105 protein-coding genes, 2 tRNA genes and 1 pseudogene are annotated in these 111225 nt (G+C 66.6%); 60 read left to right on the forward strand and 48 right to left on the reverse strand.

Annotation, left to right across the window (positions count from 1 at the left end; all coding sequences use genetic code 11):
* Positions 1–14 precede the first annotated feature (14 nt).
* From CXY91_RS12520 to CXY91_RS12555, 8 genes are all read left to right on the forward strand, one after another.
* The gene (locus CXY91_RS12520) at positions 15–218 is read left to right on the forward strand and encodes a hypothetical protein (RefSeq protein WP_100961703.1); all 204 of its coding nucleotides are present in this window, start codon (positions 15–17) and stop codon (positions 216–218) included.
* A gap of 259 nt (positions 219–477) precedes the next feature.
* Positions 478–1515, forward strand: a complete 1038-nt coding sequence (gene wecB, locus CXY91_RS12525) for a non-hydrolyzing UDP-N-acetylglucosamine 2-epimerase (RefSeq protein ID WP_100961705.1) — start codon at positions 478–480, stop codon at positions 1513–1515.
* A gap of 888 nt (positions 1516–2403) precedes the next feature.
* The gene (locus tag CXY91_RS12530) at positions 2404–3204 is read left to right on the forward strand and encodes an ABC transporter permease (protein ID WP_100961707.1); all 801 of its coding nucleotides are present in this window, start codon (positions 2404–2406) and stop codon (positions 3202–3204) included.
* Positions 3197–4549 (forward strand): ABC transporter ATP-binding protein, encoded by a 1353-nt coding sequence (locus tag CXY91_RS12535; RefSeq protein ID WP_100961709.1) that lies wholly within the window; start codon positions 3197–3199, stop codon positions 4547–4549. Before CXY91_RS12530 ends, CXY91_RS12535 begins: the two co-directional genes overlap by 8 nt.
* 3 nt (positions 4550–4552) lie before the next feature.
* The gene (locus tag CXY91_RS12540; RefSeq protein ID WP_100961711.1) at positions 4553–5743 is read left to right on the forward strand and encodes an ABC transporter ATP-binding protein; all 1191 of its coding nucleotides are present in this window, start codon (positions 4553–4555) and stop codon (positions 5741–5743) included.
* A gap of 3 nt (positions 5744–5746) precedes the next feature.
* Entirely contained in the window at positions 5747–7486 is a 1740-nt protein-coding gene (locus CXY91_RS12545) for a glycosyltransferase (protein WP_158673390.1), read from the forward strand.
* A complete protein-coding gene (locus CXY91_RS12550) occupies positions 7479–8378 on the forward strand; it encodes a DapH/DapD/GlmU-related protein (RefSeq protein ID WP_158673391.1) in 900 nt (299 codons plus the stop codon). Before CXY91_RS12545 ends, CXY91_RS12550 begins: the two co-directional genes overlap by 8 nt.
* Positions 8379–8394: 16 nt before the next feature.
* Complete coding sequence (locus tag CXY91_RS12555; RefSeq protein WP_100961717.1) at positions 8395–9129, forward strand: polysaccharide deacetylase family protein; 735 nt, start codon at positions 8395–8397, stop codon at positions 9127–9129.
* 73 nt (positions 9130–9202) lie between these two features.
* Here CXY91_RS12555 and asnB (CXY91_RS12560) read toward each other — a convergent pair whose 3' ends face one another.
* A complete protein-coding gene (gene asnB, locus CXY91_RS12560) occupies positions 9203–11395 on the reverse strand; it encodes an asparagine synthase (glutamine-hydrolyzing) (RefSeq protein WP_158673392.1) in 2193 nt (730 codons plus the stop codon).
* Positions 11396–11530: 135 nt separating this feature from the next.
* Here asnB (CXY91_RS12560) and CXY91_RS12565 point away from each other — a divergent pair, with 135 nt between their 5' ends.
* A complete protein-coding gene (locus CXY91_RS12565) occupies positions 11531–12712 on the forward strand; it encodes a glycosyltransferase family protein (protein ID WP_100961721.1) in 1182 nt (393 codons plus the stop codon).
* A gap of 24 nt (positions 12713–12736) precedes the next feature.
* Here CXY91_RS12565 and CXY91_RS12570 read toward each other — a convergent pair whose 3' ends face one another.
* The 4 genes from CXY91_RS12570 to CXY91_RS12585 form a co-directional block, all read right to left on the reverse strand.
* Positions 12737–13675 carry a lysylphosphatidylglycerol synthase transmembrane domain-containing protein gene (locus tag CXY91_RS12570; RefSeq protein ID WP_100961723.1) on the reverse strand — a complete coding sequence of 313 codons (939 nt, stop codon included), beginning with the start codon at positions 13673–13675 and terminating at the stop codon, positions 12737–12739.
* Between the two features lie 90 nt (positions 13676–13765).
* A complete protein-coding gene (locus tag CXY91_RS12575; protein WP_100961725.1) occupies positions 13766–15823 on the reverse strand; it encodes a hypothetical protein in 2058 nt (685 codons plus the stop codon).
* A gap of 116 nt (positions 15824–15939) precedes the next feature.
* Positions 15940–16659: a hypothetical protein gene (locus tag CXY91_RS12580; protein ID WP_100961727.1), complete on the reverse strand. Its 720-nt coding sequence runs from the start codon at positions 16657–16659 to the stop codon at positions 15940–15942.
* The gene (locus tag CXY91_RS12585) at positions 16656–17087 is read right to left on the reverse strand and encodes a hypothetical protein (protein ID WP_100961729.1); all 432 of its coding nucleotides are present in this window, start codon (positions 17085–17087) and stop codon (positions 16656–16658) included. Before CXY91_RS12585 ends, CXY91_RS12580 begins: the two co-directional genes overlap by 4 nt.
* Positions 17088–17213: 126 nt before the next feature.
* Here CXY91_RS12585 and CXY91_RS12590 point away from each other — a divergent pair, with 126 nt between their 5' ends.
* Entirely contained in the window at positions 17214–18707 is a 1494-nt protein-coding gene (locus CXY91_RS12590) for a polysaccharide deacetylase family protein (protein ID WP_100961731.1), read from the forward strand.
* A complete protein-coding gene (locus CXY91_RS12595; protein WP_100961733.1) occupies positions 18704–19507 on the forward strand; it encodes a formyltransferase family protein in 804 nt (267 codons plus the stop codon). Before CXY91_RS12590 ends, CXY91_RS12595 begins: the two co-directional genes overlap by 4 nt.
* On the opposite strand, the gene CXY91_RS12600 is transcribed toward CXY91_RS12595, so the two are convergent.
* Both CXY91_RS12600 and CXY91_RS12605 read right to left on the reverse strand, forming a co-directional pair.
* Entirely contained in the window at positions 19467–20489 is a 1023-nt protein-coding gene (locus tag CXY91_RS12600; protein ID WP_100961735.1) for a polysaccharide deacetylase family protein, read from the reverse strand. The genes CXY91_RS12595 and CXY91_RS12600 overlap by 41 nt on opposite strands.
* Entirely contained in the window at positions 20486–21283 is a 798-nt protein-coding gene (locus CXY91_RS12605) for a class I SAM-dependent methyltransferase (protein WP_100961737.1), read from the reverse strand. The genes CXY91_RS12600 and CXY91_RS12605 overlap by 4 nt, the downstream gene beginning before the upstream one ends.
* Before the next feature lie 251 nt (positions 21284–21534).
* On the opposite strand from CXY91_RS12605, the gene CXY91_RS12610 reads away from it, so the two are divergent.
* Genes CXY91_RS12610 through CXY91_RS12620 form a run of 3 tightly spaced genes read left to right on the forward strand, consistent with a single transcriptional unit; the run spans position 21535 to position 25567 of the window.
* A complete protein-coding gene (locus tag CXY91_RS12610; protein ID WP_100961739.1) occupies positions 21535–22485 on the forward strand; it encodes a glycosyltransferase family 2 protein in 951 nt (316 codons plus the stop codon).
* Between the two features lie 27 nt (positions 22486–22512).
* The gene (locus CXY91_RS12615) at positions 22513–24516 is read left to right on the forward strand and encodes a hypothetical protein (RefSeq protein ID WP_100961741.1); all 2004 of its coding nucleotides are present in this window, start codon (positions 22513–22515) and stop codon (positions 24514–24516) included.
* A gap of 10 nt (positions 24517–24526) precedes the next feature.
* The gene (locus tag CXY91_RS12620) at positions 24527–25567 is read left to right on the forward strand and encodes a DUF354 domain-containing protein (RefSeq protein ID WP_100961743.1); all 1041 of its coding nucleotides are present in this window, start codon (positions 24527–24529) and stop codon (positions 25565–25567) included.
* A gap of 77 nt (positions 25568–25644) precedes the next feature.
* Here CXY91_RS12620 and CXY91_RS12625 read toward each other — a convergent pair whose 3' ends face one another.
* A complete protein-coding gene (locus CXY91_RS12625; protein ID WP_100961745.1) occupies positions 25645–27588 on the reverse strand; it encodes a hypothetical protein in 1944 nt (647 codons plus the stop codon).
* A gap of 552 nt (positions 27589–28140) precedes the next feature.
* Between CXY91_RS12625 and CXY91_RS12630 the strand changes: the two genes are divergently transcribed.
* Both CXY91_RS12630 and CXY91_RS30910 read left to right on the forward strand, forming a co-directional pair.
* Complete coding sequence (locus CXY91_RS12630) at positions 28141–28593, forward strand: ABC transporter permease (RefSeq protein ID WP_100961747.1); 453 nt, start codon at positions 28141–28143, stop codon at positions 28591–28593.
* Between the two features lie 433 nt (positions 28594–29026).
* Complete coding sequence (locus CXY91_RS30910; RefSeq protein ID WP_282569379.1) at positions 29027–29176, forward strand: ATP-binding cassette domain-containing protein; 150 nt, start codon at positions 29027–29029, stop codon at positions 29174–29176.
* A gap of 87 nt (positions 29177–29263) precedes the next feature.
* On the opposite strand, the gene CXY91_RS12640 is transcribed toward CXY91_RS30910, so the two are convergent.
* The 8 genes and pseudogenes from CXY91_RS12640 to CXY91_RS12675 all read right to left on the reverse strand — a co-directional run bounded on the left by CXY91_RS12640 (position 29264) and on the right by CXY91_RS12675 (position 39446).
* Positions 29264–30343, reverse strand: coding sequence for an NAD-dependent epimerase/dehydratase family protein (locus CXY91_RS12640; protein ID WP_100961751.1), 1080 nt, complete (start codon positions 30341–30343; stop codon positions 29264–29266).
* 55 nt (positions 30344–30398) lie between these two features.
* Positions 30399–31334, reverse strand: coding sequence for an NAD-dependent epimerase/dehydratase family protein (locus CXY91_RS12645; RefSeq protein WP_100961753.1), 936 nt, complete (start codon positions 31332–31334; stop codon positions 30399–30401).
* Between the two features lie 13 nt (positions 31335–31347).
* The gene (locus CXY91_RS12650; protein ID WP_100961755.1) at positions 31348–32307 is read right to left on the reverse strand and encodes an NAD-dependent epimerase/dehydratase family protein; all 960 of its coding nucleotides are present in this window, start codon (positions 32305–32307) and stop codon (positions 31348–31350) included.
* A gap of 25 nt (positions 32308–32332) precedes the next feature.
* A complete protein-coding gene (gene asnB / locus CXY91_RS12655; protein ID WP_100961757.1) occupies positions 32333–34270 on the reverse strand; it encodes an asparagine synthase (glutamine-hydrolyzing) in 1938 nt (645 codons plus the stop codon).
* A 132-nt stretch (positions 34271–34402) separates the two neighbouring features.
* Positions 34403–36301, reverse strand: a complete 1899-nt coding sequence (gene asnB, locus CXY91_RS12660) for an asparagine synthase (glutamine-hydrolyzing) (protein WP_100961759.1) — start codon at positions 36299–36301, stop codon at positions 34403–34405.
* Positions 36302–37487: 1186 nt separating this feature from the next.
* Positions 37488–37844, reverse strand: a pseudogene (locus CXY91_RS31130) (DUF2793 domain-containing protein); the annotation flags it as partial.
* A 97-nt stretch (positions 37845–37941) separates the two neighbouring features.
* Positions 37942–38718 carry an SDR family oxidoreductase gene (locus CXY91_RS12670; RefSeq protein ID WP_091837431.1) on the reverse strand — a complete coding sequence of 259 codons (777 nt, stop codon included), beginning with the start codon at positions 38716–38718 and terminating at the stop codon, positions 37942–37944.
* Between the two features lie 38 nt (positions 38719–38756).
* Positions 38757–39446: a GntR family transcriptional regulator gene (locus CXY91_RS12675; RefSeq protein WP_244543901.1), complete on the reverse strand. Its 690-nt coding sequence runs from the start codon at positions 39444–39446 to the stop codon at positions 38757–38759.
* A gap of 193 nt (positions 39447–39639) precedes the next feature.
* Here CXY91_RS12675 and CXY91_RS12680 point away from each other — a divergent pair, with 193 nt between their 5' ends.
* From CXY91_RS12680 to CXY91_RS12705, 6 genes are all read left to right on the forward strand, one after another.
* Positions 39640–40899 carry an ABC transporter substrate-binding protein gene (locus CXY91_RS12680; RefSeq protein WP_100961763.1) on the forward strand — a complete coding sequence of 420 codons (1260 nt, stop codon included), beginning with the start codon at positions 39640–39642 and terminating at the stop codon, positions 40897–40899.
* Between the two features lie 162 nt (positions 40900–41061).
* A complete protein-coding gene (locus CXY91_RS12685; protein WP_092156502.1) occupies positions 41062–41937 on the forward strand; it encodes a branched-chain amino acid ABC transporter permease in 876 nt (291 codons plus the stop codon).
* A 7-nt stretch (positions 41938–41944) separates the two neighbouring features.
* A complete protein-coding gene (locus CXY91_RS12690) occupies positions 41945–44470 on the forward strand; it encodes a branched-chain amino acid ABC transporter ATP-binding protein/permease (RefSeq protein ID WP_100961765.1) in 2526 nt (841 codons plus the stop codon).
* Between the two features lie 37 nt (positions 44471–44507).
* Positions 44508–45449, forward strand: coding sequence for a 3-hydroxyacyl-CoA dehydrogenase (locus CXY91_RS12695; protein WP_100961767.1), 942 nt, complete (start codon positions 44508–44510; stop codon positions 45447–45449).
* Between the two features lie 37 nt (positions 45450–45486).
* Positions 45487–46419: a 3,5-dioxohexanoate:acetyl-CoA acetone transferase gene (gene kce / locus CXY91_RS12700; protein WP_100961770.1), complete on the forward strand. Its 933-nt coding sequence runs from the start codon at positions 45487–45489 to the stop codon at positions 46417–46419.
* 98 nt (positions 46420–46517) lie between these two features.
* Positions 46518–48161 (forward strand): Na+/H+ antiporter, encoded by a 1644-nt coding sequence (locus tag CXY91_RS12705; protein WP_100961772.1) that lies wholly within the window; start codon positions 46518–46520, stop codon positions 48159–48161.
* A 9-nt stretch (positions 48162–48170) separates the two neighbouring features.
* On the opposite strand, the gene tam is transcribed toward CXY91_RS12705, so the two are convergent.
* On the reverse strand, positions 48171–48953 hold the full coding sequence (gene tam, locus CXY91_RS12710; RefSeq protein WP_100961773.1) for a trans-aconitate 2-methyltransferase: 783 nt from the start codon (positions 48951–48953) through the stop codon (positions 48171–48173).
* Positions 48954–48996: 43 nt separating this feature from the next.
* Positions 48997–49701, reverse strand: a complete 705-nt coding sequence (locus CXY91_RS12715; protein WP_100961774.1) for an SDR family oxidoreductase — start codon at positions 49699–49701, stop codon at positions 48997–48999.
* A gap of 130 nt (positions 49702–49831) precedes the next feature.
* On the opposite strand from CXY91_RS12715, the gene CXY91_RS12720 reads away from it, so the two are divergent.
* Genes CXY91_RS12720 through CXY91_RS12735 form a run of 4 tightly spaced genes read left to right on the forward strand, consistent with a single transcriptional unit; the run spans position 49832 to position 52215 of the window.
* Entirely contained in the window at positions 49832–50701 is an 870-nt protein-coding gene (locus tag CXY91_RS12720; protein ID WP_100961775.1) for a LysR substrate-binding domain-containing protein, read from the forward strand.
* A gap of 47 nt (positions 50702–50748) precedes the next feature.
* Positions 50749–51387 carry a TetR/AcrR family transcriptional regulator gene (locus CXY91_RS12725; protein WP_100961776.1) on the forward strand — a complete coding sequence of 213 codons (639 nt, stop codon included), beginning with the start codon at positions 50749–50751 and terminating at the stop codon, positions 51385–51387.
* The gene (locus CXY91_RS12730) at positions 51384–51920 is read left to right on the forward strand and encodes a GFA family protein (protein WP_100961777.1); all 537 of its coding nucleotides are present in this window, start codon (positions 51384–51386) and stop codon (positions 51918–51920) included. The genes CXY91_RS12725 and CXY91_RS12730 overlap by 4 nt, the downstream gene beginning before the upstream one ends.
* Positions 51913–52215, forward strand: a complete 303-nt coding sequence (locus tag CXY91_RS12735; protein ID WP_100961778.1) for a DUF6958 family protein — start codon at positions 51913–51915, stop codon at positions 52213–52215. Before CXY91_RS12730 ends, CXY91_RS12735 begins: the two co-directional genes overlap by 8 nt.
* Before the next feature lie 2 nt (positions 52216–52217).
* Here the strand turns inward: CXY91_RS12735 and CXY91_RS12740 are convergent, their stop codons facing one another.
* Both CXY91_RS12740 and CXY91_RS12745 read right to left on the reverse strand, forming a co-directional pair.
* Positions 52218–53348, reverse strand: a complete 1131-nt coding sequence (locus tag CXY91_RS12740) for an aminotransferase class I/II-fold pyridoxal phosphate-dependent enzyme (RefSeq protein WP_100961779.1) — start codon at positions 53346–53348, stop codon at positions 52218–52220.
* Positions 53345–54520 carry a M20 aminoacylase family protein gene (locus tag CXY91_RS12745; RefSeq protein ID WP_100961780.1) on the reverse strand — a complete coding sequence of 392 codons (1176 nt, stop codon included), beginning with the start codon at positions 54518–54520 and terminating at the stop codon, positions 53345–53347. The genes CXY91_RS12740 and CXY91_RS12745 overlap by 4 nt, the downstream gene beginning before the upstream one ends.
* Before the next feature lie 68 nt (positions 54521–54588).
* On the opposite strand from CXY91_RS12745, the gene CXY91_RS12750 reads away from it, so the two are divergent.
* Entirely contained in the window at positions 54589–55413 is an 825-nt protein-coding gene (locus CXY91_RS12750; protein ID WP_100961781.1) for an AraC family transcriptional regulator, read from the forward strand.
* 12 nt (positions 55414–55425) lie between these two features.
* On the opposite strand, the gene CXY91_RS12755 is transcribed toward CXY91_RS12750, so the two are convergent.
* Entirely contained in the window at positions 55426–56136 is a 711-nt protein-coding gene (locus CXY91_RS12755; RefSeq protein WP_100961782.1) for an outer membrane protein, read from the reverse strand.
* Between the two features lie 206 nt (positions 56137–56342).
* On the opposite strand from CXY91_RS12755, the gene CXY91_RS12760 reads away from it, so the two are divergent.
* The 4 genes from CXY91_RS12760 (at position 56343) to CXY91_RS12775 (ending at position 59794) form a co-directional block, all read left to right on the forward strand.
* Positions 56343–57368: a YihY/virulence factor BrkB family protein gene (locus tag CXY91_RS12760; RefSeq protein ID WP_100961783.1), complete on the forward strand. Its 1026-nt coding sequence runs from the start codon at positions 56343–56345 to the stop codon at positions 57366–57368.
* A gap of 113 nt (positions 57369–57481) precedes the next feature.
* Positions 57482–57853 (forward strand): DUF423 domain-containing protein, encoded by a 372-nt coding sequence (locus CXY91_RS12765; protein ID WP_100961784.1) that lies wholly within the window; start codon positions 57482–57484, stop codon positions 57851–57853.
* An 89-nt stretch (positions 57854–57942) separates the two neighbouring features.
* Positions 57943–58839 carry an acetylglutamate kinase gene (argB, locus tag CXY91_RS12770; RefSeq protein ID WP_091837476.1) on the forward strand — a complete coding sequence of 299 codons (897 nt, stop codon included), beginning with the start codon at positions 57943–57945 and terminating at the stop codon, positions 58837–58839.
* A 193-nt stretch (positions 58840–59032) separates the two neighbouring features.
* A complete protein-coding gene (locus CXY91_RS12775) occupies positions 59033–59794 on the forward strand; it encodes a pyrimidine 5'-nucleotidase (RefSeq protein ID WP_091837478.1) in 762 nt (253 codons plus the stop codon).
* Here CXY91_RS12775 and CXY91_RS12780 read toward each other — a convergent pair.
* Positions 59785–61119 carry an 8-oxoguanine deaminase gene (locus CXY91_RS12780; RefSeq protein WP_100961785.1) on the reverse strand — a complete coding sequence of 445 codons (1335 nt, stop codon included), beginning with the start codon at positions 61117–61119 and terminating at the stop codon, positions 59785–59787. The two genes, CXY91_RS12775 and CXY91_RS12780, sit on opposite strands and share 10 nt — an antisense overlap.
* Before the next feature lie 269 nt (positions 61120–61388).
* Between CXY91_RS12780 and CXY91_RS12785 the strand changes: the two genes are divergently transcribed.
* The 5 genes from CXY91_RS12785 to CXY91_RS12805 all read left to right on the forward strand — a co-directional run bounded on the left by CXY91_RS12785 (position 61389) and on the right by CXY91_RS12805 (position 67227).
* The gene (locus CXY91_RS12785) at positions 61389–62981 is read left to right on the forward strand and encodes an ABC transporter substrate-binding protein (RefSeq protein ID WP_100961786.1); all 1593 of its coding nucleotides are present in this window, start codon (positions 61389–61391) and stop codon (positions 62979–62981) included.
* Positions 62982–63263: 282 nt separating this feature from the next.
* Positions 63264–64274 carry an ABC transporter permease subunit gene (locus tag CXY91_RS12790; RefSeq protein WP_100961787.1) on the forward strand — a complete coding sequence of 337 codons (1011 nt, stop codon included), beginning with the start codon at positions 63264–63266 and terminating at the stop codon, positions 64272–64274.
* A 40-nt stretch (positions 64275–64314) separates the two neighbouring features.
* Positions 64315–65220 carry an ABC transporter permease subunit gene (locus tag CXY91_RS12795; protein WP_100961788.1) on the forward strand — a complete coding sequence of 302 codons (906 nt, stop codon included), beginning with the start codon at positions 64315–64317 and terminating at the stop codon, positions 65218–65220.
* A gap of 4 nt (positions 65221–65224) precedes the next feature.
* Complete coding sequence (locus CXY91_RS12800) at positions 65225–66247, forward strand: ABC transporter ATP-binding protein (RefSeq protein WP_091837488.1); 1023 nt, start codon at positions 65225–65227, stop codon at positions 66245–66247.
* Entirely contained in the window at positions 66244–67227 is a 984-nt protein-coding gene (locus CXY91_RS12805; protein ID WP_100961789.1) for a peptide ABC transporter ATP-binding protein, read from the forward strand. Before CXY91_RS12800 ends, CXY91_RS12805 begins: the two co-directional genes overlap by 4 nt.
* A gap of 281 nt (positions 67228–67508) precedes the next feature.
* Here the strand turns inward: CXY91_RS12805 and CXY91_RS12810 are convergent, their stop codons facing one another.
* Both CXY91_RS12810 and CXY91_RS12820 read right to left on the reverse strand, forming a co-directional pair.
* The gene (locus tag CXY91_RS12810) at positions 67509–69359 is read right to left on the reverse strand and encodes an ABC transporter ATP-binding protein (RefSeq protein WP_100961790.1); all 1851 of its coding nucleotides are present in this window, start codon (positions 69357–69359) and stop codon (positions 67509–67511) included.
* 360 nt (positions 69360–69719) lie between these two features.
* Positions 69720–70265, reverse strand: coding sequence for a MarR family winged helix-turn-helix transcriptional regulator (locus tag CXY91_RS12820; RefSeq protein WP_091837497.1), 546 nt, complete (start codon positions 70263–70265; stop codon positions 69720–69722).
* Between the two features lie 100 nt (positions 70266–70365).
* On the opposite strand from CXY91_RS12820, the gene CXY91_RS12825 reads away from it, so the two are divergent.
* The 4 genes from CXY91_RS12825 to CXY91_RS12840 are packed head-to-tail and all read left to right on the forward strand — an operon-like array spanning position 70366 to position 74131.
* Complete coding sequence (locus CXY91_RS12825; protein ID WP_091837499.1) at positions 70366–70884, forward strand: flavin reductase family protein; 519 nt, start codon at positions 70366–70368, stop codon at positions 70882–70884.
* A 25-nt stretch (positions 70885–70909) separates the two neighbouring features.
* On the forward strand, positions 70910–72373 hold the full coding sequence (locus tag CXY91_RS12830) for a 4-hydroxyphenylacetate 3-hydroxylase family protein (RefSeq protein WP_100961792.1): 1464 nt from the start codon (positions 70910–70912) through the stop codon (positions 72371–72373).
* 20 nt (positions 72374–72393) lie between these two features.
* The gene (locus tag CXY91_RS12835; RefSeq protein ID WP_100961793.1) at positions 72394–72774 is read left to right on the forward strand and encodes a cupin domain-containing protein; all 381 of its coding nucleotides are present in this window, start codon (positions 72394–72396) and stop codon (positions 72772–72774) included.
* A gap of 7 nt (positions 72775–72781) precedes the next feature.
* Entirely contained in the window at positions 72782–74131 is a 1350-nt protein-coding gene (locus CXY91_RS12840; protein ID WP_100961794.1) for an amidase, read from the forward strand.
* Between the two features lie 199 nt (positions 74132–74330).
* On the opposite strand, the gene CXY91_RS12845 is transcribed toward CXY91_RS12840, so the two are convergent.
* Both CXY91_RS12845 and CXY91_RS12850 read right to left on the reverse strand, forming a co-directional pair.
* Positions 74331–74996 carry a GntR family transcriptional regulator gene (locus CXY91_RS12845; RefSeq protein ID WP_158673393.1) on the reverse strand — a complete coding sequence of 222 codons (666 nt, stop codon included), beginning with the start codon at positions 74994–74996 and terminating at the stop codon, positions 74331–74333.
* A gap of 58 nt (positions 74997–75054) precedes the next feature.
* Positions 75055–75741: a DUF2848 domain-containing protein gene (locus CXY91_RS12850; RefSeq protein WP_100961796.1), complete on the reverse strand. Its 687-nt coding sequence runs from the start codon at positions 75739–75741 to the stop codon at positions 75055–75057.
* Positions 75742–75931: 190 nt separating this feature from the next.
* On the opposite strand from CXY91_RS12850, the gene CXY91_RS12855 reads away from it, so the two are divergent.
* From CXY91_RS12855 to CXY91_RS12875, 5 genes are all read left to right on the forward strand, one after another.
* A complete protein-coding gene (locus CXY91_RS12855) occupies positions 75932–77224 on the forward strand; it encodes an ABC transporter substrate-binding protein (RefSeq protein ID WP_248307455.1) in 1293 nt (430 codons plus the stop codon).
* Positions 77225–77294: 70 nt separating this feature from the next.
* Entirely contained in the window at positions 77295–78194 is a 900-nt protein-coding gene (locus CXY91_RS12860; RefSeq protein WP_100961798.1) for a branched-chain amino acid ABC transporter permease, read from the forward strand.
* 5 nt (positions 78195–78199) lie between these two features.
* The gene (locus CXY91_RS12865; protein WP_100961799.1) at positions 78200–79123 is read left to right on the forward strand and encodes a branched-chain amino acid ABC transporter permease; all 924 of its coding nucleotides are present in this window, start codon (positions 78200–78202) and stop codon (positions 79121–79123) included.
* A complete protein-coding gene (locus tag CXY91_RS12870; protein WP_100961800.1) occupies positions 79120–79866 on the forward strand; it encodes an ABC transporter ATP-binding protein in 747 nt (248 codons plus the stop codon). Before CXY91_RS12865 ends, CXY91_RS12870 begins: the two co-directional genes overlap by 4 nt.
* Positions 79866–80516, forward strand: coding sequence for an ATP-binding cassette domain-containing protein (locus CXY91_RS12875; protein WP_100961801.1), 651 nt, complete (start codon positions 79866–79868; stop codon positions 80514–80516). The genes CXY91_RS12870 and CXY91_RS12875 overlap by 1 nt, the downstream gene beginning before the upstream one ends.
* Before the next feature lie 6 nt (positions 80517–80522).
* On the opposite strand, the gene CXY91_RS12880 is transcribed toward CXY91_RS12875, so the two are convergent.
* The 8 genes from CXY91_RS12880 to soxY form a co-directional block, all read right to left on the reverse strand.
* A complete protein-coding gene (locus CXY91_RS12880) occupies positions 80523–80909 on the reverse strand; it encodes a c-type cytochrome (RefSeq protein WP_100961802.1) in 387 nt (128 codons plus the stop codon).
* A 67-nt stretch (positions 80910–80976) separates the two neighbouring features.
* Positions 80977–82251: an NAD(P)/FAD-dependent oxidoreductase gene (locus CXY91_RS12885; RefSeq protein WP_100961803.1), complete on the reverse strand. Its 1275-nt coding sequence runs from the start codon at positions 82249–82251 to the stop codon at positions 80977–80979.
* A 35-nt stretch (positions 82252–82286) separates the two neighbouring features.
* Positions 82287–82604, reverse strand: coding sequence for a c-type cytochrome (locus CXY91_RS12890; RefSeq protein WP_100961804.1), 318 nt, complete (start codon positions 82602–82604; stop codon positions 82287–82289).
* Positions 82604–83341 carry a c-type cytochrome gene (locus CXY91_RS12895; protein WP_100961805.1) on the reverse strand — a complete coding sequence of 246 codons (738 nt, stop codon included), beginning with the start codon at positions 83339–83341 and terminating at the stop codon, positions 82604–82606. Before CXY91_RS12895 ends, CXY91_RS12890 begins: the two co-directional genes overlap by 1 nt.
* Positions 83325–84599 (reverse strand): sulfite dehydrogenase, encoded by a 1275-nt coding sequence (gene soxC / locus CXY91_RS12900; protein ID WP_100961806.1) that lies wholly within the window; start codon positions 84597–84599, stop codon positions 83325–83327. The genes CXY91_RS12895 and soxC overlap by 17 nt, the downstream gene beginning before the upstream one ends.
* A 43-nt stretch (positions 84600–84642) precedes the next feature.
* A complete protein-coding gene (gene soxB / locus CXY91_RS12905) occupies positions 84643–86340 on the reverse strand; it encodes a thiosulfohydrolase SoxB (protein ID WP_100961807.1) in 1698 nt (565 codons plus the stop codon).
* A gap of 154 nt (positions 86341–86494) precedes the next feature.
* Positions 86495–86824, reverse strand: a complete 330-nt coding sequence (gene soxZ / locus CXY91_RS12910) for a thiosulfate oxidation carrier complex protein SoxZ (RefSeq protein WP_091837539.1) — start codon at positions 86822–86824, stop codon at positions 86495–86497.
* Between the two features lie 43 nt (positions 86825–86867).
* Positions 86868–87332, reverse strand: coding sequence for a thiosulfate oxidation carrier protein SoxY (gene soxY, locus CXY91_RS12915; protein WP_100961808.1), 465 nt, complete (start codon positions 87330–87332; stop codon positions 86868–86870).
* A 171-nt stretch (positions 87333–87503) separates the two neighbouring features.
* On the opposite strand from soxY, the gene soxA reads away from it, so the two are divergent.
* Genes soxA through CXY91_RS12930 form a run of 3 tightly spaced genes read left to right on the forward strand, consistent with a single transcriptional unit; the run spans position 87504 to position 89866 of the window.
* Complete coding sequence (soxA, locus tag CXY91_RS12920; protein WP_100961809.1) at positions 87504–88337, forward strand: sulfur oxidation c-type cytochrome SoxA; 834 nt, start codon at positions 87504–87506, stop codon at positions 88335–88337.
* 8 nt (positions 88338–88345) lie between these two features.
* A complete protein-coding gene (gene soxX, locus CXY91_RS12925; RefSeq protein WP_100961810.1) occupies positions 88346–88957 on the forward strand; it encodes a sulfur oxidation c-type cytochrome SoxX in 612 nt (203 codons plus the stop codon).
* A gap of 18 nt (positions 88958–88975) precedes the next feature.
* Positions 88976–89866: an MBL fold metallo-hydrolase gene (locus CXY91_RS12930; protein WP_100961811.1), complete on the forward strand. Its 891-nt coding sequence runs from the start codon at positions 88976–88978 to the stop codon at positions 89864–89866.
* Positions 89867–89876: 10 nt separating this feature from the next.
* On the opposite strand, the gene CXY91_RS12935 is transcribed toward CXY91_RS12930, so the two are convergent.
* The 3 genes from CXY91_RS12935 to CXY91_RS12945 are packed head-to-tail and all read right to left on the reverse strand — an operon-like array spanning position 89877 to position 91724.
* On the reverse strand, positions 89877–90950 hold the full coding sequence (locus CXY91_RS12935) for a YeeE/YedE family protein (protein ID WP_091837550.1): 1074 nt from the start codon (positions 90948–90950) through the stop codon (positions 89877–89879).
* Between the two features lie 28 nt (positions 90951–90978).
* Positions 90979–91359: an ArsR/SmtB family transcription factor gene (locus CXY91_RS12940; RefSeq protein WP_091837552.1), complete on the reverse strand. Its 381-nt coding sequence runs from the start codon at positions 91357–91359 to the stop codon at positions 90979–90981.
* On the reverse strand, positions 91356–91724 hold the full coding sequence (locus CXY91_RS12945) for a thioredoxin family protein (protein ID WP_100961922.1): 369 nt from the start codon (positions 91722–91724) through the stop codon (positions 91356–91358). Before CXY91_RS12945 ends, CXY91_RS12940 begins: the two co-directional genes overlap by 4 nt.
* A gap of 116 nt (positions 91725–91840) precedes the next feature.
* Here CXY91_RS12945 and CXY91_RS12950 point away from each other — a divergent pair, with 116 nt between their 5' ends.
* Positions 91841–92359: a thioredoxin family protein gene (locus CXY91_RS12950; protein WP_100961812.1), complete on the forward strand. Its 519-nt coding sequence runs from the start codon at positions 91841–91843 to the stop codon at positions 92357–92359.
* Positions 92360–92377: 18 nt separating this feature from the next.
* Here the strand turns inward: CXY91_RS12950 and CXY91_RS12955 are convergent, their stop codons facing one another.
* Together CXY91_RS12955 and CXY91_RS12960 are read right to left on the reverse strand one after the other, a co-directional pair.
* Entirely contained in the window at positions 92378–92914 is a 537-nt protein-coding gene (locus tag CXY91_RS12955) for a chromate transporter (RefSeq protein WP_100961813.1), read from the reverse strand.
* 11 nt (positions 92915–92925) lie between these two features.
* Positions 92926–93474 carry a chromate transporter gene (locus CXY91_RS12960; protein WP_100961814.1) on the reverse strand — a complete coding sequence of 183 codons (549 nt, stop codon included), beginning with the start codon at positions 93472–93474 and terminating at the stop codon, positions 92926–92928.
* Between the two features lie 81 nt (positions 93475–93555).
* Here CXY91_RS12960 and CXY91_RS12965 point away from each other — a divergent pair, with 81 nt between their 5' ends.
* On the forward strand, positions 93556–93936 hold the full coding sequence (locus CXY91_RS12965) for a heavy-metal-associated domain-containing protein (RefSeq protein WP_248307456.1): 381 nt from the start codon (positions 93556–93558) through the stop codon (positions 93934–93936).
* Positions 93937–93944: 8 nt separating this feature from the next.
* On the forward strand, positions 93945–94424 hold the full coding sequence (locus CXY91_RS12970; RefSeq protein ID WP_100961816.1) for a DUF411 domain-containing protein: 480 nt from the start codon (positions 93945–93947) through the stop codon (positions 94422–94424).
* Between the two features lie 28 nt (positions 94425–94452).
* Here the strand turns inward: CXY91_RS12970 and CXY91_RS12975 are convergent, their stop codons facing one another.
* On the reverse strand, positions 94453–95379 hold the full coding sequence (locus tag CXY91_RS12975) for a LysR family transcriptional regulator (RefSeq protein WP_199777418.1): 927 nt from the start codon (positions 95377–95379) through the stop codon (positions 94453–94455).
* Positions 95380–95458: 79 nt separating this feature from the next.
* Between CXY91_RS12975 and mdlC the strand changes: the two genes are divergently transcribed.
* The 6 genes from mdlC to CXY91_RS13005 are packed head-to-tail and all read left to right on the forward strand — an operon-like array spanning position 95459 to position 102523.
* Entirely contained in the window at positions 95459–97072 is a 1614-nt protein-coding gene (mdlC, locus tag CXY91_RS12980; protein ID WP_100961817.1) for a benzoylformate decarboxylase, read from the forward strand.
* A gap of 16 nt (positions 97073–97088) precedes the next feature.
* Positions 97089–98549: an aldehyde dehydrogenase gene (locus tag CXY91_RS12985; protein ID WP_100961818.1), complete on the forward strand. Its 1461-nt coding sequence runs from the start codon at positions 97089–97091 to the stop codon at positions 98547–98549.
* An 8-nt stretch (positions 98550–98557) separates the two neighbouring features.
* A complete protein-coding gene (locus tag CXY91_RS12990) occupies positions 98558–99481 on the forward strand; it encodes a ketopantoate reductase family protein (protein WP_199777419.1) in 924 nt (307 codons plus the stop codon).
* 51 nt (positions 99482–99532) lie between these two features.
* The gene (locus tag CXY91_RS12995) at positions 99533–100081 is read left to right on the forward strand and encodes a TRAP transporter small permease (protein WP_100961819.1); all 549 of its coding nucleotides are present in this window, start codon (positions 99533–99535) and stop codon (positions 100079–100081) included.
* The gene (locus tag CXY91_RS13000) at positions 100078–101412 is read left to right on the forward strand and encodes a TRAP transporter large permease (RefSeq protein ID WP_100961820.1); all 1335 of its coding nucleotides are present in this window, start codon (positions 100078–100080) and stop codon (positions 101410–101412) included. The genes CXY91_RS12995 and CXY91_RS13000 overlap by 4 nt, the downstream gene beginning before the upstream one ends.
* Positions 101413–101458: 46 nt before the next feature.
* Entirely contained in the window at positions 101459–102523 is a 1065-nt protein-coding gene (locus CXY91_RS13005; RefSeq protein ID WP_100961821.1) for a TRAP transporter substrate-binding protein, read from the forward strand.
* 134 nt (positions 102524–102657) lie between these two features.
* Here CXY91_RS13005 and CXY91_RS13010 read toward each other — a convergent pair whose 3' ends face one another.
* Positions 102658–102888, reverse strand: coding sequence for a hypothetical protein (locus CXY91_RS13010; RefSeq protein WP_100961822.1), 231 nt, complete (start codon positions 102886–102888; stop codon positions 102658–102660).
* 172 nt (positions 102889–103060) lie between these two features.
* Positions 103061–103135, reverse strand: a tRNA-Gln gene (locus CXY91_RS13015).
* A gap of 192 nt (positions 103136–103327) precedes the next feature.
* Here CXY91_RS13015 and CXY91_RS13020 point away from each other — a divergent pair.
* Positions 103328–103404, forward strand: a tRNA-Pro gene (locus tag CXY91_RS13020).
* Between the two features lie 164 nt (positions 103405–103568).
* On the opposite strand, the gene CXY91_RS13025 is transcribed toward CXY91_RS13020, so the two are convergent.
* The gene (locus CXY91_RS13025; protein WP_100961823.1) at positions 103569–105026 is read right to left on the reverse strand and encodes a methyl-accepting chemotaxis protein; all 1458 of its coding nucleotides are present in this window, start codon (positions 105024–105026) and stop codon (positions 103569–103571) included.
* Positions 105019–105423: a hypothetical protein gene (locus CXY91_RS13030; RefSeq protein WP_158673394.1), complete on the reverse strand. Its 405-nt coding sequence runs from the start codon at positions 105421–105423 to the stop codon at positions 105019–105021. Before CXY91_RS13030 ends, CXY91_RS13025 begins: the two co-directional genes overlap by 8 nt.
* 226 nt (positions 105424–105649) lie before the next feature.
* On the opposite strand from CXY91_RS13030, the gene CXY91_RS30170 reads away from it, so the two are divergent.
* Positions 105650–105793 (forward strand): hypothetical protein, encoded by a 144-nt coding sequence (locus CXY91_RS30170; RefSeq protein ID WP_158673395.1) that lies wholly within the window; start codon positions 105650–105652, stop codon positions 105791–105793.
* A gap of 77 nt (positions 105794–105870) precedes the next feature.
* Here the strand turns inward: CXY91_RS30170 and CXY91_RS13035 are convergent, their stop codons facing one another.
* Positions 105871–106497 carry a biotin transporter BioY gene (locus CXY91_RS13035; RefSeq protein WP_199777420.1) on the reverse strand — a complete coding sequence of 209 codons (627 nt, stop codon included), beginning with the start codon at positions 106495–106497 and terminating at the stop codon, positions 105871–105873.
* A 109-nt stretch (positions 106498–106606) separates the two neighbouring features.
* Between CXY91_RS13035 and CXY91_RS13040 the strand changes: the two genes are divergently transcribed.
* Entirely contained in the window at positions 106607–107545 is a 939-nt protein-coding gene (locus CXY91_RS13040; protein WP_091837588.1) for an MBL fold metallo-hydrolase, read from the forward strand.
* A 108-nt stretch (positions 107546–107653) separates the two neighbouring features.
* Here CXY91_RS13040 and CXY91_RS13045 read toward each other — a convergent pair whose 3' ends face one another.
* From CXY91_RS13045 to CXY91_RS13055, 3 genes are all read right to left on the reverse strand, one after another.
* On the reverse strand, positions 107654–108430 hold the full coding sequence (locus CXY91_RS13045; RefSeq protein ID WP_100961825.1) for a DUF1499 domain-containing protein: 777 nt from the start codon (positions 108428–108430) through the stop codon (positions 107654–107656).
* A 108-nt stretch (positions 108431–108538) separates the two neighbouring features.
* Entirely contained in the window at positions 108539–109876 is a 1338-nt protein-coding gene (locus tag CXY91_RS13050; RefSeq protein WP_248307457.1) for a hypothetical protein, read from the reverse strand.
* Positions 109877–109885: 9 nt separating this feature from the next.
* Positions 109886–111225: tetratricopeptide repeat protein (locus tag CXY91_RS13055; protein WP_248307458.1), on the reverse strand; the 1340-nt coding region annotated here is incomplete at its 5' end.

Raw genomic sequence — 111225 nt, forward strand, 5'->3', positions numbered from 1 at the left:
GGACCGAACACAGGATGAGCCCGACGCGCGCGGTGACCGACAGCCAGCCGATCAAGGCGCCGGCGGCAGGAGCCGTGCGCGGCCGCGACGACACCAGTAAGCTCGTCGACCGCGAGCGCCACAACGTCCCGATCACACTCATCGAACAGGTCGCCCTGTCGCCGGACGTGCGGATCGTCCGAGTCAGAAACGATCCCGATCCGCGACCGGGGCGATAGGGCTTGCCGACCGTTATGAACCACATGATCTCCACGGCCGCCCCATTGAGAGCCGGGCGGCCGGCGCAACGGGCTGAGAAGTGCTGCGCTTGCAGCCTTAGCTTGAACGGCGCCGGCTGCCGAGCAATAGCATCGGTGGTCCTGCCGCCGAACGGCTGGACCTGCACGCAGCTTCGCTTATAGGAGCAGCTTCGCTTATAGGAAGTGCTAAACCGCTTCTGTCAGGCGGGTTGAAGCCGTTTCAGCAGCGTGAGCCGCTATGATCCTGACCGTCGTCGGCGCTAGGCCGCAGTTCATCAAGGCCGCCGCCGTCAGCCATGCCCTTGCCGGCGCCGGAATGCGCGAAGTGCTCGTGCACACTGGCCAGCATTTCGACGCCTCGATGTCGGACATCTTCTTTGCCGAACTCGGCATTCCACAGCCGGCCCATAACCTCGATATCCACAGCGCTGGTCACGGCGCCATGACAGGGCGCATGCTAGAAAAGCTTGAAACCGTCATGCTGGCGGAAAAGCCCGAGATGGTGCTGGTCTATGGCGACACCAACTCCACGGTCGCGGGCGCAATGGCTGCAGCGAAGCTGCATATCCCGGTCGCACATGTCGAGGCCGGCCTGCGCTCGTTCAACCGGCGCATGCCGGAGGAACTCAACCGTATCGTCACCGACCATCTCAGCAGCCATCTGTTCTGCCCGACCGACGCGGCGGTCGCTAATCTCGCCAATGAGGGCATCCGATCTGGCGTCCACGCCATCGGCGACGTGATGTACGATATCTGCCTCACCACAGCGCGCCGGGCCGAAGAGCATTCCGCGATTCTGCAAAGGCTCGATCTGGCTCCGAAAAGCTACGCCGTCGCTACGATTCACCGTGCAGAGAATACCGACGATCCAGACCGTTTCGCCAGGGTCCTCACCTGGCTCGAAGACGCGGCGCGCACAACACCGATCATCATGCCGCTCCATCCGAGAACAGCCAAGCTTATCAAGACGCTGGATCGGGAGTTGGTGAACATCCGCCTGATCGATCCGCTCGGCTATCTCGATATGACCCGGCTCCTGCATCAGAGCGTCGCCGTCTTCACCGATTCCGGCGGTCTTCAAAAAGAGGCATATTTTCACCGCGTGCCTTGCGTGACGCTGCGCGACGAGACCGAATGGGTCGAAACCATCGCCGCCGGCTGGAACCGGCTCTGGATTGGGCCGGACTATGCCGAGCGCAGCGAAATTCCCGATTTCGGAGACGGGCACGCCGCCGAAACGCTTGTCACGCGGCTAAAGGCGGCAATGGTGGGCTGAGTTCAGCGCACGCGAAAGATCGCTCAGGCGACCGGTGCCGCGGCATCGTTTTCTGGGTCATCGGCAAGCGATGCGCGCGCACTCGCGACCGTCTTGCAGCAAACGACAAACAGGCAGCGGCTCGACTATGCCTCGCGGCTACGCGGCGCGACGGCTCGCTTTCCGGAAAGGGCGGCGCGTGCGACGTGTTGCCGCGCTTCGTCGATCCTTCCTGTCAGGCCATGTTACCTTGAGGGACGTCACGCGCGCTTGCTGCACGAAACGAAAGGCCCGCACCGCAGCTGCCGGCCACCTCGACGCCGTTGCGCTCGAGCTCACGAAGCGAGCGCCTTCAGGCGAGCATCTCTAGGTAGCTCTGCCGCATGGTCTCACAGGAGCCCACCTACGGAGTGCGGTACTATTCATCGACGACCGGCCGCTGGGTGCAGATCTTGTATGTGGTCCACTCCCCCGACGACGGCGCGCCTTCCAGCTTTATCCGTCATTGTCATACTTGCGTTCCTGGCTCGACCGGCGAACGCATGACTTCCCGTTTCCGACCTCGAGGTCGTTTAGCCGCCCGCTTTGATTTTTTCTTTGCAATCTGCGTCTCAAGCTTCTAACCGTCGTGCCGACGGCTCGACCCAATGAGCCGTCATGCGATTCTGCGCCCGTTATCGACCAGAGGATTGCCAGCCAAACATGCCGACCCGGTCTGCCGCAGCGACTTCGCCGTCGAACGCGCGGAGCTCGGCTAGAGTTTGGCGTCATGAAGCCGAGAAACGGGCCGGCAAACTTCCCCTTTCTTCAGAAGTTGATACGGCTTGGCGGCTATTCGAAGCGCCTTGGCATCGGCTGCGCGGCGGGGAAGGCTTGGCGCAACAACGGGCATCCACACAGAGGTAATCGATGCTTTCGACGCCGGCCCATATCGCGACGTTGATTACGCGCAGTCGCCGGGTTCTGATCCGGACGCTCTACGACGACATCCGTCGCAAGCATGCCGGTTCCGTGTTCGGCATGAGCTGGTTTGTCATCATGCCACTGCTGTTCCTCGGCTTCTACGCCGCAGTCTATCTTGTTGTTTATAAAGTAAAACCAGTGAATATGTCACCGGTTGATTATCTCCACTTCATCTATATTGGCTTGATGGCCTATCTCGGGTTCTCCGAAGGCATGACGGCCGGAGCCGGTTCGCTGATTGTCAATCGCGCGGTCGTGCTCAACACGGTTTTCCCGGCGGAACTGCTGCCACTACGCGCCGCGCTCGTGGGTCAGATGACATTCCTGCTGGGCTTGGCGCTGGCTATCTGCTGGACTTTGGCGACCGGCAAGGCCAGCGTCTGGCTAATGCTCTTGCCGCTCGTCGTTGCGATGCAAATCCTGTTCTCGATCGGGCTCGCGTGGATTCTGGCGCCGATTTATGTCGTTTTTCGCGATCTCGGGCAGATCCTGAACTTTGTCGTCCTTGCCATTCTGGTTATCAGCCCGATTGCGTTTCGCTCGACGGAGCTGACCGGCTACCAGAAGATCATGCTCTATATCAATCCGTTATACTTCTACCTCGCGAGCTATCAGTCGATCCTGTTCGACGGAACGGCGCCGCCACTCGTCCCGTTTCTGATGGGAGCCGTAGCCTGCTTGGTGGTATTCTTCATCGGATTTCGCTTCTTCGTGCGTGTGAAGCCCATGGTGGCCGAACATGTCTGATCCCGTCGCGCCGCGCGCGGCAGCGATCCGGTGCATCGATCTCAGCAAGAGCTATCACCTCTACCGCGGCCCCGGCGAGGAGATGCTAGACGCCGTAGGGTTCCTGCGGCTCATGCCATGGCGCAAACCGGTGCCCTTGCATCCGGCCCTGCGCGGCGTCTCGCTGACAATCGGCCACGGCGAGCGCGTCGGCATCATCGGCCGTAACGGCGCCGGAAAATCGACCTTGCTCAAACTGGTCACCGGTGCCGCAGCGCCTTCTGCCGGCGTGCTCTTAGTCGATGGCACGGTGCAGTCGCTCTCCAGCCTCGGCATCGGCTTCCACCCGGAGTTTTCCGGCATTGAAAACATCAAATCGGCATTGGTCTACAACAGCCTGAGCGAGGACGCGCTCGCGGCGGCGATTGAGGACATCGTCGAGTTCTGCGAGCTCGACCGCTTCATGGACATGCCGATCCGATCCTATTCGGCCGGCATGCTGGCGCGGCTCTATTTCGCCACCGCAACCGCGATCAGACCCGATATCCTGGTCGTCGACGAAGTGCTTGGCGCGGGTGACGCCTATTTCGCGGCGCGTTCGGCGGCGCGGATGCGACAGCTCGCCCTCTCCGGCTGCACCTTGCTACTCGTCAGCCATTCCAATCAGCAGGTCTTGGAGTTTTGCGAGCGCTGCATCTGGATCGAGCGCGGCCGGGTCGTCGCCGACGGATCGACGCTGAGCGTGATAAAGGCCTACGAGGCATTCATCCAGCATCTCGCCCATGCCCAAGGCGGGGGCGACGACGTTATCCACAATGAGCGCATCGTCGACGATGCCTTGCTGACGGCGCTGCAGGAAAGCCCGGTCGCATCCACACAGGCCGACGTCCAGGCCGACGGCGGCATCTCGGCGTGGCCCGCATCTCGAAGAGTACGAATCAGCGATGCCTGGTTCGAGGACGCGCAGGGCGCGCCGTCGCGGATCGGCGTCCACGGCTCGGATTGGACCATCGCGATCCGCGTGCGCATCGAGCAGGAGGGCAGCTATCGCTTTCGGCCTGCCCATGTCCTGTTCGGCCCGGATGGGCGCTGGTCGACTCGCCTCATCGGTCCGCCGACGACGCTGGAAGGCCCCGTCGGCACGGAACGGGAGGTACGCTGCCGCTTCTCGCCGATGCGCCTCGGCCCGGCCGATTACGTCCTCAGCGTATCGCTGCACGGGGCGAACGAGCCATGGGACATCGGCACGGCGGAACGCTTTGACCTGCTCTCGCGCAGCTTCGCCTTCACGGTGAAGCCGCGCAGCGGGCAGCGCCCCGGCAAGGCATTGCCGGTGCGCCACGACGCCGAGTGGGCTAGGATCTGAGCGATGAACGCGCATGATCGCCCTGCCGCACTTGCCGTCGACAACCTCGTCAAAGTCTACACAGGCTTGCGCGGCCTCCCACCGGTACGGGCGCTGAACGGCATTTCATTCAGCGTCGAACGCGGCGAGCGGCTTGCCCTCATCGGTCGCAACGGCGCCGGAAAGTCTACGCTGCTGAGGATTATCAGTGGGCAGTTGCCGCCAAGTTCGGGCACTGTACGGGTTGATGGCCGGATTTCGGCCCTGTTCGATCTCGGCATCGGCTTCCACGACGACATCTCGGGCTACGAGAACATCCACTCGGCGCTGATGTACAATGACATCGATCAGGCCGAATTCGACGCCCATGTCGCGGACATCATCGCCTTCTGCGAGCTCGGCCCCTATCTGCACCAGCCCGTCAAGACCTACTCCTCGGGCATGAAGGCGCGGCTCTATTTTGCCGTCGCCAGCGCGGTCACCCCCGACATCCTGATCATCGACGAGACGCTGGGCGCCGGCGATTCCTATTTTGGCGTCAAATCCGAGGAGCGCATCGCGCGCTTGACCGCCGAAGGCACGACCCTGCTCCTCGTTTCACACAATCTTGCTCAGGCAAGGCAGATGTGCCGTCGCGCCATATGGATCGAACAAGGCGAAGTGCGAGCCGTCGGCGCGACCGCCGAGGTCATCGACGCCTATCAGGCCTTCATCAGTGAGCTCGAAGCGACGTCACAGCACCACGCGTCGGCGGTGAACAATTGGATCGAACGCCAGATCACCCGGACGCTGCGACCCGTCGAGCGGCTGCCGGGAGACGACGGCGTGCAGCTTGCGATCGAGACTGCGGACGGGAAGGCCGCGGCTCGCCTGCGCGCGCTGACCGGGGAAAGCTTCCAGTGCCGGCTGAAAGTGGAAGGGATGGTCTCCCGGTCCTTCCGGCCGGGAGTTGCCATTTTCACCGATGACGGGCGCTTCATCGATTGCCTCCTCGGTCCCGTCTCCGACCCCGCCGACAACGCGCAGTTTACGCTGGGGTTGAGCCCGCTGCTCTACGGTCCCGGCCAGTATGCTCTGCGGACGGTGCTGGCGTCGCCCGACGACGAATCGCGGATGATCGCCGTCGGCACGCACAGCGTTTCTCTCGATGTAATCTGTCTTGACCCGACGGAGACGGCGTTGTTTCTGCACCCTGCTACCTGGCAGACTGATTGAACGATGAGCACGGGCGTGGAAATCTTGGATTCGCGAAACACTGAGCTTGCCCGCCTGCTGCAGGCGCGATTGGGTCGCCCCCCCAAGATCTGCCTGCTGTCCTATTCGCTTATTCCCGACGACCCGCGCGTGCGCCGGCAGGGCGATGCCTTCCTGGCGGCAGGGTGGGATGTCGAAGCCGTCAGCCTTCCCGGCTGGAACTCGCCGCAGACCGCCTGGCCGGTGCGTTCCTGGGACGACATCTCCGACGAAACCGCTCCGCCGCGCGCGCCGGCCGAGGCGGATGCCGCCGTCGCTCCGCCCGAGCCCGTTCTCCCAAGCCCGGCGGACCCCGCTCCGCCCGGCGCCAAGCCGGAGCCGGAGCCCGAGCCGGAGTCGGGCATTGCCGGGCCGGCTGCGCCGATCCACCGTACCGGTCTCAAGGCGTTGTGGCACAGTCCCCCGCCCGCATCGCTTCGCAACTCGCTGCGGCCGGCGCTCGCAGGGGCCCGTGTCCAGCTCAGGTCGATAATTATCCTGGCGTTCAAATTCATCTATTTCTGCAAAAGCCTCGTCCATTTCGGCAAACGCCTCATCCGTTCCGGCAGGGACTTCCTTGTCAGGAACTACTACCGCGTGAAATATCGCGTGAGATATCGACTTGAGCTGGGCTACCAGAAGCTCGAACCCTGGCTGGATGCCGCGAGGGTCACGGCCGACAACAGGCTTGGACCGGCAACCTATTTCAAGGTCCGCGAGATCGCGCGCTTCTACCGGGCGGCCGAGCCAGTCAAGGCGGACCTCTACCTGGCCAATGACTGGCACATGCTGCCGATCGCGTTGAAGCTGGCCGACAAGCACGACGCCGAGATCTGCTACGATACGCACGAATACTCGCTCGAGGAATACCGATACCGGCTGTACTGGCGCCTCACCAAGCGGCCTCTGGTGCGCGCGATCGAATCCACTGGCTTGGCCCGAGCGCTCGTCTCCTCGGCCGTTTCGGAGGGCATCGCTGATGACATGACGCGCGAATATCGGCTCGCGCGCCCGATGATCGCAATCCGCAACATGCCGGTCCGGTCGTCCCACAAGAGCGGCACGACCGGCGATCATATCGACGCGCTCTATCACGGCATCATCGCGCCCGATCGCGGCCTGGAGGAATGCATCCGAAGTGTCGCGCTGTGGCGCCCGGAATTCCGCCTGATCCTGCGCGGGCCCGGCTCGCCGCAGATCATGGAACAGCTGCGCGGCATCGCACGCGAGGCCGGCGTCGAAGATCGGGTCGTTTTCGCGCCGCCCGTGCCGATGCTCGACCTGGTCAAAGAAGCAGCCACGGCCGATATCGGCCTGTCGACGCCGCCCAAGACCTCGAAACACAATATCTATGCCATGCCGAACAAGCTGTTCGAGTATATCCAGGCCGGGTTGGCGATCTGCGTCTGCGATCTGCCCGACATGGCACGCCTGGTGCGCAATCACGACCTCGGCATCCTCATCGACGAAGTGACGCCGGAAAGCATCGCGGCCGCGATCAACCGCTTCGACCGGGATTCGCTAGACCGATTCAAGGCCAATACACGGAAGGCGTCGCAGGGCCTCTGCTGGGAACATGAGAGCCTTGTTCTGACAGAGAGCTATGGCAGCGCGTTGCTGCAGGCGCTCGACGCCAGGGCCAAGCGGCACGGCCCGGGCGACCGAGCCAACGTCGCGGCCGCGCATGCGCCGGCGCGGCTCGGCGGGAGTGCCGGCGTTGGCTGATGCGCTGGTCCCGTTCACCGCAGCCGACGCTGCTGCCTTTCTCGGCGGCCAGCTCGTCGGCAACCCGGCCCTGATCGTCGCGAGAGCTGTCACCGCGGCCAATCTGCAACCCGACTCGCTGGCCTTTCTCAAGAGTTGGGCGCGCCTGGACGCCGGCCGGCAGCCGGACGAGCGGGTTCTGCTGCTCGCTCCCGCCGCGGAAGCGCCTCAACCTGGCTGGACGGTGATCCTGGTCGAGGAGCCCCGGCTCGCTTTCGCCCGGCTGCTCCAGGAGTTCTTCGAGGAGAAGCATCGACCCGGCATTGATCCGACCGCCATCATCGCGCCCGGCGCCACGATCGACCCTTCGGCTCAGATCGGCCCTTATGCGATGATCGGCGTCGGCGCGCGGATCGGCCCGAGGACCGTGCTGCGCAACCATGTCACCATAGGCAGGCGCGTGACAATCGGCTCGGATTGCCTGGTGAAGTCGAGCAGCGTGATCGGCGAGGAAGGATTTGGCATCGTGACCGACCAGGACGGCAACAACCTGCGGCTACCACATGTCGGCTCCGTCATCATAGGCGATCATGTCGAGATCGGCGCCCTCAATACCGTCTGCTCGGGCACGGTTGAGCCGACGCGCATCGGCTCCTATGTCAAGACCGACGACCATGTCCATATCGCCCATAACTGCATCATCGGCGAGAACAGCATCTTGACCGCCTGCGCGGAGTTCAGCGGCAGCGTCACGCTTGGCCAGCGCGTCTGGGTCGGCCCCAACGCCTGCTTGATGAACGGCATCAGCGTCGGCGACGGCGCCATGATCGGGCTCGGCGCGGTCGTCACCAAGGATGTTGCCGAGCGCGTGGTGGTGGCTGGCTCTCCGGCGCGCTTCATCCGGCGCACCTGAATCCGCGGGAACCATCATGGCTTTCACCACCGAAGACTATCGGCTCCTGCTGCAGCAGCTCCTGGACAGCGGCTACCAGTTCGTCGACTACCAGACCGTCGTGGCCGGGGAGCGCCACGTCATCATGCGCCATGATGTCGACATGTCGCTCGAGTTTGCCCGCCGCCTGGCGCAGGTCGAGGCCGAGCTCGGCGTCAGGGCGATCTATTTCGTGCTGATCAGCGGCTCGCTCTACAATCCGCTCTCATCCGAGAGCCGCAGCCATCTCGATGCCATAGCGGCGTTGGGACATCAGATCGGCCTGCATTTCGACGCCTCAATCTACGCTGGCGACCGCGACAGCCTCGACCGGGCCGTCCGCAAGGAACTGAGCGCGCTAGGCACGCTCGTCGAGCAGCCGAGCCCGATCATCAGCTTTCACCGCCCCGCCAAGGTTCTGCTCGGCGACGGAAACCGCTTCGGCAACTGCGAACACACCTATATGCCGAAGTTCTTCAAGGATATCGGTTATTGCTCCGACTCGCGCGGGCAGTGGTTCTACCAGCACCCGCTCGAGCATGAGAGCGTCAAGGCCGGCACCGCCCTGCAATTGCTGACTCATCCGGTCTGGTGGTGCGGTTACCGGGCTGAGGCCCCGGTCAGCCTGCTCGACCGGCTGACCTTCGACCGTATGGATGTCTTCCGCACAGAACTCGCGCGCAATTGCGAGATCTACCGCAAGGAAATGCTGAACCACCTCAGCGGCGGCTGAAGCACGCCGAAACGCCGTGCCCCATCTTCGGACGAGGCCCTGCTCCAGGCTTTAGCCCCGGAGCCCCGCGGAACTACAGCGTCACGTTGAAGCGCTCGCCCCAGATGCCGAGATTCACGATCCGCCACAGCGTGGTTTCGAATGGGCGCGTGCCGTCGAGAATCTCACGCGTATAGGCGCGCGTCGCCTCGACGTCGAACAGCTCGGGATAGAGTGCGAGCGTCTTCTCGACGCCCGCTTCCATCGCCGGGCGCATCGGCCCCTGCAGCCAGATCTGTTCCGGCGTCGAGAAGCCGAGCTTGTCGCGGCGGTTCAGCACCGCGTCGGGCAGGACCCCGGCCATGGCGCGGCGCAGGACCCGCTTGGTGTCGCCGCCGACGATCTTGTGATCGTTGCCGAGGCCGAGCGAGAACTCGACAAGCGGATGGTCGAGGAACGGCACCCGCGCCTCGATCGAATGCGCCATCGAGTTCCTGTCCTCGAAATGCAGCAGCATCGCCAGGTTGGAAGCATAGGTGAGCGTCATGCACAGCGAGGCGATGTCGTGCACCGCGGGCAGGCCGAGCAATTCCTCGGCAACGGCGACGGCGCCCTTCGGGTTGCCGCGCTCCTTGATCGCGCTGCCGCCGAGCCAGTCATGCTGCGGATGACTCTTGATCGCGGGCTTCGGCACCAGCGCGGCGAGCTTGGCGGGCAGCACGCGCGGCGCCAGCGCCGAGATCTGCTGCATGATCGGCAGCCCGTGATAGCGGTTGCGCTCGAGGACTGTGCGGGCAAGCGTGCCGTAATGCCCACCCTGCAGCAACGCGTTGATGTAATAGGGGAAGCTCGCATGATAGCCGGCGAGTTGCTCATCGGCGCCCTGCCCGTCGATCATGACGGTGATGCCGTTGCGCTTCGCTTCCTCGAAGACCCGCCACTGCGCGAAGATCGAGGTCGAACCGAAAGGTTCGTCCTGGTGCCAGGTCAGATCCGAAGCGATCTCCAAGAGCTCTTCGGGCTTAGGGTAAATGTAGTGCGGCGTGGCCCCGGTCTTGGCGACGACGGCTTCCATGAACGGCTTCTCGTCGACGCTCTTCTCGGCGTAGCAGGCTGAGATCGCGATGACCGCCGAGCCGCCGTCCCGAGCCAGCATCGGCGTCATCAGACAGACCAGCGACGAGGAATCCAGCCCACCTGACAGACAAGAGCCCACCGGAACATCTGCGCGCAGATGCAGCCTAACCGCATCGGTCAGCAGCGCATGAAAACGCTCCCCGGCATCGGCCTCGCTGATGTCGATGGCCTGCGCCCGAACCGGATACCAGCGTCGGATCTCGAGCTCGAGCGGCCTCCCCCCGCACTCGACTCGGAGGGCCTCGCCACCGCGCAACTGGTGGATGCCCTCGAACATCGTCTCGCCGGTATGGTTGGAGATACCCGAGGCCAGGAAATCGTGCACGCGCGCCACGTTCATTCGCGTCGCCAGGCCCGGCAGACCGTGGAACTGCTTGATCTCGGAGCCGAGCGCCAGCCCGTGCTCCGTTTTGGCGTAGTAGAGCGGCTTGATCCCAAAGCGGTCGCGCGCCGCGAACAGGACCTTCTCCGAAGCGTCCCAGATGATGAAAGCGAACATGCCACGGAAACGCTCCAGGCAGGCGTCACCCCAGGCGATGTAGCTCTGCAGCAGCACCTCGCTGTCGCTGTCGGAGGTTACAACGCGGCCTTCGGCGCGCAACTGCTCGCGCAATTCGATATAGTTGTAGATCTCGCCGTTGAAGGTCAGATGATAGCGGCTACTGGCATCGCTCATCGGCTGCAGGCCGGCATCGGACAGATCGATGATGGCAAGGCGCCGATGGCCTAGCGCTACCGGACCGGCCGGGGATTCGAACAGTTCCCAACCGCTGCCATCGGGGCCGCGATGTTCGACGATATCAATACGCGACCTGTCGGGAGTGAAGCCTACAGAGCCATAAATGCCGCACATTACGCCCCGGGACCCCCGTCTCCAAATCGGAGCCGAGGGCATAGCGGGAACGCAATCTTCTGTCCAGATCGGCAGGAGCAAGCCCGACGGAAGATGCCCTGCAGCGCATGCGACGGCGGTTGACAATGACAAGGTCATTGCTTCAGTTTTCGCGCCAGTCTGCGCAAGGGCGCGGATCGGAAGGAGCATTCTGTGTTGGTCGAAGATCACCATAAACTTAAGTTTCTTATCCTTCATGCTATTCGTGATCTTACAAAAGAGCGACAGACGACACTCGAGAATCTTTTTATATTTCAAAAATACGAAAGTGAAAGTTTATTTTTGTATCATTACATTTCTGACGAACTTAGCGACGATATAAAATCAATTCCATTCGATGTCGTCGTTCTGGATACGACCTTTTTATGCTGGCGCTGGGTCAGGCCGCGCGAGGTGTACGAAGACATCAAGGCCCGTTATGCCTATCTCGCCGGAAGCGGAGCCACAATCGTCGCCCTGCCGCAGGATGAATACGATCACACTGCCGTTCTCGACCAGTGGCTGGCCGATTTGAAGGCCGCGATGGTCTACTCGCTGTTTCCAAAGCGTGCTGCCACCCTCTACCCCCGATTCCTGGCAAGCGGCGGCAAGGTCGCACCGGCGCTGACCGGTTTCCTAGAGGATAGCGACATCGAGCAGTACGCCAGATTCGACATCCCCTTTGCACAGCGCCCCATCGATGTCGGCTATCGCGTGCGGCGGCTTCCCGCAAATTTCGGGCGCTTCGGTCAGTTGAAGTCCGAGTTCGGAAGGGTGTTCGCCGAAGCGGCCCGCGACGCCTTTCCGGTCGTCGACATCAGCGACGACCCCGCCGAAATTTTTGTCGGCGAAGACTGGCCACGCTTTCTATGTTCCTGCCGCTTCATACTGGCGAGCGAGAGCGGGTCCAGCATCCTCGACGCCGATGGCACCATCCGCGACCGCGTTGCCGCCTATACGGCCGAGCACCCGGACGCATCTTATGAGCAGGTCGAGGAGGCGTGCTTCCCGGAGCTCGACCAGAGCGACCCTTTCGCTGCCATCTCGCCGCGTGTCTTCGAGGCGGCTTTGGCCGGATGCTGCCTGGTCATGATCGAAGGCGACTATAGCGGCTACGCGACAGCCGGCGAGGATTACATCGCGGTCAGGCCCGACTTCGCCAATATCGCCGAAGTAGTCGAGCAGATGAAGGATCTGCGCGCCGCCGAGGCGATGGCGCAGCGCTTCCGCAGCAAGATAATCGCAGCGCCGGGGTTGCGCTATGCCAACTGGGTGCCGGCCGCTCTCGAAGCGATGGCGCGCTCGCCGCGTCCACTGCTCGCCTCGATTCCGGATTGGGATTTCCATCGCCGGCGCGAGGCGCACAACTCGCTGTTGCTGGCGCGCGGTAACACACAGATCGCCGAGCTTGGTGAACGCAACCGCCTGCTCGGAAATGCCCTCATGGAGGAGCGCGCGACTCTCAGCGCCCAAATCGACGAGCTGCGCGCTAGGCTCGAGAGCGAGCAGGACCAGGCCGATCGAGATCGTGAGCAGATTGAGGACGAGGAAACTCTCGCGCCGCAGGCCAGCGCCGAAAGCCGAACGATCAGGTGAACGGGACCACGGGGGACGCTGCAATCAAGGCCGCGCCTTTCGCAGCACGAACGCCGTTACGACGAGCCCCAGCAGCAGCGGCAGCGCCGTGCGCAGAGTGCGGTGAACCAGCGCGATCGCGGCCGCCGCCTCTGCTGGCGCTCCAGCCTGCTGGAGCAGCAGCACGAAGGTTACGTCTCGCACCCCGATCCCGAGCGGCAAGAGCGAGACCGCGCCCGCCAGATAGGAGATGACGACGGCGTGCCCGATCGCGCTCGGCGCGATCTCGGCCCCGAGCGCGCGGCCAAGGAACCAGATGGAGGCGACGTCCACGACATAGGTCGTCGCCAGCCAGAAGGTGGCGAGGGCGAGCGCTCCGGGTCTCAGTCCGAGCATGGCGCTGCGCAGGTCCAGCACGAACTTGCGGATCGGGCCGGAGGCCCGGAACAGGCGCCCGACGCCCCAGAGCCGGTCGAGCACGGGCGGCCCGAGCGCAACCGCGGCGACGCCGGCCGCCAGCATCGCCGCAGCGGCCAGCGAAAGCGGCAGGGCGCGATCGCCCGCGAGTGGGCCAGGAATCACCATGATCGCTCCCATCAGGAACAACCAGAGCAGGCTCTCGATCGTGGTCTGCGCCGCACCGACGCTGACCGGAATGCCCGCCAGCATCTTATAGAAGGCGAGCCGCGCGGGCACTCCCAGCTTCGGATCGCCGGCCAGGCTGACGGTGCCCGCCGCCAGCATCGCCGTCATGACGTCTCCGACCTTTGCCGGATAGCGCATGCCGTGGAGCAAGGCAGCCGCTCCGGCCGCGTGCAGGACGATCATCAGGACCGTCGATGCGCACAGGGCGAGCAGCGGCCATGGGCCGAGAGCCGCAAGGACCCGCCAGTCGACATGGCGCAAGAGATAGAAGAGCGCAGCCGCCCCGACGAGCAGGCCGGCGCCCCAGAGCAGACGCTTGCGCATCAGCAGGCCACTCATGCCCGCCTCCGCGAGCAGCGCGCCGAACCGCCCGGCAACGCCTTGCGGGACAGGGTCTCGGCAACGGATGTCCCGGTCCCGAACGGCATGCTAGGATTTTTTCGAGGTGTTCCGCCGAATGAAGAGCCACAGGTAGGAACTCGTATCCGTGCCGTTGATGATATACTCGGCATCGTTCAGATAATCCTTGAGAGGGTATCCCGGCGGCATCGACGCCAGGATGAAATTCGAATACATCGCAATCGCGCAGATGTTGTTTCGCGCCAGGTAGCGCTCGATCTCGTCGACTGTCTTCAACAGGAAAAGCTCACGGTTGACCGCCGAGAAGATCATGACGCGCGGCCGTGCCCAATGGTAGGACAGCTGGTCGACTTCGCTGAGATAGCGGCAGCTGTCGTCATATCCGGACAGCTTCTGCTCGAATGCCGCAATCGGCTGCCGCAGGCCATCCTCGTAGATCGGGGAGAAGGTCCGCTTGATATTGTCCTTGGCCGGCAGCGCAACGCCTATGACGATGGCCGTCGCGACGACAACCGCGGCCCACCGGACCGGCGGGTCGGGGATTCGTGTTCCGGTCACCCGCCCCGGCGCCATCACGCCGGCGATGTCACGGCCGGTCACGCCGCCATAGGCGACCGTGACGACCGTCGCGCAGATCGCAGCCAGAAGCAGGTACGATTGCAGCGTATAGCGCGCATTCATGGCGAGCCATTGCGAGACCGCATGGCCGCCGACGTCGAGCCAGCCCGAGAACAGGATCGATTGTGAGAGCAGGATCAGGCTGAGGCAAACGAGGATCATCCCGACAGGCGCAGTGGGCTTGCGCTGGGCGAAACGCGAGAGCGCCAGGGCGATGCAGACGATCGCGACCAGGAAGCCGCCATAGGTCAGACCCCGCTGCACCGGGCTCAGGTCGCCGGTGAAGAGCGTCAGGATCGGATGGCGAAGCAGATCCTGCGAGACCCCGCGCTTGTCATTGTAGAGTTTCAGCAGCGGCGCATAAGGCGTACCCGCCAGGACCTCGTCGCTGGTGACGTTGCCGGCGCTCAGCGAGCCGGTCCGAAGCAGATTCGCGATCAGGTGGCTGAAACCGACGACCGCGCCGATGCCGGTCGCGATGCCGAGGCACAAGGCGAGCCACAACCGCTGCCCGAACCGATACCGGCCGCGCGTCCGGAGCAGCAGAAGCGCGATGCAGCCGCCGACAGCGGTGAGCGGCACCAGGAAGAGCGCCAGCGAATGGCCGCCCGCGACGAAGCAGGCCGTGATCGCGAAGCCGGCCCCCAGAGACAGGATGCGCCCGGCGCTGCGGATCGGCGAGGCACAGCAACCGACGAAGAAGGCGATGAGAAGCACCAGCGGGATCAGCCGGAACGCGTCTCGGCTGTGAGCCGAGACCATGTAGCCCAACCCAGGAATGCTGCAGAACAGGAGGATTGTCAGCAGCGCCGCCGAGACCCCACGCACGCGCTGGAAGAGGGCCGCCACGCTCAGCATCAGCAAGGGCACGGTCGCGATGATCGCCCCCGGAGCTGCCGGATTCGCCCCGCCTGGGAGGGCTCCGCTCGCCGCGATCGCCGAAGCCAGATAGGCCTTCCAGAACGGGCCATGCAGATCGCCGCGCAGGGAGCCGTCCGCCAGCCCGGCTCCGCCGATGATCTGCCAGCCATCCCTGTGGGTGGCGAAGTGGAAAGCCTGGGCGAGATATTGCGTCGCGTCACCGCCCGACGGCGTCCTGACGAAATTGGCGGCGAAGACGTGTCCCGCGAAATAGATCAGGACGACGACGGCGGCGACCGCGCACAGATCGAGAACCGTCACCTCCGGATCGCTGCGCCGAATGCCGAAAAGCCGTCCCGGCGACGACAGGGCGGCGTTCGGCCGCAGGAGGCGGAAGCCCAGCAAGGCGGCCGGGACGACCAAGAGGGAGGGAACGAAGGCGAAGAGCGGCAGCGGGCTGCGCGGAACCAGATGTGCGAACAGGATCGTCGCCGACGCCACGAGGAAGGGAGCGAGGCAGACCCCCGCGATGAAGCGGGCCGGTCGCGACAGCGGTATCGCCTTCGGAAAGCAGGTCGCGAGCAGCCCCGCGGAGAGTCCGACCAGCGCGAGTTGCAGGTGCCAGGCGACAGTTAGCGCCGAGGACATTGCTCGAGCCCGAGATGGATCAACGGGGCAGCTCCGAGGATGCCACACGCTTCGGCGGCGCGCAGAAGCAGCATGTCGTCACGACGCCTCGCCCGCAGATGCCCGCAGATAGCGGGTCATTGCCTTGTACATCGGAGCTGCGTCCAGCGGATGAAGACGGCGTTGTTGCTGTCGCCGTTCTCGAAGGCCTTGTAGCGAAACTGTCCCTCTCCGGCATAGAAGCTATCCATGGCGAAGGCCATGTGCTGCCGGGCAAGATCGTGGTCGCCATAGACCAGGGCCGTCATGATCGCCTGCGCGACGTCATGGGCGTCGACGGGCCAGGTCTGATCCGGGCTCCAGCGCGGCTTGTCGTCTTCGATCAGGTGCGCTTTCGAATAGGCCCAGCCACGCTCGATCGCCTCGGCCACGCGCGCATCGCCAAGCTCGGCGTTCACCTTTATCAGCCCTTCGAGGATGTAGCCGGTATGCCGGCCATCGATGATGGTATCGTCCGGGTGCTCGCGATAGGCCGGCGAATAGTACCAGGAGCCGTCTGGATTCTGGTTATGCGCCGCCAGCGCGACCGCACGGGCAGCGAGCGCGGAATAGTCGTCCCGCCCGAACACCAGCGCGGCGCGCTGCAGCAGCGCCGCCGCCGCGACGCTGGCATTCAGGATGAGGCGCGTGTCGCCGGGCCCGTAGAGGATGCAGTCTCCCTCCGGCAGCTCGGCCACGCCGCATTCCTCCACCATGAACCGAATGCCGGACTCCACGCGTTCCGCCACGGCCTGTCGATCGAGAAGGTGGATCGCGTTCATCATCCCCTCCAGAACGATGGTGGTGGTGATCGTCATCGGCCAGTGCTTTGGGTGCTTTTCGGCGCCCCACCAGACGAAGGGCAGTCCCCAGGCGTAGTGCTGAGAGAGGGGCTGCGGATTTCGCCGAGCAACTGGAAGATCCTGGCGGCGCGCCGGCGGGCGCTGTCGTCGGTGGCTCTCAGCCCTTCGCCTGCCAGCGCATCGCCGAGCGCCTGCGCCATGTAGATAGGCTTGGCCATGCTGAAGAGCTGCTTCGGGATGAAGGCGTGATACGGCTTCATGACCCGCCGCGCGAAGCTCACCAGCCGGCCGAACAGCGCCTTGTCACTGGCCCGGGTCAGGAGATTGTCGAGCTGGTATGGATCGTTCCCGGCGTAGTCCTGATTCTCGAGCCATTGCCCGGTAGCCGCACAGGCGATCGCGACGCGTCCGTACAGGCCGTCGTCCCGTCCGTCGGTAGTCATGCTACTCATCTGATGTGCCCGGTGAGATGGTCCGAAGAGAAGAGGTGCGCTCCCGCGATCAGGCCAGGCATTCGCCATCTCGCCCGTCATTGCAGCCCGGCCGTCCTATAGGCTAGAGCCCCTGCCATGAGCAAGTCGACCGCGACATCGGAAATCGCCGGCTCCGCGGAGCCGGGCCAAGGGAACCGCAACGGCATCCTTTGTTTCGTCTTGTCCGGTTGGCCGGCCTCGCTGCAGGGGCGTGCCGCCCATGCGCTGCTCGAGCTGGGAGTGCGCCTCGGCCTGCGCTTCACCATCGTATCGGAGCACGACCGGCGCCCGTCACAGAGCACGGTCGTCACCTATCGTTTCGATGGCCCCGGCGACCTGCCCTGCGCGTGGGGACGTCCGTCCGCCATCGTTCGCCTGCCGGAGCGGACATTGTGGGCTCCCCGTGACGACGGCGGTGCTCCCGACGTCGTCGCCGGCGTCGCTGAGCTCCTGTCCGGCGCGCATGAACGCCCGCTCGTCGCCGCGGACTACGACAAGCTCGGCCGCATCAAATCCGAACGTCACCCGCTCGCCAAAGCCGGCCTGCTAACTGCACCGCTCGTCGAGGCCGCAGCCGCCTGGCTCGGCGAGCAGCTCCGCAAGACCGGCCTGGTAGTCGAACGCACTTCGCAACCCTGGCCCGGATCGGCACAGCGAGCCATCGTGCTGAGCCACGACGTAGATGGGCCGAGGCTGCAATCGCCACGCACGCTGCTGCGGTATCTCGGCTATGGCTTCGTCATGGGCGCCACCGATGGGCGGGCTTCCTTCATCCATGGTGCGCTGACGCGCCTCGCACGGCGGCCGGATCCGCAATGGACATTCGAGCAATGGCGCAGGCTCGAAGCGAGCTATCGCCTCCGCTCGACATTTTTCGTCTATCCCGGCGGGGCCGGTGCAGGGCGGGACGCGCGCGACCCGGACTACGATCCGGCGGAACCGGCACTGGCGCGCGAGCTCGGCGCCCTCGCGGAGCAGGGTTGGGAGATCGCGGTGCACACCGGGCTTCGCGTCCGCAGCGTCGCGGACTATCAAGCCGGATGCGCGCATCTTCGCAATGCCGTTCCCGCCGCGGCCATCTCGGGTGCCCGCCCCCATTACTGGGGGCGAGACTGGCAGTCTCCGACGGCGACCTGGGCGACATTGGACGCCGCCGGCTACGCCTATGATGCCGGAGCCAACCCTGGCTCGCTCGGCTTTCGTTTTGGAACCTCCACGCCGTTCCTGCCGAGCTTTGTCTGGCGGGGCGATTGCGAGGGGCTGCTCGTGCTGCCGACCGCGATCATGGATTCCTATGCCGTCAAGCGAACCTCGCCGCTGCCCTCTCCAGACCGGGAGGCCGCCCTGGCGGCGATCGAGCAGGCCGGAGCCGCCGAGCATGGCTTCCTCATGCTGGACTGGCACGAGCGCGTGCTGGCCAATATCGGCGTCTGGAAGGGCTTCATGGCCCCCCTGCTCGAACGCCTGAACCGATGGCGGGAGGATGAAGAGATTTGCTTCCTGACCGCGGGAGAGGCCGCGTCGCATTGGCGAGCCCATATGAAGCGCTGCTACATTCCCCTCGAACGCTTTCCGGCCGTGCAGCCATGATGCCGATCGTCGTCGTCGCGCGCCGCCCCTCCGCCTATGCGCGCCGAATCATGGCGGGCCTTGCCGCCGGTGGACGCCCGCCGGCCCTTCTCCTGAGCGGATCGCGCGTCGAATTGCTCGTCGGCCCGGTCGAGAAGATCCTGCGTGTGCGCCGGCAGCTCGGCCTGGTCGAGGCATATCGTTACATTCGCCGGCTCGGCGAGGCCTTGCCGCCGGGGGCTCCTTCGCCATCGACGCAGGAGTTGCTGGGGACGACGGGCTGCCGCCATGTCCTCTACGATGCCGTGAACGGCGGGGCGGTTCTCTGCGAACTCGCCAGCCTCGCGCCCTGCATCGTCGTGCTTGCCGGGACCGGGGTCGTCGACCGCGCCTTCCTTGCGGCCAACCACAAGGGCCATGTCGTCAACGGGCACCCCGCCATCCTGCCGGGCGTTCGCGGCGTCGACGTCGTCGAATGGGCGCTAGCGGAGGACCGACCGCTCGGTGTCTGCGCCCATCTCGTCGACGCGTCCGTCGATGCCGGCGACCTGCTGCTCGTTTCGCGGTTCGAGATCAAAGCGCAGGACCATAGCCTTGAAATCCTGAAATCGCGCATCATCGACCGCCAGGCCGACGCGGTCGTGGCGGCGACACTCGCGCTCGCCAGCGGCGAGGCCCGGCCGCAGCGGCACGACCTCGCCCGATCGGTCTTGCGTCTCACAGCTCCCGCGCAAATTCACACGCTGGCGCGGCAGAGATTGGCCGGCCGCGTGATGGCGCTCAGCGCGACGCGAACAGTTTCTGCAGATGACGAGGCTTGACCTTGCGCAGGAGCCAGCCCGTCAGCTCGAGGTGGCGCAGGAGCAGGTCCGAGCGGACGAGAGGAGGCGGCTTCGCCAGCGCTTCCTCCGCAGAAAGCACCCTGGCGCGCTGCGCCGCCTGCTCCAGTGTGACCAGTTCGCCACCATACCGGCCGACGCAATCCGACAGGAGCGCTTCCAGCGTCGCGCAGGCCCGCTCGTCCGGCCGAAAGCCACGCTCGATGTCGATCAGCGAGTAGGAATGCAGGAACAGCACGACGATCCGCTCGCCATCGGCCAGGACCGCCTCGATCTGGCGCCGCAATTCCCCGGGACTGCACCAGTCCGGATCGAGCTTCTTGACCATGGAGAACAGTCGCGGCGCGCGCGAGAAACTGCCCAGCGCGAGTTCGCAGCCCGTCACCGTCACCGGGATTTCGAGCACCCGCCCCCGCCGGACCGGGGCATTGACCGTCAGCGGCGGCTCGTTCAGCCCGCAATAGGGATAGCCGGAGAAGACGCTGGAATCGATCGTGATGCCGTTGGCTTCGAGCGCGGCCAGCGTGTCGTAATTGGCGCCGTAGCCACCCGCCCTGTGGCTGACGGGACGCCGCCCCGTCCAGGTCTCGATCAGCTCGGCTCCCTGGCGCACGAACTCGGTCTGGGCCTCGCGGTCCAGCGCCTTCATCGTCTGGGCCATGCCGTATCCCCGACGACCTTCCGGAAAGGCCGGGTGCGTGTGGAGACCGACTTCGTGACCACGCTCGGCGATCTCGCATGTGACCCCGGCGACGAGCTCCTCGCTCACCGTGCGCCGGTTCTGGACATCGACGAAGAAGGTGCCGCGCCCGCCATGGCGCTCGACGATGTCCATGATGCGCGGCGTGGCATGGTCGCGGCCGCCGATACGGCCGCGATAGGTGTCTATCGGGGGACGAGGCTCGAAGAAGTCCTCGACGTCGACCGTGACGACGAATTGCGGGCGCCCCTCGCCTGCGCTCATTTCAGAGCCCGTGCGATCACGAGGTGGAAACGCGCATGCCGTCCGGCCCAGTCATGGCGGGACAGGCGCCGGTCGAGCCCTTCGGTCGCCCGGACCAGGCCGTTCATCACCGGGAACAGCGGCGGCCAGATGTTCAGCGGGAACTCCGGCACGAAATCCGGGATCATCCGCATCCCCGTGAGCTGCACGATCTCGAAACGCCCACGCAGCAGGCCGGCCAGCTCATCGCGCGAGAACAGGACGCGGTGATAGCCCGAGCTCCCGTTCGCCAGGCGCCGGGCGATCTTGGCGAGATAATACGGCGAGTAGTACAGATAGCGCGCGAACCGCGCCGTCTCCTCGCCATTGATGATGGTCGCACAGAAGATGCCGCCCGGGCGCAGGACACGGCGGATCTCGTCGAGCGCGCCGTCGAGGCTCGGGAAGTTGTTGGGCGCGGTGCAGGAGACGATCAGGTCGTAGCTGTTGTCCTCGAACGGCAGCGCCATCGCATCGCCGACGCCGTAGGTCGCGGGCAGGTCGCCGTTCTGCGCTTGCGCATGCACGATCATTTCCGGGCTGAAATCGGCACCGTGGACCGCGAAGGCTCCGCCCTGCGCGCGCTTCGTCGCGGCGATCCAGCGGGTCAGGCGTCCCTCCCCGCAACCCAGGTCCAGGATGTCGTGCGCATCGGCGACGAGCGGGGCCAACGCCTCCCGCTCCAGCCGGTCTGTATAGATCTGGATCGGACGCACGCGGATGGCCGAGTAACCTTTCGCTTGCTCATCATAAAAGCGTAGGGTCTCGTCATTCATCAGAACACTTCCATTTTCGTACCTAGGCCGAGTTACCGCTGTCACTAGAGGAACACGTACGAATTGGAAGATATTTTTTGCCGCGGCGGCAGCCCTTACTGTTGCCCAATACGGCGGAATGTCCGATAGGGGCGCGTCGCTCCTTGGAAAGCCTCCCGGCCAGCGGCTCTATCGTCGGCCGGGGGTGAAGAGGAGGCGGCGCGGGCTATCCGCCAATCGACCCTTCTGAAGACCGCGCCGCGGGAAGCCATATGTACAAGTCCAAGACCGTTGCCGTTGTGGTGCCCTGCTACAACGAGGAGAGGCTGATCAGCCGCGTCATCGAGACGATGCCGGATTTCGTCGACCACATCGTCTGCGTCGACGATCAGAGCCGCGACCGCACGGTGGAGATCGTGGAAGGCCATGCGGCGGCGCAGCCCGGACGCGTCGTCCTGATCCGCCTGCCGCAGAACGAGGGCGTCGGCGGCGCCATCGCGGCCGGCTATCGCTGGGCCCGCGACCACGGCATCGACGCGACCGCGGTGATGGCGGGCGACGCGCAGATGGACCCTGAGGATCTGCCGGCGCTGCTCGATCCGGTCGTGGCCGGCGAGGTCGACTATGCCAAGGGCAATCGCCTCTTCACCGGCGAGGCCTGGAAGATCATCCCGCGAGTCCGCTATATCGGCAACAGCCTGCTCTCGCTGCTGACCAAGATCGCCTCCGGATACTGGCATGTCGCCGATTCCCAGACCGGCTATACCGTCGCGACCCACAAGGTCCTGAAGACGCTCGACCTGGACGAGATCTACAAGCGCTACGGCATGCCCAACGACGTGCTGGTCAAGCTCAACATCTACGATTTCCGCGTGCGCGACATCCCGATCAAGCCGATCTACGGCATCGGTGAGAAGTCTGGCATCAAGCCGCTCCGGCTCGTGCCGAAGCTGTCGCTCCTGCTGCTGCGCCTGTTCGGCTACCGGATGCTGCACAAATACGTCATCCGCGACTTCCACCCGCTGCTGCTGTTCTACCTGACCGGCTTCGTGCTCCTCTTTTTTGGAGCGCTGGCGGGCCTATATGTCATCATCCATCGCCTGTTCGTCGGGTCGATCGGCGACAACACGCCGCTCTTCACCGCCTTTCTCATCCTGATGGGGTGGCAATCGGTGATGTTCGCCATGTGGCTCGACATGGAAATGAACAAGCATCTCAAATAGGCAGCGGCCTGAGGCGGAAGATCGTCCATGTGTGGCATTTTCGGAGTGGTGGCGCGGCCGGGTGCGCTCGACCATAATCTGGTGGAGCGCGCCGTCACGCGGCTGTTCCTGCTCTCGGAAACGCGTGGCAAGGAATCCGCCGGCCTCGCAATGGTCGGCCCCGGTGCGATCTCCTTCCAGAAGAGCGCCCAGCGCCCCCGCGACTTCATCGCCTCGAAGGGATTCGCACCGTGCCTGCGGCAGGCGCTGAACGCGGCCCATGACGCGAGCGAGCCTTTCGCGCTCTTCGGCCATTCGAGGCTCGTCACCAACGGCGCGCAGAACCTGCATGCCAACAACCAGCCGGTGATGTCCGGCGGCATGCTCGGCGTCCACAACGGGATCATCGTCAACGACGAGGCTCTGTGGCGCACGATGAACGCCCCGGAACGCCATGCCGAGGTCGATACCGAGGTGATGCTGCAATTGCTGCGGCGACGGCTCGAGAACGGCGACACCCTGACCGCCGCGCTGCGCTCGACCTTCGGCAAGCTGCTCGGCACCGTCTCGACCGCCCTGGTTTTCCAGGATCTCGATTGCCTGGCCCTGGCGACCAACAACGGCTCGCTCTACATCGCCCGCAACGACGCCGACGGCACCACGGTCTTCGCTTCGGAGCGCTACATCCTCGAGGAGTTCCTGACGACCAAGGGGCTCGGCTGGCCCTGCGACCTAGCCGCCATTCGCCAGATCGAGGCCGACCACGCGCTGCTGATCGAGCTCTCGAACCTCGCCGGCCACCCGGTCGACCTGCGGGCGAACGCGGATGCCGGACCCGCCATCGCGGCCCGGAACCGTGTCATACGCGACGAGACGCCTGCCGAGTCGCGCGATCTGACGGCCTTCAATTCGGCGCCCGAGGTGAAGCGCGGCAACTTTTCCTGCTTCGAAGTCGATACAGCCCCGATCGGCCGCCTGCGCCGCTGCACGCGCTGCATCCTACCGGAAACGGTGCCCTTCCTCGACTTCGACGAGCAGGGCGTCTGCAATTTCTGCCGCACCCACAAGCGCAAGACCTATCTCGGCAGGGCGGCGCTGGAGGCGGATGTCGAAAAGCTGAAGGCGCGGCGCGGCAGCGCCTCCGCCGACTGCCTGATCACGCTCAGCGGCGGCCGTGACAGCAGCTACGGCATCCACTACGCGGTGCGCGAACTCGGACTGAAGCCGATCGCCTACACCTATGACTGGGGCATGATCACCGACCTCGCCCGCCGCAACCAGGCGCGCATGTGCGGGGCGCTCAAGGTCGAGCACATCCTCGTCTCGGCCGACATCGCCGACAAGCGGGACAACATCCGGCGCAACGTCTCCGCCTGGCTGAGACGGCCGGCGCTCGGAGTTATCCCGCTCTTCATGGCCGGCGACAAGCAGTATTTCTACCATGCCAACGACCTGGCCAGGAAGCTGCACCTGGAAGCCACCGTGCTCGCGTCGAACCCGTTGGAGAAGACGCATTTCAAAGCCGGCTTCTGCGGCGTGCCGCCGACGACCGGACATCGGCCGTCCTTGACCTCGCAAGCACGCATGGCGGGCTATTTCGGCAAGGAATTCCTGCTGAATCCCGGCTATTTCAACAAGTCCCTCGTCGATACGACCGGCGCCTTCCTGAGCTACTACTCGATCAAGCACGAATATCTTCGCCTGTTCGACTACATCCCCTGGATCGAGAGCGAGGTGAACGACACGCTCCTCGACCAGTACGACTGGGAAACCGCGAGCGACACGCGCTCGACCTGGCGCATCGGCGACGGCACGGCGGCGTTCTACAACTACATCTACTACCGCGTCGCCGGCTTCAGCGAGAACGACACCTTCCGCTCGAACCAGATCCGCGAAGGCATGCTGGATCGCGAGACCGCGCTGCGCCTGGCCGAGACGGAGAACGCGCCGCGCTTCGAGTCGATCGCCTGGTACTGCAGCGTCATCGGCCTCGACCCGAGCGAGGTCCTCGGGCGCATCGCGCAAATCCCGACGCTCTACCCGAAGGCCTGAGCCCGGCGCCATGCACGTCCTGTTCGATATCGGGCATCCGGCCCATGTGCACCTGTTCCGCCATGTCGCCAAGCGCATGCAGGCGCGCGGCGACAAGGTCTCCGTCACCATCCGCGACCGCGGCATCATCGGCCGGCTGCTCGACCATTACGGCCTGCCCTACACCGTCGCCTCGAAGCCGCGCACCGGTCTCGCCGGCAGCGCGCTCGAGCTCGCCATCCACAACTGGCAGGTGCTGAAGGCCTCGTTGCCGGACCGGCCCGACTTCCTCGTCGGGACCTCGGTCTCCGTCGCCCATGTCGGCCGGCTGATCGGCAGGCCCTCGATCGTTCTCAACGAGGACGACGCCGACTACGTGCCGCTTTTCACCAAGATCACCTATCCCTTCGCGACGCGTGTGGTGATCCCCGAAATCCTGCGCGACGAGAAGACGGCCAAGGTCCGCACCCACAACAGCTACCACGAGCTCGCCTATCTTCATCCCGACCATTTCACGCCCGATCCGGCGGCACTCTCGCTGCTCGGGGTCGCGCCGGGGGAGCCGTTCTTCATTCTGCGACTGGTCTCGCTGACCGCGCATCACGACACCGGCGAAGAAGGGCTGTCCGAGCAGCAGGTCGGGCGCCTGATCGCCTTGCTCGAACCGCATGGCCGCGTCTTCGTCAATGCGGAAGGCAACATGCTCGAGAGCCTGAAGCCCTTGGCTTTCCGGGCGCCGCCCGAGCATATGCACAGCATCATGGCACACGCCAAGATGCTGATCAGCGACAGCCAGACGATGACGATGGAAGCCGCGCTGCTGGGCCGCCCGGCCATTCGCTGCAACAGCTTCGTCGGCCGCTGCTCGGTCATCACCGAGCTGGAGGAGCGCTACCAGCTCGCCTGGGGCTTTCGCCCGGCGCAGTTTCAGGAGCTGCTCGCGCTCGCCCAGACGCTGCTGGATGATCCGGAGACCGAGACCGTCATGGCTCGACGCCGCGCCCATGCGCTCGCCGAGAAGGGCAATCTCGCCGACTGGCTGATGGACCAGTTCGACAAGGGATTTCCCTGAGACGGCTCGGCAGGCGGCGCGTCCGCCCCGGCCGCGGGCCTAGCCACGCCGGTCGTCGCAGCTGACGCTCGCTTGCGCTATGGCGCGGCCGGCGGATCGTTGCGGATATAGATGCGCCAGGGCGCCGCGTCGTTCAGTTGGAAGGCCGGGCTCGCCAGCACCTGGCTCAACGGCGATCCGGGCCCGGCCATATCGATATAGAGCCCGTTATAGAGGACGACGGCGCAGACGTTCTGCCGGTCGAGCTTGCGCAGCAGCGCGTCCTTGTCGGTCTCCTGCACGAGCTCGCGCAGATATTTGCTGTAGAGCTGGACGACCGGCCGCCGGGCGTAGAAGTTGACGCCCGTGTCCTCCGACAACGTCCGGCATCCCGGCGGCAGCGCATCGGTCAAGGCGTTCAACTTCGCCGAGAGCAGGACGTAGCCGTTGGTGGGGTGATAGAGCCAGCTGCCGCCGAGCCTGCCGGCGGCCAGCAGAGCCGCTGCCACCACGGCGCCGCCGAGGATCGCCGTCGCAACCGGGCGCTGGTGTGGCAGAAGCCTCGCCCGGGCTGCCGCGCCGGCCGCGACACCCCAGGCGACCACGAGCGCCGCGAACAGATACCATTGCATGGCGTAGCGCGGATTCAGCACCGTCCAGTCCGACAGCTTGTAGCGGCCGGCATCGAAGGCGCCGGCCAGGAGCAGGCTCTGGCACAGGAACCAGGCCGTCAGGAGCAGGCCGGCCATGCCGGCCCCCTCCTCGTCGTCCCGGCGCGACGGCGTGCGCCTTCTGAACCAGGCGAAGGCGGCGATGGCGATGACGGCGAAGGCCGCCGCGCTCGGCCAGCCCCCGTCGCGGGCGAAGCTGATCCTCAGGCGGCTGGCCAGGACCGAGCCCTCGCCGATCCGCGCCGTTTCGCGCGCGGCATGCCCCTGGGCGTAGACGGTACCGGCGATGACCTTGGCAGAGTCGACATTGTCGCCGGTCAGCGAGCCCGTTTCCATATAGGCCGCGGCGACATGCAGGGCGCCCAGCCCGAAGCCGCAGGCGACCGCAGCCGCCAGCGCGATCGCCTTGAAGGCAGGCTGGCCGCGGGACAGCGACAGCAGCAGCCAGGGCGCGACGATCAGCGGCACGAGCACGAGCGCGAGCGCGTGGCCCTGCAGGGCCCAACTGCCCAGCACGACCGCGAGCGGCACGGCGGCCAGCCCTGCGTCGCGCAGCCGGTGCTGTGCATGCGCCATCAGGAATGCGCAGAGCAGAAGAAGGGCCGCCAGGCGAAAGCCGTCGCGATCGCCACCGATCGAAATGCCCGGCAATTGCGGAACCGTCACGATCATGAGGATGGTGAGGGCCGCCATGCCACGCAGCCGCGTCGCGCTCGCCAATGCGATGCCGCTGCATAGATAGGCCAGAACTGTCGCCTGGAAGCCGAGCCGGGCCGCGCTCTCATCGAAGGGCCCGGCCCCTAGGAATGAAGACATGGCCAGCGCAGACGCATTGTAGCCGATCCACAGCGCGCCATGCGCATCGCCGCGCAAGCTGGCATCGGCCAGCCCGTCGATTCCGGCGATCGCGAAGAAGCTGCGATGCGACAGCAGGTGACGCGTCTGCGCCAGATACTGCAGGCTGTCGGAGTTGCCGGTCGGTTGCTGCGCATAGAACAAGAGGCGCGGCGCGATGACGAAGAGCAGCACAGCGAGGCTGGCGAGCAGCGCCCAGAGCAGCGGGTCGCGCCAATCGACCGACGGCATGCGCATGCGAGCGAAGCGCAGTCGCCGCCAACAGCACGCAAGCAGGACAACCCCGGCCATGGCCGGCGCCAGCGCCAGGAGGCCGACGGGAAGACCGGGCGCGAGGAGCGTCAGGCCGAGCAGGAGGGAGGCCGTTGCGAACGGTGTCGATGCGATCGCGAATGCGATCCGGCCCCAGCCGGGCAACGGCAAAGCACGCGGCATCGCCAGCGCCGCACAGGACAGCCCGGACGCAAGCAGTATCTGGCCAACCGAATAGGCAGCCGGCGCTAGGCTCGTCACCATCCCGCCTGCCCGGCAGCAGCTGGGGGATGTCTTTCGCGAGCCACGGACTCGCGGCCGGCATCGCCGGGGCTGGATTGCCTGCACACCGACATCATGCCGCGTACCGTGCGGGGTCCGGACAGTCGCCGGACACGAGCGCGCAGATATCGGCGATACCGTCCATGATCGAGCTCTTACCGCATCATCGCTGCACAAGGCGCTTGGCCTTCCGCGCGCCGAACATCCTGATAAGCCAACCTCCGGCGAGAGACAAATCGAGCGGCACACTGCCATCCTGGCTCGCTGCCGCAGCCTCCGCCGCACCTGAATTCGGAGACCTGCCCCCGCCGGCGCCAGGTCATTGACTACGAAGCGCCCATCCCGTTAGAGCACTCTCGCGCCATGCGGGCTGCCGGCAGCCGTGAACGGCGCTTGGGGCGCCATCGCGGTACGTGACGATGTTTCTAGGCGGATAGCGGCTCTGGTTCTCCACCGAGCAAGCCGACGGCGCTGCCAAGCAGGGATATCATCCAGCATTCGAGCCAATATCTGTGGTCGCACGGGCAATTGCTGATGCGCATCGCCCGCAGCGAGATCACAGCCCGGTTCGCCGGATCGATCCTGAGGGCCGGCTGGGCCATCGCCACGCCCGTGCTGATGTTGATGATCTACGCCGCCGTCTATCTGCTCATCTTCAGCGTGCAGGTCCCGGGGAAGACCGGCGCCAGCTATGTCGTGCTGATCTTCACCGGTCTCGTCCCCTTCCTGACGACGAGCGAGGCGCTCAGCACCGGGGTCTCCTCCGTCGTGGCGAACCGGGCCGTGCTGGCCGACACGGTCTTCCCGATCGACCTTGTGCCGATAAAATCGGTCGTGCTGGCGCAGGTGACCATGCTCGCCGGGCTGGGGTCGTCCTGGAAGCGGCGCTGGTGCTCGGCCAGCTCAGGGCGACGGTGCTTCTGCTCCCGGTCATCTGGCTGCTGCATGTCATGTTCCTGGTCGGCCTGCTCTGGCTGCTCTCGCTGATCAACATCGTTTTCCGCGATTTGCAGAACTTCATCGGGATCATCCTGATGTTCCTGATGATCGCCTCCCTATCGCCTATACGCCGGAGATGCTTCCGGACGCACTGAAACCGCTGATCACCTTCAATCCGATCGCCTATTACATCATCGCCTATCAGGACATCATCGTTTTCGGCCGGAATCCGAGCCTGTAGTCATGGATTGTCCTGGTCACGATGTCCGTCGTCCTCTTTGTCGGCGGCGGGCACTTCTTCGCGCGAGCAAAAAGAGGCTTGATCGACTATGTCTAAGCCTCTTGTCATAGACTTCCAGAACGTCGGGAAGATGTACAAATTTTACAAGGATCGAAAGGAAAGCCTTATCGATCTTACCGGCATCTCGAAGATCCTCCCGTTCAATCGCCCAAGATCAACGAGTTCTGGGCACTGCGCGACATCAACTTCCAGCTCGCGGCGGGCGCGCGTCTCGATATCGTCGGCCGCAACGGGGCTGGCAAGACGACCTTGCTGACGCTGACTGCGGCCGGGCTTGACGAACAGGCCCTGCGCCGCGCCGGTGACGCGCTGACCCCAGGCATCGGGTGACGACCGGCCTTGCCGGCGCGCCCGCGATCGGCTGCAGGCGCGAAGGCGTCCCCGAAGATCGCCGCCCGCCTGTCGGAGGCGGCCGCGTCAGGCGCTCGACGCCGCAGCTGCGTATCCCGTCACCTCCGGTACGAAATGCGCGTGGCTCGTCATGCAGCGCATGATTGTCGCCTTGTTGGCCTTCGTCCACTCGACCGTCCGGCGGACGCCCTCCTCATGCGGCACCTGCGCCACGAAGCCGAGCTTCTCCCGCGCCTTGTCGGTCGCGGCGAAGCGCTGGCCCGAACGGTCCCAGTCGCGCGCCGGGGTCAGGGCGACCGGCGTCTTGTTTCCGGTCGCGGCGTTGATGCGCTCTGCTAGCTCGCGAATCGAGATCTCGGCGCCAGAGCCGAGATTGTAGATCTCGCCCGGCTCGCCCCCGAGGCCGCAGGCCATCAGGCCGCGGGCCATGTCCTCGACGAAGATGAAGTCGCGCGTCGCGATGCCGCCGTTCTCGACCGGGAGCGCCTCGCCATGCAGCGATTTCCAGATGAAGGTCGGCGTGACGTTGCGCCAGACGGTCGCCGGCGTGCCGCGCCAGCGGCCCGCACCGAGGATCTCGCCCGGCCCATAGACGTTTTGGAAGCGCGCCTTAACGAAGGGCAGGCCGAAGCGCGTGAAATAGTAATTGCCGTACATCTCCCCGATCAGCTTCGAGATCGAGTAGGGGCTGTCGTGGAAGAGCGAGACCGGCGCATCCTCGGTGGTCGCGCTCGCACCGTCGAAGGTCTTGGCCGCGACCGCGCAGCCGGCCGCCGAATAGACCACCTTTTTCAATGACTTGATATCCTTCAGCCGCTCGAACAGCTTCAGCGTGGTCAGCGTGTTGTTCTCGTGATCCATCAGCGGGTCGTGGATCGACGACTGGTTCCCGTGGAAGCAGGCAAGGTGATAGGCATAGTCGAGGTCGTCATCGAGCTCACGCAGGATCCGGTCGCTGGTGATCGGCCCGCAGACCAGCTTCACCGCCGGATCATCAGGCACATTGACCGGATCGGCCGAGAGGAAATTGTCGACGATCGTCAGCTTGCGCGGCTTCTCGCGCAGGATTTGCTTGACGAGATTGGAGCCGACGAAGCCGGCGCCGCCGACAACGAGCACATTCGTGTCAGCAAAGTTCTCGGTCATGAGAGAACGTCCGTTTGGGGGTGCAAGACGACGGGTCGGCGAAGGCGTTTCAGGCCTAGGCCGGAGGCGCCTTCAAATGGCTGTAGATGGCAGTGACACCGTGCTCGTCATACCACGCCAGCATGCGCCGGATCGTCTGCTCGAACGAGTATTTCGGCCGCCAGTCGAAGGTCTCGATCGTCTTCGACGGGTCGAGCACCACGGCGGGAACATCGTCGGCACCGGTTTCGACCTCCGGAACCGGCTCCGCAAGCGTGATCCCCAGATGGTCGACGACGATGTCGAAGATCTCCTTGATCGTATGGCCGGTGCCGGTGGAGACGTTGAAGAGGCCGGTCCGCGCCCCATCCGCCATCACAGCGTCCATCACCGCGAAGAAATCGTCCATGTCGATGAAGTCGCGTACGGTCTTCGAGCAGAAGCAGCCCTTGCCCGCCTTCAGCCTTGTATAGAAGGTCGGAATGGGGCCGATCGCCAGGCGCGGACCGGTGACATTGGCAAGCCGCAGCGAGACGAAGGGCAGGCCGGACATGGCGAGATAGTTCTCGCCGGCTTGCTTCGAGACGCCGTAGCTGGTGAAGGGCCGCGCCGGCGCATCCGCCGGGATCGGCAACTTGTCGGGTCGTCCATAGCCGAGCGCGGTGTGGAAGTTGACGAAGCGTTTGACGCCCGCCGCCTTCGCCGCCTCGACGACATGGATCGTGCCCTCGACATTGGTGCGCGTATCCTCCACCCAGTCGTCCGGATCCTTGTAGGCCGCGGCCGAATGGATCACATGGCTCGGCTTGAACTCGGCGAAAAGCCGGTAGACCAGGTCGCGGTCCTCGACCCTGCCTTCGACCACGCGCATCGCCGGATGCTCCTCCGGCAGCGAGCCACGATGGCCGGTGGCGAAATTGTCGAGCACGAGCACCTCGTGCCCGTCCGCCAGATAGCGCTCGGTCAGATTCGAGCCGAGGCAACCCGCCCCGCCGGTGATCAGGATGCGCATGATGCGATCGCCTTCAGCCCTTGGCCGCCGTCTTGATGTCGGCGCGCGCTTCCTTGAGATGGGTATAGCCGCCGACGACGCCTTCCTTCTCCCAGCGCTCGACCGAGAGCCGCGCGATCTCGTCAAGCGAGGTGAACTCGACATCGCCGAAATCGGCGAAGGTTCGCGAGGGGTCGAGCAGGATCGAGGCCGCATCGTCCGGGCCGAGCGGCTTCACCTCCGGGTCGGGATAGTCGTTCAGCTTCATCGCCTTGACCACGGCGTCGTAAAGTTCCTTGATCGCCACGTCCTTGCCCGACGAGAAGTGATAGGTGCCGTTGCCCTTGCCGTCGGCGGCCTGGACCACGACCTTGGCGAGGTCGCCGGCATAGCAGAAATCGCGCCGCGCCGGGGTGACGAAGCACTTCTTGCCCTCGGCAAGGCGGCCGTAGAAGATCGGCAGTGGGCCGGAGACGTTCCGCGGGCCAATGACGTTGGCGAGGCGGAAGGTCACCCAGTCCACGCCCGAGAATTGAACATAGTGCTCGCCGGCGGTCTTCGAGATCGCGTAGCTCGAATTGACCGGGTTGATCGGGTGGTCGAGCGTGATCGGCTGCTCCAGCGGCTTGGTGCCGTAGCACAGCGCTGTCTGGAAATAGATCAGTCGGCCGACTTTGTGCAGCTTGCAGCCCTTGGCGATGTTGGCGCCGCCGACCGCGTTTACGAACGCGTCCGTCTCCCAGTCCTCGGGATCCTTGTAGGAGGCGGCGGTGTGCACGACGACATCGGGCTTGAAATCGGAGAAGAGCTGGTCGACCAGCTTCGAGTCGGTGATCGAGCCCTCGACCTGCGTCAGGTGTTCGTGATCAAGCAGATTGTCGCGCCGGCCGGTCGAGAAATTCTCAAGCGACATCACGGTATCGCCGCGCGCGAGGAACATGTCCGCCGCCGTCGAACCGACCTGGCCGGAGCCACCGGTAATGAAGACCTTCATCGTGCTGTCCCTTTGAGTGCTGCTGTCATTGCGCCGCGACGCGCGCGGGCTCGACCTCGTCGAGCATCCGCCGGTAATCGGCGGCGCGATCGTGGAAGATCTGGTGCCAGAGTTCGAGGCTTAGCAGCCCCCAGGTCTTGCGCGAGAAGCGCTCGGCCTTGTCGAAATTGGTGAGGATGGCGTCGGAGTTGAAGAATTCGCGATGGCGGTTCTTCTGGGTCGAGAAGATGTCCGAGACCAGGCCCTTGAGCTCGCCCGAAAACCACTCCTTCAGTGGCACCGGGAAACCCATCTTGTCGCGGCGCTGCGCCAGTTCCTGCGGCAGGTCGGCGGCAAAGGTCGACTTGATGAAATGCTTCATCTGGCCGCCCTTGAACTTGATGTCGGCCGGAATCGTCGCGGCGAACTCGACAACGGAATGATCGAGCAGCGGCACGCGCGATTCCAGCCCGTGCGCCATCGACATCCGGTCCTCGACCTGCAGCAGCGCCGGCAGCAGGCACTTGAAGTCGAAATGCGTCATCGAGTCGAAATAGGCTTCCTTACGGACATTGCGCTCGGAATTGAAGATTCCCTGGAAGCGCGAGAACACTCCGGTGAGATCGAGCGCCGACCAGTCGACCTCGCTCCCCATGTCGGCGGAGCGGTCGATCAAGCGGAAATAGCGCTCGTCGAGCGGGCCGAACAACCCCTTGGAGAAGAGCTGCCGGATCAGCGGCTTGTATTCCTGCAGCACGGTCAGGTGCGGAATGATCGATTCCGGCGTGACGACGAAGTTGCCGTTGCGCTGCGTGCCGTCGATCGACGCCTTCAGAGCCTGTTCGAGATAGGCGATCAGATAACGGGCATAGCCGCCGAATATCTCGTCGCCGCCCTGCCCGCCGAGCACGACCTTGACATGCTGCGCTGCCAGCTTGGACACCATGTATTGCGGGAACGAGCCCGGCCCGGCGACGGGCGTGTCGAGATGGTAGATGACCTTCTCGATGCTGTCCTGGAAATCGCTCGCGCCGATCTCGATCTGGTGCAGGTCGATGCCGCCGTCGCGGCAGGCTGCCTCGGCATAGAAGCTCTCGTCGTAGCCGGGGAATTCGGTGAACTTGCCGTGGAAGCCGATCCGGCCGGACGCTTCCTCGCGCCCCGCAAGAATGCCCATCAGGCTGGAATCGATGCCGCCCGAGATATAGGCGCCGACCGGCACGTCCGAACGCAGGTGAACCTTGATCGAGTCGGAAAGCCTGCCGCGCATCTCCTCGCCGAACCAGCGCGGGCTGTGGTCCCAATCGATGTCGTAATGCACGTCCCAGTAACGGAAGACGCGCACCTCGCCGTTTTCCACGGTCAGCGCATGACCCGGCAGGAGCGAGTGGACATGTCTGAAAAGCGTCTTCTCGCCGATCGTGTACTGGAAGGTCATGTACTCCGCGAGCGCATCCGGATCGGTCGCGATCTCCGGCAGCAGCGGCAGCAGCGCCTTCATCTCCGACGCGAAGTACAAGGTCCCGTCGACGACCCCATAATAGAACGGCTTAATGCCGAACCGGTCGCGCGCCGCGAACAGGCGCTGGCCGTCATGGATCGCGAAGGCGAACATGCCGCGCAGATGCGTCAGGCAGTCCGTGCCCCATTTCGCGTAGGCTGCAAGGATGGTCTCGGTGTCGGAAGACGAGCGGAACCGCCAGCCGGATTTCAGCTCGGCCATCAGCTCGAGGTAATTGTAGATCTCGCCGTTGAAGGTGATGACCGCGCCGCTTTCGCCGACCATCGGCTGGTGGCCACCGGGGGACAGGTCGATGATCGCGAGGCGGCGGTGCGCCAGCCCGCAGACGTCGCCCGGTGCGCGCCAGAAGCCGTGACCGTCCGGACCGCGGTGGGCGATCAGGTGATTCATCGTCGCGAGCGCATTCGCGAGCTTTGCGACCGGCTGGCGCGCCAGCGACACCGCTCCGGCAATTCCGCACATGGGCAAACCTTCTGAGATCGCTCGGGGTGTCACCTGTCCGCCCCGATGAACCTTCCGGTGCAAGAAACCGGCTGGAAGCCGACGGCCTTTATCAGGAGCGCCGCCGGTTGTCAGCCATGAAGGCTCTCGCCTTCATAGCGTAGCGCCCATGCGCTCGCCCCACATGCCGAGATTGACGATCCGCCAGAGCGTGAAGTCGAGCGGCCGCTCCCCGTCCAGCGCCTCCTTGGCCAGGGCCCGCACACCGCCGGCATTCATCAGGCCGGGGTAGAGCGCAAGGGTCTTCTCGATCCCGTCCTCGACCAGGCCGCGCAGCGGGCCGCGGAACCAGATCTCCTCGGGCGTCGCGAAGCCGAGCTTGTCGCGGCGCTCACGGACCACCTCCGGAAGGATGCGCTTCATGGCCCGGCGCAGGACGCGCTTGGTGTCGCCGCCAACGATCTTGTGATCATTGCCGAGCGCAAGTGTGAGCTCGACCAGGGGGTGGTCGAGGAACGGCACGCGCGCCTCGATCGAATGGGCCATCGAGTTCCGATCCTCCCAATGCAGCAGCATGGCGAGGTTGGAGCCGTAGGTCAGGGTCAAGCACAGGGATCGGATGTCGGTGACCGGCGGCAGGCCGAGCGTGTCGCTGGCGAGCTGGAAAGCGGTCCCGGGATTGCCCTGCTCCCGCAGAATGTCGGTGCCGAGCCAGTCGTGCTGCGTCAAGGCGCGATGCTGGCGGCGTAGCAACCCCGCAAGGCGCCCCGGCAACAGTGGGACGAGATGGTTGCGGAACTGCTGATAGATCGAGGTGCCGTGATAGCGGTTGCGCTCGACCATCGTGCGCAGCAGCTGGCCGAATTGCCAGCGCCGCGTCAGGTCGGCCATGTAGTAGGGGAAACTGCCGTGGTAGCCGGCGAGCTGCTCGTCCGCGCCCTGCCCGTCGAGCATGACCTTGACGCCGACGCGGCGCGCTTCCTCGAACACGCACCATTGCGCGAAGATCGAGGTCGAGCCGAAAGGCTCGTCCTGGTGCCAGGTGATGTCCGAGGCGCGCTGGAAGACGTCCTCGGCCTTGGGGAAGACGAAATGCGGCTCGGTGTGCGCGTGCGCCACGACCGCGTCCATGAACGGCTTCTCGTCGACGCTCTTTTCCGCATAACAGGCGGAAACGGTGTTGACCTGCGCCCCCCCGCTGCCCGAGCCCATCATCTGCGACATCAGGCAGACGATGGCAGAGGAGTCGAGGCCACCCGACAGGCACGAGCCGACCGGCACGTCGGAGCGCAGATGCAGCCGTACGGATTCGGCGAGGGCCGCGCGGAAGCGCTCGGCCGCCTCGCCTTCCGAGATCGACAATTCGCCGGCGGCCGGCGGGTACCAGCGCCGGACCCCGACAGTCACGGAACCTTGGCGGCTGGCATCGATGGTGGTGCATTCACCGCCGCGCAATTGCATCACGCCGTCATACATCGTCTCGGCCGTATGGTCGGCGATGCCGGACGACAGGAAGTCATGCACCCGCGCGACGTTCATTCGCCCGCTCAGCTCGGGCAGACCGAGCAATTGCTTGATCTCAGAGCCGAAGGCCGCGCCGCGCGGCGTCGAGAACAGGTACAGCGGCTTGATGCCGTAGCGATCACGGGCGGCGAAGAGCGTCTTGTCGCGATCGTCCCAGATCAGGAATGCGAACATGCCGCGCAGGCGCGGCAGCGCCGCCTCACCCCAAAGCATGTAGGCGCGTAGTAGCACCTCGGAGTCGGAACCGCTGACGAAGACCTCCCCTCTGGCGCGCATTTCCTCGCGCAATTCCAGATAGTTGTAGATCTCTCCATTAAAGACGAGATGGTAACGACCTGAGGCGTCCGACATCGGCTGCAGGCCGGCATCGGAAACGTCGATGATCGCGAGGCGACGATGGCCGAGCGCCACCGGCCCGCACGGGCTCGTGTAAGTCTGCCAGCCGCGACCATCGGGCCCGCGATGCGAAACGACGTCGATGCGCGCCGGATCGGGTTCGAAACCGACGGACGCAAACAGACCGCACATGCGAGGACGCCTCTCTCTGCCAGAAGGAGGCCCCTCTTATCCGAGCCCGGCAGCCCGCGAAAGCCCGGCGCGGCGCATGGCCAGCCGCGGCCGTCCGCTCAAAGCTCGCGGTGAACGAGATGTCGCCGAACTGGGCGTAGACCCGGCCCGTGACGTTGGCGCGGATCGACACGATTGCAAGCGAATTGGAGTACGCCGCGATCGAGCGCTCGCTGCCATAGATCTTGGACTCCTGCTGCACGCTGTAGCCGGTCGTCGGCGTCGTCCGCATCGTTGTAAGAAAAGCCAGGTACTGCTGCATGTAACCAGTCGCACTCTGATAGCAGTCCAGCGACATTGTCGTCTGCGGCCGCCAGTGATAGCGCTCGCAAAGCCGGCGTTCCTCGGCGAGGCTGCGCAGCGCCCACCCTGTCGCGACCCCGCCGAATTCGAGCTTCACCCGTCCGAAGCTGACGGGTCCCGACGCCGGCGCAAGGCGCACCGACAGGTTGCCGGTATCGTCCGCCGCCGGTCTCAACGTGACTGACCGGCGGCCGGATCCGGCGGCGATGGTGCCGCTGGCGCTGCCCACGACCACATCCAGATTGCCGCCGGCGAGGTCTTCGACGGACACGGACATTGGCGCCGAGGCGAAAGAGGACACCCCCCACAGCGCAGGCTCGACGACCTGGACGATGGCGCCTGAGGACAAGGTCACGGCAAAGCCGCCGCGGGTGAGATTTGCCCCGCTCGTATGCGCCTTCCAGCGGTCGAAGCAGAAGACGCCGGCCGTCAGCGCGCCACCGGCGAAGCTGCGCTGATTGACCTGGAAATCGCCGTTGATCAGCAGGTTCTGCTGCGGAGTCTCGCGCGCCCAACTGCTGGCGGGCAGGCTGACCAACCCAGTCGCGCGGTCGATCATCAGCGCCTCGGTCCAGCTGCTCCCGTCCGGGCTGACCTTGATCCGGAGCTGGTCGTCACCGGCGAGCCCGATCTCGGCCCGGCCCGACCAGTTGTCCTGGAAGAGCAGGCTCGCCGTGCGCGCCGCATTCGCCTTGTTGAGCTTGAGGCGATGGTCGGTGCCCGCGTGATTGAACAGGGTTGCGTCGGCGGAGACCGAGAGCCGGTTCGTCGTATCGGCGGTCGCATTCACACCCCAGAGCGCGGCACCAAGACTGCTCACCGGCTGTGAGCGGCGCCATTCCGTGCCGGTCCAGACATGGTGCTCGGCCTCGTCGCTCACCCAGGCCTGCCAGCCGGAGCGCGGGTCGAGAAAACTCCAGGCGCCGTCCTCGAAGATCGCAAGATCGTCCTGGTGACCGGCGAAGACGCCGGTGCCGCCAGCGGGCACGATGTAGGCGGCGGTCTCGCCAGGCGAAGCCGGCGGGACGGTCTGTGTCCGGCTGGCGACGACGAGATGCACCAGCGCATCGAGCCGCATCAGCGCATCATTGTGTGTGACGTGTTTCTGCGCCTGCCCGGCGGCGAGCAGGGGCAGGCCAAGACGTGGCGTTTCGCTCATGGGACCTCGCTGGATCGGAGCGGCACGCGGGAGGCGCGCCATGCCAGCCGATTATGCGGGCTCCGCAAGCAGCGGGGATCGATTGCGAATCTATCCCCGCACTGGGTCGATCGAGCCGGAAAAACGCGTTTGCAGACCCTCAGCTCAGCATCCGCGTATCGCCGCAGACCGAGATCTCCTGACCGGAGATCGTCTTGGCAAAGGGCGAAGCCAGGAAGACGATCTGCTTGGCGATGTCATTGGGGTCGACGAACTGCTTGATCGAGACGCCGGCGAAGAGCCGGTTGGTCATCTCGTCATGCGAGACGTTGAGCGAGCGCGCCTTGTTGGCGATCACGCTCTGGATGCGCGGCCCGTCGACCAGGCCGGGGCAGATCGCGTTCGCCCGGATACCGAACTCGCCGAGCTCGGCCGAGAGCGCCTTGGTGAAGCCGATCACGCCCCATTTCGCCGCGGCATAGGGCGAGCGCAGCGGGAAGCCGTGCTTGCCAGCCTGGCTCGAGAGATTGACGATCGAGGCGTTCGTCGACTGCTTCAGATGCTCCACGGCGAGCCGGGTGCAGTTGAACTGGCCGGTGAGGTCGATGGCGACGCAGGAATCCCAGTCCTCCGGCGCGATCTCGTCGACGCGGCCCGTCGGCCCGGCGATGCCGGCATTGTTGACCAGGCAATCGAGGCCGCCGAGCGCCGCCAGGGCTTCCTCGAACAGGCGCGCCACCGCCTTGCGGTCGGAGACGTCGCAGACCGAGCGCGTGATCGCCGGATCGGATTCTGCCATGGCCGCGAGCGCCTTCTCGTCGACATCGCAGATATGGACCTTGGCGCCCTCCGCCGCAAAGGCGCGCGCCGTCGCCCGGCCGATGCCATTGGCGCCCGCCGTCACCAGCACGCGCAAACCCTTGATCGTCAGATCCATCGTTTCCGTCCCTTTTCCTTCGTTCTTCGGCCGACCGGCTACTCCGCCAGCCGCGCCGTCCGTTCGATATGCTCGGCCGCCGCGCTGATGTCCTCGACCAGCGCCTGCCGCGCCGCGGCCGGATCGCGTCGCCGCAGCGCGGCCAGCAATTGCGCATGCGCCACGACCGCACTGCCGCCATCGAGCCGCTTCGGCTCATGCCGCATGTCGAGATTGAGAATCGGCCCGGCCTTGAGCCAGAGCCGGGAAATCATCTCGATCAGCGAGGGCATGCCCGCGGCTTCGTAGAGCGAAAAATGCAGGTCGCGATTGGCGCCGACCGCAGCGGCGGGGTCCGGCGGGTCCGCCCTGGCCGCAGCCAGGAATGCCGCCTCATGCCGGGCGACTACGGCGATGTGCGCGTCGGTGATCACCTTCGTCGCCTCCTCGGCCGCGAACCCCTCGACCACCAGCCTGATCCGGGTGAGTTCGCGGAACTGCGCCAAAGTCAGCACCGGCACGCGCACCGCCCGGCCGGGCAGGACCTCCAGCGCCTTGTCGGCGGCGAGACGGCTGACCGCCTCGCGCACCGGCATCATCGAGACGCCCAGCGCCTCGGCGACGCGGCGCAGCGACAGCTTCTCGCCCGGCGCCAATCGCCCGGCGATGAGCAGCGCCCGCAGCTCGCCGGTGACACGTTCGCCCAGCGTCTCATGCTGGAGCGAGCCGACCTCGTCGAGCGCCGACACCTCGCCGAGCTTCCCCGCTCCTGGGGAGGCTGGCCGCGATAGCGGCGCAACTGAGGGCTGGACTCGGGCAACCATGTCTGCCAACCTAACTGTGATCACAGATCACGACAAGCGGTCCGAGACCGCTGAGTGAAGAAGACGATCCACGCAATCCGACGCCGAAGCGCGCGGGAGAGTTCTGGGAGGAACGCAAATGTCAGAGCAGTCAAGGATCAGGGGCCTCTCGCGTCGTCAGACGCTGGTCGGGCTCGGTGCGGCGGCTACCGGCCTCGTCGCCAGCCCGGCGGTCATCCTCGCGCAGACGTCGGATGCGATCCGCTTCGGGCATCTGACGCCGCGCACCGGCTTCCTCGGCCCGCTCGGCGAATACGGTGTGATGGCCGCCGATCTCGCCGCCGAGGAGATCAACGCCGCCGGCGGCATCAACGGCCGCAAGCTCGAACTGCTCAAGGAGGATTCGGTCAATCCGCAGACCGCCTCGACAAAGGCCGAGCGCATGATCGAGCGCGACAAGGTCGCCTGCATCATCGGCGAAATCTCCTCGGCCTCCTGCCTGACGATCTCGCAGGTCGCGGCCCGCAACAAGACGCTCTTCCTCAACACCGGCGGCAATTCCGACGCGCTGCGCGGCGAGAGCTGCAACCGCTACATGTTCCATGTCGAGCACCAGAACTCGATGTATGTGAAGAGCGCCGGCCGCTCGCTGCTGGCGCAGGGGCTGGTCAAGGGCAAGAAGTGGTTCTCGCTCACCGCCGACTACGCCTTCGGCCATGACCTCAGCAAGGTCGCCAAGCGCTTCATGGAGGCCAATGGCGGCCAGTTCGCCGCCGACAAGCTGGTGCCGACCGACGCGACCGACTTCTCGGCGCTGCTGCTGGAGATCCGGGCCGCCAAGCCCGACCTCGTCATCTCCAACCTCGCCGGCAACCAGATCACCAACTTCCTCAAGCAGTATTCCGAATTCGGCCTGACCTTCCCGGTCGCCGGCTTCGGCTTCGATACAGCCCTCGCCTGGGCCGCCGGCAAGGACAATTTCGGCGGGATCTGGCCCTGCGTCTGGCATCATCTGATCGACACGCCCTCGAGCAAGACCTTCGTCGCCGCCTTCACCAAGAAATACGGTAAGCCGCCGGAGAACCAGGCCTGGGGCGACTATGTCGGCGTCAAGGTGATGGCCCAGTCGATGAACGAGCTGAAGTCGACCGACACCGCCAAGATCCTCGAGCATCTCGAGAAGGGCGCGAAGTTCGACGTGATGAAGCCGCGCCAGGGCTATTTCCGCGCTTCCGACCACCAGCTGATCAGCGAGATGTACACGATCACCGCCCTGCCGGCGGCGCAGGTCAAGAACCAGTGGGACCTCTTTACCTCCTCGGCCCCGGTGCCCGGCCCGAACGAGGACATGGAGGTGATCGCCACCCAGGGCGACGAAGCCGTCTGCAAGATGAGCTGAGCTCGTTCGGCGTCATTCTCGGGCGAAGCGAAGCGCAGACCCGAGAATCTCATGACTGGAAGGCGCCGGCTGGCGCCTCCTTCGGCCTGAGATGCTCGGGTCAAGCCCGAGCATGACGGCTCAGCACGTCATCCCATCGCACGAGTCCGCAAAGGCCAACCCTTGCTCACCCTCTTCATCCAGCAGGTGCTGAACGGGCTGCTCGACGGGGTCTATTACCTCCTGATCGCGCTCGGCCTGTCGCTGATCTTCTCGCTCGGCGGCATCGTCAACCTGGCGCATGGCGCCTTCTATGCGATCGGCGCCTATCTCACGATCGTGCTCGCCCCCCATATCGGCTTCGGCGGCGCCATCATCGCCTCCCCGGTGCTGGTCGCGCTGATCGGCATCGTCATCGAGCGCGGGCTGTTCCAGCGCTTCTATCGCTCCGATCCGATCCTCTCGCTGCTGCTCACCTTCGGCCTCGCCATGGTCGCCGAGCAATCGCTGCGCATGATCTTCGGCGCGCCGCCGCTTTCGTTCTCGATCCCACCGGCGCTGCGCGGCCAACTCTTCATCGGCGACTTCATCTATTCGCGCTATCGCGCCCTGCTGATCCTGATCGCGGCCGCCTGCGTCCTCGGCCTCTGGTTCCTGCTGCAGCGCACCGCCTTCGGCCGCGTCGTCCGCGCCGGCGTGCAGAACCCCGACATGGTCGGCGCGCTCGGCATCTCCCTGCAGCCCTACATGATGACGGTCGCCGGCATCGGCATCGGCCTGGCCGGCCTCGCCGGCGTGCTGCTCGCGCCGATCTATTCGATCCATCCGGCCATGGGCCAGGAGATCATCACCCCGGCCTTCGTCGTCGTCGTCATCGGCGGTCTCGGCTCCTTCTGGGGCGTCGTCGTCGCCGCTTTGATGGTCGGCCTGGTCAAGGGCATCACCATCGGCCTTGGTCTGACGCAATGGTCGACCGCGGTGATCTACCTGATGATGCTGCTCGTCCTGCTCTTCCGTCCGCGCGGCCTGTTCGGCGAGCGCATCCAGCGCTTCGAGTGAGGCCGACATGACCAGCTTCCAGCGCGACTATCTCCCGCTCGCCATCGCCGCCATCGGCCTCAGCCTGCTGCCTTCGCTGATGCATGCGGTCGGGCTCGGCACGACGTCGGCCACCGAGGTCGTCGTCTTCGCCATTGCCTGCATGGCGCTCAACATCCTGGTCGGCACCACCGGATTGGTTTCCTTCGGCCACGGCGCCTGGTTCGGCATCGCCGCCTATGCGGCCGGCCTGATCCAGCGCAACTGGCTGCCCGGCCAGTTCGCATTGCCGATCCTGCTCGCGGTTGCGCTCGTCGCTGTCATCGCCTTCGCCTTCGGCGCGCTGATCCTGCGCCGCCGCGGCGTCTATTTCTCGCTGCTGACGCTGGCGCTCGCTGCGATGATCTATTCGGTCGCCTTCCGCTGGACTTCGGTCACCGGCGGCGAGGATGGTTTGGGTGGCATCAAGCGCCCGCTCTTCGCCGGCATCGATTTCGAGGTCGCCCTGCCCTTCTACGTGCTGGTGGCGACCATCGGCTTCGCCGTAGTCTATGGCCTCTGGCGCTTCCATCGCTCGCCGGTCGGCACCGTGCTCGTCGCGATCCGCGAGAACGAGCAGCGGGCCCGCTTCCTCGGCTATGCCACCACCCGCTACAAGCTCGTCGCCTTCACCGTCTCGGCGGCGCTGACGGGCTTGGCCGGCACGCTCCTCCTCTTCAACAACCGCATGACCTCGGCCGAGCCGATCTCGGTCGCCTTCTCCGGCGAATTGCTGGCAATGGTGGTGATCGGCGGCATGCGCTCCTTCCTGGGGCCGGCGCTGGGCGCGCTCTTTTTCGTCGTCTTCCGCGACCTGCTCTCCAGCGTCACCGAGAACTGGCTGTTCTGGTTCGGCCTGCTCTTCGTCGCCTTCATCGTCTTCTCGCCGGACGGCCTCGTCGGCGTCGGCCAGCGCCTGCTGAAGCCTTTCCAAAGGCAGGCGGCCGAGGACGCGGCGATGTCGGCCCGCAAGGCCGGCGCGGTCGAGCTTCCCGCCTTCATGAAGCCGCAGGATGCCGGCGACGGCACGATCCTGACCGCGACCGGCCTCGCCAAGAGCTTCGGCGGCATCAAGGCGGTCGAGAACGTCGATATTGCCATGCGCGACCGCAAGCTGCATGCGCTGATCGGCCCGAACGGCGCCGGCAAGACCACCGCCTTCAACCTGATTTCCGGCATGTTCGCGCCCGATCGCGGGCAGGTCCGCCTGCGCGAGCGAAATATTGCCGGCCTCTCGCCCGAGGCGATCACGCGGGCCGGCATCGGCCGCGCCTTCCAGATCACCAACCTGTTTCCGACCCTCTCGGTCGCCGAGAATGTCCGCCTCGCCGTGCAGGCAAGGGCGCCGGAGCGCTTCGGCTTCTGGCGTTCGGCCGGCGCGCTTGGCCAGGTCAACGATGAGACCCGCCAGGTCGTCTCGACCATGGGGCTCTCCGGCATCGAACAGGCCGAGGCCGGCTCGCTCAGCTATGGCGGCCAGCGCCTGCTCGACATGTCGCTCGCGCTCGCCACAAGCCCGCGTGTGCTTCTCCTCGACGAACCGCTCGCCGGCCTCGCCGCGGCCGAGCGCGAGCGCGTCGGCAACCTGATCAAGTCGATCTCGACCGACCTGCCGGTTCTGCTCGTCGAGCACGACATCGACCGCGTCTTCGCCATCGCCGACCATGTCACGGTGATGAACGAGGGCTCGGTGCTGGTCGACGGCACGGTCGAGGACGCCCGCTCCTCGCCCAAGGTGCAGGAGGTCTATATCGGCTCCGGCGCCCACGCGCTGGCCGAAAAGCCGCGCGAAAGCGCCGCCGGCGAGAAAGTCCTGCTTGGTCTGAATGAGGTCGACACCTTCTACGGCAAGAGCCATATCCTGCGGCAGGTCAGCTTCGGCGTGCACGAGAACGAGATCGTCGCTTTGCTAGGCCGCAACGGCGCCGGCAAGTCGACCCTGCTCAAGACCATCACCGGCATCGCCCCGCCGGCGTCCGGCACGATCAGCCTCGCCGGCAGCGATATCGCCCGCCTGCCCCCGGCCCAGATCGCCCGCGCCGGCGTGGCTTACGTCCCGCAGGGACGCGGCCTCTTCGCCGGCATGAGCGTCAAGGACAATATGGAGCTCGGCCGCCTGCGCCGCCGCACCGGCAACGGCACCCATTGGGAGGACGAGAAGATCTTCGCCTTCTTCCCGCGCATCAAGGAGCGCTGGCAGTCGCCCGCTGACTATCTCTCCGGCGGCGAGCAACAGATGGTCGCGGTCGCCCGCGCCCTCTCCGGCGACACCAGGGTGCTTCTGCTCGACGAGCCCTTCGAGGGCCTGGCACCGGCGGTGGTCGAGGAATTGTTCGAGGCCTTCGACAAGCTGCGCAAGGAGATCGCCATCGTCATCGTCGACCACCATCTCGACCTGGCGCTGGCGCTCTCCGACCGCACCGTCGTGCTCGAGCGCGGCCAGGTCACCCATATCGGACCATCCCGCGCCCTCAGCCAGGACCTTGCGCTGCGGCGGCAGGTGCTGTGGCTTTGAACGAGCCTTCTTTTTCGACTGCCATGGACAGGATCGCATGACCAAGATCGCCATCGTCGGCTCGGGCCTGATCGGCCGCGCCTGGGCCACCGTCTTCGCCAGCCATGGCTTCGAGGTCGCGCTGCACGATGTGAAGCCGGAAGCCGCCAAGGCCGCCCGCACCCATATCGGCAAGAACCTCCGGGAACTCGCCGGCCACGGTCTCGTCGACGACCCCAAGGGCTCGCTCGCCCGCATCCGTGTCGCCAAGGATCTTGCAGATGCGCTGCAGGGCGTCGCGCTGGTGCAGGAGAACGGGCCGGAGACCGTCGAAGCCAAGCGCGAGCTCTTTGCCCAGATGGACGCGCTCGCTCCGGCCTCGGCGATCCTGGCCTCCTCGACCTCCTTCATCATGGCCTCGACCTTTTCGGAAGAGCTGAAAGGCCGCGCCCGCTGCCTCGTCGCCCATCCGGTCAACCCGCCGCATCTGGTGCCGATCGTCGAGCTCGCGCCGGCGCCCTGGACCGATCCCAAGGTCGTCGCCAGGGCCAAGCGCCTTTACGAGCAGGCCGGCCAGGTCGCGATCATACTGCGCAAGGAGAAGCCAGGCTTCGTGCTCAACCGGCTGCAGGCGGTACTGCTGGCCGAAGCCTTCCGCCTCGTCGGCGAGGGCGTTGCCAGCGCCGAGGATGTCGACAAGACCATCCGCGATGGGCTCGGCCTGCGCTGGTCATTCATGGGTCCGTTCGAGACGATCGAGCTCAATGCGCCGGGCGGGATACCCGACTACTGCGCACGCTATTCGGAATCGCTCGACCGCATGGTCAAATCCTCCGAAGGCCTCGGCAACCCGTTCAAGCCCGAGACGGTGGCAGAGGTCATGCGCGAATGGCGCGGCGCGCAGGAAGCCACCCGCGTCAAGCGTCTGAGCGACTGGCGCGACAGCCGCCTCGCCGCCCTGCAGGCGCACAAGCGCGCGGCGAAGCGCAAGCCGGCGTGAGTTCATGATTTAGGGATCAGCGAAGGACTAAAATCGCATGGCCAAGAACCGCAAAGTCATCATCACCTGCGCCGTCACCGGCGCGATCCACACCCCCTCGATGTCGCCCTATCTGCCGGTGACGCCCGACGAGATCATCGATGCCGCCGTCGGCGCCGCCGAGGCCGGCGCGGCGCTGGTCCATGTCCACGCCCGCAACCCGAAGACCGGCCAGCCCGACCAGTCGCCTGAGGCCTTCGAGCCCTTCCTCAAGGTGATCAAGCAGCGCTCCAACTGCGTCATCAACATCACCACCGGCGGCGCCCCGACCATGCTGGTTGAGGAGCGCCTCAAGCCCTGCGCCCATTTCAAGCCCGAGGTCGCCTCGCTCAACATGGGCTCGATGAATTTCGGGCTCTACCCGATGCTGAACCGCTTCAAGGAGTTCAAGCACGACTGGGAGCGGCCCTATCTCGAAGGCTCTGACGACCGCGTCTTCAAGAACACCTTCAAGGACATCGCCAACATCCTGACCACCTGCGCCGAGAACGGCACGCGCTTCGAGATCGAGTGCTACGATATCGGCCATCTCTACACGCTGGCCCATTTCGTCGACCGCGGCCTGGTGAAGCCGCCCTTCTTCGTCCAGTCGGTCTTCGGCCTGCTCGGCGGCATCGGCCCGCATCCCGAGGACGTCGCCCATATGAAGCGCACCGCCGACCGGCTCTTCGGCGACGACTATCACTGGTCGGTGCTCGGCGCCGGCCGGCACCAGCTCCCGATCGCGGCGATGGCGGTCGCGATGGGCGGCAATCTGCGCGTCGGCCTGGAAGACTCGCTCTGGCTCGGCCCGGGTCAGCTCGCCAAGTCGAACGCCGACCAGGTCCGCGCCGCGCGCAAGATCATCGAGGGCCTCGGCCTGGAGATCGCGACGCCGGACGATGCCCGCGAGCAGCTCCAGCTCAAGGGCGCCGACAAGGTCAATTTCTGAGATTGCGTTATCCCGGCCCTGGTGAGCTTGGCTCGCTGGAAACCGGACGATAAACCTCGCGGCCGACCCCAGAGCGAACCGGGCCGGCCGCGGAACCGATGCAGATCTTCACCTTCATTCTGATCCTGGTCATGGCCGTGGTGGCCTCGCAGCCGCTGACCCGGCTGTTCAGGATCATTCCGCTGCCAATCGTCCAGATCGCGCTCGGCGCCGCCCTCGCCTGGCCGACCGCCGGCTTCCATCCTCATATCGATCCAGAGCTCTTTCTCCTGCTCTTCATCGCCCCGCTGCTCTTCGTCGACGCCTGGGAGGCGCCGAAGCGCGAGTATCGCAAGCTGCTCCGGCCGATCCTGTCGCTCGCCTTCGGCCTGGTCTTCTTCACCACCCTGTTCGGTGGGCTTGCCCTGCACTGGCTGGTGCCGTCCATGCCGCTGCCCGTCGCTTTCGCGCTCGCCGCCGTGCTCTCGCCGACCGATGCGGTCGCCGTCTCCGCCATCGTCGACAAGGAGAGCGTACCGAAGAACCTGATGCATATTCTCGAAGGCGAATCCCTGCTCAACGACGCCTCGGGCCTGGTGATCTTCCGCTTCGCCGCCGCGGCCGCCCTGACCGGCAGCTTCTCGCTCTGGCAGATCTCGCTCGCCTTCCTCCTCGCCGTCGCCGGCGGTGTCGCCGCGGGTTTGCTCGCGGTCGTGGTCGTATCCTGGGCGCTGAAGCTGCTGGCGAAATTCGATCGGATCGCGCCGGAAGCACAGGTTCTGGTCGTGATGTTCCTGCCTTTCGCGGCTTTCCTCGCGGCAGAGGCCGTCCATGCCTCAGGCGTGCTCGCCGCCGTGGTCGCAGGCCTCACCGTCGGGCGCACGCGCACCGCCAACCAGCTCAGCGTCTCCGCCTATATGCTCGCCCATTCCTTCTGGACGATGCTCGCCTTTCTGCTCAACGGCACGCTCTTCGTGCTGCTCGGCCTGCAATTGCCGGCGATCATCCGCACCGTCCCGCCGGTCCTCATCGACACGCATTGGCTTTGGCAGCCGCTCGGCATCATTGTCGCCCTGACACTCTGCCTGATCCTGCTGCGCTTTGTCTGGATCAGCGCCGCCATCGCGCTGAGCCGCATCGTCAGCCGGCACCTTCGCCTGGAGCAGTTCCACACTACGTTGCGCACGCGGCTGGCCGGCTCGATTGCCGGCGTGCGTGGCGCGGTCACGCTTGCCGGCGTGCTGTCATTCCCGGTGCTGGCGCTCGACGGCTCACCCTTTCCGGGGCGCGACGTCGCGATCTTCCTGGCCGCCGGCGTGATCCTGCTCTGGCTGGCGATCGCCAGCCTCGGCCTGCCGCCAATCGTGCGCGGGCTCGCCGCCGGCCAGGGGGCCGCTCACGCCACCGAGATGCGGCGGGCACGGATCACGGCGACCGAAGCTGCGATCGCACGGCTGGAAGGCGTTGCCCATCGCGGCGGCACCGATGGCGCCGCGACCGTCGACCAGGCGGTGGCGGAAGGGCTGATCGCGACCTATCGGCGGCGCCTCGCGCTGCTCGACGACGGCAGGACGCCGCGCGAGGAGGCGGTGGCGCTGCAGCGGGCTGAGAGCGCCTTGCGCCACACCGCCCTGGCGGCAGAGCGCGAGGCCTTGCGTGACCTGCTCAGGAGCGGCGCGATCGACGATGCGACCTTCAACGCGCTCGCGCACGAACTCGTCCTGCACGATGTGCTGGCCGAGTCGAAGGCCGGGTCACACTGAGAGCCGGCGCTAGCGCCGAACCGCGAGGATGAACAGGCGCGGGAAGCGCAGCAGCACCTTGCCGTCCGGCTCGATCGGATAGGCGGCCGCGATCTTCTCGCGATAGAGGGCGAGGAAGGCCTCGCGCTCACCCGCCGGCAGCGGGTCGATATAGGGCTTCAGGCCCGTGCTCTTGAACCACTCGACGATGGCGTCGTGCCCGGCGAGCGCATGGACATAGGTCGTCTGCCAGATATCGACCTCGCAGCCGGCTGCCATCAGCCAGCGCCGGTAATCCGAGAATGAGCCGATCACCGCCTTCGACGCCCGCGCATTGGCAAGGCGCCCGGCCCACGGCCCTTCGGCGGCGGCCTCGTCCATCGAGACATGCGAGGGCTCGCTGAGGTTGTTCGGCATCTGCACGGCGAGCACGCCGCCCGGCGCCAGCGACCGCGCCAGCCGCGCGAACAGGGCGGGATGATTGGGGATCCACTGCAGCGCCGCATTGGCGAAGATCAGGTCGTAGCGCCCATCCGCCGACCAGCTCTCCAGGTCGGCCAGAGTGAAGGAGAGCTGCGGCAGGCGCTTGCGCGCCTTCTCAAGCATGTCCGGCGAGGAATCGAGCCCTTCCACCGCCGCATTCGGGAAACGGGCAGCGACCAATTCGGTGCTGTTGCCGGGGCCGCAGCCGAGATCGATGCAGCGCTGCGGGTCGGTAAGGCGGACACGCTGGATCAGGTCGAGCGGCGGCCGCGTCCGCTCGTCCTCGAAGCGCAGATACTGGTTCGCATCCCAGTCGACCTTGCCCGTCATCGCGCCTGCTCCGTCCATGCAACCGGAGCGACGGCCTACGCCTCTACAGCGAGCGCATCAAGCCGCCATCGACGCGCAGGTTCTGGCCGGTGATGTAGCCGGCGCCGTCCGAGGCGAGGAAGGCGATCGTCGCGGCGATCTCCTCGCTGGTGCCGTAGCGCTGCATCGGCACCCCGGCGCGGCGCTCCTCGGTCGCCGGCAGCGAGTCGATCCAGCCGGGCAGGACATTGTTCATGCGCACGTTCTGCGCCGCATACTGGTCGGCGAAGAGCTTGGTGTAGGCGGCGAGCCCGGCGCGGAACACCGCCGAAGTCGGGAAATTGGCGGCCGGCTCGAAGGCCCAGGCGGTCGAGATGTTGATGATCGCGCCCGACTTCTGCGCCGCCATCACTGGCGCGACCAGCCGCGTCGGCCGGATCACGTTCATCAGATAGACATCGAGCCCGGTATGCCATTGCTCGTCGGTGATGTCGGTGATCGGCGCGCGCGGACCATGGCCGGCGCTGTTGACCAGCACGTCGATGCGTCCGAAGCGCGCCATCGTCTCGTCGACCAGCCGCTTCAGGTCGTCGTTCGACTGGTTCGAGCCCGTGACGCCGAAGCCGCCGAGCTCCTTGGCCAGGGCTTCACCCTTGCCGGAGGAGGACAGGATCGCGAGCTTGAAGCCATCCTGCGCCAGCCGCTTCGCCGCGGCCGCGCCCATGCCGCTGCCGCCAGCGGTAACAACCGCTACTTTTTCTCCTGCCATGGGACGCTCCATCTTCTTGCCAAGGTACGCATGCACTGCAAGCAACGACGCTCATTCTCGCCTTTCTCGCATTCCCAGCATAAACTCGCCAGCGAGTTGGCCAGCGTCATATCGATAGAGAAACTACTGCGTGACAGAACCGCAGCAGCGCCTGCCTTCGCTCAATGCGCTACGCGCCTTCGAAGCGGCGGCGCGGCATCTCAATTTCCGCGCTGCCGCCGATGAGCTCGGCGTCACCCAAGGCGCCGTCGCCCAGCATGTCCGCGGCCTCGAAAGCGAGCTGCGGCTGAAATTGTTCGAGCGCCAGCCGCGCCTGCTCGCGCTGACCAGTGCCGGGCGCAGCTATGCGACCCATGTCGCCCGCGCCTTCGCCCTGCTGGCCGAGGCGACCGATAATCTACGCCCTCAACCGCTGCGACTGACGATCAGTGCGACGCCGAGTATCGCGGCGAAATGGCTTGTGCCGCGCCTGCCCGAGTTCACCGCCGCCCATCCGCAGCTCGAACTCAGCATCCTCGCCAGCGACGCGCTGGCGAACTTCCAGTCGGATGGCGTCGACATCGCGATCCGCCAGGGCCGCCCGCCCTTCGGCCCCGGCCTGACTGCGGACCTCCTGTTCGGGCACGACATCGTCGCAATCTGCCAGCCGGCCCTGCGCCCTGACGAGGAGGAGTTGGCGCGCCTGCCGCTGCTGCGCGACGGGCACGATCTCTGGCCGGAATTCTTCGAGCGTGCGCTCGGGCGTTCCATGCCGCTGGCCATCCGCAGCACGCGCTTCAACCAGACGGCGCTGGCGATCGACGCGGCGATCGCCGGCCAGGGCGTCGCACTCGCCAGCCGCTTCCTGGTCGAGCCCGACCTCGCCGCCGGCCGCCTCGCTTTGGCGACGACGGCGAGCATGCGCGGCGGCCTTGACTTCTACGTGGTCAGCGCCCGCAAGCCGCGGCATGCCGAGCAGACCGCACTGGTCAGGGCGTGGTTGCTTGCCCAGCGCGGCTGATCAAAGGAAACGCTTGCAACATACCGACTGTATGGTATGTATTTCCCATGGCACGCCCCACCAAGCAGTCTCCCGAGCGCGGCAATGCTCGCACTCGCCTGCTCGAAGCGGCGCGCGATGTCATACGCGCCAAGGGCTTCGCCGGCACCAGCGTCGATGATTTCTGCCGCGCCGCGGATGTGACCAAGGGCGCCTTCTTCCACCATTTCGAGAGCAAGGAGGCACTCGGCGTCGCCGCGGCCGAGTTCTGGACGCAGGAAGTCACGCCCTTTTTCGCGGCTGCCCCCTATCACGAGCCGGCCAACGCCCTCGACCGCGTTCTCGCCTATGTCGCCTTCCGCAAGGCGATCATCGCCGGCGACCTCGCAGAGTTCACCTGCCTGGTCGGGACGCTGGCGCAGGAAGTCCATGCCAGCGCGCCCGATATCCGCGACGCCTGCGGCCGCAGCATCTTCGGCCATGCCGCGACGCTGGAGGCCGATATCGAACAGGCCCGCCGCGACCACGGCATCACCACGGCCAGTTGGAGTGCCGAGAGCTTGGCCAGGCACACGCAGGCTGTCTTGCAGGGCGGCTTCGTTCTCGCCAAGGCCGGCAATGATCCGGATCTGGCGCGCGAAAGCCTCGACCATCTGGGTCGCTACATCCGCCATCTCTTCCATATCGCTGAGGAACGCGCAGCATGAGCCAATCCATGACGATCGGCTGCACCTGCGGCCATACGCGGCTGAGGGTGCAGGGCGCCCCGATCCTTGTCTCCGAATGCCTGTGCGACAGCTGCCGGGCCGCGGCGGCGCGGCTCGCCAAGCTGCCCGGCGGCAGCGATATCCTCACCGCCCATGGCGCGACGCCATCAGCCGAATACCGCAAGGACCGGGTCGAGATCGTCGCAGGCGCGGAGAGCCTGCGCGAGTTCCGGCTCAAGCCCGATGCCGGCTCGCGCCGCATCGTCGCCACCTGCTGCAACACGCCCATCTTCCTGGAAATGAAGGGCGCGCACTGGCTCAGCCTCTATCTCCATCTCTGGCCGGAGGACACCCGGCCGAACCCGGAATTGCGGACCATGACCGGCGACCTGCCCGACGCCTCCGCTTTGCCCGCCGACATCCCGAACCTGAAGACCCACACGGTCTCGTTCTACCTGAAGCTGCTCGGCGCCTGGGTCGCCATGGGCTTCCGCAACCCGACGATCACGACAGCGGGAACGATCGATGCCTGACGACAAGATCGAGATCGAGAACGTCAACAAGCCCGGCAAGTCCGAGCGGGTCGACCGCGCCAAGTACCTGGCGATGCGCAAGGCGCTGCTCGCGGCATTGCCGGACGAGGCGCCGGGGCTGACCGTCCCCGACGCGAAGGAGGCGCTGCTGCCGCTCCTGCCGGATGAGCTTTTCCCGCAGGGCGCTACGGCCGGCTGGTGGTTGAAGGCCGTCCAGCTCGACCTCGAAGCGAAGGGCGTGATCAAACGCGCCCCGCGCAAGCCGGTGCATCTCTACCGGCTCGCGGCGAGCTGACCTCAAGCCGTCTCGGCGAAGGCCGTCGCCAGCGCGGCAGCGGCTTCGTCGAGTTCGGCCAGCTCATGCGCGGCGCTGACCTGCAGCCGCAGCCGCGCCTCACCCTGTGCCACGATCGGGAAGGACACCGCCGGTGCGAACACTCCAGCCCGGGTCAGGCGCGCTGTCATCGCCCGCGCCCGCTCCTCGCCGCCGACCTTCACGGCCGTGATGGCGCTGTCGCTGTCATGGCAGGCCAGCGCATAGAAGCGCAGCGCCTCGCGCAGATGCGCGACATTGCGCCAGAGTCGCTCGCGCGGACCGGGATCGTCGCGGCAGATCTTCAGCGCCGTCAGCGCCGTCGCGGCATTGGCCGTCGTCATCCCCATGGTGAAGATCCAGCTGCGCGACTTGGCCTTCAGCGTCTCGATCAGCGCGCGCGGCCCGGCAACGAAGCCGCCGCTGGCGCCGCCCAGCGCCTTCGACAGCGAACCGGTCAGCAGCATGTCCGCCGCACCATTGGCGAGCCCGCAGAGCGGTGCGGTGCCGGTACCTCCTGGCCCGATCACGCCGGTCGCATGCGCCTCGTCGATCATCAGCAGCGCGTCGAACTCGCGCGCCAGCGCCTGGATTTCGGGCAGCGGCGCCGCGCCGCCCTCCATGCTGAAGATGCCGTCGGTGACGATCAGGCGCCTCTTCGCCCGTCTCGTTCCCTCCAACGCCCGCCGCAGGCCGGCGACGTTACGGTTCTCATAGGTCTCGACCTCGGCACGGCTGAGCCGGCAGCCATCGATGATGCTGGCATGGTTCAGCCGGTCGGAGATGATGACGTCGCCGGCGCCGACCAGGGTCGTCAGCACCCCGCCATTGGCGCTGCCGCCGGAGGAGAACAGCACCACCGCCTCGACGCCGAGGTAGGAGGCGAGATTCTCCGCCAGCGCCTCGTGCAAAGGCGTCGTCGCGAAGACCGGGTAGATGCCGGTGCCGCTGCCATAGAGCCGCAGCGCCTCATTGGTCGCCGCCAGCACGCGCTCATCGGTCGAGAGGCCGAGATAGTCGTTGGCGCCGAGCATGATCGTATCGACGCCATCGAGCAGAATGCGCCCGCCGGATCGACGCTCTATCACCCTGCGGGTGGTGACATGCGCGTTCATGGCGCCACCTTCGGTAGCGCGCCGGCGACGAGGCTCTGCCAGTAGCGCAGCACATGCGGAACGATCGCATCGTTGAAGACGTAACGGTCGCCGTGCAGGCCCTCGCCCGGCCCGACCTCGCCGGCGCCGATCCAGGCATAGCAGCCGCCTGCGGCGCGGATCATGAAGGCGAAATCCTCGCAGCCCAGGCTCGGCTTGAACTCGGCCATGACGTTCTCCGGCCCGACAGCCGCAGCCGCCGCCCGAGCAGCCAATGCCGCCGCCTCGGCAGCGTTGATCACCGGCGGATAGCCGCGCTTGTAGTCGAGCGCCGCAGTGACGCCATGCGAGGCGGCGACACCATCAGCGATCTCGCCGATCAGCCGCTCGCAAAGATCGGACAATGCCGGATCGAAGAAGCGGCAGGTGCCCTGCAGCCAGACCTCTTTCGGCACGATGTTGCCGACATTGCCGCCATGGACCTGGGTCAGGCTGACGACGATCGGCGTCTGCGGGTCGACGGCGCGCGAGACGATCCGCTGCACGCTCTGGATGAAGGCCCCGGCGGCGAGGATCGGGTCGTCGCCGAGATGCGGCATGGCGACATGGGCGCCGAGGCCGGAGAAGCGCAGCTCGAAATTGTCGACCGCGGCCATCTGCGCCCCGGCGCGGGCTGCGATCGTGCCGAAAGGCACGCCCGGCCAGTTGTGCACGGCATAGACCGCCTCGACCGGGAAGCGCTCGAACAGCCCGGCCTCGATCATCTTCATGCTGCCGCCCTCGTTCTCCTCGGCCGGCTGGAAGATGAAGTGGACGGTGCCGTCGAAATCCGGCGCCTCGCTCAACAGCTTCGCCGCCCCGAGCAGCATGGCGCTGTGGCCGTCATGACCGCAGGCATGCATCACGCCCTCGGTCTTCGAGGCATAAGGCAGGCCGGTGCGCTCGATCACCGGCAGCGCGTCGAGCTCGGCGCGCAGCCCGATGGCGCGCTTGCCCGAGCCCGCACGCAGCGTGCCGACGACGCCGGTGCCGCCGATGCGTTCCTGCACCTCCAGGCCGAAGGAGCGCAGCTTCTCGGCGACGAAGCGGGCGGTCTCGATTTCCTGGAAGCCGAGTTCGGGATTGGCGTGGATGTGATGGCGCCAGGCGACGACCTCTGGCGTCAGCCTGGCGATCGGGTCATTGTGCAGCATGGTTCTCTCCTGTCCGTGCCGGAGGATTAGGAGAGCGAGCCGGGCAGCGTCTTGAACCAGATTGACCGATGAACGAGCCGCAGCAGGAGAGTCAGGCGTTCTGGCGCCACGCCGCCTTCCGCGAGCTCGGCCTGCTCGCGGCGCGCTTCCGCGAGCATCGCTATGACCGCCACACCCATGACGGCTACGTCATCGCATTGATCACCGAAGGCTGCGAGCGCGTGCGCGTCGGCAGGCAGGAGGTTCTGGCGCCCGCCGGCTCGGTGCTCGTCGTCAATCCCGAGGAATGGCATGATGGCGAAGCCGGCGCCGAGCAGGGCTGGGCCTACCGCACCTTCTATCCCTCGGTCTCGCTGCTTTCGGAGGTTGCGACCGAACTCGGGCAGGCGCAGGCGCCGCTGTTCCCGCGGGCCCTGCTCGACGATCCCGAGCTCTCCCGGCTGCTGGCAGCAGCCCACATGGAATCGACCTCGGCGGATGCGACCCGCGCCGAAGCTTCGCTGCTGAGCGCGCTGCGCCGCCTGATCCTCCGGCATGGCGACACCGACCGGCCGGCCGAACCGCTCAATCGCTCAGGCGCGCAACGTCGCTTCGCCCGCTATGAGGAGGTGATCGAGGACAACCTCGCCGAGGATCTCGACTTGCAGGCCCTCGCCGCAGCGGCCGGCGTCACCCGTTTCCAGGTCATCCGCGACTTCAAGAAGCTCACCGGCTCGACCCCTGCCACCTTCATCCGCGACCGCCGCCTGCGCCGCGCCAACCGGCTGATCCAGGAGGGCGCCAGCCTGGCAGACGCCGCTTTCGCCGCCGGCTTTTCCGACCAGAGCCATCTCTCGCGCAGCTTCCGCGCAGTGCACGGCATCACGCCCGGCATGTTCCGCCGGGCGGGCTGACGCCGCGCTATCTCAAAACTTGTAGGCGAGGCTGGCGCGCACCGCATGGGCCGACGGTTCGTGCTCGACCGTGCGGCCGAGATAGGCGCTCCCCCCGACATGGTCGAAGCGGCCATAATCGGTATAGCGATAGTCGAGGCCGAGGATGAGATTGTCGGTCAGGGCGTAATCGACGCCGCCGCCGACCGTCCAGCCGGTCCTGGAGGAATTGATCGTCTCGGTCAGGCCTGCCAGCGGGCTGACATAGGCGTATTCGAGCTTGGTGAAGGCGACGCCGCCGGTGGCGTAGACTAGGATGCGGTCGAGGCTGTAGCCGAGGCGGGCGCGCACCGAGCCCTGCCAGTCCTGCCGGACCCGGACCACGCCGCCGACATCGCCCTTCCCTTCGGCGGCATTCATGCCCTCGATGTCGCCCTCGATACCGACGACGATAGCCCCGAGCTGATAGTTGAAGCCGAGGCGGGCGCCGCCGATGAAGGAGGACGGGCTGTAGTCGAAGGAGCGGCCGAGCGGCACGCGGCCGGCAGTCGCGAATTCGCTGGCCCGGTCGGAGCCCCAGGAGTAGCCGACCTGTCCGCCGACATAGACGCCGCTCCAGTTGTAGAAGGTCGGCAGTTCCGGCGCCGGTGGCAGGACGCCCCTGCCGCGCAGATCGGCTGCCAGCGAGGCTCCGGCACTCAGCAGGGCGATGGCGGCGACGGCGGCTTTCAGCAGGGTCTTCATCAAGATCTCGGCTCGAACGACGGCTGCGGCCAGCGAGAATCCGGCCGGCGCCGCGGTGGCGACGGGAGCCCGATTATGAAATTGTTAAGGTTAACGAACCTCTAAGCCGCTTTTCGCCCGCGCCGGCCCGGAACGAAAACCTTTGCCGCGGCGTTGGCAGCGCGGCGGATCGGTTTAACATCGGCCGCCTTCGGACCGGAGCGCCCATGGCCTATTTCAAGCGACTGACAGGCGCAGCCGGGCTCGCAGCCATGGCCGCAGGTTATGTCCACGGGCTGGTTTCGCGGCGGGTCGGCGAACCCTTGCGCCAGGCAAGGCAGGGACGCGGTGCCAGGAGCCCAATCACCCTGCCCTGGCGCGGCTGGAAGGATGTGCTATTGCGCTTCGGCGCCCGCGTTCAGGAGGCGCGGGTGCTCTCGCTCGCCGGCGCCGTCGCCTTCTTCACCCTGCTCTCGCTGGTCCCGGCGCTGTCGCTGCTGGTGACGCTCTACGGCATGCTGACCGACCCGGCGACGATCGTCGGCCAGCTCGACGACGTCACCATCGTCTTCCCGCTGGCGGCGCGCGAACTGATCCGCGAGCAGGCGATCCGGCTCTCGAGCCAGGACACCGCCAATCTCTCCGTGACCTTCCTGATCAGCTTCCTCGTCGCGGTCTGGAGCGCCAATGCCGCGATGAAGGCCATCTTCGATGCCCTCAACATCATCTACGGCGTGCGCGAGCGCCGCGGCTTCATCCGCCTGAATCTTGTCTCGCTCGGCACGACGCTGAGCGCCCTCTTCGTGCTCATCCTGGCGCTCGCCCTGATTGCGAGCCTGCCCGTGGTCACTGCGCTCTTCCCCTTCGGCCATGAGTTGGAGGTGCTGATCCGCTGGCTGCGCTGGCCGGCCTTCTTCCTCGTCGGCATCACCGCGATCGGCTGCCTCTACTGGATCGGCCCAAGCCGCAAGCCGCCGCGATTCGCCTGGGTGCTGCCCGGCGCCATCGCCGCAGCACTGCTCTGGGTCGCGACCTCCATCGGCTTCTCCTTCTATGTCAGCACGCTCGGCCGCTACACCGCGACCTATGGCTCGCTCGCTACCATCGTCGTGTTCATGACCTGGCTCTGGCTCTCGGCGACGATCGTGCTCTCGGGCGCCGAGCTCAATGCCGAACTGGAGCACCAGGCCCGCTATGGCTCCGCCCCGGCCCCGGTGACGCCGCTCAGCCGCAGCACGCCCGGGGGACGCTGAAGCTCCGCTGGAGCATGATGCCACAGCCGCACCCGCTTGACCTTCCCCTCGGCCGCGGCATCTCCTCCTCGGCACGCCAGGGCCCCTGCCCGGCCAGCCGCACGGATAGGCCCATGATCACCGCGACCCGCATCCACCTTACCATCGCCATGCTGATGGGGCTGTCAGGCGTGACCCTGCTTGCCGCCGGCACGCATTCCGGCGCGTCCGACAACGTCCAGATCGCCGGGCAGATGCTGCTCTTTCACGCGCCCCCGGTGATCGCAGCCTGCGCCGCGCGTCGCGCCGAATTGCTCGCCGATTGGCCGGCACGGCTCGCGATCTCGCTGCTGATCCTCGGCGTCGCGCTGTTTTCGGCCGACCTCGCGATGCGCGGCTTCCATGGCGAGCGGCTCTTCCTCGGCGCTGCACCGGCCGGCGGCTTCATGATGCTCGGCGGCTGGCTCGGGCTCGTCATCGCGGCGGTGTTCGCCAAACGAGCCTGACCGGCATCGCCGCGCTTTCGCAGCCTTTCGTCTTCCGCTAGAACGCGGCGCGGCGCGGCTGCCTCCCTGCGCCTTCGCGGAGCCTGCCGATGAACGCCCCTCACAATCTCACGCCCTCGCAAGCCGCCGAACTGCTCGTCCAGGCGCTGCCGCACATGCAGCGCTACGACCAGGAGGTGATCGTCATCAAGTATGGCGGCAACGCCATGGGCGACGCCGCCACCGCCGAGGATTTCGCCGAAGACGTGGTGCTGCTCGAGCAATCCGGCCTGAAGCCGGTGGTCTGTCATGGCGGCGGCCCGCAGATCGCCCGCATGCTGGAGAAGCTCGGCATCAAGTCCGAGTTCAAGCAGGGTCTGCGCGTCACCGACGCCGCCACCGTCGACGTGGTCGAGATGGTCCTGGCCGGCTCGGTCAACAAGGAGATCGTCGGCTACATCTCGCGCGAGGGCGGCAAGGCGATCGGCCTCTGCGGCAAGGACGGCAACATGGTGACCGCCCGGAAGGCGACGCGCACCATCGTCGATCCCGATTCCAAGATCGAGCAGGTCCTCGACCTCGGCTTCGTCGGCGAGCCCGAGACGGTCGACACCACCGTGCTCAAGGCGATCCTCAAGGAAGAACTGATCCCGGTGCTGGCGCCGGTCTGCGCCGCTGCCGACGGCCAGACCTACAATGTCAACGCCGACACCTTCGCCGGCGCGATCGCCGGAGCCCTCAACGCCAAGCGCCTGCTGCTGCTCACCGACGTGCCGGGCGTCCTCGACAAGGACAAGAAGCTGATCCCCGAGCTCACCATCGAGCAGTGCCGGCGCCTAATCGCCGACGGCACCATCTCCGGCGGCATGATCCCGAAGATCGAGACCTGCATCTACGCGCTGGAAAAGGGCGTCGAAGCCGTCGTCATCCTCGACGGCAAGGTCCCGCATGCGGCGCTGATCGAGCTCTTCACCGATACAGGTTCCGGCACGATCATCCGGAAGTGAGAAGTCGCGGCCGTCATTCCCGGGCGGAGCGAAGCGCAGACCCGGGAATCTTATGACGAGAAGGCGCTGATCGGCGCTTGCTCCGGCATGAGATGCTCGGGTCGAGCCCGAGCATGACGGCGTACTTCGCTATCGCAAGGACTTTGCAAGCATCTTGCATGTCATGATGGCGCGTCCCACATGACATGACCCAATGAACCAGAATGCATCAATCACCGCCGCCGTTCCGCTCCTGCCGGAGCAGGCAGCGTTCGGCCATGTCGACCACTGGATCTTCGACCTCGACAACACGCTCTATTCGCACGAGGCGCAGGTCTGGCCGCAGGTCAATGAGCGGATCAGCCTGTATCTGCTCCAGCTCTTCGGTCTCGACGGCCTCTCCTCGTACGAGCTGCGCCGCTATTACTACGAGCGCTACGGCACGACCCTGAACGGGCTGATGTCGGAGCATGGTGTCGACCCCGACGACTTCCTCGCCTTCGCCCACGACATCGACCTGACGATGCTCGATCCCAATCCCGATCTCGGCGCGGCGATCGCCGCCCTGCCCGGCCGCAAGCTGATCCTGACCAATGGCTCGCGTGGCCATGCCGAGAACGTCGCCGGCAAGCTTGGGATCCTCCATCACTTCGAGGACATCTTCGACATCGTCGAGGCCGGCTTCCTGCCCAAGCCCGAGCGCGCGACCTACGAGAACTTCCTCGCCAAGCATGCGATCGATCCGGCGCGCGCGGCAATGTTCGAGGACATCGACAAGAACCTGATCGTGCCGAACGATCTCGGCATGAAGACGGTCCTGATCGTACCGCGCACGCCCGATCCCTTCCGCGATGCCGCGGAGCAGGCGGTGGTCGAGGCCGCCCACGTCCATTTCGTCACGAATGACCTGACCGGCTTCCTGAAGCCGCTGATGCGGGCGAGCGAGACCATCCCGCTCGCAACGCCTCAGGCGTAACGCTCCGCCGCGAGCCCATGCGCCCGGCGCAGACTCGTCAGATCGAGCCCCGGGATCGCGCCGTCGATCACCCGCCAGCGCCCACCGATCATGACGCGGTCCGCCCGGTTCGCCCCGCAAAGCACCAGCGCCGCGATCGGGTCATGCGCGCCCGAGAAGCGCAGTTCGTCGAGGCGATAGAAGGCAAGATCGGCCTGCAGGCCGACGGCGATCCGGCCGATATCGGAACGCCCCAGGCAGCGCGCCGAGCCCTCCGTCGCCCAGCGGATCGTGTCGCGCGCCGTCACCGCACTGGCACTCTTGTACTGCAGGCGATTGACCAGCAGGGCGTGGCGCAACTCCTCCATCAGGTTCGAGCCGTCATTGCTGGCCGAGCCGTCGACGCCGAGGCCGAGCGGCGCACCGGCCGCCTCCAGCTCGCGCGTCTTGCAGAAGCCCGAGGCGAGAACGCCGTTCGAGGTCGGGCAATGGCAGACGCCGACGCCGGCCTTGCCGAGCCGCTCGCATTCCTCGCAGGAGAAATGGATGCCATGCGCCAGCCAGGTCTTCGGCCGCAGCCAGCCGGCCTCCTCCAGCAGGTCGAGCGGGCGCTTGCCGTAGACTTCCCGGCAGTAGGCGTCCTCGTCCTCTGTTTCGGCCAGATGGGTATGCAGCGGCGCATCGAAGCGCGTCGCCAGCTCGGCCGAAGCCGCCATCAGCGAGGTCGTCACCGAGAAGGGCGAGCAGGGCGCGAGCGCGATCTGCACCATGCTGCCGGGCTTGGGGTCATGGAACAGGCCGAGCACCCGCTCGCAATCGGCGAGAATGGTGTCCTCGTCCTGCACCACCTCGTCCGGCGGCAGGCCGCCATCCTTCTGCGACAGGTTCATCGAGCCGCGCGAGATGGTGACGCGGATGCCGAGCGCCCGCGCCTCCTCGACGGCGATGTCGACCGCGTTCTCAAGCCCGGCGGGGTAGAGATAGTGGTGGTCGGCGGCAGTGGTGCAGCCCGACAGCATCAGCTCGACCAGCGCAGCACGCACCGCCAGCCGCAGATCCTCCGGCCGCAAACGCGCCCAGAGCGGGTAGAGCGCCTTCAGCCAGGGGAAGAGCTCGCGGTCGATCGCCGCGGGATGGGCGCGGGTCAGCGTCTGGTAGAAATGGTGGTGGGTGTTGATCAGCCCCGGCAGCACGACATGGCCGGAGGCATCGAAGGTCTCGGTCACCGGCAGCGCCGGATAGCCCCCGCTCGCGACGAGCTCGACGATCACCCCGTCTTCCACCACGATCCCGCCTCCCGCATTCTCGGCGAGGATGGCGAGCGGGTTCCTGATCCAGGTGCGCATGACGGGTCCGGCGCTCGGTGATTCTCCAGCAATGGCATAGGCTTGGACGGTCATGAAGGCCAGCCCCCGGTCCTGGGTCTTCCGGATGAGGTTGGCGTGCTCCGGCGCAAAAACACACGCCCAGGGTGAACCCGGACGGCTGTTCGCGCCCGCCATCTTTCAATAAGCTGTTGGCAAGGCGGCCGGCGGAATTTTCACCGCGAGGCTTCCGGTCCAACAGGGGAAAACGTTCGCCTCGCGAGGCGAAGCGTGGCTCAAGGAGAGATCCCATGAAGAAATTGTTGCTGGCGACGCTGTCGGCCTCGGCGCTGATGGCGGCGCAGCCGCTGGCCGCCAAGACGCTCGTCTATTGCTCGGAAGGCAGCCCGGAGAATTTCGCGCCGAGCGTCAACACCACCGGCACCTCGTTCGACGCCAACACCCAGATCTACGACACCATCGTCCAGTTCGAGCGCGGCGGGGTCAAGGTCCAGCCGGCCCTGGCGGAGAAGTGGGACGTCTCGCCGGATGGCCTGACCTACACCCTCTACCTGCGCAAGAACGTGAAGTGGCATTCGAACAAGAACTTCAAGCCGACGCGCGACTTCAACGCCGACGACGTGATGTTCATGTTCGAGCGGCAATGGAAGGAGGCGCACCCCTATTACAAGGTGACCAGCTCGAACCACTCCTACTTCAACGACATGGGCATGCCCAAGCTCCTGAAGTCGGTCGAGAAGGTCGATGACTACACCGTCAAGATCACGCTGAATCAGCCTGAGGCGCCGTTCCTCGCCGACCTCGCCATGCAATATGCCGGCGTGCAGTCGAAGGAATATGCCGACGCCATGCTCAAGGCCGGCACGCCCGAGAAGCTCGACCAGGAGCCGGTCGGCACCGGCGCGTTCTATCTGGTGCAGTACCAGAAGGACGCGATCATCCGCTACAAGGCCTTCCCCGAGTACTGGGCCGGCAAGGCCAAGATCGACGACCTGATCTTCGCGATCACGCCTGACGCCTCGGTGCGCTGGGCCAAGCTGCAGAAGGGCGAATGCCATGTCATGCCCTATCCGAACCCGGCCGATCTCGACGCCATCAAGAAGGACGCCAACGTCCAGATCCTCGAGCAGCCGGGCCTGAACATCGGCTATCTCGCCTACAACACCACCAAGAAGCCGTTCGACGACGTCAAGGTCCGCCGCGCCGTCAACAAGGCGATCAACAAGAAGGCGATCATCGACGCGGTCTATCTCACCAGCGGCGTCGCGGCGACCAACCCGATCCCGCCGACCATGTGGTCCTATAACGAGACGATCAAGGACGATCCCTTCGATCCGGAAGCCGCCAAAAAGGAGCTGGCCGATGCCGGCTATCCGAACGGGCTGGAGATCGATCTCTGGGCGATGCCGGTGCAGCGTCCCTACAACCCCAACGCCAAGCGCATCGCCGAGCTGATGCAGGCCGACCTCGCCAAGGTCGGCATCAAGGCCGAGATCAAGACCTTCGAATGGGGCGAGTACCGCAAGCGCCTGCAGGCGGGCGAGCACCAGACCGGCATGTTCGGCTGGACCGGCGACAATGGCGATCCGGACAACTTCCTGCACACCCTGCTCGGCTGCGACGCCTCCAAGAACAATGGCGGCAACGTCGCCAAGTTCTGCTACCAGCCCTTCGACGAGCTGGTGACGAAGGCCAAGACGATCACCGACCAGGCCGAGCGCGAGAAGCTCTACCGGCAGGCGCAGGTGATCTTCAAGGAGCAGGCGCCTTGGTTCACCATCGCCCATGCGGTGCAGCTCAAGCCGGTCCGCAAGGAAGTGATCGACTTCAAGCTATCGCCGTTCAGCCGCCACGTCTTCTACGGCGTCGACATCGGCAAGTGACGGTCTGCGTCAGATAACCCCGGCGCCGGCGGAGCATTCATTGCTTCGCCGGTGCGTTCATCGTTTCTATTGTTGCGATTTCGATCGCCGAATTTTGTCGAGTGTTTCGCGCGAGACAGTTCCCGCGCTACGCGTGATCATGTTGATCCACCGATTTTGTGGCCGCGTTCTTGATCTTTGCAGCGTTCTGGTGTTTGCGCTGCGCCGGAATTCGAACTTGAATAAGATCACAAGACAGGCCGCCGCGCGACGAGACGCCCGGCCAATAAGACTGGCGCAACCATGCTTCGCTTCATCCTGACCAGGGTCAGCCTCGTCATCCCGACCTTCATCGGCATCACGCTGCTGGCCTTCTTCCTGGTCCGACTCGTTCCGGGCGATCCGATCGAGACCATGGCCGGCGAACGCGGCATCGATCCCGCCCGCCATGCGCAATTGCTGAAGGAATACGGGCTCGACCAGCCGCTCTTCGTCCAGTACGGCCGCTATATCGAGCGTGTCGTGCAGGGCGATCTCGGCAAGTCGATCGTGACGCGCGACAGCGTCCTCTCCGAGTTCGGCCAGCTTTTTCCCGCCACCATCGAGCTTGCGCTCTGCGCCATCCTGCTCGCGCTGCTCATCGGCTTGCCGGCCGGCATCATCGCCGCGGTGAAACGCAATTCGATCTTCGACCATGGCGTGATGGGCATCTCGCTCACCGGCTATTCGATGCCGATCTTCTGGTGGGGCCTGCTGCTGATCCTGCTGTTCTCGGTCCAGCTCGGCATCACCCCGGTCTCCGGCCGCATCGCGGTGCAGTATTTCATCGAGCCGGTCACCGGCTTCCTCACCATCGACAGCCTCCTCGCCGGCGACACCGATGCCTTCTGGTCGGCGCTGTCGCATCTGGTGCTGCCCGCGATCGTGCTCGGCACCGTGCCGCTCGCCGTCATCGCCCGCATGACCCGCTCGGCCATGCTGGAGGTGCTCGGCGAGGATTATATCCGCACCGCCCGGGCCAAGGGCATGGCCCCCCTTCGGGTCGTCGCCCTGCATGCGCTGCGCAATGCGCTGATTCCGGTCGTCACGGTGATCGGCCTGCAGGTCGGCACGCTCTTCACCGGCGCGATCCTGACCGAGACGATCTTCTCCTGGCCGGGCGTCGGCAAATGGCTGATCGAGGCGATCAGCCGGCGCGACTACCCGGTCCTGCAAGGCGGAACCCTGCTCCTCGGCATGGTGGTGATGAGTGTCAACCTCCTGGTCGACCTGCTGTACGGCGTGATCAACCCGCGCATCAGGCACGCACGATGATGTGGCTCCAGTCCCTCAGCTCACATCGGAGCCTTCGCCCATGAGCACCGAGATCTTGCAAGCTCCCGCCGCACCCGCCGGTGCGCCGCCGCATCCCGCCCGCGAGTTCTGGACCTATTTCAGCGCCAATCGCGGCGCCGTCGCCGGGCTCGTCGTCATTGGCCTCGTGCTGTTCTGCGCGATGTTCGCACCGCTGATCGCCCCGCACGATCCGAACCTGACCAACAACACGGTCTTCCTGAAGCCGCCATTCTGGCAGGAGGGCGGCTCGCTCTCCTATCCGCTCGGCACCGACGCGATCGGCCGCGACATCTTCTCGCGGCTGCTCTATGGCGCGCGGCTCTCGCTGGTGATCGGTATCGCCGTCGTTGCGCTGGCTATCGTCGTCGGCATCCTGCTCGGCCTGGTCGCCGGCTTCTTCAAGGGCATCGCCGACATCGCGATCATGCGGCTGATGGACATCCTGATGACGATGCCGAGCCTGCTGCTCGCCATCGTCATCGTCGCCATCCTCGGGCCCGGTTTGATGAACGCGATGCTCGCCGTCGCCATCGTCGTGCTGCCGCACTATGTCCGCATCACCCGCGCCGCCGTCATCGCCGAATCCTCGAAGGACTATGTCGTCGCCGCCCAGGTCAGCGGCGCGCGGACGGCAAGGCTGATGTTCTCGGAGATCCTGCCGAACTGCGCCGCGCCGCTGATCGTGCAGGCGACGCTCGGCGTCTCCACCGCGATCCTCGACGCCGCCGCACTCGGCTTCCTCGGGTTGGGCGCCCAGCCGCCGACACCGGAATGGGGCACCATGCTCGCCGACGCCCGCGAGTTCGTGATGCGTGCCTGGTGGGTCGTCACCTTCCCGGGCCTGGCCATCCTGATCACCGTGCTCGCCTTCAACCTGCTCGGCGACGGGCTGCGCGACGCCCTCGATCCCAAATTGAAGCGCTGATCCCATGCCCCTGCTCGAGATCGAAAACCTCAGCGTCGAGTTCCCGACCTCCCAGGGAACCCTGCGCGCGGTCGACCGCATCGACTTGACCCTCGACGAGGGCGAGGTGCTCGGCGTCGTCGGCGAATCCGGCTCCGGCAAGTCGGTCACCATGCTCGCGCTGATGGGCCTCGTCGGCTATCCCGGCCGCGTCCGCGCCGACAAGCTGCGCTTCGACGGCCGCGACCTTCTGACCATGTCCGCCCGCGAGCGCCGCCAGCTTACCGGCAAGGACGTGGCGATGATCTTCCAGGAGCCGAGCACCAGCCTGAACCCCTGCTTCACCATCGGCTTCCAGCTCGCCGAGACGCTGCGCAAGCATGAGGGCATGGACCGCAAGGCAGCCAGGCATCGGGCGATCGAATTGCTCGAGCAGGTCGGCATTCCCGCCCCGGAAAGCCGCCTCAAGGCTTATCCGCATCAGCTCTCCGGCGGCATGAACCAGCGCGTGATGATCGCCATGGCGATCGCCTGCAATCCGCGACTGCTGATCGCCGACGAGCCGACCACGGCGCTCGACGTCACCATCCAGGCGCAGATCCTCGACCTGCTGATGACGCTGCAGCGCGAGCGCAACATGGCGCTGGTGCTGATCACCCACAATATGGGCGTCGTCGCCGAGACCGCGCAGCGCATCATGGTGATGTATGCCGGGCAGATCATGGAAGAGCGCAAGGTCGATGCGCTGTTCTCTGCCCCGCAGCACCCCTATTCCGCCGCGCTGCTCGCCGCTTTGCCCGAGCGCAGCGAAGGGGCGAACCGCCTTGCAACCATTCCCGGCATGGTACCCGGCCTCAACGACCGGCCGAAGGGCTGCCTGTTCAGCCCGCGCTGCGCCTATGCCACCGAGCATTCGCGCACGGTCCAGCCCGAGCTCAGGTCCTGGCAGGACGGGCATGTGCGCTGCCATTACCCCCTCGGCGATCTCCAGCGCGAGGCGGAGCGCGCCCGCGACGAAGCCGGCGCGACGACGGAGGCGGCACGATGAGCAATCCCGTCATCGAAGCCCGCGACCTCGTCCAGACCTATCAGGTCAGGCAGGGGCTGTTCCGCCCGACGGCGCAATTGCAGGCGGTGAACAAGGTCTCCTTCGCGGTCGAGGCCGGGCGCACTCTGGCCGTGGTCGGCGAATCCGGCTGCGGAAAGTCGACGCTGGCGCGCATGGCGACCCTGATCGAGAAGCCGGCCTCCGGGTCGCTGACGCTCGACGGGGTCGACGCCGTCTCGCCGCCGGCGAGCGAGCAGCGCCGTCTGCGCCGCACCGTCCAGTTCGTCTTCCAGAACCCCTATGGCTCGCTCAACCCGCGCAAGAAGATCGGCACGATCCTGGAGGAGCCGCTGCTGATCAACACCGACCTCTCCAAGGCCGAGCGCACGGAAAAGGCCCGCGCCATGATGGCCAAGGTCGGTCTGCGGCCGGAGCACTATGCCCGCTACCCGCACATGTTCTCAGGGGGGCAGCGCCAGCGCATCGCGATCGCCCGTGCGCTGATCCTCTCGCCGAAGGTGGTGGTCGCGGACGAGCCGGTCTCGGCGCTCGACATCTCGATCCAGGCGCAGGTCCTCAACCTGCTGGCCGACCTGCAGGACGAGCTCAAGCTCGCCTATCTCTTCATCTCGCACGATCTCAGCGTGGTCCGCCACATCGCCCACGACGTGATGGTGATGTATCTCGGCAATGCCATCGAGCACGGGCCGAAAGAGCGCATCTACGCCCGCCCCTTGCATCCCTATACGCAGGCGCTGCTCGCTTCGACCCCGCGCGTCGGCGGCGACAAGCGCGAGAAGATCGTGCTGCGCGGCGAACTGCCCTCGCCGCTCAACCCGCCGACGGGCTGCGTCTTCTCGACCCGCTGCCCCTTCGTCGCCGATCGCTGCCGGACCGAGCGCCCGCAGAAGCGCGAGATCGACGGACGGCAGGTCGCCTGCCACTACGCCGAGACGTTCTTGGCCAAGGCGGCGGCTTGAGGGTCGGACCAAGCTCAGGCTTCGACACCAGCCATCACGCCGTCATCCCGGACAAGCCGTGTCAGCGGCGCCGATCCGGGATCCATGCCTGAGCCTATCCGAAAGAGGTTCCGGAATGGGTCCCGGGTCTTCGCCCGGGACGACTCGCGCTTTTCTCAGCAGGTAGTGCCCAACCCTTTGGCGCTGCATCGCGTCCTGTCGTGTACACGGGTTCCGGGCTCAGGCTTTCAGCCCGCCCCGGAAAGACCGTGCGGCTCAGCCGAATCGCGCGGAAATCCCGCTCACGCCGCGACGGCTGCGGGCTCCTTCTTTTCCCATTCCTCGCCCCAGATCATCACGGCATGGCCGGGCGAGACCTCGCGGAACTGGCGCACCGGCGGGACATAATCGGCCGGGCGGATCGGGCTCTTGATCTCGTCGTTCGAGACCGGGCGCTTCTGCAGGCGCCGGGCCGGATCGGCGATCGGCACCGCCGCCAGCAGGCGCTTGGTGTAGGGATGCTGCGGATTGCCGAAGATCGCCTCGCGCGGGCCGATCTCGACGATCTCGCCGAGATACATGACTGCGACGCGATGGCTGACGCGCTCGACCACCGCCATGTCGTGCGAGATGAAGAGATAGCCCAGCCCCATCCGCGCCTGCAGGTCGAGCATCAGGTTGACCACCTGCGCCTTGACGGAGACGTCGAGCGCGGAGACCGCCTCGTCCGCCACGATCAGGCGCGGCTCGACCGCGAGCGCGCGGGCGATGCAGATGCGCTGGCGCTGGCCGCCCGAGAATTCGTGCGGGAAGCGGCTTGCCATGTCGGGCAGCAGGCCGACCCGCTTCAGCAGGTCGGCGACCTTGTCGCGTGCCTCCGAGCGGCTGGCGAGGTTGTTGATCAGCAAGGGCTCGGCGATCGCGGCGCCGACATTCATGCGCGGGTTGAGCGAGGCGAACGGATCCTGGAAGATCATCTGCATGCGCTTGCGCTGCTCGCGCAGCTCGGTCTGGCCGAGCTTGAGCACGTCGACGCCATCGAGCAGCACCGAGCCCGAGAGCGGCTCAACCAGACGCAGCACCGAGCGGCCCGTCGTCGACTTGCCACAGCCGGATTCGCCGACGAGCGCCAGCGTCTCGCCCGCTTTCAGGCTGAAGGAGACGTTCTCGACCGCATGCACCCGGCCCTTGACCGAGGAGAGCAGGCCCGAGCGGATCTCGAAGCGTGTCGTCAGCCCCGAGACTTCCAGCACCGGGCGCTCGGCTGCCTGGACCGTATCGGGAGTTTCGGTCGGGACATCGGATTCGCCGGTCGCGCGGTCGACGACCGGGAAGCGCATCGGACGCCCGCGGCCGATCATCGAGCCCAGCCGCGGCACGGCCGAGAGCAGCGACTTGGTGTAGGGCTTCTGCGGATTGGCGAAGATGTCCTCGGTCGCGCCGGTCTCGATCTCGTCGCCATTGTACATGACGACGGTGCGGTCGGCGATCTCGGCGACGACGCCCATGTCGTGCGTGATGAAGAGGACCGACATGCCCTCCTCCTCCTGCAGCGTCTTGATCAGCTCGAGGATCTGCGCCTGGATGGTCACGTCGAGCGCCGTGGTCGGCTCGTCGGCGATCAGGAGCTTGGGCTTGCAGGCCAGCGCCATCGCGATCATCACGCGCTGGCGCATGCCGCCGGAGAAGCGGTGCGGATATTCGTGGAAGCGCGACTTCGCCGAGGGAATCTTGACCTTCTCCAGCAGGCGCACCGTCTCGGCCTCGGCCTCGGAGCGCGACATGTTGCGATGCAGGATCAGCGCCTCGGCGATCTGGAAGCCGATGGTCAGCACCGGGTTCAGCGACGTCATCGGCTCCTGGAAGATCATCGCGATCTCGTTGCCGCGGATCTCACGCATCTGCGCATCCGGCAGGGTCAGCAGCTCCTTGCCGTTGAGCTTGATCGAGCCCTCGATCTTGCTGGAGCTCGGCGGCGTCAGCCGCATGATCGAGAGCGCCGTGACGCTCTTGCCCGAGCCGGATTCGCCGACGACCGCCAGCGTTTCCTGCGGCTTGATGTCGAAGGAGATGTTGCGCACGACCGGCTTCCAGAGTCCTTCGACCCGGAACGAGGTCGTCAGATTCGAGACCGAGAGGATCGGAGAGGTCATGCCTGGTCCTTCTTAGCGATCTGATTGGGCTGCGTAGCGGGCGTGAACGCCCAGCCCGCGGCCGGTGGGCCGGGTTGAAAGTCGTGTCAGAATACCCAGAGCGCGGCGGATGTCAGCAGCCGGCGTCACAAAAGATTCAGCAGCCTGCCTGCTTTTTGCGCCGGCGCCCGACCGGACTGCACGGATTGCGCGCTGATTGAAGCATGACTCGCGCCTGCATTGCATGACCAAACCGAGCGGCGCCGTCATGGCCCCAGCCGAGATGGAGCGCCACAAGCTGCTCGGCCGGCCGATCGCGATCAGGCTGAGCTCGCCCGGCGCGGCTTTCGCGGTCTCGATAGCGTGCCGACGGGCGCGATCTCAGTCGCGCGCCTGCGCCTTCTCGTCGGCGACGATGTGATCGGCGAGATGGAGAGCTTGCTTCGCCCCGCGGGCGAGCCGCCGCATGATGCCGCTCAGCATCTCGAAATCCGCGCGGTCGAGCGAGGCGAACAACGCATCGTTCACCGGCCGCTGCAGCGCCGCCAGGCGCTCCAGCATCGTTGACCCGAGCGGCGTTACCGAGAGATTGACCCGGCGCTTGTCGCTGGCATGCGGCTGCTTGGCGACGAGCCCACTCTTCACCAGCTTGTTCACCTCGATGGTGACGAAGGCGCCGCTGAGATGCAGCCGCTCGGCGACCTGCGCCACGCCGACCTCGCCGGCGGCCGCGGCGCGGCTGATCGCGATCATGATCAGGTATTGCGGCGGGGTCAGCCCGATATAGGCGGCGAAGCGCGCCCTCGCCTCCTCCAGCCGGCCGCCGAAGGCGAAGAAATCGTAGAGCAGGTCGCGGAAGCGCGTATCGCTGCCGTCATCCAGCAAATCCGGCTTTGCCACGGTCATGCGCCGGTTCTCGCTCGACATGGTTTGCTCGTCCTCAAGCGCCGTTGACTCACTTATATAGCTTTGTTACAAAGCTATCTAGCAAATTGACATCAGAAGAGCAACCGGAGAGGAGGCGGCGATGGACGCCAAGGCCTTCAGGCAATCCCTGGGCGAGTTCGCCACCGGCGTCGCGGTGATCACCGCGCAGGGCAGCGGCGAGGAGCTCATCGGCATGACCATGAGTTCGTTCAACTCCGTTTCGATCGATCCGCCGCTCGTCCTGTTCAGCGTCGACAGGCGGGCGAACAGCCTGCCGGCCATGCTTGAGGCCAAGGGCTTCGCGGTCAACGTGCTGGCGCGCGAACAGGAGCACATATCCAACCGTTTCGCCCGCGCGCTCGGCGATAAATGGTCGGAGACCAGGCGCAGCGTCGGCCATGCCCAGGCGCCGCTGATCACCGGATCGCTCGCCCATTTCGAATGCGAACCCTACGCCAATCACGACGGCGGCGACCACGTCATCTTCCTGGTGCGGGTGCTGCGCCACACCGTGCGCCCCGGAACTCCGGCGCCCCTGATCTTCTTCCGCGGCCGCTATCGCGACCTCGTCGACGAGACCCAGCGCGAGCCGTCCTGGCCGCTGCCCATCCACTACTGACAGCCGAAACAGCGAGGACAGACCCATGACCAAGACCGGACAGCAGCATCTGGCCAGCCTGCGCGACGACCGCTCGATCTATATCGACGGTGCCAAAGTCGAGGACGTCACCAGCCATCGCGCCTTCCGCAACGTGGCGCAGTCGGTCGCGGGCCTGTTCGACTTCGCCGGCGACGCCTCGCGCCGCGATCTCATGACCTTCGAGACCGAGACGGGCGGCCGCGCCAACCGGATCTGGCAATTGCCGACCTCCTATGCCGACCTGGTCGAGCGCCGCCGGGCGCTGGAGGCCTGGACCGCGATCCATGGCGGCTTCCTCGGCCGTGCCCCCGACCATGTCGCCTCCTGCATCTCCGGCATGCGCATGGGTCTGCCGGTGTTCGAAGGCTACGATCCCGCCCGCGCCGCGGCGCTGGAAGCCTATTACCGCTACGCCCGCGACAACGATCTCTACCTCACCTACGTCATCATCAACCCGCAGGCCGACCGCTCCAAGAACGCGGCCGAGCAGGCCGACCCGTTCCTGACCGCCGGCGTGGTCGATCGCGATGCGCAGGGCATCACCATCCGCGGCGCCAAGATGCTGGCGACCGGCGGCGTCGTCGCCAACGAGGTCTTCGTCACCACGATCCAGCCGATGCAGCCGGGCGAGGAGCGCTATGCCGTCTCCTTCGCCATCCCGATGAACAGCAAGGGCCTGAAGATGCTCTCGCGCAAATCCTACGAGGCACAGGCGGGCTCGATCTTCGACAACCCGCTGGCCAGCCGCTACGACGAGAACGACGCGGTGCTGTTCTTCGATGACGTCAAGGTTCCGTGGGACCGCGTCTTCATCGATGGCAGCGTCGAGATGTGCCAGAAGCAGTTCCACGCGACGCCGGCGCATGTCTACCAGAACTACCAGGCGATGATCCGCCTCAAGGTGAAGCTGCAGTTCCTGATGGGCATCGCCCATCGCACCACCCAGACCAACGGCATCACCCAGTTCCCGCAGGTGCGCGAGACCCTCGGCCAGCTCGCGGCGGAAGCGGCGATGGTCGACGCCTTCGTCAACGCCATGGAAGCCAAGGGCACGCAGGCCGGCCCCTACTTCGTGCCCGACCGGCACATGCTCTATTCGGCGCAGGTGCTGACCCAGCAGATGTATCCGAAGATCCTGAACTCGCTGCGCGAGCTCGCCGGCGGCGGCATGATCATGCTGCCCTCCTCGATCGCCGACTTCGCTAATCCCGAGATCGCGGCGATCATCGAGAAGACCCAGCAGTCGCCGGCCGCGAAATCGCATGACCGGGTCAAGTTCTACAAACTCGCCTGGGACGCCGTCGGCTCCGAGTTCGGTTCGCGCCATCACCAATACGAGATGTTCTACGCCGGGGCGACCTTCGTGACGAAGGGCCACTCCTTCCGCACCTACGACTGGGGCAAGGCCGGCGGCATCGTCCAGTCGATGCTCGACTCCTACGACCTCAATACGAAATCAGCTGCCTGAGCCGGTGAAAGGATCGCATCATGCCCGTCAACAAGAGCCACGACGAATTCTACACTCTCGACATGTCCAAGGGCTGGGAAGTGCCGGCCGGCTATCCCGCCGGCATCCAGCAGAAGATCCTGTCGGGCGCCCTCGACGAGGTGAACAATCGCGGCACCCGCACCCGCCTGCTGCGCTTCCAGCCGGGCGTCTACACCACCGCGCCGTTTTCCCATGACTATTGGGAGGAGGTCTATCTGATGGAGGGCGACCTTACCGTCGGCAACGATGCCAATGGCGAGGGCGGCGAGAGTTTTCCGCCGCACACCTATGCGGTGCGCCCGCCGCACGCTCCGCACGGGCCGTTCAAGTCCGAGAAGGGCTGCATCCTGCTCGAAATCCATTATTTCGACCCGGTCTGACCCCGTCATGATGCCGACCCTTGCCAGCCTCGCCGACGATCTCGCCTCGGGACGGACGCGCTCGCTCACCCTCGTCAGCGAAGCGCTCGACCGGATCGAGGCGCCCGATGGCGAGGGCCGGCTCGCCTTCATCAAGGTCCATCGCGAGGCCGCGCGCGCTGCAGCCGAAGCGATGGACAAACTGCGGGCCGCAGGGCTCGGCCCCTCGCCCTTCGCCGGCATCCCGATCTCAGTGAAGGACCTGTTCGACCTTGCCGGCGAGCCGACGCCGGCGGGCTCCACTGTGCTCGCCGACGCTGCGCCGGCCGAGCGCGATGCCGCCGCGATCGCGCGCCTGCGCCGTGCCGGCTTCGTCGTCATGGGCCGCACCAATATGAGCGAGTTCGCCTTCTCCGGGATCGGCCTCAACCCGCATCACGGCACGCCGGCCTCGCCCTATGACCGTGCGAGCCGCCGCATCCCCGGCGGCTCGTCTTCGGGCGCAGCGGTTTCGGTCGCGGACGGGATGGCGGCGGCCGGCATCGGCTCCGACACCGGCGGCTCCTGCCGCATCCCCGCCGCGCTCTGCGGCATCACCGGCTACAAGCCGACCGCGGCGAGCGTGCCGCTGGACGGCGCCTTCCCGCTGTCGCAGAGCCTCGACTCGATCGGCCCGCTCGCCCGCAGCGTCGCCTGCTGCCGCGCCTTGCATGAGATCATGAGCGGGATCGAGTTGCCGAAGCGGGCGATCGGCCTTGCCGGCCTGCGCATCGCCGTGCCGCAGACGGTCGCGCTCGACGGCCTCGATGCGACCGTCGCGGCCGACTTCGCCCGGGCGCTCACCACCCTGTCCAAGGCCGGCGCGCAGATCGTCGAGCAGCCTTTCGCGCGCTTCGCCGAGGTCGCCCGCATCAACGCCAAGGGCGGCTTTGCGGCGGCCGAGTCCTACGCGCATCACCGCGCTCTGATCGCTGCGAAGGGCGAGGGCTACGATCCGCGCGTGCGCCTGCGCATCCTGCGCGGCGCCAACCAGGACTGCGCCGACTATATCGAGCTGCTGCGCGCCCGCGCCGCCTTCGTCGCCGCACTGCGCGAGGAGACCGGCGCCTTCGACGTGCTGGCGCTGCCGACCGTGCCGACGATGGCGCCGACCATCGCCGAATGCGATGCCGACGACGAGGCCTTCACCCGCCTCAACCTCTCGATGCTGCGTAATCCGACCCTGATCAACATGATGGAGGGCTGCGCCATCTCGCTGCCGATGCATCGGGCTGGCGAAGCGCCGACCGGACTGATGCTGGCGCGGGCCGGCGGCGAGGATTCGGCATTGTTCGGGATCGCAGCGGCAGCCGAAGCGGCGCTGGCGGGCGACCGCTGACCGCACAGCTTTTCACAAGTTTGGGCTTCCACGTCCACCCTGCTGTCCTCCCGGACAAGCCGCGCAGCGGCGCCCATCCGGGATCCATTCCGGCGCCTTTCCGAGAGAGGTTCAGGAATGGGTCCCGGGGCTACGCTGCGCTCCGCCCGGAACGACCCGCGCATGTTCTGGATGACGACCCGCCGCGTCTAATGCCCCCTCAGCCCTGGCGGGTGATGTTGGCACGGAAGGATTCGATATGGGCTCGCATCGCCCGCTCGGCCGCGTCCGGATCCTGCCGGGCGACGCCGTCGACGATGGCGGCATGCTCGTCGCAGATGCGCGAATGCTGCTCGTTGGTGCTGAGCGAGATGAACCACATCCGCGCCGAGCGCTCGTGCAGGTTCCGCAGCAGGTCGCTCATCACCGGGTTGCGGGCCGAGCCGGCGATGATCGCGTGAAACGCCTGGTCGAGATCGGCGATCGTCTCGATGTCGCGCGCCTGCGCCGCCTCGCGCATCGCCTCGAGATTGCGCCGGAGCTGGGCCGGCACCTCGGTACTGGCCCGCTCGGCGGCGACGCGCACGCAGAAGGTCTCGTTGACGATGCGCGCGTCGATGATGTTGAGGATCTCGTCCAGGCTGACCGGCTTCACGATCGTGCCCTTGCGCGGCATCACCTCGACCAGCCCGTCATTGAGCAGCCGGTCGATCGCCTGGCGGATCGGCGTGCGGCCGATATCGAGCTGCGTGCTCAGCGCCGGCTCGCTCAGGATCTCGCCCGGGCGCAGCCCGGTGGTGATGATCAGGCGCTTGATCGCATGATAGGCTTGGTCGCGCAGCGAGACATGCCGCTGCGCGTCCTTGGGCGTTTCCAGAAGCGTCACGTTACGTCGCACCGCGCGGTTTGAGGTTGCCGCCATCGTCCTTCCGGAGACAGCGGCGTCAACCCCGGATCGGCAGAATCTTGAGGTCGTAGCCGAAGCGGATGCTGCGGCGCAGGACCGGATCCTCCAGTTCGCCTTCAAACCGGCTGGCAATCTGGATGCCGCCGATCGCCGGCATGGTGCCGCCGAAGATCGCCGTGCCGTCAGGCAGCGCGCCCGTGCCGTTGAAGCCGCGGATCAGGTCCTCCGGAGCGAGCAGGCCCGAGATCGGCCCCTCCTGGTAGAGCCGGCGCTCGCCGTCGATCACCGCGAAGCTGCGCAGGATCAGCTCGTCCCAATGGCCGGCGACCTCCTGATAGGGCCAGACGGTCGCAGCGACCGGCTTGTCGCAGACCTGCTTGGAGACGCTGATGCCATAGGTCTCGACCTGGCGGTCGGTATGGTCGGAGCCGACGCCGACATAAGTCTTGCCGCCGCAGGAGAGCAGCACGGCCTCGACCTCGCCGCTGCTGTTGGCGCCGACATCCTCGATGACCGGGTCGGTGGTCAGCCTGGCGGCGGCGACGCGATAATAGACCGGCGTCGAGGTCGGCCGCTTCACGCCAAGCGCTTCCAGCTCGACCATGTGGTGCTCCATCGCCGCCTTGTCGCGCCCGGCCCAGCCGCCGATCACCAATTCGTCGATCGCCGCGGTCAGCGGGCTGGAGCCGGTCCGGCTCTCCACCGTCAGTGCCAGGGTCTTCATCGCCTCTCGCCTTCCCGAAATCGCGCTGCCCCTTCGCCGGGCAGCCTGCCCAAAAAAACTTCGAGATGCCTCTATAAAAATCCTTGTGAAATTTCACAAGGATTTTTATAGAGATTTCCAAGCGCCGCAGCTGCGCGGGGACGGCGACGGCGCCCGGACAGGACGCCGATCGGAAACGGAGAGGAAAACCATGATCAGATCAGCTTGGATGGCCGCTCTGGCGGTCTCGTTCGGCGCCGTTGCGGCCCCGGCCGTCGCGCAGGAGAAGCCGGCATCCCTTGGTGTCGGCGTCATGACCTTCACCTCGGGCCCGGCAGCCGCCTATGGCGTCCCCGGCAAGAACGCCGCCGAGCTGATGATCGACATGATCAACGCCCGCGGCGGGATCGGCGGCGTGCCGCTGAAGGCGACCTATGTCGACGAGGCGCAGGGCACGCAGGGCGTCATCGCCGAATATCGCCGCCTCGCCGAAGACAAGTCCAACCAGGTGATGATCGCGGCGCTGTCGAGCGCCAACTGCCTGGCGCTGGCCCCGCTCGCCGAGCAGATGCAGGCCCCGACGATCGGCTGGAACTGCGACACGCACCAGCTCCTGCTCGACGGCAAGAGCAAGTATTATTTCCGCCCGAACGGCAACACGATCCCGGAATTCGTCGCCTATGCGCTCTATCTCCTGCAGCGCAAGCCGGACGTGAAGCGGATCGCCATCGTCAATCCCGACTACGCCTTCGGCCATGACGCGGCGCTGATCTTCAAGACCGCGATGAAGGCGCTGAAGCCGGATGTCGAGGTCGTGGCGGAGCTGTTCCCCAAGCTCGGCTCGGCCAATTTCCAGACCGAGATCTCGAAGCTCTCGGCCTCGCGGCCGGATGTGGTGTTCTCCAATCTCTGGGGCGCCGATCTCGAGAACTTCGTGCGCCAGGCCCAGCCGCGCGGGCTGTTCACCTCGAGCCAGGTCGTGCTGGCGCTGGGCGAGACCGTGCTCCAGCGCGCCAACCTGCCGGAAGGCGTCATCGTCGGCGTGCTCGGTGACGGCTGGTGGATGTCGCCCGACGCCAGGGCCAATCCTGTGACCAAGGCCTTCGTCGAGGCCTATGAAAAGCGTTATGGCGAGTACCCGGTCTTCCCGTCGGTCAAGATGGCCAACGCGATCATCTACATGAAGGCCGCCTATGAGGCCGCGCTGAAGAAGAGCGGCGGCAAGTGGCCGAGCCGCGACGAGATCGCCGATGCCATGCGCGGCAGCACGGTCAAGACGCTGACCGGCACCACCGTGACCCGCAAGGACAATGACGGCCTCGTCGACCAGGTCGTTGGCGTCACCGCCAAGTCGCCCGACTACAAGTTCCCGGTGATCGGCGGCATGGTCCGCTACAAGGGCGACACGCTGATGCCGCCCCAGGGCGACGATGCGATCAAATGGGTGGGAACGCTGACCCCGGCCTTCCTCGCCACCCAGCCCAAGCCCGGCAGCTACCAGTAATCCCCGCAGGCGGGAGGCGCGTCCGCGCCCTCCCGCCTGATTCCCACATCATCAATCCCAGGTGCCGCCAATGCTCGACACCCTGATTCCGCTTGCCGTCGACGGCCTCGCCAGCGCGGCGCTGATCTTCTTCGTCGCCGTCGGGCTGACCCTCGTCTTCAGCGTGCTGCGCGTGCTCAACGTCGCGCATGGCAGCTTCTACGCGATCGGCGCCTATGTCGCCGCCTCGATCGGCCTGTGGATCGCCAGCGCGGGCCTGAACCCCTGGCTCTCCTTCCCGGCCCTCGTCTTCAGCGCCGCGATCGTCGCCGCGCTGTTCGGCCCGCTGGTCGAGCGCTGCCTGATACGCTGGACCTATGGCAAGTCGGAAGCGATCCAGATCCTCGTCACCTTCGGCCTGTTCCTGATCCTGGAGGACCTGCAGCGCATCGTCTTCGGCGTGCGCTCGCTTGCCGAAGACACGCCGATGCAGTTGCTCGGCTCGACGCAGATCGGCGGCGTCGTCTATCTCAACTACCAGCTCCTGCTGATCGGCCTCGCCGTCATCGTGGTCGTCGGCCTGCGCATCATGCTCACGAAGACTCGGATCGGCAGGCTGGTCACCGCCGTCGTGGCCGATCGCGAGATGGCACAGAGCATCGGCATCAACACCAACCGCGTCTTCATCCTCTCCTTCACGCTCGGCGTCTTCCTGGCGGCACTGGGCGGGGCGCTGGCGACACCGACCGCGGGCGCCGCACCCGGCCTCGGCGCCGAGACCATGGTGCTCGCCTTCGCCGTCGCCGCCATCGGCGGGCTCGGCCAGATCGAAGGCGCGGCGCTGGCGGCGATCATCGTCGGCCTCGCCCGCGTGCTCGCCATCTATTTCGCGCCGTCGCTCGATGCGGTCGCCCCCTACATCGTCATGCTCGTCGTGCTGCTGGTCCGCCCCTACGGACTGTTCGGCCAGGCGGCGACCCGGAGGATCTGACCGCCATGCGCGCCGCCCTCTTCCTCGTCGCCCTCGCCGCGCTGGCGCTCGCGCCGATCGCCGCGCCCTGGCTGCAATTCGTGCTGACGCTCGCCGTCGCCAAGGGTTTCGCCGCGCTCGGCGTCGCCGTGCTGCTGCGCGGCGGGCTGATCTCGATCGGCCATGCCATGTTCTACGCCGTCAGCGCCTATGCCATCGCCTTCCTGGCGCGGGCCGGCCTCAACGAGTTCGTGGTGTTGCTCGTGCTCGGCACGCTCGCCTCGGCCGTAACTGGCCTGATCGTCGGCGCCTTCCTGGTGCGCTACCGCGCGATCTTCTTCGCCATGCTCAACCTCGCCATGTCGATGGTGCTCTACGCACTGCTCTCCAAGCTCTACGGCATCACCGGCGGCACCGACGGCCTGCGCCTGGCAGTGCCGCGCTTTTTCGGTATGACGCTCGACAAGGCGAGCTTCGACACCGCGCTCTACTATGCCGGTCTCGTGCTGATGCTCGGCGTCGGCTACGGCGTGCAGCGCTATCTGGCGAGCCCGCTCGGCCATGCGCTCGCCGCCGTGCACACCAACGAGCTCCGGCTTGAATATCTCGGCGTTCCCGTCCGGATCGTGCTCCTGATCGCCTACACCGTCTCGGCCGCGCTCGCCGGCATCGGCGGGGCGATCGCGGCGATGGCGATCGGCCATATCCTGCCCGAATTCGCCTTCTGGACGGCGTCCGGCCACCTCGTCCTGGTCGCGGTGCTCGGCGGCATCGGCGGCGTCGCCGGCCCCTTCATCGGCTCGCTCTTCCTCGAAGTGCTGCACACGCTCGCGGTCAGCGTCACCGATGCCTGGAACCTGATCATCGGCGTCGCGCTGATCGGCGTCATCTTCTTCCTGCCGAGCGGGCTCTACGGCCTGCTCCGGCGCCGCAGCGGAGAACCGGCATGACGACGCCCCTCCTCCAGGCCAAGGACCTGCGCATTGCCTTCTACGGCGTGCAGGCGGCCGACGGCGTCAACCTCGAGATCCGCGAGGGCGAATTCCTCGCCATCATCGGCCCGAACGGCTCCGGCAAGACGACCTTCCTCAATCTCTGCACCGGCTATCTCCGGCCGAGCTCGGGCGAGGTCTATCTCGACGGCAAGCCGATCACCGCCATGGCGCCGCGCACCATCGCGCGGCGCGGCATCGCCCGCGCCTTCCAGATCCCGCAGCTCTTCCTCGACCAGACGGTCCTCGACAACCTGATGATCGCGGTCGCGGCCAAGCGCGGCATCTGGGTGCCGTTCAAGGCGCTCGGCGCCGATGGCCGCCGGCGCGAGGCCGAAGAGCTGCTGGCTCTCGTCGGGCTCGACGGCGAGGCGCAGCAGCTGGCCGGCGCGCTGCCGGAGGGGCGGCGCAAGCTCCTCGACATCGTCATCGCTCTGGCGCTGAAGCCGCGCCTCGTCCTGCTCGACGAGCCGACCAGCGGCGTCAGCACGATCGAGCGCTTCACCCTGATGGAGACGCTGATGGCCGCGCTGCGCCGCGCCAAGGTCACGGCGCTGTTCGTCGAGCACGACATGGACGTGGTGCAGCGCTATGCCGACCGCGTCGTCGTCTGGGATTCCGGCTCGGTGATGGCGGAAGGGCCGCCCTCCGAGGTGTTCAAGGATGAGCGCGTGCTGCGCAATGTCGTGGGGGTGGCGTGATGCTGCGCATGGAAGACGTGACCGTCGCCATCGCTGGCGTGCAGGTGCTGCGATCGGTGTCGCTGGGGCTGACCTCCGGCAGGACCACGATCCTGATCGGCCGCAATGGCGCCGGCAAGACCACGACGCTGCGGGCGATCATGGGGCTTTTGCCCGTCGAGGCCGGCGCGGTCCATCTCGGCGAACAGGAGATCGGCACGACCCCGGCCTATCAGCGTGCCGCGCAGGGCATCGGCTACGCGCCGGAGGACCGCCGACTGGTGCCCGAATTCACGGTCGAGGACAACATCCTGCTGCCTGCGCTGGCGCTCTCCTTGCCGGCGCCTGAGCGGGCACGGCGGCTCGACGAGGTCTATGCGTTGCTGCCGCAGCTCCTCACCATGCGCAGGCGCCCGGGCGGGGGCGTCTCGGGCGGCCAGGGCAAGATGGTGGCGCTGGGCCGGGCGCTGATGGTCGCCCGCACGGCGCTGCTGCTGGACGAACCCTTCCAGGGGCTCGCCCCGGCGTTGGCGCTCGACTACGCGCGCACGCTCGGCGAGCTCAGGCGTGGCCGGCCGGACCTTGCCATCCTGATCACGGAATCGACGCCGGCCCTGCTCGACGCGATCGCCGACGAGACCCTCCAGATCGAGCGTGGCGCCATCAATTAAGCCGGCTCACATCTTCTTGCCGTCCTTGTCGAACTGCTTGAGGAAGGCGGTGAGGTCGGCGATCTCTTTCTCGTTCTTGATGCCGGCGAAGACCATCTTGGTGCCGGGGATCTTGGCCTTGGGATCCTTGATGTATTCGGCGAAGACCGCCTCGTCCCAGGTGATGTTGGCGCCCTTGTTGGCCGTCGAATAGCTGTAGCCCTCGACTGCGCCGGTATGGCGCCCGAACAGCCCGTTGAGCTGGGGGCCGACCAGGTTCTTGGCGCCTTCGCCGATCTGGTGGCAGGCGCGGCACTTGTTCCACGAACGCTCTCCGGCCGAAACGTCCTGCGCCTTCGCGCTGGTCGTGAGAAAGGCAGCGGCGAAGGCAGCGGCGACGACAGGCAATTTCATGCGGTTTGGATCCTGATAAGGAGAGTGAGTTGGCGCCGCCGTGCGAAGCGACGGCGCGGTGAAGGCTTCAGCTGAACATGTCGGCGGTGATCGCGGCGTACCAGCCGACATTCTCGGCCTGGTTCTCCTTGCGCAGTTCGGCGCTCTCGCGCGGCTGCGAAACGAAGGTCTCGGTCGCAGCGATCTTGCCGTCCTTGGCCTCGTAGCGGCCGCCGACCTTGATGGTGTCGTCGGTCTCGATCAGCGACCAGCAGGTGTTGATGTAGCGCGCCGGGAAGGTGCGGCCGCCAGCGAGCTCGCCACGGATCACCATCGCTGCGACCTTGGCTTGGCTGTTGGCGGCGAAGGCGGATTTCGGCATATCGCCGGCGATGCAGGCATCGCCGAGAACGAAGATGTTGGGATCGACGGCCGACTTCATCGAGGCCGGGTCGATGGTGCAGTAGCCGCCGGCGGGCGCCAGGCCCGCCGAGCGGACGATCTCGCCGGCCATCTGCGCCGGGATGACGTTGACGAAGGCGCAGTCCTTGTAGGTCTCGAAGCCGGTGACGACGGTGTTGGTCTTGGGATCGACCGACTTGATGCCGTCATGCACCTTCGGCCCGAGCCACTCGATCATCGCGCCATAGTGCTTTTCCCAGCCCTCCTGGAAGACGCCCTGCTTGGAGAAGCTGTCCTTGGGGTCGAGGATGAGGATCTTGCAGTCGCGCCTGCCGCTCGCCTTGAGCAGATGGGCGAACATAGATGCCCGCTCATAGGGGCCGGGCGGGCAGCGATAGGGATTGGGCGGGGCGATCATCACGATCGTGCCGCCATTTGGCACCGCGTCGAGCTTCTGCCTGATCAATTGCGTCTGCCGGCCGGGCTTCCAGCCATGCGGCATCGCCTCCTCGGCCTCCTTCGACCAGCCGGGGACGGAATCGTATTTCAGGTCGATGCCGGGCGAGACGACGAGGCGGTCATAAGCCAGGCGATCGCCCGTCGAGAGCACGGCCTCCTTCTTGTCGCGGTCGATCTGGGTGGCGCGGGCCCGGGCCAGCGTGATGCCATGGTTCTTCGCCAGCGCGTCGTAGCGATGGCTGATCTCGTCATAGCTCTTGAAGCCGCCGATGAAGAGGTTGGAGTGGAAACAGGTCTGGTAGACCTCGTTCTCCTCGACCAGCGTCACCGCGATGGCGTCGTTCGAGTCCTTGGCGATGTACCGCGCAGCGGTCGCGCCGCCGGCTCCGCCGCCGATCACCACGACGCGCGGCTTGGCCTGGCCGAGCACGGCCGGCGAGGCGATGGCGAAGCCGCCGGCGGCGGCGAGGCCGGTCAGGAATGTGCGGCGACTGGTCGACATGGTTCCCTCTCCCCTTCCGCTCGTGACGGCTAGCCCTAAGGACCGGGCTTCAGACTCTCGTAATAAGCGGCAAGCGCCGCGATCTCCTCGCCGGAGAGCCTGGCGGCGACCGCCTGCATCACCTGGTTGTCGCGCTGCCGCTGCCGATAGGCGTTCATCAGCGCGACGAACTGCTCGGCGGGGTGGCCGATGATCGCCGGAATGCCGCCGACCTGCCTGCCGCTGCTCTGATGGCAGCTCGTGCATTCGGACGAGAGATACTCCCCCAGCGCCTTGTCGCCGGCGGCGTTCGCCGGCGCACAGGCCAGTAGCAGCCCGAGCACCGCGAGACGGACGGCGCCGGCTCCTCGCATCAGTCGACCTTCGGCGCCGTCTTGGAATCCGGCGTCACGTCGAGGATCACCGCCCGTCCGGTGATCTTCACCTCCGGCTTGCAATTGGTCATGCACGGCTCCTTGCCCCAGAAGGCCTTCTCCGTGGTCTCGCGGTCGTCGTCGTAGAAGGCGGCCGCGTTCGGCAGCTTCACGCTGGTAAAGTTCTTATCGGACAGTTCGAAGTCCTCGTCCTTCACGATGTCGTTCAGATAGAGCAAATAGGCCGTGACGGCATAGAGCTCGTCCGGCGACAGCGACTGGGCGTTGCCATAGGGCATGGCCCGGCGGACATAGTCGAACACGGTCGAGAGATCGGGCCAGAACGAGCCGATCGTCTTCTCCGGCCGGTCGGATCTGAGCGAGCCCATGCCGCCGGCCAGCACCGGCCAGCGGTTGTTGCCCTGGCCGAATTCGCCATGGCAGCTGGCGCATTGCGCCTGGAAGATCTCGTCGCCCTGCTTGACCGTGCCCTTGCCGGGCGGCAGGCCCTTGCCGTCAGGCCGCACCGCGATGTCCCAGGCCTTGATCTCCTCCGGCAGCGCCTCGCGGCCGAGGCCGAGCTTGGCCGCCGGGGCCGGAGCCTGGGCGGTTTTGGCCGGCGGATGGGCTTGCGCCTCCTTGGCCGCCGGCTTGGTCTGGGCGATCAGCGGCGCGGCGGCGAGCACGGCGAGCGCCGCCAGGCCCGCGAGCAGGACGGGATTAACCGATCTCGACATTTTCGGTCTCCCCGTTCGCCTTCACATGCCAGGTCTGAATGCCGTTGTTGTGGTAGATCGAGTTGGTGCCGCGGATCTTGCGCAGCTCCTCCTTGGTCGGCTGGAGATAGCCGGTCGAATCGATGGCGCGCGACTGGATCAGGAGGTCCTGCCCGGCCCAGTCGAAATCGACGTAGAAGCGGGTCAGCGACTTATCGAGCACCGGCCCGTCGATCCTGGCGTGCTGCCAGTTCCTGCCGCCGTCGAGGGTCACGTCGACGCGTTTGATCGTGCCGCGCCCCGACCAGGCCAGGCCGGAGAGGACGTTGCGGCCCTTCTGCTTCAGCGGCGCCTGCGGCGAGGGATTGGTCACCACCGATTTGGCGTCCATGAAGAAAGTGAATCGGCGCGAGCGGCCATCGGCCAGAAGGTCGGTGTATTTCGAGGTCTCCTCGCGTGCCTGCCACGGCTGGTCGCCGACCTCGATGCGCCGGAGCCATTTGACCCAGAGATTGCCCTCCCAGCCGGGGATGACGGCACGCAGCGGATAGCCCTGCTCTGGGCGCAGCGCCTCGCCGTTCATGGCGAAGGCGATCAGCACGTCGTCGAGCGCCTTCTCGATCGGCAGCGAGCGGTTCATGCCGGAGGAATCGGCGCCTTCCAGCAGCAGCCATTTGGCATTGGCCTTCACCCCCGCCTCGGCCAGAAGCAGCTTCAGCGGCACGCCGGTATACATGACGTTGTGGACCATGCCGTGGGTGAACTGGCAGCCATTGAGCTGCGCGCCGCGCCACTCCATGCCGGAATTGGCGGCGCATTCGAGGAAATGGATGCGGTTCTGCCGCGGCATCCGCTTGATGTCTTCCATGGTGAAGACCAATGGCTTGTCGACGAGGCCATGGATCATCAGCCGGTGATTGGCCGGGTCGATGTCGGCGATGCCGCCATGATGGCGCTCGAAGCAGAGGCCGGACGGGGTGATGATCCCGTCGAGCTCGTGCAGCGGCGTAAAGTTGACCGAGGATTCCGGCGAGGCCGTCAGCCAGGAGACATCGCGGCGGATCACGTTCTTCTCGAAGCGCGACGGCGTGCCATAGGGCCGCTTGTCGACGCCCTCACCGAGATAGCGGCTCCAGTCCTGGACCTCGGTGATCAGCGGATCGGGCTTCCCCGGCTCGGCGCGGGCAATGCTGGTGCCGCCGAGACCGGCTCCGGCGACCACCGCCCCGCCGAGGAAGTGGCGGCGGCTCAGCGGACCGGGCTTTGCGGGAGAGGTCATGCCTCGTCTCCTTGCTCTTTAACTAGCGTGATGGCGGAGGCGCTCATGCCCCGCTCACCTTCACGGCGTCGTTCGGCTTGATGGTGATGGTCTTGGCCGCGGCGACATGGTCGCGGACCACGTCCCAGATCGGCGGGCCCTGCGTGCCCTCGTTGACGCTGGCCCAGCCGGCGACGACGTATTTACGAGAGGCGTCGATCGGCTTGCCGGATTTGAGGTGCGTCAGGCCGGAGATGCGGCTGCCCATCGGCTTGCCGACATCGATGGCGTAGCCCATGCCGCCGATGCGGACCATGTCGCCGCCGCCCTGGAAATAGGGGTCGGGGTGGAAGATGTTGTCGGCGACGTCCTCGAGGATCTCCTTGAGCTGCGCGCCGGTCATCTCCATCCGGTAGCAGTTCGGATAGGTGATCGCGGTCGCGTTGCTGATCGCCTCCCAGGTGATCGCCTCGCCCGGCAGCAGCGAGCCGCCCCAGCGGAAGCCCGGCGACAGCGCGATCTCGGCGTCGCGCTGCGACAGCATGGCGTCGCAGATCAGGTCGTCGAAGCTGCCGTTGAAATTGCCGCGCCGGTAGAGCAGCGACTCCGTGCGGCCGATTTCCCTGGCGAGCTCGGCGGCATAGGGCGCGCGCAGCTTGGTGACCAGCGCCGCCATCTCCGGATCGGGCGCGATCGCATCGGCGAAGACCGGCATCAGCTTGAAGCGGATATCGGCGACCTTGCCGTCCTTCACCGCGATGTCGAGGCGCGAGACGAACTTGCCATGCGAGCCGGAGGCAACGAGGGCGGTCTGCCCGACCCGGATCAGCCCGGGCATCGCGTCATGGGTATGGGCGGTCAGGATGACGTCGATGCCCTTGACCCGGCTCGCCAGCTTGCGGTCGACGTCGAAGCCGTCATGCGAGAGCAGCACGACCACCGCGGCGCCCTCGGCGCGGGCTTCCTCGACCTGCTTCTGGATTTCCTCCTCGCGGATGCCGAACTCCCAGTCCGGGAACATCCAGCGCGGATTGGCAACGGCGGTACGTGGCAGCGCCTGGCCGATCACCGCGACCTTGACGCCGCCCTTCTCGAAGACTTTTCGGGCTTCGAAGACCGGCTCGTTCCATTCCTTGTCGCGGATGTTCTGGGCGAGGAAGGCGAAGGGCGCGGCCTCGACGATCTCTTTGACCCGCTCGGCGCCGAGCGTGAACTCCCAATGCGAGGTCATCGCGTCGAGCTTCAGCGCCGACATCACGTCGACCATGTCCTGGCCCTTGGTCTGGAGCGAGCTCCAGCTGCCTTGCCAGGTGTCGCCGCCGTCGAGCAGCAGCACCTTGTCGGCACCGCGCTCGGCCCTGACAGCCTTGATCAAAGTCGCGATCCGGTCGAGCCCGCCCATCCGGCCGTAATTGCGGGCGAGCGCGACGAAATCGTCCGAGGTCAGTGCGAAGGCATCGGCCGAGCCGGCGGCGATCCTGAAATGCTCGCGGAAGGCGGCGTCGGTCAGATGCGGCGGCAGGCCCTTGACCTCGCCGACGCCGAGATTGACCGCCGGCTCGCGGAACTGCAGCGGCATCAGCTGGGCGTGGATATCGGCCACATGCAGGATGGTGACCTGTCCCTGCGGCTCGAAGCGCAGGATGTCTGCCTGCGACAGCGTCTGCTGGGCGGCGGCGCGCCCGAGCGGGCCGAGACCGGAGGTTGTCGTCAAGGCCGCGGCGACCGCCGTCGCCTGCAGGAAGTCTCGTCTCGAGATCATGACTCATCCTTTGGATGCGCGCACATCGCGATCCAGGGGCTCTTCAAGTGGAGCTTTGGCCGTCATTGCGAGAAGCGAAGCGACGAAGCAATCCAGAAGCGGCAGAGCTCTGAGAGACTGGATTGCTTGGCTTTGCTCGCAATGACGGTTGGCGTCAGCCGACTGTCAGCTTGTTCTTCGACGTGTATTCCGAGCCGTCGTCATCCTTCCAGGTGAAGGTGAACTCGCCCGATTCCGTGGCCTTGAAGAAGAAGGACTGGTAGGGATTGGCCGAGATCGCCGAGAACCAATCGGCCGAGAAGACCGGCTTGCCGTTGAAGCTCGCCGAGAACTTGTTGATGATCTTGCGCGGGATCGTCTCGCCCTTGGCATCCTTGCGCTGGCCGGATTCCATCTCGTGCGAGATCAGCGTCTTGATCTCGATGATCTCGCCGGCCGTGGCCTTGGCCGGAACGCGCACGCGGGGCGTGGGCTTGGTCGTCATGGGTGTTTCCTCGCCTTGTTCTGGTCGATGACGATGAGCGGCTTCAGCCGCCGCAGCCGCCGATCGTGACCTTGATGTTGGCCTTGGCCGTGTGCAGCGTGCCGTTCGACATCTCGGCGACGCAGATGATGTCCTGCGTTTGCGCGAGCCGCATGCGCGTTGCGGCCGAGGCTTTTCCGCAGGCCGGTGTGAACTGGTAGCTGACGACGCCGGGCAGCGGGTTGCCCTCGGCGAAGACGTGCACGGCCTTGACGTAGTCGGCTTCGGTCATCGGGCTCTCGATCTCGACATTGATCGGCACGACCAGGCCATTCTCGGCGATCTCCGGCACGTCGAGCTTGATCTTGCCGGAGGCCATCGGCTTGTCGCCGTAGAGCTTCTTGATCTCGGCAGCGACCGCCTTCTCGTCGGCGAAGGCGAGCTTCGGTGCGATCGCGGCGGCGGCGAGCGCCCAGGCGGCGGCCTTCATCGCATCGCGGCGCGACAGCGTCGACGGTTGGATCAGCATACGGGGCTCCTCCCTGGAATTCGTCTCGTTTTAGCGCTTGACGGCGCCGCGCCCGGTCGCCAATCATTTGCACGTATCGTGATATTGTTTTTTGTGAATGTAAAGCCCCCGAGAGGGCTACCGCCAAGGGGCGCAGCATAAGCGCCGCCGGAGGAAACGAAAGGGCGAGGGATGAAGCTTCCGATCATCGGAGCGGCCGCGTTGGCGGCCGTCATGATAGTCGCGGCCGGGCCGCTGACCGCGCAGTCACCGCCGCAGGACGACAGCGAGAAGGAGATCGAGCGCTATCGCCAGATGCTCTCGGACCCGTTCTCGAATCCGGGTTTTCTCGCGGTCGATCGCGGCGAGGCGCTGTGGTCGACCCAGCGCGGCGCCAGGAATGTCTCGCTCGAAGCCTGCGACCTCGGCGAGGGTCCGGGCAAGCTCGAGGGCGCCTTCGCCAAGCTGCCGCGCTATTTCGCCGACGCCGACAAGGTGATGGACACCGAGCAGCGCCTGCTCTGGTGCATGCAGAAGATCCAGGACCTCGACACCGCCGATGTCGTGAAGCGCCGCTTCTCCGGGCCGGGCGTCGCCTCCGACATGGAGGACCTCGTCGCCTTCATCGCCAACAAGTCGAGCGAGATGACGATCCAGCCGCAGCTCTCCCATCCCAAGGAGAAGGAGATGGCGGCGGTCGGTGAAGCCCTGTTCTATACCCGCGGCGGCGTCAACGATTTCTCCTGCGCCACCTGCCATGCCGAGGAAGGCAAGCGAATCCGCCTGCAGGGCCTGCCCAACCTCTCGGTCAAGGGCAGGACCGCGCAGGAGACGATGGGCTCCTGGCCGACCTACCGCGTCTCGCAGAGCGCGCTGCGGACGATGCAGCACCGGCTCTGGGACTGCTATCGCCAGCAGCGCTGGCCCGTGCCGGAATACGGCTCTGAAGCCCTGACCGCGCTCACCGTCTTCCTGCAGAAGCAGGCTAAAGGCGGCGAGATCAAAGTCCCGTCGATCAAGCGCTGAGGGGGAACATGATGATCAGGACATTCATTCCCCTTGCGGCCCTGCTGGCTCTCGCGGGTTCGGCCAGCGCCCAGGAGCGCCCGGCCCAGGCCGTGATCGACGCCTATCTGAAATCGACCTTCGGCAAGGCCTCGGCCGAATGGCAGGCCAGGATCAAGCCGGACGACTCGCTCGCCGTCTGCAACACGACCCGCAACAACCCCTCTTCGGCGCAGTCGGACGAAATGCTGAAGCGCGAGAGCGCCCGCGTGGTCTATCCCGCCGACGGCAAGTTCCTCGGTAACTGGAAGAACGGCTATCAGGTCGCCAACAACGGCCGCGGCGGCCAGTTCTCCGATCCTCCCGGCACCGTCGCCGGCGGCAACTGTTTCGCCTGCCACCAGCTCGATCCGAAGGAGGTCAGCTACGGCACGCTGGGCCCGAGCCTCGCTGCGTACGGCAAGGATCGCAAATACGATCCCGAGACGATCAAGGACGCCTACACCAAGATCTACAATTCGATGGCGGTGGTGCCCTGCTCGAACATGCCGCGCTTCGGCGTAAACAAGGTGCTCGACGAGCAGCAGATCAAGGACGTGATGGCCTATCTGTTCGATCCGGAATCGCCGGTGAACAAGTAGGCTTTGCCGGAGCAGACCATGCTGACGCGTCGCCTGTTCGTCACTGCCGGCGCCTGCGCCCTGGCCTCATCGGCCCTGGCGCAGGTCGTGGCGACGCTCGGCTCCGGCGAGGAGACGCTGACCGTCCTAAGCGACGGCAGCTTCGAATTGCCGCTGTCGATGCTGGCGCGCGACATCGCACCGGCCGAGCTCGCCGCGCAGGCGAAGCAGAGCGGGCCGACACGCTCGGTCCTCAACGTCACCTGCCTGAAGCGCGGCAAGGACGTCGTCCTGTTCGATTGCGGCTCGGGCGCGAACTTCCTCGCCGGCTCGGGCAAGCTCGCCGAGAGCCTGAAGACGGCCGGGATCGAGCCCGACGCGGTGACGCATGTGCTGTTCACCCATCTCCACCCCGACCATTTCTGGGGCGCGCTCGACGAGTTCGACAGCCCGCTCTTTCCCAATGCCCGCTGGCTCGTCGCCGCGCCCGAGATCGGCTTCTGGACCGATCCCAAGGTCTATGAGCGCCTGCCTGAAGACCGGCACGCCTTCGCCGCCGGGGCACAGCGGATCGCCAAGGAGCTCGGCGACAAGCTCGAGCGGCTGGAGCCCGGCCGCGAGTGGCTGCCCGGCATCGCGGCGGTGGCGACGCCCGGCCACACGCCCGGCCATGTCTCCTTCGCGTTAAAGGCGGCCGGCGGTCCGGTCATGGTGCTGGGCGATGCGCTGACGCATCCGCTGATCTCGTTCGCACGCCCGGACTGGCGCCCGGCTTCCGACTACGACGCCGATCTCGCCGTCGCAACGCGGCGCAAGCTGCTCGACCGGCTTGCCCAGGAGAAGGGGCAGATCATCGGCTACCATCTGCCCGGTGCGGTCGGACGGGTCGAGCAGCAGGGCACCGCCTACCGCTTCGTCGCGGCAACCTGATCGCAGGCACTCAGCCGCGCTGCCACAGGCCTCTGATCGAGCCTTCGACCAGGAAAGCGATGCCGATCCGCGCGCCGATCATCATGCCCGCGACCGCCAGCGGCCAGGACAGCGCCATCATCGAGCCGGCAGAGATGCCCTGTCCGATCGTGCAGCCACCGGCGAGCACGCCGCCGCCGCCCATCAGCACGGCGCCGAGGAGATGGCGGCGCATCTCGCGGTCGTCGTCGAAGGCTTCCCAACGGAATTCCCGGTCGTAGAGCGCCGACAGGAACGAGCCGAGCGTCACGCCGGCGAGCGTGCCGATGCCGAATTCGAGCAGAACCGAGGGCGCGCTCAGCACGGCATAGAGCGCCCGGCCGACCGGGGAGACGAAGGTCAGGCTCTGCGCCCGCGGCACGGTCTCGAAGGCATCGACGGCGATGCCGGTCACCCACCAGCCGGCGACGACGGCGAGGCCGAGCGTCAAGCCTGCCAGCAGCAGGCGTGGCGAGCGGCGCAGGCGCGGGTCGAGCGCAACGATGGCGATCAGGACGATGGCCCCGACAGCAGTGATCAGGACACGTGCGGCCGGAGCGCCGAGATAGGTCAGGATGCCGGCGAGATCGCCCTTCAGGCCGCCGGGCAGCGGCCAGTAGACCTTCTCCAGCACCTCGATCCGGATCGGGGCCAACATGCCGCGCAGCGTCGCATAGGCGACCGCGCCGAACACCATCATCACGATCAGGCTGCGCAGGTCGCCCGAGCCGAGCCGGATCAGCGAGCCGAAGCCGCAGGTGCCGACCAGCGCCATGCCGAGACCGAACAAGGTGCTGCCGACGAGGATCGACAGCCAGGGCAAGGCGGCCTGGACATAGGTGGAATTGGCGGGGTCGAGCAGATTGAGTCCGATCAGCGCCTGCGTGCCGATCAGTGCGATCGCGAGCGCAAGGCCAAAAATCCTGAGGCGGCGGGTGTCGCCGCCCATCCAGGCATCCTCGACCGCACCGAAAGAGCAAAGGCGCGCGCGGCGGACGGTGAAGCCGCAGGCGGCGCCGACGGCGACACCAGCCAGTGCCGCGCCCCAGGCCGGCAGCTCGATCATGGCAATCGCCGCTGGCCGCTATTGGCGCTCACGATTTGCCGGCTTCGGGTCCGGGCGGATTGCAGAAGATGTCGTAGATCACGGCGATGACGCGCCGGACATCGTCGCTGGCGAGGCTGTAATAGATCGCCTTGCCGTCGCGGCGGGTGGTGACGAGCTGGTCGAGGCGCAGGCGCGCGAGCTGTTGCGAGACCATGGGCTGGCGCAGCGAGAGCAGGTTCTCCAGCTCGGTGACCGTCCGCTCGCGCTCGGCCAGCAGGCAGAGCAGCAGCAAGCGGTTCTCATGCGAGAGCGCTTTCAGGAAATCGCTGGCCTTGCGGGCCTTGCGCATCAGCTGGTCGAGCTCGGGCGAGAACTCGGCGCCGTCGCGCAGTTCGGTTTCGAGCGCTTTCGAGACGATCGCGGTCATTGGGTCTGTGCGCCTGATCGTTGAACCTGAGGAGTCTCAATGACAGCAACCAGCCGCCCGAGCAAACCCCAGAACATGTCGTCGTTGAGATAGCCGGTGATCCGGCCGACTTCCTGGCCCTCCTCCATCAGCACGAAGGTCGGCGTCGCGATCACCGGCTCGCGCAGGCCCTCGCCCCGCACGCCGCCGGCCGGCAGGTCGACCCGCCGCAGCGGCGCCGCCTTGCCTTCGGGCGTCCTGGCATAGACCGGCGCGGCCTCGCGCTCGAAGCGCAGGCAGAACGGGCAGCCATTGCGCGTGTACATCACGAGCTCGGCTGCGAAGGCTGGCCGCGACAGGGCCGGCAGCGAGAACAATAGCGACAACGTGAACGCTGCGGCGAGCCCCGCCCGATATCTGCCGCTTGCAATCATTCGCCGAACATAGTCGTATTCATATGTTTATACCAGAGCCTGATGAAGCTCGGCGCGGAGGCGACGCCATGATCACACGACGCAGCCTGCTGGCGAGCGCGGTGCTGGCAATGTCGGCGGCGCCGAGTTTCGCCAAGGCCAAGCTCGGCGAGGACGGGCTCTACCAGGAGGACTGGTATGTCGAGAGCTTTCTCGACCTCGCCGAGGACCTGACCAATGCGAACCAGGCCGGCAAGCGCTTCACGATCCTCTGGGGCCTGCGCAACTGCCCGGCCTGCCGGCGCATGCACGAGGTTCATCTCGCCGACCCCGCCATCGAGACCTATATCCGCGACAATTTCGCGGTGCTGCACCTCAACATTCTCGGCGCGCGCGAGGTCACCGATTTCGGCGGGGGCAAGCTGACCGAGAAGGCGCTGGCGAAGCACTACGGCATCGAGGGCACGCCGGCGATCCAGTTCTTCCCGACCAGCGCCGCCGGGCTCGCGGCAAAGCCGCCAAGGGAGCGCGAGGTCGCGCGCATGGCCTCGCTGCTGGAGCCGCAGGCCTTCATCGCCCAGTTCCGCGCTGTCAGGAACGGCGTGTGAAACCGGACGCCCGGCCGCCTAGACCAGCGCCAGCATGTGCAAGCCAATGAAGCAGCCGGCCCCGGCTCCGATCAGCAGCAGCGGGTTGACCGGCGTCAGCATCAGGAGCGCGGTCGAGAGCAAGGCGAGACCGCGCGCGAACCAGCCGCCATCGAGCGCCTGAATCAGGACATAGCTCGCCGCCAGGATCATCCCGGCCGCGACCGGCCGCAGGCCCGTCTCCAGCGCCGTGAGGATGCGGGCGCCCTGATAGCGCGACCACAGGCTGGTCACCGCATAGATCAGCACCGCCGTCGGCCCGAAGATGCCGACCGTCGCGGCGAGCGCCCCCCAGAAGCCGGCGATCTGCCAGCCGATCAGCGTCGCCAGCAGCGAACCCGGCCCGGGCGCCAGCCGGGCGATGGCGAAGGCGTCGACGAATTGCGAGGCGCTCAGCCAGTGGTGCACGTCGACGATCTGGCGGTGCATGTCTGCGATCGCGCTCTGGCCGCCGCCGATCGTGACCAGCGACAGCGGCAGGAAGACGAGGAGGATGCTGAAGGCGGTGGGCGGCATCGCTGGCCTCTTCAGGCCTGATGATAGGCCACGGCGATGCTGAGCGAGCCGATGCCGAGCACCGTCCAGAGCAGCGGCCAGTGCAGGACCGCGACAGCGATGAAGGTCGCGGCCATGACGGCGAGCGGGAAGATCCGCCGCGGCACGCGCCGCGCCGCCGTCAGCCCCATCGCCAGCGACAGGCCGATCGCCGCGGCGGCCGCGCCGTCGAGCGCGACATGGCTGAGCTCGTAGCCGGAGATCGAGGCGAAGGCGCTGCCGATCAGGACGATGACGATCGCGGCCGGGACGACGATGCCGAGCCAGGAAGCGGCGGCCCCGGCCCGCCCGGCCAGTCTGTAGCCGATCCAGATCGCCATATTGGTGACGTTGACGCCGGGCAGCGCCTGCGCGATCGAGAGGCCGTTCAGGAAATCCTCCTCGCTCAGCAGGCGGCGGCGCTGCACGAACTCCCGCAGCATCCAGCCGCTGAGCCCGCCGCCGAAGCTGGTCAGGCCGATGCGGGCGAAGATCAGGAAGAGTTGCAGCGGCGTTGGCCGCGGGACGTCTGGCTCGGACATGGGCGTTCGTGGCAGCCTCGTCTTTCCCGCGAACAATGCAGGCTTTGCGTCGCCCGGCCAGCCCCATGCTGCATATCCGGCATGAGCGCCACGGCGTGTCGCCGGCGCCGGCAAGAAAAGCGCGAAAGGCGCTTGACCTTGCCATCGTTGGAAGGTGCAGAGTGCGCCAATCACCAGTCGAAGGACTTTGCCGCCATGTGCTCCTGCCAGCAGCATTCGACTACCGCCTCAGCTGTCACACCCACCCCCGGCGGTGCGGTCAGCTTTCGCGTCGAGGATATGGCCTGCGGCCATTGCGCCGGCGCGATCAAGCAGGCGGTCGAGGGCAAGGTCCCCGGCACTTCCGTTACCGCCGATTCCGGGTCGAAGTTGGTCAGCGTGCAGGGCAGCGCCGATGTCGCCGCGATCAGGTCGGCCATCAGCGCGGCCGGTTATACGCCGGGCGAGGAACTGGTCGATTGAGGCAGAGCATGGCGAACGAGCTCACCCTCTCCCGCCGCGCACTGCTGTTCGGCGCCGCCGCATTCGCGCTGCCGCGACCGGCTGATGCCGCCGAGGCGCTGCCGAAGATGGTCGTGACGCGCGATCCGAACTGCGGCTGCTGCGGCAACTGGGTCAAGCATGTGCAGGCGGCCGGCTTCCCGGTCGAGGTGGCCGAGGTCGCGGACGTCGCGCCGCTCAAGCTGAAGCTCGGCGTGCCCGATGCGCTCGCCTCCTGCCACACCGCCGAGATCGGCGGCTATGTGCTCGAGGGCCATGTTCCGGCGCAGGCGATCAAGCGCCTGCTTGCCGAGCGTCCGAAGGTGATCGGCCTCGCCGTCGCCGGCATGCCCGTCGGTTCGCCCGGCATGGAAGTGCCGGGTCAGGCGCCCGACATTTATGACGTCGTGGTCTTTTCGGCCGGCCGGCAGAACGTCTTCGCGCGCTATCGCGGATCACAGCCGATCTGACGACCCTCACGCTAGCGAACGGACGGTCCTAGCCGCCTGGATCGGCTCGCTGCTGATTGCGAAACAGTTCCAGGATGACCTCCCGCGCCCAGCGCAGCATCGCGTTCTGGGCATGCCGCCGGCTCCAGTGCAGCGCGACGCTGAAATCGCGCTGCGGCAGCGCCGGCTCGAGCAGGGCGAAGGCGCCGAGGGGCTCGAGGTGCAGGCCGATCTGGCGCGGCATCAGCACGGCGAGGTCGGTAGCGCGGATGATCGGCGGCAGCGCCATGAAGCTGGAGACGACCAGCCGGATGCGCGGGTCGAGATGCAGCATCTCCAGCATGCGCTGCGTCTGGGCATGCGAGCGCACCGCAACGAAGTCGAGCTTCGCGATATCGTCGGCGCTCAAGGCGCCGTCGACCGCCCGTTGCGTCACCGGATGGTCGGCGCGCACGAAGACCTGGTAGCGATCGCTCAGCATTTCCGCATGGGCGGTGCCGCCGACGGTCGGCAGGAAGCCGAGCGCGAAATGCAGCTGGCCGTTGTCCAGCGCCTCGGAGATCGCCTCATGCGGCCAGGCGCGCGCGACAATGCGCAGGTTCGGCGCGATCTCGCGAAAGGTCGTCATCAGCGGCGGCAGGAAGCGGCCTTCGCCGATATCGCTGAGATGCAGGCGCAATTCGGCATCCGTCGTGGCAGGATCGAAACGCTCGCCCTCGGTGAGGCCGGCTTCCAACAGGGCCAGCCCCGCCTGGACCGAATGCGCGAGACGCTCGGAGCGGGCGGTCGGCCTGACGCCGCCGGCGACGCGCTCGAACAGCGGGTCACGCAACAGCAGCCGCAGCCGCGTCAGCGCCTGGCTCGTCGCCGGTTGCGAAAGGCCGAGCTCTTCGGCCGCGCGGCTGACATTGCGGGTGCGGTACACCGCGTCGAACAGCCTCAGCAGGTTCAGGTCGATCGCATCGATATTCGCCATGCGAATAATACTTAGTCGCTTCATCTAATTGAGCAATGGCCAGTGTGCCGCCACAGTGCCTGCGATCCGAGGGACGCGCATGCCAGCCGACAGCCCATCCTCCCCTTCTCGCCCGAGCGTCCGCGACGCCGTGCTCGACCTGCTGCGCCAGCTCAAGATCGATACGGTCTTCGGCAATCCCGGCTCGACCGAACTGCCGATGTTCCGCGAGTATCCCGAGGACTTTCGTTATGTGCTCGGCCTGCAGGAAGCGGTCGTGGTCGGGATGGCCGACGGCTATGCCCAGGCGACGCGCAATGCGGCGCTGGTCAACCTGCACTCGGCGGCCGGCGTCGGCCACGCCATGGGCAACATCTTCACGGCGTTCAAGAACCAGACGCCGCTCCTGATCACCGCCGGCCAGCAGGCACGCTCGATCCTGCCCTTCGACCCCTTCCTCGCCTCGGTGCAGGCGACCGAGTTGCCGAAGCCTTACGTCAAATGGGCGATCGAGCCGGCGCGCGGCGCCGACCTGCCGCTGGCCCTGGCGCGGGCCTATCACATCGCGATGCAGCCGCCGCGCGGCCCGGTCTTCATCTCGATCCCGGCCGATGACTGGGACCAGCCGGGCGAACTCGTCATGCCGCGCCGCGTCAGCCAGGCGCTTGCGCCGGCACCGGATGCGATCGCCGCGATCGCCGAACGCCTCAACGCGAGCAAACGGCCGGCCTTCGTCGTCGGCGCCGGCGTCGCCCGCGATTTGGCCGTCGCCGATGTCGTCGCGCTCGCCGAGCGCCATCAGGCCTCGGTCTATGTCCCGCCGATGTGCGCGCGCTGCGGGTTTCCCGAGCGCCATCCCCAGTTCTGCGGCTTCCTGCCGGCGATGCGCGAGAAGATCGTCGAGCGCCTGGCACCGCACGACTTCATCCTGGTGTTGGGGGCGCCGGCCTTTACCTATCATGTCGAGGGCAACGGTCCGCACGTCCCAGAAGGCGCGCAGCTCGCACAGATCGTCGACGATCCGCAGCAGGCCGCCTGGGCGCCGGTCGGCGACAGCGTCATCGCCAGCCTGGACCTCGGCGCGCGGGCGCTGCTGAACGCGAGCGCTCCCGGTAGCGGGCGCGAGGCGGCGCTGTCCCGCCCTGCGCCCCCTGCCCCATTACCCGGCGTGCCGATGTCGGCCGCCTATGCGCTCTCGGTGATCGACCGGGAGCGTCATGCCGACGACGTCGTGGTCGAGGAGGCGCCGAGCACCCGCTCGACCATCCAGACCTATCTGCCGATGAACGGGGCCGACAGCTTCTACACCATGGCGAGCGGCGGGCTTGGCCACAGCATGCCGGCGGCGGTCGGCATCGCCCTGGCACGCCGGCGGATGAAGCTGCCGGGGCGGGTGATTGCGCTGATCGGCGACGGTTCCAGCCTCTATTCGATCCAGGCGCTCTACAGCGCCGCCCAGCTCGACCTGCCGATGACCTTCCTGATCCTCAACAATCGTCGCTATGCGGCGCTTCAGGATTTCGCACCGGTCTTCGGTTACGCGCCGAACGACAAGCCGGCCGGGACCGAATTGCCGGGCCTCGATTTCGCGCAATTGGCCGGTGGGCAGGGCGTGCCGGGCGAGCGGGTCGAGCGCCCCGAAGACCTCGCCCCGCGCCTGCGCGCCGCCTTCGCTGCGTCCGGCCCGAACCTGATCGACATCGTGATCGCCTGATTTGCGAGGCCCAGAGATGACCAGCACCGACACCATAAATCACCTGATCGACGGCAAGGCGGTCTCGGCGACCGGCGGGCGCACCTTCGAGCGCCGCAACCCGCTCGACGGCTCCGTCGCCAGCCGCGCCGCTGCGGCGACGCCGGACGACGCGCGTGCAGCGGTCGAGGCCGCCGCCCGTGCTTTCCCGGCCTGGTCGCAGACGCCCCCCGCGAAGCGTCGCGAACTGCTGGTCAAGGGCGCGCATGCGCTGGAGGCGCGCGCTGCGGACTTCACGGCGGCAATGTCGGCCGAGACGGGGGCCTCCGCGATCTGGGCCGGCTTCAACGTCCATCTCGCCGCCGACATGCTGATCGAGGCCGCCGCGCTGACGACGCAGATCAGCGGCGAGGTCATCCCCTCCAATGTGCCCGGCAGCCTCGCCATGGCGGTGCGTCAGCCGGCCGGTGTCGTGCTCGGCATGGCGCCATGGAACGCACCGGTCATCCTCGCCACCCGCGCCGTCGCCGTGCCGCTCGCCTGCGGCAACACCGTCGTGCTGAAGGGCTCGGAGCTCTGCCCGCGCACCCATGGGCTGATCATCGCGGCGCTGCAGGAGGCGGGGTTGCCCGAGGGCGTCGTCAACTTCGTCACCAATGCGCCGGAGGATGCCGCCGAGGTCGTCGCGGCGATGGTGGCGCACCCTGCGGTCAGGCGCGTCAACTTCACCGGCTCGACCCATGTCGGTCGCATCATCGCCAAGCTCTGCGCCGAGCATCTGAAGCCGGTGGTGCTAGAGCTCGGCGGCAAAGCGCCAGCGCTCGTCCTCGACGATGCCGATCTCGACGCGGCGGTCGCGGGCATCGCCTTCGGCGCCTTCGCCAATTCCGGCCAGATCTGCATGTCGACCGAGCGCATCGTGGTCGATAGCGCGATAGCCGACGATTTCGTCGCCCGGCTCGCCACCAAAGCAAAGAGCCTCCCGCTCGGCGATCCCCGCAAGGGACCGGTGGTGCTCGGCTCGGTCGTCGACATGAAGACAACCCAGCGCTGCAACGCCCTGATCGACGACGCGCTCGCCAAGGGTGCGACGCTGGTCTGCGGCGGCAAGTCGGAGACGACCTTGTTCCCGGCGACGCTGCTCGACCATGTCACCCCGGCGATGCGGATCTATGGCGAGGAGAGCTTCGGCCCGGTCAAGGCGATCGTGCGCGTCGACGGCGAGGAGGCCGCGATCGCCTGCGCCAACGACAACCCCTACGGTCTCTCGGCCGCCGTCTTCACCGGCGACACGGCGCGCGGCTGGCGTGTCGCTTCGCGGATCGAATCCGGCATCTGCCATGTCAACGGCCCGACCGTGCATGACGAGGCGCAGATGCCCTTCGGCGGCGTCAAGAACAGCGGCTATGGCCGCTTCGGCGGGCGCGCCGGCATCGAGGCCTTCACCGAATTGCGCTGGCTGACGCTGCAGACCACGCAGCGCCACTACCCGTTCTAGACGTGCAGATGAGCCCGATCCGGATATCGATACTCGGCGCCGGCGCGATGGGATCGCTGTTCGGCGGGCTCATGGCCGAAGCCGGGCATGCGGTCGAGCTCATCGACGTCAACCCGGCCCAGATCGCCGCAGTTCGCGAGCATGGCCTGCTGATCCGCAACGATGCCGGCGAGCGCCGGCTCGCGATCCCGATCAAGCGGCCGGAGGAGGCGACAAGACAGCCGGACTGGCTCATCGTCTTCACCAAGGCGATGCATACGCAAGGCGCGCTCGCGGCTGCCAGGCATCTCATCGGGCCGCAGACCCGCCTGCTCAGCCTGCAGAACGGGCTCGGGAACGCCGAGAAGCTGATGGCCTTCGCCGACGCCTCGCGCATCGCCATCGGCATGACCACCGTCCCGGCCGATCTCGTCGCGCCCGGTGAGGTGCATTCGCATGGTGAGAGCAAGACCCGCGTCGTCATGGCCGATGGCAGCGAGAACGCCGCACTCGCTGCGCTGGCGGCAGCGCTGGACGCGGCCGGGCTGCCCTGCACGGTCGATCCCGATGCGGTCGTCGCGATCTGGGAAAAGGTCGCCTTCAATGTGGCGCTGAACAGCCTGTGCGCGGTTACCCAGCGCACGGTCGGTGGCCTTGGCGCTGCGGCCGAAGGGCGGCGGCTCGCCCATGCCGTCGCGAGCGAGACTCTCGCCGTAGCGCAGGCGGAGGGGCTCGCGGTCTTGGCCGAGCGCACCCATGCGACGATCGACCATGCGCTCGACCACCATGGCGGGCACAAGCCCTCGATGCTGCAGGACCTGCTGGCGAAACGCCCGACCGAGATCGAGACGCTGAACGGCGCGATCGTTCGTGCCGCCGAAAGGCACGGCATCGCCGTTCCACGGACCGAGACGCTCTACGCATTGGTGAAACTGGCGGAGCACGCCGCCTGACGACCGGACGCGGAACAACTCGCGCCGGCAGGAATGAGGGGAGAAGCGCAGATGCAGGAACCCGTGCCGGGCGCACCGGCGAACGATCCGATCGTCTTCGGGCCGTCAGGGCGCGTGCTGCTGGCCGTCGCGAAAGTCCTGGCGATCGTCGGCGGGCTGCTCTTCGTCGGGCTCGTCGCGATGTCGATCGTCTCGATCGTCGGCCGCAAGCTGTTCTCCGCCCCGGTCCCCGGCGATGTCGAGCTCCTGCAGATGATCGCCGCTGCCGCCTCCGCTGCCTTCTTCGCCTATTGCCACCTCAACCATGGCGACGTGAAGGTCGACTTCTTCACCGCCGCGGCCCCGCCCTGGGTCAACCACCTGCTCGACGCCTTCGGCTCGCTCCTGGTCGGGCTGGTCGGAGCCGTCCTGACCTGGCGCGTCTATGTCGGCGCGATCGGCACCCGGCAGGATGGCGAAACCTCGGCGATCCTCGATATTCCGGTCTGGTGGGCGCAGATCGCGATGGCGCCGGGCTTTGCGATGCTGGCGCTGGCCGGCTTCTACATGGCGACACGCCATGCCCAGGAAGCCCTGCATCGCGAGGAGGCCCGTCGATGAGCGGGATCTCGATCGGCTTCACCATCTTCGCCTGCCTGCTGGCCTTGATGGCGTTCCGCGTGCCGATCGGCATCGCGATGTTCGTCGCGGGCTCCGGCGGCTATGTCTATCTGATGGGCGGCAACTGGGCGCCCTGGCTCAATATCCTGAAATCCATCCCCTATGCCCGCTTGTCGAACTACGACCTGACGGTCATCCCGCTCTTCCTGCTGATGGGCCAGTTCGCCACACATGGCGGCCTTTCGGCGAGCCTGTTCCGCTGCGTCAGCGCCTTCATCGGCCATCGCCGCGGCGGCGTCGCCATGGCGGCTATCGGCGCCTGCGCCGGCTTCGGCGCGATCTGCGGCTCCTCGCTGGCAACCGCAGCGACGATGGGCCAGGTCGCCCTGCCCGAGCTGCGCCGCTACCGCTATTCCGGCAGCCTCGCCACCGGCGCGCTCGCCGCCGGCGGCACGCTCGGGATCATGATCCCGCCCTCGGTGCCGCTGGTGATCTACGCGATCCTGACCCAGGAATCGATCGGCAAGCTGTTCATGGCCGCCGTGCTGCCCGGCCTGATCGCGATGTTCGGCTACATGTTCGTGGTGCAGCTGATCGTGCGGCGCAATCCCGAGGCAGGCCCGGCCGGCCCGCGCGTGCCGTGGCCGGAGCGGCTCAAGGTGCTGGCCGGCGTGTTTCCGGTGATCCTCGTCTTCGTGCTGGTGATCGTCGGCATCTATGGCGGCTGGGCGACGCCGACCGAGGCTGCCGCGATCGGCGCTGCGGCCTGCGGGGCGATCGCGGCGATCAGCGGCGGCATGCGCTGGCGCGGGCTGATCGACAGCGCGCTCGGCACGGCGCAGGCGACGGCGATGATCCTGCTCGTCCTGCTCGGCGCCGACATGCTGAACACGGCGCTCGCCCTGTCACAGATGCCGGCCGAGCTCGCAGGCTGGGTCAAGGACAGCGGCCTCGCACCGCTCTTCGTGCTGGCGATGATCCTGCTGATCTACATCCTGCTCGGCTGCGTCATGGATTCGCTGGCGATGATCCTGCTGACGATCCCGATCTTCTATCCGATGATCGTCGGGCTCGATTTCTACGGCATGTCGGTCGAGGACAAGTCGATCTGGTTCGGCATCCTGGCCCTGATGGTGGTCGAGATCGGCCTGGTGCATCCGCCGGTCGGGATGAACGTCTACATCATCAACCGTCTCGCCAAGGACGTGCCGCTGGTCGAGACCTTCAAGGGCGTGATGCCCTTCCTGGCCTCCGACCTCGTCCGCATCGTCCTCCTCGTCGCCTTCCCCTCGATCTCGCTCGTCCTGGTCAAGGCATTCGGCGCGCTGTGAGGCCGTTCACCGAGAAGCAGACAACAACCACTCAGGGAGGTGCAGCATGAGCAAGCAACGGAAGTCCATCCTCAATCGGTTCCGCAATGGCCTGTTGGCTGTCGGCGGGCTGGCAGGCCTGCTGGCGGCGACGCAAGCCTCCGCGCAGCAGGTCATCATCCGCGTCCACCATTTCCTGCCCTCGACCTCGAGCGCGCAGGTCAAGCTGATCCAGCCCTGGTGCGACAAGATCGCCAAGGAGTCCGGCGACAAGCTGAAATGCCAGATCTACCCGGCGATGCAGCTCGGCGGCACCCCGGCGCAGCTCTTCGACCAGGTGCGTGACGGCGTCGTCGACGCAATCTGGACCGTGCCGACCTATGCGGCCGGCCGCTTCGCCAAATCCGAGGTCTTCGAGCTGCCCTGGATGGTGGTGACGGCCAAGGCCGGCAGCAGCGCTTTCTGGGACTATGTCGAGAAGAACGCGCAGGACGAGTACAGGGGCGTGAAGCGCCTGTTCATGCATGTCCATGACGGCGCGCTCTTCCACTTCACCAGCAAGCAGCCGAAGACGCTTGCCGACATCAAGGGGCTGAAGATCCGGGCCGCGACCCGCGCCAATTCGAAGATGATCGCGGCGCTCGGCGCGACCCCGGTGCAGATGCCGCTGCCGGCCGTCCCGGAATCGCTCGCCAAGGGCGTCGTCGACGGCGCGGCGGTGCCGTGGGAGGGCTCGCCGGCGATCAAGCTCGCCGAGATCGCCAAATACCATCTCAACGTGCCAGCCGGAGCGCCCCGCATCTCGAACACGATCTTCCTGTTCGGGATGAACCAGGCGAAATACGACAGCCTGCCGGCCGATCTGAAGACGGTGATCGACGCCAATAGCGGGCCGCAGACCTCGGCCTGGGCTGGCGAGACCGGCTTCGACGCGGTGGTCGAGCCCTTCAAGAAGCAGGCGGCGGATCTGGGCGGCGTTTTCTATGACCTGCCGCAGGACGAGTACAAGCGCTGGGTCGCCGCCACCGCCTCGGTCGAGGAGGAGTGGGTCAAGGAGGTCAGCGCCAAGGGTGCGGACGGCAAGAAGCTGCTCGCCGAGGCCCGCGCGCTGATCCAGCAATACGGCAAGTAAGCCGGATCACTATTGCGATGAAAGCCGGCCGCCGATCATCGGCGCCGGCGATGATCGGGACGTCGCGGCGGAAGGGGTCAGGGCTCCCTCTCCGTTATGCTTCTGCCGATCTCCATCCGCGAGCGCCCCCACCCTCATTCGTCCTCTCGGTGAATGGGACGCGCGCCCTCCGAGAACAGCCCGCGCAGATAGCCGCGCGACACCGAGCGATCGGCATCGGCAAGCAGAACGAGAAAGTCGTGCGCCAGCGCCCGCAGCGCCGCGAGCTCGGAGCCGTGCTCTTCTAGCAACTCGGCGATCATCCCCGTGATTTCGGCGTCGAGGGACGCGTCCTCGACCCGCTGGTCGGCTGGCAGCGCTGACATGCTTCTCACTCTCGATTTGAGAACATAATGAGAACATGTGAGCTGAGAGAGTCAAGCCGACCGGACGTTGTAAACGGCGCGATGGCACTCGCGAATGACCGTTATGGTTCGGAAGCGGACATCGCAGGGTGCAAAAGGTCGCGCGTGACCAGCCAAGAACGTCAGGAGAGCGTGGCTGGGGCGCCAGGATTCGAACCTGGGAATGGCGGTACCAAAAACCGCTGCCTTACCGCTTGGCGACGCCCCAATCTGCGCTGCGTTCTAGAGCGCGCCGCCGCGGCGCGCAACAGCGGATCGTCCTGTCCGGGGGTGACATCTGTAGAGCCCGTCGCATAGCCGGGGCCTGGCGCCGGAGCTCTTCCGAAAAAGATCGCGCGACCCGTGCCCTTGGCTGTTGCGCTGCGGCGAGCGGCTGGCTATAAGCCGGCCACCAGTTGATCGGAGTGTGGCTCAGCCTGGTAGAGCACCTCGTTCGGGACGAGGGGGTCGCAGGTTCAAATCCTGCCACTCCGACCAAAATTTCCCGAGATGGCCCAAGACGTTGCGAAAACAGCCCTTCGGGGCTTTTTTCGTTTCTGGACGGACATGGCGGCAGTTTCGACGAGCGCGGCCCGGTTCGGACGATCCGTCGGGCCGTCCATCCCGGTCCGACGCCGCCGCGCTCCAACCGAAGGGCCGTCTCAGGCGACCCGGATCCGGCCGAGGAAATCGGCGACTTCGTTGTCGAGATCGGCCGACTGACGCGACAGCACATCGGCCGAGTCCGCCACGTGATTCGCCGCCTCGCCGGTCTCCTCCGCGACACGGCTGACGATGTCGATATGCCCGCCGGCCGTGACCGTTTCATCTGCGGCGCGCCTGACATTCTCGGCGATGCCGGCCGTCGCCACGTTCTGCTTCTCCACGACAGCCGCGACCGCGATCGAAATCTGGTTGAGCGTGTCGATCGTCGCCGTCATCGCGTCGATCGCGTCGATCGCGTCGGCACCGGAGAGGCCGATCGCGTCTATCTGGCTCTGGATCTGCTCGGTCGCCCGCCAGGTCTCGTCGGCAAGCCCCTTGATCTCATGCGCGACCACGGCGAAGCCGCCGCCCATATTGCCGATCCTCGCAGCCTCGATCGAGGCGTTGAGCGCCAGCAGGTTGGTGTGCCGGGCGATGGTCGAGATGACATTGGTGACGTTGCCGATCTCGTCGACCTTGCGCGAGAGATCGCCGACCCTGTCGAGCACGGTCAGCGCCTGCCGCGTGGTGTCGCCGACGAGCCGGGCGGCCTCGTTCACCTGGCGGTCGACCTCGGTGAAGGAACTGGCGAGCTCCGCGGTCGCCGCAGTGATGGCGACGACGTTCGACGACGACGAGCGCGACGCCTTCGATGCGGCGACGGAGCGCTGGGACACCTCTTCGGCACCGGTCCGCATCTGCACGGATGCGGCTCTGAGCGAGGCGATCGAGGCGATTACGGCCCGCGCGATGCCGGCGATCTTGCGCTCGAACTCGTTGGCGAGGTCATGCAGGATGCGCCGCCGCTCATGCGCTGCCCGCGCCGTCGTCTCGGCGACGTCCCGGCGCGCCTCGTCGGCGATCGAGCGAGCCGCCAGCGCCTCGCTTCGCTCCCGTTCGGACGACTCCACCGCCTGCCGCAGCGCCCAGACGATCCAGCTCAGCGCGGCCGCCTGCACGGTCACGATGGCGCCGTGCAGGAAAGCCCGCTTGATGTCGCTGCCGCCAGGAAACACGCCCATCGAGTTGAAGGCATTCAGCGCGAGATGGTGGGCGGTGATGGCGAGTGTCGCCGGCAGGAAGATGCGCCAGTCCAGCCAGCCGGCCAGCACCGCCAGCATGGCGAAGAAATACATGTGCAGGTCGGCCTGGTAGGGATGTCCGGCGAAGGCATAGACCAGCAGCATGACCTGGCCGATGAGCGCGACGCTGGTGACCTGACGCGTGACCCAGCCGATGCGGTCGATGCGCCAGGCAAGGGTGCTCAGGATTGCGAGAGCCGCACCCATCACGATGAGGTTCGACTGGGCAGGCCCGCCGGCCGGCGTTGCGACCAGAAGCAGTCCGACATTGGCCCAGAGGATCGCGATCAGGAACCTGGCGAACCGCGTCCTGAGGCGCTCGACTTCACCCATTTGCAAGGCTCCTCGCCTGACGGATGCAGGATTGAGCCAGCGAACCGTCGATCACGAGCCAGGCACCGGCCCGGTAGAGCGAAGCGGCATAGTCGCGGCCATCGCCGACGCTGATCGCGACGGCCGCCGCGGCGTCCAGTTGGAGGATGCTGCCACCCGCCTCCGCGACGGCGCGCGCCATCTCCGGCTGGGAGGTGCCGTTGGGAAAGAAGGCAGCGATCGGCTGCCCCGGCACCGGCCAGGCCGCGACGAGGAAGGCGCTCAAAGCCATGGCCAGGCTGAACACCAGGCCGAAGCCGATTTCACGCATCGCGTGCCCCCCGGCATCCGATCCGCAGTTGAGAAACTGTCCAAAAGAGTGCGTCTGCTGGGCTTTACAACAGGTAAACGGCAGCAATTACTATGAACCAGCGTTCACTTCCTGACCAGACCTGGATGTGCACGAACAAACGGCCTCGCCGCAGCGTCTCGCCTGCAAGTCTGGGTAGAAACCGAGAAATCCCCGCTCGACCGCCTTATCTCCCGAGCAGGGCGTCCCCGCCATTCCAGAACCGGCGCGCCGCGCAGTGGCGCGCAGCAGGTCGCTTCGCTATGCTCGCGCCGCAATCTGGAGCCGCGCTCGCATGAAATCCGCCTTCCGCCTCATCGCCGTCCTCGGCCTCACGACGCTGCTCGCCGGCTGCGACCGCTGCGGCAACATGATGGAACTCGACATGTTCCTGCAGCCGGTGAAGAAGGTCTGCACCGGCCAGAAGCCGGCCGGCTGACACCGCACGAAACGCTTCAAGACAACAAAAAAGCCGGGGCAACGCCCCGGCTTTCTGATTCGGTTGGGCCTATCGGCTCAGCCGCGGCGCTTCAGCACCGACCAGCCGGCACCGACCAGGCTCGCAGCCAGCGCCGCCTTGATCAGGTCGCCGAGCAGGAAAGGCTCGACACCCGCCGCCCACGCCTTGGCGAAGCCGATGCCGGTCGCCCCGCTCGCCATCTGCGCACCGAGCGCCAGCCAGGCGAAGCCAAGCGCCATCAGCACGATCTCGGCCAGCACCACCCCGCCGGCAAGGCGCCAGAGCGAAGCGCCGCGCGAACCGGCCCAGCCGGCGATCGCCGCGGCGGCGACGAAACCGATCAGGAAGCCGCCCGTCGGTCCGAGCAGATAGAGCGGGCCGGCCGCAACCGGCGGGGTGTTGGTGAAGACCGGCAGGCCGAACAGGCCATAGGCGATGTAGAGCGCGACGGTAGCAGCGCCGAGGCGCGCGCCATAGGCGGCGCCGAGGCCGAGCACCGCCAGCGTCTGCAGTGTCATCGGCACCGGCCAGAACGGCACCTTGACCTTGGCGGCGGCGATGATCAGCAGGCTGCCGACGACGGCGAGCGCGACATTGCGCAGGACGCGCGTGCGCGGATCGGACAGGGCCGGCAGGGCCGCGTTGACCATGGAGGTGGCGGGCAGTGGCAGCGTCTCGGCCATCGGATCTCGTCCTTCTTCTTCGAGCGCCGTCGACGCCCGGCTCGTTCGTCTATAGGAAATGGCCCGCCGGCCGACAAGCCGGTGATCGTGTTCGCTTCCGGATGTGCAGATGACCAGCGCCGACAAGGACACCGCCGACGAGCCGCTCGATTTCGACCGTGATCCCGGTGCGGCTTCCGGCGAGCTCGTCCAGCTCTCGCCGCTGGTGCGCCGGCTGATCGCCGGCAATGGCGGGCCGATGACCTTCACCGGCACCTGCAGCTACATCGTCGGCCGCGGGCGCATCGCGATCATCGATCCCGGCCCGGACGATCCCGGCCATGTCGAGGCTTTGCTCGCGGCGATCGCCGGCGAGACCGTCACCGACATCGTCATCACCCACACCCATCGCGACCATTCCCCGGCAGCGCGGGCGTTGAAGACGGCGACCGGCGCGCGCATCGTTGGCTGCGGCCTGCACCGGCCGGCGCGCGAACTCGTCCTCGGCGAGATAAACCCGCTCGACGCCTCTGCCGACCGGGACTATGCGCCCGATCTGATCATGGCCGAGGGCGACGCCGTCTCGGGCCCGGGCTGGACGCTCCAGGCATTGGAAACGCCCGGGCACACCGCAAACCACCTCGCCTTCGCCCTGCCGGAGGAGACCACCCTGTTCTCCGGCGATCATGTCATGGCCTGGTCGACCACGATCGTCGCCCCGCCCGACGGCTCGATGGTCGCCTACATGGCCTCGATCGAGAAATTGCGTGGCCGCGAGGACCGGCTCTACTGGCCGGGCCATGGCGGCCCGGTGCGGGAGCCTCAGCGCTTTCTGCGCGGGCTGGTGCAGCACCGGCGCCTGCGCGAGGCGGCCATTGTCAGCCGCCTGCAGGCCGGCGACGAAACGATCGCCGAGATGGTGCCGCCGATCTATCAGGAGCTGCCACCCCGCCTGCTCGGCGCCGCCTCGCTTTCGGTGCTGGCGCAGCTCGAGGACCTGGTCGAGCGTGGCGTCGTCATCTGCGACGACGGGGCGCCGCTGCTGGCGAGCCGCTACCGGCTGGCTTGAGCGCTCAACCGGCATTGCGAGGAGCGTAGCGACGAAGCAATCCAGAGGCGGCTGTGCTCTACGTCCCCCTGGATTGCCTCGCGGCGCCCGCAATGACGGCAATGCAGCTCAGCGCAATTCCACCAGCAGCTTCACCTCCTCCTCGAAGGCGGCGATGCGCCTGGCATTGGCGCCGAAATCGAAGCCGCCCAGCCGCGAGGCCGAGCGAATGTCGATCCGGCTGCCATCGGCGCGTGGCCGGATGCGGATGGTGATGTCGTCGTAAAGCCGCAGCACGCGCGAACGCGCGATCGCATCGAGCCGCCCTGCCCCGCTGCGTCCGCCGGGCGCGGCCCCTTCCAGCACCTGCCAGCCAAGCGTGACGCAGGCCTTGCGGGCGATGTCGTAGGCGACCTCGGCCGGCAGTTCGAGCACGATCGGCAGCGCCTTCGGATAGCCCTGGCGCTGCGCCCTGCGCCGCTCGGCGGGAACATCGGGCGGCACCCGCCCCTCACGCGCCGTCAGGGCCACGCGCGAGCGGCTGAAGGCCGGGGGCTCGTCGATATCGGTCGAGACGTCGGCGAGGAACGGCAGGGTCGCCAACTGGAAGCCGCCATACGCGACCGGCGCCAGCAGCAGCAGGCAGAGCAGGAAGGCCTGCACGGCAATGCCGATGCCGCGATGCCCCTCCTGCCAGATCCTGACGAAGGCCGCGAGCGCCAGCAGGGAGGCGAGCAGCACGAAGACATAGGCGCCGGCGATCGGGGCCAGCCGCTCGAGCGAAGGCTGGCCGAAGCGGAAGATCAGCACCGCGAGCACGACGACCGTCAGCCCGAACAGCGCCAGCCGCCGGCTCCAGATCGCCGCGCGTGAGATTGGCTCTTCGAAGACAAGCCGCCGATGCATGCGCTCTTGAGTGCTTGAGCCTCGGGAAGAAAACAAGGGAGCACTTGAAACTGACCAGGGCGTCCCGGGCGGAGCGCAGCGCAGACCCGGGATGACCTCGAACGAATGTCAGCGCACGACGATCGGCACCGTCGCCTCGACCACGCCCGGCACGGCCCGCAGCTTCTCCAGCAGGTCGAGCACCTCGTCCGGCGCAAGCGTCGCCGCGTCCTCGCTCGCGCTCGGCGCCGCCTTGAGCCAGCGCTCGCGCAAGGCTGCCGGCAGCTCGGCGTCGGCGCCGAAGCAGGCAAAGAGGTTCTCGAAGGCGGCGTCGAGCACGATGTCGGTCAGCCCGAAATCGTAGGGATAGGACTGGCCGCCGGCACGCAGCACGCTCCGGCCCTCCCCGCCGCGCACCGGCAGCACGACCGACGCGGTGCCGTCCGGCGCCAACACCCAGCAATAGAGTTTCGTGCCAGCCTTGCCCTCGATGCGGACATCGAGCCGCCGCCCTTTCACAAAGGGCGAAGCCGCCGGCAGCAAAGCGAGCCGTGCCCGGTCCGAACCGGCGCTGGCGGCGACATGCTCGAGGAAGGGCCTGACCGCCGGGTCGCAGCCTAGTCCCTCGACCGGAATGCGATTGCGCCCCGTCGGGGCCAGCACGGCATCGCCGCGGCGGAACTCGAGCTCCATCCAGCTCTGCCCGTTGCGATCCCTGTCGAAGCGGCCGCGCGTCATCACCTCGGCGCCAACAGCGGCGCATTGTCCGGGCGCGGCCTTGCGGATCTCCAGCGGCCGGCCGCGCAGGACGCGATCGTCCGAGCGCGACTCGGCGTCGAGCGCGAGCAGCAGCCTCTCGCCGAGTGCGGCGCTGCAGGTGCTGTAGCCGCTCGCCGCGGCGAAGGGGCAGATATCGACCCGCTTCAGCTCCGGCGCGGCCCGCACGAGGTTGTCGACCGCCCGGCTCATGACCTGGTCGATATCGACCACGCCGGGCTTGGTCCTGATCGCGATCTCAACCGGCTCGCTCGTCGCCTTGCAGTCACCCGTCTTCGTGATCGCCTGCAGGCGGAAGCTCGCTTTGTCCTCCTGCCGCGCCGGCTCGGTGAAGAAGACGCTGGCGTCGCCGTCGAACGCCCGCCGGATCTGCGCCTCGGCTTCGCCCGGCTTCTGCAGGTTGAGGCTGTCGCGCAGCGTCTTGATGCGGACGACATCGGCGCTCGCCGCCAGCCTGACCCGCCCCTCGCTCTGCAGCCGGCTCTCGATGGCGAGCCGGGCCTCGTCGGCCTGCGTGCGCGACAGAACCTGCTGGCCGGCATCGAAGCCGACCACGGCCAGCGAGAGATCGCGCTTGCCGGCGCAGGCGGCGATGGTGTCGAGCCAGGCCGACAGCGCATCGGCCTGCGCGGCGCTGCCCCCGGCAACGAACAGTCCGGCGACGAGAAGACTTCGCAGCAAACCGCTCACGGCCGGGTTCTAGTGCTCCTGCTCCAGCGACCGCGCATAACCATCCAGCGCCCGCACAAAAACGGGATTGAAGCGGCCATCGATCGCGCCGCTGTAATGATCGGCCTTCTGTGCCGCCCGTTGCAAGGCCCGCACCGTGTCCGGCTTCAGCTTCTGCTCTGAGACGTCGCTGGCCGAGATCGCCGCGGCGCCGGCTTCGCCCTTCGCCAGCGCCTTCATCAGCATCTGCAGCGAATTCGTCCCGGGAAAGAAGGAGCCGAAGCCGTTATCGATCAGCGTCGCCATCGAAACCATCGCGATCGGATCGCCCTTGTCGGCGGCCTGGCGGAACAGGTCGAAACCCTTCTGCGGATTCTTCGGAAAGCCCGGACGCCCTTCGAGATAGGCTGGCACCAGCTTGGCGATCGAGAAGGCATCCCCTGCTTCCGCCGCCTTCTGGTACCAGCGCAATGACGCGGCCTCGTCGCGCGGCCGGCCGCGGCCATATTGCAGCATGCGCCCGACATTGCTCATGGCGATGGCGTTGCCAGTGCCGGCGGCCTGCTCATAGAGGCCGAAGGCCTTCTGCAGGTCGACCTTGCTGCCCTGGCCGTTCTCGTAGAGCGCGCCGAGATTGTTCATCGCCGCGGCGCTGCCGGCATCTGCCGCCTTGTCATAGGCAGCCAGTGCGTCCTTGTAGCGCTCGGCTTTGTCGTAGGCGCGTCCGAGCTGGTAGGAGAGCCGCCTGATCTGCGGCTGCTGCTCCGCCGCCTGCTTGCAGGCCGCGATCGCGGCGCGCGCATCGATCCGCGCGAACTTCACGCCCTTGACGCCCTCGCGCCGGTCGGGATCGTTGGGATCGCTGGCGAGCTCGTCGCAGTCCTGCACGCGCGGATCGCGCGAGGCGTCGGTGCGGCCGAGATAGCCTTCCGCCAGCGAACGATAGGCGCAGACCGTGCCGCAGCCTTTGAGATAGTCCTCGTAGCGGCCGGAGCCGCCGAGCCTGACCCAGTTCTGCTCGTCGATGGCGGCCTCGCCACTGCGGCTTTTTTCAAGCAAGAGCGCCATCGCCGCCTCGCGGTACTGGCAGGTCTCGCCGCAGCGCGCGACGTAACCCTCGAGCGCGCTGCGCTCACCCGCCGCCTTGGCCCGCTGCCAGTTGGCCTCGTCCCGCGCCAATGCGACCGCGCGCGCCACCGCCGGCACCGGCTGCGCCACCGGCAGTGCGATCGAAGCGAGGTCGATCTCCGGTGCCTGCTCGCGGCCGCTGTCGCGCCGGGCCGCGGCCTCGACACTGTCCTTGAGGTAGCGCTGCAGGTCGGACCAGGCGAGCGGGCCGGTCTCGGGCGCGCCAGCCGGACGCGCCAGCC

The organism is Allobosea sp. FBZP-16 (genome assembly GCF_002831785.1).
GTDB classification, from domain to species: Bacteria; Pseudomonadota; Alphaproteobacteria; order Rhizobiales; family Beijerinckiaceae; genus Allobosea; species Allobosea lupini.

What these genes read in the sequence shown, in the direction of transcription:
- CXY91_RS12520 (WP_100961703.1), top strand. Translation starts at nt 15, where the DNA reads ATGAGCCCGACGCGCGCGGTGACCGACAGCCAGCCGATCAAGGCGCCG.
- wecB (WP_100961705.1), top strand. Translation starts at nt 478, where the DNA reads ATGATCCTGACCGTCGTCGGCGCTAGGCCGCAGTTCATCAAGGCCGCC.
- CXY91_RS12530 (WP_100961707.1), top strand. Translation starts at nt 2,404, where the DNA reads ATGCTTTCGACGCCGGCCCATATCGCGACGTTGATTACGCGCAGTCGC.
- CXY91_RS12535 (WP_100961709.1), top strand. Translation starts at nt 3,197, where the DNA reads ATGTCTGATCCCGTCGCGCCGCGCGCGGCAGCGATCCGGTGCATCGAT.
- CXY91_RS12540 (WP_100961711.1), top strand. Translation starts at nt 4,553, where the DNA reads ATGAACGCGCATGATCGCCCTGCCGCACTTGCCGTCGACAACCTCGTC.
- CXY91_RS12545 (WP_158673390.1), top strand. Translation starts at nt 5,747, where the DNA reads ATGAGCACGGGCGTGGAAATCTTGGATTCGCGAAACACTGAGCTTGCC.
- CXY91_RS12555 (WP_100961717.1), top strand. Translation starts at nt 8,395, where the DNA reads ATGGCTTTCACCACCGAAGACTATCGGCTCCTGCTGCAGCAGCTCCTG.
- CXY91_RS12570 (WP_100961723.1), bottom strand. Translation starts at nt 13,675, where the DNA reads ATGAGTGGCCTGCTGATGCGCAAGCGTCTGCTCTGGGGCGCCGGCCTG.
- CXY91_RS12575 (WP_100961725.1), bottom strand. Translation starts at nt 15,823, where the DNA reads ATGTCCTCGGCGCTAACTGTCGCCTGGCACCTGCAACTCGCGCTGGTC.
- CXY91_RS12580 (WP_100961727.1), bottom strand. Translation starts at nt 16,659, where the DNA reads ATGACGATCACCACCACCATCGTTCTGGAGGGGATGATGAACGCGATC.
- CXY91_RS12585 (WP_100961729.1), bottom strand. Translation starts at nt 17,087, where the DNA reads ATGACTACCGACGGACGGGACGACGGCCTGTACGGACGCGTCGCGATC.
- CXY91_RS12590 (WP_100961731.1), top strand. Translation starts at nt 17,214, where the DNA reads ATGAGCAAGTCGACCGCGACATCGGAAATCGCCGGCTCCGCGGAGCCG.
- CXY91_RS12595 (WP_100961733.1), top strand. Translation starts at nt 18,704, where the DNA reads ATGATGCCGATCGTCGTCGTCGCGCGCCGCCCCTCCGCCTATGCGCGC.
- CXY91_RS12600 (WP_100961735.1), bottom strand. Translation starts at nt 20,489, where the DNA reads ATGAGCGCAGGCGAGGGGCGCCCGCAATTCGTCGTCACGGTCGACGTC.
- CXY91_RS12605 (WP_100961737.1), bottom strand. Translation starts at nt 21,283, where the DNA reads ATGAATGACGAGACCCTACGCTTTTATGATGAGCAAGCGAAAGGTTAC.
- CXY91_RS12610 (WP_100961739.1), top strand. Translation starts at nt 21,535, where the DNA reads ATGTACAAGTCCAAGACCGTTGCCGTTGTGGTGCCCTGCTACAACGAG.
- CXY91_RS12615 (WP_100961741.1), top strand. Translation starts at nt 22,513, where the DNA reads ATGTGTGGCATTTTCGGAGTGGTGGCGCGGCCGGGTGCGCTCGACCAT.
- CXY91_RS12620 (WP_100961743.1), top strand. Translation starts at nt 24,527, where the DNA reads ATGCACGTCCTGTTCGATATCGGGCATCCGGCCCATGTGCACCTGTTC.
- CXY91_RS12625 (WP_100961745.1), bottom strand. Translation starts at nt 27,588, where the DNA reads ATGGTGACGAGCCTAGCGCCGGCTGCCTATTCGGTTGGCCAGATACTG.
- CXY91_RS12630 (WP_100961747.1), top strand. Translation starts at nt 28,141, where the DNA reads ATGCGCATCGCCCGCAGCGAGATCACAGCCCGGTTCGCCGGATCGATC.
- CXY91_RS12640 (WP_100961751.1), bottom strand. Translation starts at nt 30,343, where the DNA reads ATGACCGAGAACTTTGCTGACACGAATGTGCTCGTTGTCGGCGGCGCC.
- CXY91_RS12645 (WP_100961753.1), bottom strand. Translation starts at nt 31,334, where the DNA reads ATGCGCATCCTGATCACCGGCGGGGCGGGTTGCCTCGGCTCGAATCTG.
- CXY91_RS12650 (WP_100961755.1), bottom strand. Translation starts at nt 32,307, where the DNA reads ATGAAGGTCTTCATTACCGGTGGCTCCGGCCAGGTCGGTTCGACGGCG.
- asnB (WP_100961757.1), bottom strand. Translation starts at nt 34,270, where the DNA reads ATGTGCGGAATTGCCGGAGCGGTGTCGCTGGCGCGCCAGCCGGTCGCA.
- asnB (WP_100961759.1), bottom strand. Translation starts at nt 36,301, where the DNA reads ATGTGCGGTCTGTTTGCGTCCGTCGGTTTCGAACCCGATCCGGCGCGC.
- CXY91_RS12670 (WP_091837431.1), bottom strand. Translation starts at nt 38,718, where the DNA reads ATGGATCTGACGATCAAGGGTTTGCGCGTGCTGGTGACGGCGGGCGCC.
- CXY91_RS12680 (WP_100961763.1), top strand. Translation starts at nt 39,640, where the DNA reads ATGTCAGAGCAGTCAAGGATCAGGGGCCTCTCGCGTCGTCAGACGCTG.
- CXY91_RS12690 (WP_100961765.1), top strand. Translation starts at nt 41,945, where the DNA reads ATGACCAGCTTCCAGCGCGACTATCTCCCGCTCGCCATCGCCGCCATC.
- CXY91_RS12695 (WP_100961767.1), top strand. Translation starts at nt 44,508, where the DNA reads ATGACCAAGATCGCCATCGTCGGCTCGGGCCTGATCGGCCGCGCCTGG.
- kce (WP_100961770.1), top strand. Translation starts at nt 45,487, where the DNA reads ATGGCCAAGAACCGCAAAGTCATCATCACCTGCGCCGTCACCGGCGCG.
- CXY91_RS12705 (WP_100961772.1), top strand. Translation starts at nt 46,518, where the DNA reads ATGCAGATCTTCACCTTCATTCTGATCCTGGTCATGGCCGTGGTGGCC.
- tam (WP_100961773.1), bottom strand. Translation starts at nt 48,953, where the DNA reads ATGACGGGCAAGGTCGACTGGGATGCGAACCAGTATCTGCGCTTCGAG.
- CXY91_RS12715 (WP_100961774.1), bottom strand. Translation starts at nt 49,701, where the DNA reads ATGGCAGGAGAAAAAGTAGCGGTTGTTACCGCTGGCGGCAGCGGCATG.
- CXY91_RS12725 (WP_100961776.1), top strand. Translation starts at nt 50,749, where the DNA reads ATGGCACGCCCCACCAAGCAGTCTCCCGAGCGCGGCAATGCTCGCACT.
- CXY91_RS12730 (WP_100961777.1), top strand. Translation starts at nt 51,384, where the DNA reads ATGAGCCAATCCATGACGATCGGCTGCACCTGCGGCCATACGCGGCTG.
- CXY91_RS12735 (WP_100961778.1), top strand. Translation starts at nt 51,913, where the DNA reads ATGCCTGACGACAAGATCGAGATCGAGAACGTCAACAAGCCCGGCAAG.
- CXY91_RS12740 (WP_100961779.1), bottom strand. Translation starts at nt 53,348, where the DNA reads ATGAACGCGCATGTCACCACCCGCAGGGTGATAGAGCGTCGATCCGGC.
- CXY91_RS12745 (WP_100961780.1), bottom strand. Translation starts at nt 54,520, where the DNA reads ATGCTGCACAATGACCCGATCGCCAGGCTGACGCCAGAGGTCGTCGCC.
- CXY91_RS12750 (WP_100961781.1), top strand. Translation starts at nt 54,589, where the DNA reads ATGAACGAGCCGCAGCAGGAGAGTCAGGCGTTCTGGCGCCACGCCGCC.
- CXY91_RS12755 (WP_100961782.1), bottom strand. Translation starts at nt 56,136, where the DNA reads ATGAAGACCCTGCTGAAAGCCGCCGTCGCCGCCATCGCCCTGCTGAGT.
- CXY91_RS12760 (WP_100961783.1), top strand. Translation starts at nt 56,343, where the DNA reads ATGGCCTATTTCAAGCGACTGACAGGCGCAGCCGGGCTCGCAGCCATG.
- CXY91_RS12765 (WP_100961784.1), top strand. Translation starts at nt 57,482, where the DNA reads ATGATCACCGCGACCCGCATCCACCTTACCATCGCCATGCTGATGGGG.
- argB (WP_091837476.1), top strand. Translation starts at nt 57,943, where the DNA reads ATGAACGCCCCTCACAATCTCACGCCCTCGCAAGCCGCCGAACTGCTC.
- CXY91_RS12775 (WP_091837478.1), top strand. Translation starts at nt 59,033, where the DNA reads ATGAACCAGAATGCATCAATCACCGCCGCCGTTCCGCTCCTGCCGGAG.
- CXY91_RS12780 (WP_100961785.1), bottom strand. Translation starts at nt 61,119, where the DNA reads ATGCGCACCTGGATCAGGAACCCGCTCGCCATCCTCGCCGAGAATGCG.
- CXY91_RS12785 (WP_100961786.1), top strand. Translation starts at nt 61,389, where the DNA reads ATGAAGAAATTGTTGCTGGCGACGCTGTCGGCCTCGGCGCTGATGGCG.
- CXY91_RS12790 (WP_100961787.1), top strand. Translation starts at nt 63,264, where the DNA reads ATGCTTCGCTTCATCCTGACCAGGGTCAGCCTCGTCATCCCGACCTTC.
- CXY91_RS12795 (WP_100961788.1), top strand. Translation starts at nt 64,315, where the DNA reads ATGAGCACCGAGATCTTGCAAGCTCCCGCCGCACCCGCCGGTGCGCCG.
- CXY91_RS12800 (WP_091837488.1), top strand. Translation starts at nt 65,225, where the DNA reads ATGCCCCTGCTCGAGATCGAAAACCTCAGCGTCGAGTTCCCGACCTCC.
- CXY91_RS12805 (WP_100961789.1), top strand. Translation starts at nt 66,244, where the DNA reads ATGAGCAATCCCGTCATCGAAGCCCGCGACCTCGTCCAGACCTATCAG.
- CXY91_RS12810 (WP_100961790.1), bottom strand. Translation starts at nt 69,359, where the DNA reads ATGACCTCTCCGATCCTCTCGGTCTCGAATCTGACGACCTCGTTCCGG.
- CXY91_RS12820 (WP_091837497.1), bottom strand. Translation starts at nt 70,265, where the DNA reads ATGTCGAGCGAGAACCGGCGCATGACCGTGGCAAAGCCGGATTTGCTG.
- CXY91_RS12825 (WP_091837499.1), top strand. Translation starts at nt 70,366, where the DNA reads ATGGACGCCAAGGCCTTCAGGCAATCCCTGGGCGAGTTCGCCACCGGC.
- CXY91_RS12830 (WP_100961792.1), top strand. Translation starts at nt 70,910, where the DNA reads ATGACCAAGACCGGACAGCAGCATCTGGCCAGCCTGCGCGACGACCGC.
- CXY91_RS12835 (WP_100961793.1), top strand. Translation starts at nt 72,394, where the DNA reads ATGCCCGTCAACAAGAGCCACGACGAATTCTACACTCTCGACATGTCC.
- CXY91_RS12840 (WP_100961794.1), top strand. Translation starts at nt 72,782, where the DNA reads ATGATGCCGACCCTTGCCAGCCTCGCCGACGATCTCGCCTCGGGACGG.
- CXY91_RS12850 (WP_100961796.1), bottom strand. Translation starts at nt 75,741, where the DNA reads ATGAAGACCCTGGCACTGACGGTGGAGAGCCGGACCGGCTCCAGCCCG.
- CXY91_RS12855 (WP_248307455.1), top strand. Translation starts at nt 75,932, where the DNA reads ATGATCAGATCAGCTTGGATGGCCGCTCTGGCGGTCTCGTTCGGCGCC.
- CXY91_RS12860 (WP_100961798.1), top strand. Translation starts at nt 77,295, where the DNA reads ATGCTCGACACCCTGATTCCGCTTGCCGTCGACGGCCTCGCCAGCGCG.
- CXY91_RS12865 (WP_100961799.1), top strand. Translation starts at nt 78,200, where the DNA reads ATGCGCGCCGCCCTCTTCCTCGTCGCCCTCGCCGCGCTGGCGCTCGCG.
- CXY91_RS12870 (WP_100961800.1), top strand. Translation starts at nt 79,120, where the DNA reads ATGACGACGCCCCTCCTCCAGGCCAAGGACCTGCGCATTGCCTTCTAC.
- CXY91_RS12875 (WP_100961801.1), top strand. Translation starts at nt 79,866, where the DNA reads ATGCTGCGCATGGAAGACGTGACCGTCGCCATCGCTGGCGTGCAGGTG.
- CXY91_RS12880 (WP_100961802.1), bottom strand. Translation starts at nt 80,909, where the DNA reads ATGAAATTGCCTGTCGTCGCCGCTGCCTTCGCCGCTGCCTTTCTCACG.
- CXY91_RS12885 (WP_100961803.1), bottom strand. Translation starts at nt 82,251, where the DNA reads ATGTCGACCAGTCGCCGCACATTCCTGACCGGCCTCGCCGCCGCCGGC.
- CXY91_RS12890 (WP_100961804.1), bottom strand. Translation starts at nt 82,604, where the DNA reads ATGCGAGGAGCCGGCGCCGTCCGTCTCGCGGTGCTCGGGCTGCTACTG.
- CXY91_RS12895 (WP_100961805.1), bottom strand. Translation starts at nt 83,341, where the DNA reads ATGTCGAGATCGGTTAATCCCGTCCTGCTCGCGGGCCTGGCGGCGCTC.
- soxC (WP_100961806.1), bottom strand. Translation starts at nt 84,599, where the DNA reads ATGACCTCTCCCGCAAAGCCCGGTCCGCTGAGCCGCCGCCACTTCCTC.
- soxB (WP_100961807.1), bottom strand. Translation starts at nt 86,340, where the DNA reads ATGATCTCGAGACGAGACTTCCTGCAGGCGACGGCGGTCGCCGCGGCC.
- soxZ (WP_091837539.1), bottom strand. Translation starts at nt 86,824, where the DNA reads ATGACGACCAAGCCCACGCCCCGCGTGCGCGTTCCGGCCAAGGCCACG.
- soxY (WP_100961808.1), bottom strand. Translation starts at nt 87,332, where the DNA reads ATGCTGATCCAACCGTCGACGCTGTCGCGCCGCGATGCGATGAAGGCC.
- soxA (WP_100961809.1), top strand. Translation starts at nt 87,504, where the DNA reads ATGAAGCTTCCGATCATCGGAGCGGCCGCGTTGGCGGCCGTCATGATA.
- soxX (WP_100961810.1), top strand. Translation starts at nt 88,346, where the DNA reads ATGATGATCAGGACATTCATTCCCCTTGCGGCCCTGCTGGCTCTCGCG.
- CXY91_RS12930 (WP_100961811.1), top strand. Translation starts at nt 88,976, where the DNA reads ATGCTGACGCGTCGCCTGTTCGTCACTGCCGGCGCCTGCGCCCTGGCC.
- CXY91_RS12935 (WP_091837550.1), bottom strand. Translation starts at nt 90,950, where the DNA reads ATGATCGAGCTGCCGGCCTGGGGCGCGGCACTGGCTGGTGTCGCCGTC.
- CXY91_RS12940 (WP_091837552.1), bottom strand. Translation starts at nt 91,359, where the DNA reads ATGACCGCGATCGTCTCGAAAGCGCTCGAAACCGAACTGCGCGACGGC.
- CXY91_RS12950 (WP_100961812.1), top strand. Translation starts at nt 91,841, where the DNA reads ATGATCACACGACGCAGCCTGCTGGCGAGCGCGGTGCTGGCAATGTCG.
- CXY91_RS12955 (WP_100961813.1), bottom strand. Translation starts at nt 92,914, where the DNA reads ATGCCGCCCACCGCCTTCAGCATCCTCCTCGTCTTCCTGCCGCTGTCG.
- CXY91_RS12960 (WP_100961814.1), bottom strand. Translation starts at nt 93,474, where the DNA reads ATGTCCGAGCCAGACGTCCCGCGGCCAACGCCGCTGCAACTCTTCCTG.
- CXY91_RS12965 (WP_248307456.1), top strand. Translation starts at nt 93,556, where the DNA reads ATGAGCGCCACGGCGTGTCGCCGGCGCCGGCAAGAAAAGCGCGAAAGG.
- CXY91_RS12970 (WP_100961816.1), top strand. Translation starts at nt 93,945, where the DNA reads ATGGCGAACGAGCTCACCCTCTCCCGCCGCGCACTGCTGTTCGGCGCC.
- CXY91_RS12975 (WP_199777418.1), bottom strand. Translation starts at nt 95,379, where the DNA reads ATGGCGAATATCGATGCGATCGACCTGAACCTGCTGAGGCTGTTCGAC.
- mdlC (WP_100961817.1), top strand. Translation starts at nt 95,459, where the DNA reads ATGCCAGCCGACAGCCCATCCTCCCCTTCTCGCCCGAGCGTCCGCGAC.
- CXY91_RS12985 (WP_100961818.1), top strand. Translation starts at nt 97,089, where the DNA reads ATGACCAGCACCGACACCATAAATCACCTGATCGACGGCAAGGCGGTC.
- CXY91_RS12990 (WP_199777419.1), top strand. Translation starts at nt 98,558, where the DNA reads ATGAGCCCGATCCGGATATCGATACTCGGCGCCGGCGCGATGGGATCG.
- CXY91_RS12995 (WP_100961819.1), top strand. Translation starts at nt 99,533, where the DNA reads ATGCAGGAACCCGTGCCGGGCGCACCGGCGAACGATCCGATCGTCTTC.
- CXY91_RS13000 (WP_100961820.1), top strand. Translation starts at nt 100,078, where the DNA reads ATGAGCGGGATCTCGATCGGCTTCACCATCTTCGCCTGCCTGCTGGCC.
- CXY91_RS13005 (WP_100961821.1), top strand. Translation starts at nt 101,459, where the DNA reads ATGAGCAAGCAACGGAAGTCCATCCTCAATCGGTTCCGCAATGGCCTG.
- CXY91_RS13010 (WP_100961822.1), bottom strand. Translation starts at nt 102,888, where the DNA reads ATGTCAGCGCTGCCAGCCGACCAGCGGGTCGAGGACGCGTCCCTCGAC.
- CXY91_RS13025 (WP_100961823.1), bottom strand. Translation starts at nt 105,026, where the DNA reads ATGGGTGAAGTCGAGCGCCTCAGGACGCGGTTCGCCAGGTTCCTGATC.
- CXY91_RS30170 (WP_158673395.1), top strand. Translation starts at nt 105,650, where the DNA reads ATGAAATCCGCCTTCCGCCTCATCGCCGTCCTCGGCCTCACGACGCTG.
- CXY91_RS13035 (WP_199777420.1), bottom strand. Translation starts at nt 106,497, where the DNA reads ATGGCCGAGACGCTGCCACTGCCCGCCACCTCCATGGTCAACGCGGCC.
- CXY91_RS13040 (WP_091837588.1), top strand. Translation starts at nt 106,607, where the DNA reads ATGACCAGCGCCGACAAGGACACCGCCGACGAGCCGCTCGATTTCGAC.
- CXY91_RS13045 (WP_100961825.1), bottom strand. Translation starts at nt 108,430, where the DNA reads ATGCATCGGCGGCTTGTCTTCGAAGAGCCAATCTCACGCGCGGCGATC.